Raw genomic sequence first — 82,894 nt, 5'->3', positions numbered from 1 at the left:
CCGCCCATCGAGCGCAGAAGGGTATACCGTTTCTGCTCGTAGTTATAGCGCCAGTAGGCGACCGTGAGGTGCGGGGCCGGAGGGGCTGACTTCAAGCCCCCGGGTGCTGCCGCTGCCACCCCGCCCACGCCGACGCAATCATGTCCCGCACATCATGGTGGGCCTTCCACCCGAGCTCCGTCGCGATGCGGTCAGCCGCCGCGACCACCCGGGCCGGGTCGCCGGGGCGGCGCGCCGCGACGTCGGGCGCGATGTCGTACCCCGTCACCTCATGGATGAGGTCGATCATCTCGCGGACCGAAACTCCCTCCCCGCGCCCGATGTTGAGCGTCAGATTCGTCCCGCGCGGCATCGCCGTGAGCCGTCGCGCCGTCGCGACATGGGCCTCCGCCAGGTCGGCCACGTGGATGTAGTCCCGGATGCAGGTGCCGTCCGGCGTCGGGTAGTCGTCGCCGAAGATCCGTGGGGCCTCGCCCGCCGTCAGCTTCTCGAAGACCATCGGGACCAGGTTGAAGACGCCCGTGTCGGCGAGCTCCGGCGCGGCCGCGCCCGCCACGTTGAAGTACCGCAGCGACGCCGTCGAGAGGCCGTGCGCCCGGCCCACCGCGCGGACCAGCCACTCGCCCGCGAGCTTGGTCTCGCCGTACGGGTTGATCGGCACGCACGGGGTGTCCTCGGTGACCAGGCCGACGTCCGGCATGCCGTACACCGCCGCCGAGGACGAGAACACGACGTTCCGCACGCCCGCCTCCACCACGGCGCCAAGGAGCGTACGCAGGCCCTCGACGTTCTCGTGGTAGTAGTGCAGCGGCAGTTCGACGGACTCCCCGACCTGCTTCTTCGCCGCCAGGTGCACGACGCCGGTGATCTCGTGCCGGGTGAGGGCGCGGTCCAGCTGGGCCCGGTCCAGGGTGGAGCCCTCGACCAGCGGGACGCCGGACGGGATGCGCTCGGCGATGCCCGTGGACAGGTCGTCGTACACGACGGCCCGCTCGCCGGCCTCGGTCATGGCACGGACGACATGCGCCCCGATGTAACCGGCGCCGCCGGTGATCAGCCAGGTCATGGTCACCCTGTTCTGTGTCGGGAGTGGTGCGGTGGTGCGGTGGTGCTGGTCGGTGCAACGCGCGGCACCGTCGCCAGGTTCCGTCACCGCCGCGCAAGCAACCGCTTCACCCGCCCCCTCAGGACCCGCCCCGCACTCCGCACCCCCACCGACAGCCGCACCGCGAGATTCCCCGAGGCGGTGGCGTACGGGCGGACGAGCAGGATGCCGTGGCGCGGGTGGGCGCGGACGACCGGACGGAGAAGCCCGGGGACCGGGGCCGCGCGGACCGTCGTGTCGCGGGCCGTGCCGTCCGCGAAGCGCACGCGGATCCGGACGTCCCAGACGCCGGAGGGCAGTGCGCCGAGGTCCACGAGCACCTCGGCCGTCCAGGTCGACGGCCGTTCCCCGGCCGGGTCTTCGGGGTCGCCGGTCCTCTCCGGGGTCCACTCCGCCGTACGTCGTATGCCGCACGCCCCGCCGACCCGGGCCCGCAGCTCGACGTCGACCGAGGTCGGTCCGGCCGCCGTCATCCGCCCGTACAGGTCGTACAGGCGCAGGCCGAGTACCGACGCCCGCGCGTGCGGCCGCAGTTCCGCGTCGACGGCGACCGGAAGGAGCCGCATCGGCCGGACCAGCAGGTGCTCCAAGGTGACTTGGGGCAGGTCGTGCGACCAGACCGGGCTGCCGTCGGCCGCCCGCGGGTACGGCGGCACGAGCCGGGCCGGGACGGCCGCGACCTGCTGCACCCGGGTCAGGTCCACGGGCTCCGGCGAGGCCATGACGACCCGGCCGATGACCCGTCCCGGCGCGGGCGCGCGCTCGAAGTCGTCGGCGCCCAGGGTCTCCAGGTACGCGCGCGTGAGCGCCCACCACTCGCGCCGGTACGCGGGGCTGCGCCGGTCCAGTTCCTTGGCGTACATCCGCAGGCCGTGGTCGAGGAACTTGGCGCGCGCCGCACCGGCGAGCCGCTTCTCGCCCGCGTCCAGGAAGATGTCGATGACCTGGCGGTGCGCGTCGAGCCGGGACCGCCAGTTCTCGATCCCGGCCCGGTCGAGCGAGAGGGAGAGCTTGGCGGCGGCGCGGCGCACGTGCCAGATGTAGACCGGGTTGGAGATCAGCGCGATCCGCGGGGCGGCGGCCAGCACGCGCGCGGTGAACACGAAGTCCTCGTAGATGAACCGGCCTTCGGGGAAGCGGATGCCGTGCTCGCGCAGGAACTCGGTGCGGTAGAGCTTGTTGACGCAGAGCGTGTCGTGGACGAGGCGGGGCCGCTTCTCGGGGCGCGCGACGATCGCGGGTGAGTCGTACAGCTCGGGCTGCCAGGGCACCTCGCGCCCGGACGGCAGTTCGCGGCGTACACACAGGCCCGCGGCGACCTCGGTGCCGTGGTCGGTGGCGGCGGTGAGCAGGGCGTCGACCGCGCCGGGCGGCAGCACGTCGTCGCTGTCCAGAAACATCACGTACGGAGAAGCGCAGGCGTCGATGCCGTCGTTGCGCGGGGTGCCGCAGCCGCCGCTGTTGGTGGTGCGCAGGACGGTCCGCAGGCGCGGGTCCTCGCCCTTGAGTTCCTGGAGCACGCCGGTGCTGCCGTCCGTCGAGCAGTCGTCGACGGCGATCACTTCGCGGACGGCCGGGCCCTGGGCGAGGGCCGAGCGCACCGCGTCGGCCACGTGCGCGGCGTCGTTGTAGCCGATCACGACGACACAGACCTGTGGCTGGGGAGACGGGGTGCTGGTCATGGTTGACGATTTTAGCTGTTAATTCTGTTTGTCCTACTAATGGGGGTCGCCGTCGAGCGCCACAGGGCCCGCCAGGAGAGCGCCGCCGCGGTCGCGAGCAGTCCGTTGCGTACGAGCAGGACCAGACAGCCGGTCCAGGTGCCGGCCATGACGTGCTCGTAGAGGACCGGGTAGCCGACCGCGCTCCACCCGGCCGCGGCGACGATCAGGAGCGCCACCGGGCGCTGTGCGGTCAGCCGCGAGACGAGGCAGACGGCCGTGAGCCCGAGCAGCCAGACGAGATACTGCGGGCTGATCACGCGGCTGGTGACGGTGAAGAACAGCACGGCGCAGAGCGCGGCGTCGGCCGGTGTGGCCGCGGTCCAGCGGCGCGCCCGCAGCCGCCACACGAGCAGCGCGACACCGGCGAGTGCGGTGGCGAGCAGGCTCGCGGTCGCCACGAGCGAGACGTACGGGCCGACGAACTCCACCGCCCCGTACTGGTAGCGCACCTCGCCCGGCCAGCCCGCGCGGTGCGCGAACGCGAGCAGCGTGCCGCCGAAGGACTCGATCTGCACGCCGCGGTCGCCCTGTTGGCGCAGAAAGCCGAAGGGGTGCGCGAAGAGCGCGGCCAGGAGCAGGAGCAGCGCGGCGGCCGTGGCGAGGGCCGCGGTCCAGACGGTACGGGTGGTACGTCCGCGTGGTGTGCCGAGCAGGACGAGCACGGGCCATACCTTCACCAGGGCTCCGGCGGCGGCGAGCGCTCCGGAAAACGCCCACCACGCGCGCGTGCCGCCGGACCGTCTCCACGCGCGCGTGCCGAGGGCGAGCAGCGCGCCCACCGCGAGGGCCGTGACCTGGATGTCGTACCGGGCGAGCGGGATGTGCAGGAGCAGCGGAAGGCCGCCGACCCAGAGCGCGGCGCCGCGCAGCGTCCGTCCCGGGCCGCGCCCCGCCACCGCGAGGGCGAGGGCGATCGCCGCGTCCGTGGCGAGGGTGAGCGCCACGAAGCCCTGGAAGTAGCTGAGTCCGGGCAGCAGGCTGGGGGAAAGGAGCACCGGACCGGCGCCGGGCGGGTACTGCCACAGCGGGTCTCCGTCCGGCAGCGCCCCGGTGCGCAGCGTGCCGTACCAGAAGAAGTAGAGCTCGTGCACCTCCCGCCCGATCCCGCCGACGCCGAGCGGCATCCGCCCGTCCAGGGCGAGCAGGGTGAGCATTCCGGCGCGGGTGACGGCCCAGGCGGTGGCGAGGGCGAGCAGTCCGCCGAGCCGTGCCCTGCGACGTCGGCTGCCGGTCCGGCGGCGGTGCGCGGCCGGGCTGACGGAGGGCGCGAGCGCGGGCTTGGCCGAGGTCATCCGCGCCTCGCCCCCACTCGCGCGAGGACCTCACCCGTCCGCGGCCCCCACGCCACCACCACCGCTTCCTCCGGCGCACGCTGGTCCGGCGCAAGGAGCAGCCAGCGGACGTCGTACCGGCGCACGACGGCGGCGCGTTCCGCGCGGGTGCTGTCCGGGGCGAGGTAGGCCGCGACGTCCCGCTTGCGGCGCTGCCGTTCGGCCTCCGGAAGGGACGTGTCCGGCCAGGTGGGAGCCACCAGGTTGGGGCCGTAGCCGGGCAGGGAGCGCTTGGGCCGGTAGCCGTCGGTGAGGACGACCTCGCCGTGGCCGATGTGCCGGGCGGCCCAGGCGTACGTCGGCCAGCGCGGCGGCTGCTTGAACCCCACCGGGTCGAGGGCGCGCGGCACCACGGCGCCGCCCTGCGTCAGCAGCCCTAGGGGGTGTCTCTCCGATCTTTGCGGATCAGCCTGCGGCGTCTGGTGCGGTGCATCGGTGTGCGGCCGGATCGCCCGCGTACTGGGCGTACGTGGGTGATTCGGCCGTGCGGCGAGGTGCCGTGCCAGGCGTCGCGGGCCCGCCAAGATCGGGGAGACACCCCCTAGCCCCGCGCCGACCGCCGCCGCCTGCGCGAGAAAGCGCCGCGAGGCGGGCCATGGCCGGGGCCGTGCGATCGCCTCGGCCAGTTCCACGGCGAGCGCGAACTGCAGGGGCAGCAGGGCGAGTCCGAGGATCCGTCCGTACGTGTAGTGCCCGCTGATCCAGCCGTACGCGATGACGAGCAGGTCGCCCGCGAACATCAGGACCAACGGGTCCCGCCGGTCCCGCTGCCACCGCAGCCAGAGCGCGGGCAGCCCGATGAGGGCGAGCCAGAAGTGGCCCTCCGCGCCGGCGTGGATCCGCCGGTGCATCGCGTCCAGCACGGCACGGTGACTGACCTGGTTCCCGGCCTGGTCCCACCCTTGATCCCCGCCGAGTCCGACGAGTTCGACGAGTTCGAAGGTACTGAAGTACGGCCAGCTCCCGGCGACCACCACCGCGCCCGCGCCCGCGAGCGCCCAGCGGCCGAGCACGCGCGCGTGCCGCAGGCCGCGCTCCCGTCCGGCCACGAGCGCGGCCACGCCGATCAGCGTCGCCACCGCCGTGAGCGGGTGCACGAGCACCGCCACCCCGATCAGGACGCCGAGCGCCGCGTACCGCCACAGCGGAGCCGGGGGAGCGCTGTCGGTACGGGGGGCCGGACGGTCCGTCAGGGACCAGATCCAGAAGGCGAGCCCGATCGCGAAGGTGCTCGGGTAGGACAGGTTCCCGGTCATCGAGAACAGCCCCAAGAAGCCGCTGAACCAGGCCGTTTGAGTGCCCCACAGCAGCACCATGGCGGCGAGCGCGAGGACCGGCGCCCAGGGCCTCGGCGTGAGCACCTTCACGAAGCGGTTCAGGCCGGTGAGGAGCAGAAGCAGGTTGACCGGTCCGGCCAGCTTGACGACCTGCCATCCGGCGAGGCCGCTGACCTGCGCGAACAGCCCTTGCGCCACCGCGTACGGCGAGTAGTAGGCGCTGCCCGCGCCCGGCAGGTCGACCGTCGGGTGGGCCGGGTGCGGCAGATCCGCCTTCAGGCGCTCGACGACAGCGGCGTGCTGTCCGAAGTCGCAGCACATCGGGATCCGCCAGGCGGCGGCCGACATCACGACCCAGAAGAGGGTGCCGAAGACCAGGTACGGGCTCGGCCGCAGGGAGCGCCGACCGCCGAAGAGGGCGGTCGCGCCGCGGGCGACGCGGCTGGGCCGGGTGCCCGGCCTCGTACTCAGTTCCGTACTCACTGCCGTACTCACGGGCGTACTCACCGCAGCAATCGAGCCGCTACCCGGGCCGACGCCCGGCCGTCGTCCAGGTCGCAGTACGCCTGCCGGAACGCCGCGTACGCGTCCGCGTGCCGGGCCGCCGTCGCGTCGAGGTCGCGCAGTGCGGCCACGACCTCGTCCGTGCCGGAGAGCAGCGGGCCCGGGGCGCGGCGCTCGAAGTCGAGGTAGAGACCGCGCACCGTGTCGCGGTAGTGCGCGAGGTCGGGGGTGTGGAAGAGCATCGGGCGGCCGGTGTGCGCGTAGTCGAACATCAGGGCCGAGTAGTCGGTGATCAACACATCGGCGGTCAGGAGGAGTTCGGCGGGTTTCGGGTAGGTGGTGACGTCGTGCACGAAGGGTGCGCGGGCGCCGGTGATCCGTCCCGTGGTGCGCGGGTGGCGGCGTACGAGGAGTACGTGGTCGTCGTCGAGGCCCGCCGCTCGGAGCGCGGCGAGGTCGAGGGTGGGCTGCCTGTGGTGCGTGAGGTGCTCGCGGTACGTGGGGGCGTACAGGACGACGCGGCGGTCGTCCTCGGCGAGGCCGAGTTCGGCGCGTACGCGGTCGGCGATCTTGTCGCGGTCCTCGGCGAACAGGACATCGTTGCGGGGTGATCCGGCCTGGAGGATCTCGCCGTAGTACGCGAGTGCGCGGGTCATGTGGGGGATGGCGTACCGGTTGGGCGTGACCAGGACGCTCCACTGGCGGGTCGGCCGGGGCACCGCGTTCAGGTGGGCGTGGTCGGCGTATGCCGTGCCCTTCAGGTCGGTGCCGATCCGCTTGAGCGGGGAGCCGTGCCAGGTCTGTACGACGGTCTGGCCGTCGCGGCGCTCGAAGAATTCGGGCAGGTGCTCCGGCGTGACGATGTACCGGCAGCGGGCGAGGGCTTCGTGCCATGCGGCGCTGTGCAGTTCTACGCCTCGCGCTGTGGCGGGTACGTAGGTCTGTTGGTCCTGGGTGACCCAGAGGTGCTCCAAATCGGCGCCTCGGTGGACCAGTTCCTCGTGCACGGCGCGTGGGTTGTCGCCGTCCACGTAGAGGATCGCGTCCCGTAGGGGGAGGTGGCGTTGGGCCGGGTAGTGCGTGGTGCGGAGGCGTTCGCGGTGGTACGGGCCGCGTTCGGTGGGCGGCAGGTCGGGGGCGACCTGGAGGAGGAGCCGGTCGCCACAGTGGCGGGTGGCGGTGAAGCGGGTTCGCTCCGCGGGCAGGTTGGTGGCGGTGTCGGTGCGGAGGCGGAGCGGGGTCTCCTGGGCGCCGCGGACGTAGGCGTGCCAGTGGCCTGGGGCCAAGCGGGCGTCCGCGGGGGTGAGTTCGGCCCGGAACCGGCCGTCGGGGGTCTGCTCGACCGGGGCGGTCACTTCTTCGTCGCGGGTGCTGTGGCGCAGGACGAGTTCGGGGTGGCTGGAATCAGGCTCCATGGAGCCCGCCACCACCAACCTCCCCTCACCCTCCCACCGGACCACGTCCGCGACCGGGCAGTGGGTCGGTTCCACGCGGAGTCGGCCCGCCGGGTCGGCCGTGATGCACAGGGGCCGGGCGGTCGGGCCCGTGGGGTAGTGGCCGGGAGGCAGGTTCGTGGTCGCGGCTACGGGTTTCAGCTTGCCGTCGGGAAAGACCAGGCTGGCTCGCCAGGGTTCGCCGGGTGGGGCTTCGACCTCGTGCGGTGCGTGGTGCGGGATCGGGTGTACGGCCATCAGGTCGGGCAGGGGGATACGGGCGGTGAAAGCCCGTCCCGGGCCGGGGAGGCATTCGACCGGGCAGTCGATGACGGCTTCCGAGTGGTCGCGGATCAGGCGCAGCTCGGTCGGGCGCAAACCGCCTCGGTGCAGGTGGCCGCCGAGTACTACTGCGGCCGGATCCTCGGCGGCGCGCCCGTGTCGATCCACCCGGGCGGCGTACTGTTCGATGCTCACCACCAGGCGGGCGTCGTCGCCACGTACCGACAGGACCATGCGTAGTCCGTCGTCGAGGTCCCGTACCGCCGACCGGGCCGCCTCGCCCGCCCGTACCGCGGCTCGCCGGAGCGTGCCGTGGCCGCCTACGACCACGTCGAGCAGCCAGGTCCCTGGGCGCCAGCGGCCGCGGGTCTTGAGGCGTTCCGGGTCGAGGGTCATCTCGAAGCCGGACAGGTGGTAACTGTGCAGCGCCTGCTGGGAGTTCTCGGTTGCCTGGGGGTACGGGATCGTGCGTGTCGGCACCCCGCGGGGGCGGTGGTGCCGTCCGCTGCCCGGTACCGGCCGCAACAGGCCCAGCTTGATCGACTGGCCCGGGCGGGCCGCCGCCAAGTTGCGGATGTACGCGTAGCCGGTGATGCGGAGCGTTCCGTTCTTCGCCCAGGTCGCCTTCTCCGCCCGCGTCACCACCGGCAGTTCCGCGCGGCTCAGTCGGGTCAGGCCGCGCGGTAGCGCCAAGCGGCCGTTCGGGCCGTTGCCCGGCCATTCCGCGGTGCGTCGTCGCACCGGGCCGCCCCGGACCCGGAACGCGGTCCCGCTACGGCGCTCGAAGGCGAGCAGGGAGTCGAGGTCCTCGTACCGCCCTTCGCGCACCAATTGCCACTTGGCCCGCAGGCCGATCGGGAGTCTCGGCCCGGTCAGCAGGCCCGGCCCGGTGAGCACGCCCGGGGCCACCTGCGCCAGGAACGCGGCCGCGTCCGTCAGGAATGCCTCGCGGTAGTCCGGGCCGCTCGTCCGCAGGCCCTCCAGGAAATGCGCGAAGTCTTCGCGCAGGCACGACGCGTCGTAGGCCGCCTTGTGCTCGGGGAAGCGGTCCGCGAGGAAGCGGCTGACGGTCGTGCACGCGGCGATCCTGTCGCGTGCTGCCCGCACATCCGTGCCCCGGCCCTGACCCCGCTCCCGCCGGTACGTGACGTGGTCGGCGAGTACGTCGACCGCCTCTGCCAGACAATGCGCCAGGATCCCGTGCGGGGTGTCCACCGCGTCCACCCCGTCCCCGGAGGCTTCCTTGCCCACGCGGTGCCAGAACTCCCTCCGGAACACCTTGTTCCAGGCGATCCCGTCCGCGATCAGCTCCGGGGCCCGGGTGAGATGCGTACGCTGCCGGGTCTCCGTCAACCACCGGTACTGGCGGGCCTGTTGGCGGCCGCGATCGTGCAGGCGCCACACGTTTCCCGTCGCGAAGTCGGAGCCCGTGGCGTCCAGGCTCCTGAGCATCCGGGACCACGCGCCGTGCGGCACCACGTCGTCGCCGTCGACGAACGTCAGGTACTCGGTCCCGGGCGCGGCCTCCCGCACCCCGGCGCCCCGGGCCGCGCTCAGGCCCGCGCGCTCCTGGGGGACGTAGCGGAACCGGTCGTCCCGCTCTGCGAAGGCGCGGGCGATCGCCGCGCTGCCGTCCGTGGACCCGTCGTCCACGAGCACGACGTCGAGGTGCGTGACGGTCTGGCCCGCGATCGACCGCAGGCACTCCTCCAGGTACTCCTCGACGTTGCAGAAGGGCACGATGACGCTGAGACGGTGCAGACGCTGCATTTGTCCTGGTTTCCCGGTCCCGTCAATTTCTTTGCCTAGCGTCGCCCGAATGAGTGGCACCGGATGATCCCCGCGCGGGCCCGGGTCTTCGACACAGCGTAATCAGCTGACTACCGTCGGTGTCCATGGTGCGTTTCTCGGTAGTTGTCCCCGCCCACCGCATCCAGGGCTACCTGCGTGAATGCCTGGAGTCGACGCTCGGCCAGAGCCACCGGGACCTGGAGCTGATCGTTGTCGACGACTGCTCGGGGGACGCCTGTGCCGCGATCGCCGCGGAGTATGCGGAGCGCGATCCACGCGTGCAACTCGTCCGGCTTGACGCGCACAGCGGCACCGGCGCCGCCCGCAATGCCGGAGCCGCCCGCGCCCGCGGCGCGTTCCTGCTCTTCCTCGACGGCGACGATCTCCTCCTGCCCGGCGCCCTCGCCGCCATCGACCGAGCGCTCACCGAACACCCCCACGCCCCGAACGTCCTCCTCTTCGACCACGACCGCATCGACTGGTGGGAGCACGTCTCCGCCAGCGGCGACGACCTCAACGGCAGCCCGCTCGGCCTGACCCCCGCCGCCTGGAACCGGGTCGTACGCCGCTCCTTCTGGCACGCCCACGGGCTCCGCTTCACCGAAGACAAGGGGAAGGCGTGGCCGTACGAAGACGTCGTGCCGGTGCACCGGGCCACCCTCCTCGCCACCGCCCAGGGGCGGCTCGCGATGCTCGAGCGGGTCTGCGTCCGCTGGCGCAAGCGGCGCGGCGGCAGCGTCTCGACCACGCCCGGGCGGCAGCACTTCGCCGTGCTCGACCAGTACGGGCAGCTCTTCGCCTTGCTCGAAGAGCAAGGCCACCAAGCCGTGGAGCTCTTTCCGTACGCCGTCGAGCACCTCCTCTCCGTCCTCGGTGACCCGGGCCGGATCCGGCCCGCCGACCGCGCCGACTTCTTCCGCGCCGCCGCCCGCCTCTACCGGGCCCACCGCCCGGCCGGCCACGAACCCCTGACCGACCGTCAACGGGCCCTCGCCAGCGGCTCGTACACCGCCTTCCAGGCGCTCAAGACCGCCGACGGCCGCCGCAAGGCCGCCAAGCGGGCGCTGGCCCGGCGCAGGCAGCAGCTGCGCGCCAAGGTCATGCGGATCTCGTACCGCGCGGACCGGCGCCGCTCCCTCGACCCGCACCTCGCCGTCTACAGCGCGTACGGGAACCGGGGCCCGTCCTGCAATCCGCTCGCCGTGTACGAGAAGGCGCGCGAACTCGTCCCGCACATCCGGGGCGTCTGGGTGGTCGGCGGTCGCCACAAGCACCAGGTGCCGGACGGCGTCGAGTACGTCGTCGAGGGCTCACGGCGCCACTGGCGTGCCCTGGCCCGTGCGACGTATCTCGTCAGCAACTCCGGCTTTCCCGGCGGCTTCGTCAAGCGCCCCGGCCAGCTGTACCTCCAGACCCACCACGGCACGCCGCTCAAGAAGATGGGCCTCGACCAGCGCCGCTACCCGGCCGGTACGCACGGCATCAGCTTCCAGCAGGTCCTCGACCACATCGACCAGTGGGACTTCAGCCTGTCCGCCAACCCGCACTCCACTGAAGTATGGGAGCGCGCGTACCCCTCCACCTATGAGGCGTTGGAGCTCGGCTACCCGCGTAACGACCTCTACTTCAGTAGAGACGTCGAGTACGAGTCCGAACGCATCAGGAAGCAGCTCGGCATCGAGCCGGGCCGGACCGCCCTCCTCTACGCGCCCACCCACCGCGACTACCAGAAGGGCTTCACGCCCCGGCTCGACCTGGAGCGCTTCGTGCGGGCGCTCGGACCGTCGTACGTCGTGCTCGTCCGCGCCCACCACGCCTACGGCTCCGAGGCGAGGCTCACCGCCTGCCACCACCCGCAGATCGTCGACGTCACCGGGCACGCGCGCGTGGAGGAGCTCTGTCTCGCCGCCGACGCGCTGGTCACGGACTATTCGTCGCTGATGTTCGACTACGCCTGCCTGGACCGGCCGATCGTCGTCTACGCCCCCGACTGGCAGGCCTACCGCCTCGCCCGCGGCACCTACTTCGACCTGCTCTCCGGCCGCCCCGGCGAGACCCCCGGCGCCGTCGCGACGTCCGAGGACGAACTGCGGTTCGTCTTCCAGGCCGAGGCCTGGGACACCGACGCGACCACCGAGCTGCGGGCCGCCTTCCGTGACCGGTTCTGCCCGTACGACGACGGGGGCGCGGCGGAGCGCGTGGTGCGGAGGCTGTTCTCGCTGCCCGGCTCTTCTTCGTAGGGCGTGTTCTGCGGCTGCGGCTGCGACTGCGGAACAGTCGGTTTCGTCAGCCCTCGTTCCTGGACGGCGTTCCTGTCGTACGCGACGCGGGGCTGAACACCAGCGTTCGCGTACCCCAGAAACGCACCAGCGTCGCGAGGACCATGCCCACGCCCGCACCGGAGATCGTGTCGGCGCGCTGGGACGTGAGGCCCAGGACGTAGTGCGAGAGGGCCAGGCAGAGGAGCTGGACGAGGGCGCCCGCGATGTTGACCGTGAAGAAGACGGCGTACTGCCGCAGCCGGGACACACCCTCCGTGTCCCGGCCGCGGTACGTTCCGAGCGCGTTGCCGACGTACGCGACCGTGCAGCCCGCGACGAAACCGGCCGCCTTGGCGGAGAGCGGATCCCAGCCCGCCGGGCCGCGCAGCCACACGAACAACGCCAGGTCGGCGGCGTACGCGCACACGCCCGCGAGCGCGAAGCCGATGACCTCGGCGCGCGTGACGCTCATGCGGCCCGTACGGCTCATACGGGGAGCTTGCGGAAGACCGGGCGCGGCAGGTGGCGCAGCGCAGCCATCACGGGGCGGAGGGCGCCGGGGACCCAGATCGTTTCGGAGCGGCGGCGCAGGCCGGTCTCGATGGCGGCGGCTACCGCGTCGGGCGTGGTGGCGAGCGGGGCCTCCTTCAGGCCGGTGGTCATGCGGGTGCGGACGAAGCCGGGGCGTACGACCATCACGTGCACGCCGCTGCCGTGCAACGCGTCACCGAGGCCTTGAGTGAACGCGTCGAGCCCGGCCTTGCTCGAGCCGTAGATGAAGTTGGCGCGGCGGGCCCGCTCCCCGGCGACCGAGGAGAGCACGACGAGGGAGCCGTGGCCCTGCCGCTTCAGGGCGTTGGCGCAGATCAGGGCGGCGGAGACGGCGCCGGTGTAGTTGGTGCGGGCGACCCGGACGGCGGCGAGCGGGTCGGTCTCGTCGCGCTCCTGGTCGCCGAGGATGCCGAACGCCAGTAGCACCATGTCGATGTCGCCCTCCGCGAAGACCTTGCCGAGGGCGTCCTCGTGGGACTCGGGATCGAGGGCGTCGAAGGCGACGGTGCGGGCGTCGGCGCCCATGTCGCGGAGCTGCCGCGCGGCCGCTTCCAGGGCGGGCGAGGGGCGCCCGGCGAGCCAGACGGTGCGGGTGCGGCGGCCGACCAGGCGACGTGCGGTGGCGAGAGCGATCTCGGAGGAGCCACCGAGGACGAGCAGGGACTGGGGGGTGCCGAAGGCGTCTTTCATGACAGCAACTCCTGGGGTCTCGTATTCAGCCCGTCCGGCGTTTGCGGACGAGCGCGTTCAGCGCGATACGGGGTCTGGGGCGGAGCCCCCCACGCGGCGTCAGCCGCATATCGACACAGCCGGGAAGGGGCGGGGCTGGGGAAGAAAGCCCGCCGCAGGCACGCCCTACAGGCCAAGCCGCCGAGCCAGGTCCGACGTAAACACCCTGGCGGGGTCGAGGTCGGCGCGGAGCGCGCGGAAGTCCGCGAGCCGCGGATACATCCGCTCCAATTGCTCCGGCCGCACCCGCGAGTCCTTCGCGAGGTAGACACGGCCCCCGGCCTCGGCCACGTCGTCGTCGAGCCGGTCGAGCAGCGGGCCGAGTCCGGGCAGGTCGGCGGGGATGTCGAGGGCGAGGGTCCAGCCGGGGACCGGGAAGGAGAGCCAGCCGGGGTCGGCGAGGCCGAACCGCTTGAGCACGGCGAGGAACGAGGGGCAGCGGTGCGCGGAGAGGCGCTGCACGATGCGGCGCAGGGTGTCTTCGTGGCCGTATCCGACGACGCATTGGTACTGCACGAAACCGGACGGTCCGTAGATCCGGTTCCAGTGCGGGACGCCGTCCAGGGGGTGGAAGAAGGTGGAGATCTTTTGGAGTTCGCCGGTGCGCGGGGTGCGGGGCGCCTTGCGGTACCAGAGCTCGTTGAAGAGGCCGACCGAGCGGCGGCCGAGCAGGCCGGAGGGCAGGAACGACGGGGCGGCCGGGAGGCTTCCGGGGCGGAAGGCGAGCGGGGCGCGGCGGGCCTTGGCGGGCAGCCGGTCGAGCGGGGCGTGGTCGCCGCGGGTGAGCACCGAGCGGCCGAGCGCGGAGCCGCGGGCGAGCAGGTCGATCCAGGCGACCGAGTAGCGGTACTTGTGGTCGGTGGTGGTCAGACGGTCCATCAGGGCGTCGAGGTCGGCGGCGCGTTCGGTGTCGACGGACATCAGGGACGTCTCGACCGGAAGCAGTTCGACGGTGGCCGCGAGGATGACCCCGGTCAGGCCCATCCCTCCGGCCGTCGCGTCGAACAGCGGCTCGCCGCGCCGTACGGTGCGCACCATGCCGTCGGCCGTGAGCAGCTCGAACGACGCCACGTGGCGCGAGAACGCGCCCGAGACGTGGTGGTTCTTGCCGTGGATGTCGGCGCCGATCGCGCCGCCGACCGTGACATAGCGGGTGCCGGGGGTCACGGGCACGAACCAGCCGAGCGGAAGCAGGACTTCGATCAGGCGGTGCAGGCTCACGCCCGCGTCGCAGACGACCGTGCCCACGTCGGCGTCGATGGCGTGCACCCGGTCGAGGCCGGTCATGTCGAGGACGGCGCCGCCCGCGTTCTGCGCCGCGTCCCCGTACGCCCGGCCCAGGCCACGTGCGATGCCGCCCCTGCGCCCTGCGGCGGCACATTCGCGGACGGCGGTGACCGCCTCCTCGTACGAACACGGGCGCACCACACGGGCGGTGGTGGGGGCGGTGCGGCCCCAACCGGTGACGGAAACCGTTTGAGCAGACATGGCATGACGATATCGGCTCAACTATGTGTAAATCACCCATCTGCGAACCAGTCAGTCCTAAAAGGTGATTCTCGGGGCAAATACGGTGCCGAGCATGGATCAGAAGCCGAACGTGGACCGCAGACTCCTCACGGCGCTGCGCCGCCTGGGCGCAGAGCCGGGCGTGGCCGCCACCGCCCGCGCCCTGTCCTTCGCGGGCGAGCACGGCGCGCTCTGGCTCGCCGCCGGGCTCACCGGCGCGGCCGTGGACCGGGAGCGGCGCGGCGCCTGGCTGCGCGGCACGGCCCTGACCGCGGCGGCCCATCTGACCAGCATGGGCGTCAAGCGCGTGGTGCGCCGCCCGCGCCCGGACGCCGAACCGCTGGTACGCACCGCGGGGCGGCACTCCTTCCCCAGCTCGCACGCCAGCTCGGCGGCCGCCGCCGCCGTCGCCTACGGCGCGCTGCGGCCCGCGCCGGGCGCCCGCCTCGTACCGCCGCTCGCCGCCGCGATGTGCCTGTCCCGGCTCGTGGTCGGCGTGCACTACCCGACGGATGTCGCGGCGGGCGCGGCCCTCGGGGCGCTTACGGCGCGGGCGGGGGCGCGCTGGATGGCGGCGGCGGCACGGCCCGTGCGGGGGCCGGGGCGGGGTGGTCGGGATGGCTGAGCGATTCACCACGTCGGTACCGGTACTCGATCAGGAGGGCCAGGGCGGGGGCGGGTCCGGGGCGGCTGCCGAGGCTGCCCGCCGCCCCGGAGCGGTGAGCCTGCCGCTCGGGCTCCTGAAGACCGCCCGGCCCCGCCAGTGGATCAAGAACGTGCTCGTGGTCGCCGCGCCCGCGGCCGCCGGGGAACTCTTCACGCGGCACGCCGTGGTCCAACTCGCCCTGGTCTTCGCCCTGTTCACGGCCGCCGCGGCGGCCGTCTACCTGATCAACGACGCCCGGGACGTGGCGGCCGACCGCGCCCACCCGCAGAAGCGGAACCGGCCGATCGCCGCGGGCCAGGTGCCGGTGCCGCTCGCGTACGCGGTCGGCGGGCTGCTCGCCGTGGCCGCCCCGACGGCCGCCGCGTTCCTCTGCAACCCGATGACCTCGGCGCTGCTCGCGCTCTACGTCGGCATGCAACTGGCGTACTGCGTCAGCCTCAAGCACGTCCTCGTGGTCGACCTGACCGTGGTGACCACGGGCTTCCTGATGCGCGCGATGATCGGCGGCGTCGCCCTCGATATCCCGCTGTCCCGCTGGTTCCTGATCACCACGGGCTTCGGCGCCCTGTTCATGGTCGCCGCCAAGCGGTACTCCGAGGCCGTCCAGATGGCGGGCACGGCGGGCGCGGCGCGGGGCGCGACGCGGGCGCTGCTCACCGAGTACACCACCGGCTATCTGCGGTTCGTCTGGCAGCTCGCGGCGGGCGTCGCGGTGCTCGCGTACTGCCTGTGGGCGATGGAGTCCGGCGGCGTTACCGGGACGGGTCTGCTGCCGTGGCGGCAGCTGTCGATGGTGGCCTTCATCCTGACGATCCTGCGGTACGCGGTCTTCGCCGACCGTGGGGCCGCGGGCGCCCCCGAGGACGTCGTACTCAAGGACCGGCCGCTCGCCGTGATCGGGCTCGCTTGGGTGGCGATGTACGGGCTCGCGGTCGCGGATCTGTAAGCCGGGCCGGAAGGCCGAGGGCGCCCGTCCCCGCTCGCTGGGGGGAGGGCGCCCTCTGCGCGCGCTGGGTGGGCGTCAGCGGCGGCCCTTAAGGGTGCGGGTCAGGCGGGCCAGTCCGCGGGCCGCCTGGCCGGGGCGGGTCGGCTGATTCGGTACCGCGGAGGCCGGTTCGCCGGTGGCTTCCTCGGTGGGCTCCCCGGCGTGGCGGGAGCGGGGCTGGGCCGGGGCCTTCGCCTTCTTGCCGTCGATGCGGATCAGCGGGTGGCCCGCGACCTCCTCGACGCCGTGCCACAGGTCGCGGCGGGTCCGGAGCATCGTGCGCAGCTCCGCGTGCAGTTCGTCGTACGCGCCCCACGTCCCGTAGAACTTCGTGGCCGTGATGCACAGCGGCTTCAGGCCGGTGGTGGCGACCGCGCCCCAGGTGGCGGCGGCGACGCCGGGGCAGTGCTCGGCGCGGAAGTCGTCGAGGACGACGATGCCGTCCGGGCCGAGGATGTCCCGTACCGCCAGGATGTCGCCGTGCACGTGCTCGTACAGGTGCGAGGCGTCGATGTGCGCGAAACGGCAGCTGCCGGCCTTGACCTCGTCGGCCACCACCGAGGACGGGGCCTGCAGGATGACCGGCAACTCGTCGTGGAACGCACGGTAGTTGGCCTCGAAGGCGCGGCGGGTCAGGGTCGAGTAGGAGCGGTTCATCTCCTTCGAGTTGGGGTCGTCGGGGGCCGGGGAGTCGAAGAGGTCGCAGACCGTGAAGGTCTCGCCGTCGCGCAGATAGGAGCCCATGAAGATGGCGCTCTTGCCGAGGTAAGCGCCCAGTTCGAGCAGGTCGCCGTGGTCGTCCCGGTCCAGCTGTCTGGCCAGGAACCAGTCGAAGAGCAGCTGGTCGGCGGGGAAGAACCAGCCCTTCACATCGGAGAGCCGCGTGGGGCGCGGCAGTGCCTGCGTGCCTGATGTGGTGCTCATGGTGCTCCTGTTGTCAGGTGCGTACGTCTGGGCAGTCAGGTGCGTCGTAGGCCCGAGGCCATCAGGCCTGACTAGGGGCGCCAGGTGTCTTCACGGTGACCGGGAGGGAACGAGAACCCCTCCCGGACCGTGAATTCGGGGGTGTGTCCTAGATCACGTTGCCTGTTCGTTGCCTCTTCGGTGGCCTATTTGACGGCGCCCGCCATGACCCCGGACACGAACTGACGCTGGAACGCGAAGAACACCGCGAGCGGAATCACCATCGAGATGAACGCCCCGGGCGCGAGAATCGCCACGTTGTCGCCGAAGTGCCTGACCTGCTGCTGGAGCGCGACCGTGATCGGCGGATTCTTGGAGTCCGCGAAGATCAACGCCACCAGCATGTCGTTCCACACCCACAGGAACTGGAAGATCCCGAGCGAGGCGATCGCGGGCCCGCCGAGCGGCATCACCACCCGGAAGAACAGCCGGAGTTCACCCGCCCCGTCGAGCCGGGCCGCCTCCAGGAGTTCCCGCGGGATCTCCGCGAAGAAATTGCGCAGGAGAAAGATCGCGAACGGCAGGCCGAAGGCGACATGGAAGAGGACCACGCCGAGCGTCGTCTCGAAGATCCCGAGCGTGCCGAACAGCTTGGACACGGGAAGCAGCGCCACCTGCACCGGCACCACGAGCAGCCCCACGACCGCCAGGAACCACCAGTCCCGCCCCGGGAACTCCATCCACGCGAAGGCGTACCCCGCGAGCGAGCCGATCACCACGACCAGGACCGTCGCCGGGACGGTGATCGTCACGGTGGAGAGCAGCGAGTTGGTGATCGTCTCGTCCTGGAGCAGGCTGCTGTAGTTCTCGAAGGTGAGCTGGGACGGGACGGTGAAGATCTGCCACCAGCCGCTCGCGCTGATGTCCGCGGGCGCGCGCAGCGAGGAGAGCGCGAGACCGATCGTCGGCACCAGCCAGACCAGGCCGACGACCAGCAGGAACACCCGCAGCGCACCGCCGCTGACCGCCCCCGCGATCCGGGAGCCGAGGGACTGCTTGGCCACGTTTTCCCTCGTGGCCACGGATTCGTTCTTGGCCACGGATTTGTTCGACGCTGTGGTCATCGGCGTACCTCCCTGCGCAGGCGGCGCACGTTGAACAGCATCACCGGGATGACGAGCAGGAAGAGCAGTACGGCGATGGCGCTGGCCACGCCCGAGTCGCGGTCCACGAATGAGTTGTAGAGCTGGAGCGCGAGCACATTGGCGTCGTCGCGGACGTCACCCGGCGCGATGATGAAGACCAGATCGAAGATCTTCAGGACATTGATCATCAGGGTGACCATGACGACCGCGAGCACGGGCGCGAGCAGCGGCACCGTCACCCGCCGGAACACCTGCCACTCATTGGCCCCGTCGACCCGCGCCGCCTCCAGGAGTTCGCGCGGGATGCTCGCGAGCCCGGCCGCGATCAGGACCATGGCGAAGCCCGCCCACATCCAGACGTAGCTCAGGATCACCGACAGGGTGACGAAGTTGAGGCCGATGAACGGGATCGCCTTGTCCGGGCCGAGCCAGTCGACCCCGTTGTACGGCTCTCTGAAGTTGTCGGCGGGCAGCCGGAGTTGGGCCCCGTCGGCCTTCGCGGAGAGGCTGAAGGTGCCGTCGGCGGCGGCCTTCGTGGACTCGACGACCTTGCCGTTCTTGACGGCCTCGATGGTGAGGCCCGGGTAGCCGAGCTCGGTCCCGTCGGGCGCGTTGCGCTTGCCGACGCCCTTGCCGAGCGTGAAGTCCTGCCAGGTCGTGCCGGTGACCTTGCCGGGCTCGGGCCGCGCGGGGGCGGCGGGCGCGGCGTCGTCCGGCATCTTCTCCTTGGCGACGCCGAGCAGCGGCAGCGCTACGGGTTCGCCCGCGGACACCGGGGTCTTGGTGATGAAGCTGCCGCCACCACCGGGTTTCAGGGGCGACTCCATGCCCGGATGCGCCTTCGGGAAGGCGGACGACTCGGCGAACGTGTCGTGCACCCCGACCCAGACAGCGTTGAGTGCGCCCCGGTCCGGGTCCTGCTCGTACACGAGCCGGAAGATGATGCCCGCGGCCAGCATGGAGATCGCCATCGGCATGAAGACGAGCAGCTTGAACGCCGTGCCCCAGCGCACCCGTTCGGTGAGCACCGCGAAGATCAGACCGAGGGCGGTGGCGATGGTGGGTGCGATGACCACCCAGAGCGCGTTGTTCTTGATCGCGGTCAGGATGGTGCGGTCGGTGAACAGCTCGACGTAATTGCCGAGCCCAGCGAAGTCCCCGGACTTGTCGAAGAACGACCGCTGGATCGAGTACCCGATCGGGTAGACCACGAGCGCCCCGAGCAGCACGAGCGCGGGCAGCAGAAAGGCCACTGCCATGCGCTTGCGGGTGCCGGTGACGCTCTTGCGCGTGCGCGGGGCCGGGGACGGGGACGGGACCCCGTCCCCGGCCGTGGCCGACGTCACCGCGTCAGCCCTTCTCGTACGCCTTGGCCGCGGCCGCCTCCAGCGTCCGCTGCGTACCCGCCACGTCCTTGGGGTTCTTCAGGAAGTCCTGAAGCGCCTTCCACAGGCCCTTGCCGGGGGTGCCGCCGAACGCCTGCGGGGTCTGGTCGGACATGTCGTAGCGGATGTCGTCGCCCGCGGCGATCAGGGCCTTGGCGATATCGCGCTGTACGTCATTCGGGTAGGCCGCCAGATCCAGGTTCTTGTTGGGCGAGACGAAGCCACCGGCCCCGGCCCAGATCGCGGCCGCGTCCGGGGACGCGAGGAAGGTGAGCAGGGCTTGGGCGCCCTTGCTGTCCTTCAGGGCGACGGCGGCGTCACCGCCGACCACGGCGGGCGGCTCGGCGCCGTCGCCGACCGCCGGGAACGGGAACACCTTGGCGTCCTTGCCGATCTCGGCCTCGGTCTCCGAGATGGCGAGCGAGACCATGTCGCCCTCGAACACCATCCCGGCCTTCGGCTGGTCACCGCCGACGAAGGTCTGCTTCACGGACTCGGGGAACTCGGTACCGAGCGCACCCTCCGCGCCACCGGCGACAAAGCCCTTCTTGCCGAAGAGCTCACCAAGGGTGGTGAGGGCCTGCTTCACGGACGGATCGGTCCACTTGATTTTGTGCTGCGCGAGTTGGTCGTACTTCTCCGGCCCGGCCTGCGAGAGATAGACGTTCTCGAACCAGTCGGTGAGGGTCCACCCTTCGGCGCCCGCGACGGAGACCGGCGGGATACCGGAGTCGTAGATCGCCTGGCCGGTCCGGAGGAACTCCTCCCACGTCTTGGGTTCCTGGCCACCGGCGTTCTTCATGACCGCGGTGTTGTACCAGACGAGCGACTTGTTGGCGGCCTTGAAGTAGACCCCGTACTGCTTGCCGTCGACCGCCCCGAGCTCCCGCCACCCCTCGCCGTAGTTCTTCTCGAGCTGCTTCTGGGCCTCGGGTCCGACCGGCTTGGCCCACTTATTGGTCACGGCCTGCTCGATGGCGGCGATCTGCGGGAGCATCGCGACGTCCGGGGGCTCGTTTCCGGCCACCTTGGACTCCAGGAAGCCGATGATCGGGTCCTGGGCCGGTACGAAGGCGACCTCGGCGCCGGTGCGCTTCTCGAACTCGTCGAGCACCTGAAGGAAGACCTTGCGCTCCGCGCCGCCCCAGACGGCGGCCACGGAGATCTTCTGGCCGTCCAGCTTGGGGAGTTGAACGGTGGGCTTGCTCGGCTTGTCGGCCGTGCCCTTTCCTTCGCCGTCACCCTTGTCGCCGTCGCTGCCGCCGCCGCAGCCGGTGAGGGCCAAGGCAGTGGCGGCCAGGAGGGCCAGTGCGGTGCGGGTGGTGCGGGTGGCTCCTGCGGTGCGTGTAAGAAGAGTGCTGCGAGTGCTGCGAGTTCTGCGAATTCTGCGCATCTCTGCCCCGTCTCTCACGTGCGCGCTTGTGCGGTGCGCTGTCGGTGCGGACAGGTCTACGCCTGGTGGGTTGAGGGCGGCAAGGGCGAGTTGGAAGTCAAGTGCGCGATCGTGACCGCGTCGTGACGTGGAGTCAGGGGGCGGCTTGCTTGCTTATCAGCCCGTCCGGCGTTTGAGGACGAGCGCGTTCAGCGCGATACGGGGGTGCAGGGGGGGCAGAGCCCCCCCACGCGGCGTTAGCCGCATATCGATACAGCCGGGAAGGGGCGGGGCTGGGGAAAAACACCGCCCCACCCGCGCACCCCGCACCTCAGGACGACGAAGCCCCCACCGACCGCGCCGCCCGCTCCAGGGCACTCGCCAGCAGGGCAAGGTCCGTCGGACCGTTCCCCAACTCCCTTACGGGACGGCGGGCGGGCGGGTCCCCCATCCGCTCCCACTCCAACGGCACCGCGGTCGGCCGCAACGTCGACGTCCGCGGAATACGTCCCGTCACCCGCCCCGCCTGGAACGGCGTCGACGCCCCGCCATCCGCGGAGTCGGAGTGCAGCCACCCCCGCCCCGGCGCGGGATCCTCCGGCGCCGCAGAGGGCGCGTCCAGCGTCACCCGCAGCGTGGCCCGCCGGGCCAGCTCCGTCTCCGCCGTACGCTCCGGCCGCCCCGTCGCCGCCACCAGGTGCACCCCGAGCCGCTCCCCGTCCCGTGCCACGGCCTCCAACGCCCGTACGACCGAACCGGCCGAAGGCCGCCCGGGCGCCCCGAGCGCGGGCGCCACCAGCGCGTCCACGTCGTCCACGACCACCACGAGCCGCGGCAGCGGCGCCCCCGGCTCCGGCCGCCGCGCGTCTCCGCCCGCGCCTGCGCCCGCGCCTCCGGGGCGGAGCTTGAGTGTCGAGCTGGACGGGGAGTCCAGGTCCCCGGACGACGGTTCTCCGGCTTGGCCGGGCACGGGCAACTGCCCTGAGGCGGACGGACGTTGCCCGGCCCCCGCCCCGGACCCGGACCGTGTCCGCTGCGTCACCATCCGCCCGGACACCTCCCGCTGGGTGTGCCACTCCGCGAACCCGAGCCGCCCGAGCAGCTCGGCCCGCCGCTTCAGCTCGGCCGCGAGCGCCTGCGCGAACTCCCGCATGCGTACGGGGTCGTTGGCGGCCAGATGCTCGGTGACGTGCGGCAGGTCCGTACAGACCCGCAGCCCCTCGCCGCGCTCCGGCCCCGCCCCGTCGACCAGGATGAAGGCGAGCCGGTCCGGCCGCTCGGCCGCCGCGAGCCCAGCGGCTAGCGACCGCAGCAGCTCCGTCTTGCCGCTCCCCGCCGGACCCTCGGCGAGCAGATGCGGGCCCGCCGCCACGAGGTCCGCGCACACCGGGCCGCGTGGCCCGGCGCCGAGCACCGCGTGCGCGCGTCCGCCCACCGCGTCCTTGTCGTCCGCGGCCGCCGCCCAGCGCGCCATCAGCGACGCCGGGGTGGCCCGCGCGAGCCCCAACTCGTCGAGGAGCCGCGCCGCTTGCGGCAACGGCACCGCCACGCGCGCGGTCCGGCCGCCCGTCCCCACGGGCTCGTCCGGGCGCAGCGGGGCGAGGGCCCGGGCGAACCGGGTGGCCCAGGCCGCGGACACCGCGTCCACCGCGGCGACCGTGCCGTGCCCGACGGGCTGCCCCTGGGAGGTACGGAGCAGCCGAAGCGCCGTCGCCACGTCCCCGCTCAGCAGCGCGACGGCGCCGCACGCGCGGAAGGCCGGGGAGGCGACGCAGGCCGCCTCGTAGGTGGCCGCCACGGGGGAGGCCGGTGACGCGGGCGGCGTCTCGGCCAGGCACACGAGATGGATCCCGGCGCCCGGTCCCTGGGCGACAAGCCGCACGGTCGCCTCGCGCAGCCCGGCCGACCCGGGGTCACCGTCGACGACGACCACGGTGCGCGGCCCGGCGTACCCGCCCCGGAGGTTCGTCGTGTGGTCGTCGTAGCTGCCGTGGCTGTCGTAGCCGTCAAGTCGGCGCAGCAGCTCGCCGGTTCGGGCCGCGGCCTGCTCCCGGTCGTACGCGAGCAGGAGTCGGCAGTCCTGACCGTGGCCCGGCCGCAGGTGCGGCAGCCAGCCGAGCCAGGACCACTCGGCGGTGCGCTCCTGGACCGGGCGGCCCCGGTCGAGGCTGAGCAGGACGATCTCCAGGTCCGTGGGCGAGTGCAACGCGGCGAGCTGCGCGAGCACCGCGCGCGCCAGGCCGAGCAGCCGCTCACGGGGCCCGGCGAGCCCGAGCGCACCCGCCTCCCGCAGCCCCACGGTCACGGGCACGGAGGGCAGCAGTCCGGCCCCGTCGGGCCTGCTCCGGTCGGCCGTCCCGAGCCGCACCGCGAGCGCCTCGGGATGCTCGGGACCGCGCTCCCAGAGCCGCGGCCCGGGCCCGAGCGCGGTGAGCAGCAACGCGGCCGGATCCGGCCACACCTCCGGCACGGGCGGCTCAGCAGCCGCCACCCGCGGCACCGGAGCGTCGCCGTCCGCCGCCTGCCCCTCTCCGCCCCGGCCACCGGTCAGCCGCCGAGCCCATGCTCCGATGCCACCGCGCCTCCGTACCTGCCGCGGGACGGTGGTCCCGCGCGCGGGGGTCCAGGCCAGGGCTCGGTCGGGGGCGTCGGGAACGTCGGGGTCGGAGAGGGGCGGTGGTTCCGCTGCCCGGCCCGGCCCGGCCGGGGCTTCGTGGGGTGCGGCGTCCCCGTCGTCGTACGGGGTGGCCGTCGGGCCGTACGGAGAGTCGTACGGAGAAGCTGCGGAGTTGTCGTACGAGGCCGCGGAACCGTCGTACGGAGCGTGCCCGAAGCCGTCCGGGGCGGCGGGCGTGGAGCCGTAGGGCGCGCTCGACGCATCCGTGACGCCGTACGCCGCTGAACCGGAAGCGGACGGTGCCGGGCCAGAGGGTCCTGCGGGTCCCGCCGCTCCCATAGGTCCGGTCGACGGCCCGCCGTCGGGCGCAAAGGCCCCTCCGGCCATCCCGGACGACCCGCCACGCCTCGCGGGAGGCACCCTGCCCTCGGCGGACGGCACCCCACCCGGCGCGGGCCCACCCGACTCAGGCCCGCCAGGCCCGCCAGGCCCGTCAGGCCCACTAAGGAACCCCCCGGCCGACCCCGCCCCACGAACCGTCCCGCCCACAGGCCCAGGGATCCCGGCACCGGCCCCCGCCCCCGCCCCCGTGGGGACAACGCGGAGTTGCCCCTCGCCGTCGGCCACCGTCGGCAGCGGCGGCTCGTCCGAAGGGAGTGCGAGCCGGAGTGCGGACTCGCCGATGCGGAGCAGGGCGCCAGGGGAGAAGCGGAGGGACTGGTCGGTGACGGGGGAACCGTCGAGCGTCGTGCCGTTCGTGGAGTTCAGGTCCGCGACCGTGACCCGGCCGTCCGGGCCGACCGTGATCGCGCAGTGCACCCGGGAGACGTCCGGGTCGTCGAGCGGAACGTCGGCCTCGGCGGAGCGGCCGATGCTGATCCGGCCGCCGTGCAGCAGATGCACACCGCCCGCGTCCGGGCCCGCCACGACGTGCAGCCGGGCCGCGTCCCCCGCCGCGGACGGCTCCGGCTCGGCGGGCGACTGGAGCGTGAGCACGGCGCCGTCGACCAGGGGCGGCTCGCCGAGCAGCCCCGGGGCGGCGCCCTTGCCGTCGACGCGCTCCCGGCCCGCGTACACCACGACCGGGCCTTCCGGTCCGCCGACGGCCGCGGCCAGGCCGGAGGTCACCGCGGCGAGTGGCGTGCCGGCGGGCGCGGTCACCAGCACATCGCACTGCGGTGCCCGGCCGCCGTTGGGCGGCCCGAGGACGGTCAGCCGGATCTGCATCGCCGTCAGCGGTCCCTTCTGCGCGGGTGCCCGGCAGGGGGACGGCCCATGTGAATCCCCCCACCGCACACGGCATGGCTCCGTGCTGCTGAGCATCCTCGCACCTGCCACTGACAACACGCCCGGGACCCACCTCGAAGTGATCTTGATTGGTCGGCTCTGCGCCCGAAAATGCCTGTCCGGGGCCTGTACGCGGCCGCTTGGGACGGGTTTTGCAGACGTCCGGCAGGCGTCCGGGGCCTGGTCCGCCGAGTGGCTCGTTCGAGGGTCTTGTTCCCCGACCCGTTCTGTGATCTCGTGCCGTGATCTCGTCGCGCCCGGCAACCAACGGTCCTCGCCACACGTCTTCCCAGCGGACATCGGTGCGGTCCGCCTACAGTGGTTCGGAAGACCTGCTTCCGTACTGGTTCTCCGTACGGTCGAGAACGGGCCCGCACGCAGCGGCGGGCCCGCAGCGGGTCCGTAGGCAGTGACTTCGCAAACACACAGCATCAGCAGATCGACAGGGAGCGCATGACGTGCGGCCGGTAGGCAGCAAGTATCTGCTCGAGGAGCCGCTGGGACGCGGCGCCACGGGCACCGTCTGGCGAGCCCGCCAGCGCGAGACCGCGGGCGCCGAGGCCGCGGTGGCCGGGCAGCCCGGCGAGACCGTCGCGATCAAGGTCCTCAAGGAGGAGCTCGCGAGCGACGCGGACGTCGTGATGCGGTTCCTGCGGGAGCGCTCCGTCCTGCTGCGGCTGACGCACGAGAACATCGTGCGCACCCGTGACCTGGTGGTCGAGGGCGATCTGCTCGCCCTGGTGATGGACCTGGTCGAGGGCCCCGACCTGCACCGGTACATCCGCGAGAACGGCCCGCTGACCCCGGTCGCGGCCGCCCTCGTGACCGCCCAGATCGCCGACGCGCTCGCCTCCAGCCACGCCGACGGCGTCGTGCACCGCGACCTCAAGCCCGCCAACGTCCTCCTGAAGGAGGACGAGGGCGGCATGCGCCCGATGCTCACGGACTTCGGCATCGCGCGCCTCGCGGACTCCCCGGGCCTGACCCGTACCCAGGAGTTCGTGGGCACGCCCGCCTATGTGGCGCCCGAATCCGCCGAGGGCCGCCCGCAGACCTCCGCGGTCGACATCTACGGCGCCGGGATCCTGCTGTACGAGCTGATCACCGGCCAGCCGCCGTTCGCGGGCGGCACCACCCTGGAGGTCCTGCACCGCCACCTCAGCGATGAGCCGCGCCGCCCGAGCACGGTTCCCGACCCGCTGTGGACGGTCATCGAGCGCTGCCTGCGTAAGAACCCCGACGACCGACCCAGCGCCGAGAACCTCGCCCGCGGCCTGCGTACGGTCGCCGAGGGCATCGGCGTGCACGCGTCCTCGGCACAGATCGCGGCCGCCGAGGGCGTCGGCGCGCTGCTCGTCCCCGACCCGGCACCCGCCCCGGTCCCCGAGACCCCGGGCGCGGCCGACCCGACGCAGGCGCTGCCGAACACCGCGGGCGCGTACGGCCAGGGCGGCGCGTACGGCCAGCACGACCCAAATGCCGCCACCAATGTGATGCCGCACACGGGCGCGGGCGCAGGTGCCGGTGCGGCCGGTGTCGCCGACCCCACCGCCGTCATGCCGCCCGTCCCGCCCCGGCCCGACACCCCGCCCGAGCCGGAGGGCCCGCACCCCTGGGAGAACCAGCTGCGCGCGGCCCGGGACCGCAATGAGCAGACGCAGATCCAGCACCTCCACCCCGACCAGGACCCGCTGCGCCGCCGCCCGCAGCGCCGGGCCCCGGCACCCGGGCCCGCCCCGCAGCAGGCCCACGGCTACCCGCCGCAGCACCAGCAGCCGCAGCGGTACGCCCCCGCCCCGCAGCAGCCGCAGCCCCAGCGCTACGCGCCGCCGCAGCAGCCGCCGCGCCGGGAGCCCCGGCCGCCGCGCGAGCCGCGGCGCAGCGCCAACCCGATGCGCATCCCGGGCCTCGGCTGCCTCAAGGGGTGCCTGTTCACCGTCGTCATCCTCTTTGTAGCGGGGTGGCTGATCTGGGAGCTGAGCCCGCTCCAGGACTGGATCGGCACCACCAAGGGCTACTGGGAGCAGCTCACCGACTGGTTCTCGACGGTCTCCGACTGGTTCGGCGACTCGGGCAGCGGCGGAACGAGCGGTGGAACGCAGTAGCGCGGTAGTTACGGCAGTAGTTACGGCCGAGGGCCCCGGGCGCGACGGAGAGCGGCGTCGCCCGGGGCTTTCGCATGCGTACGCCCAGAACCCCGTCGCGTACGCCCGAACTCCCGGCGATGTTGGGGATTTGTCGACATCCACCGGGTGATTTCCCCCGCAGAAGTGAAGGTTGCCTTCCGGGCCGCGTAGCTTTGGCTCCAACAGGAGCCCGTAGGAGCAGTCTTGGCACGGAAAATCGGCAGCCGGTACACCGCCCACCAGATCCTGGGCCGGGGGTCCGTCGGCACGGTGTGGCTCGGCGAGGGACCCGAGGGGCCCGTCGCCATCAAGCTGCTGCGCGAGGACCTGGCGTCCGACCAGGAGCTCGTCGGCCGCTTCGTGCAGGAGCGCACGGCGCTGCTCAGCCTCGACCACGCGCGCGTGGTGGGCGTCCGCGACCTGGTCGTGGACGGCAACGACCTCGCCCTGGTGATGGACCTGGTACGCGGCACGGACCTGCGCACCCGCCTGGAGCGCGAGCGGCGCCTGGCCCCCGAGGCCGCGGTCGCGATCGTCGCGGACGTCGCGGACGGGCTCGCCGCCGCGCACGGCGCCGGGATCGTGCACCGCGACGTCAAGCCCGAGAACGTACTTCTGGACATGCAGGGCCCGCTCGGCCCCGGCGGCGCACACCCCGCCCTGCTCACCGACTTCGGGGTCGCGAAGCTGGTGGACTCCCCGCGCCGCACGCGCGCGACGAAGGTGATCGGCACCCCGGACTACCTCGCTCCGGAGATCGTCGAGGGCCTGCCGCCCCGGGCCGCCGTCGACATCTACGCCCTGGCGACCGTCCTGTACGAACTGCTCGCCGGATTCACGCCGTTCGGCGGCGGCCACCCCGGCGCGGTGCTCCGCCGCCACGTCACGGAGACCGTGGTGCCGCTGCCCGGCATCCCGGACGAACTGTGGCAGCTGCTCGTGCAGTGCCTCGCCAAGGCCCCGGCCTCCCGCCTCCGCGCCTCGGAGCTGGCCGCCCGCCTGCGCGAGCTGCTCCCGCTGCTCGCCGGGATGGCACCCCTCGACGTCGACGAGCCGGACTCCGACGACCCGGCACAGCCGGACCAGGCGGACGGTGAGGCGTCCGGAGCGCGGGACGAGGCGCCCGAGCCGGGCCCGCCCGCCCCCCGCCGCGGCGCCGTCCCGCTCGTCCCCGGCGCCGCCCCGGACTCCAACCGCGACACCCATACGTCGATGCGCGTCCCGGCCCCGGACGAACTGGCGGGCGGCGCCCGCGGCACCGCCCGCGCCCCCCGCGCCCACGGTGCCCCCCGCCCCGGCTCGGCCCGCCACCGCGCGGAGGCCCGCCGCCGCAGAATCGTCCTGGGAACGGCGGCAGCCGCCCTGGCGGCCGCGATCGGCGTAGGCAGCTGGCTGGCCACCTCGGGCGACGACGCGGACGCGACGACTCCGCAGGACAACCCAACGGCTCCGATCACTCCCTGAAGCCGGTCACGCCCGCAAGGACCGGCCCGCCCGCAAGTCCGTCCGGCGGTTCTTTGAAGCCCGTCCGGCGTTTGAGGACGAGCGCGTTCAGCGCGACAGGGGGTCTGGGGGCGCAGCCCCCAGAAGCGGCCACCCCGTACGACGGTGCGAGGTTATCCACAGGCAAGACAGGGCGGGTGCGGCAAGCCGTTACGCTGGTGTCGTGGCAGTCGTCGATGTTTCCGAAGAGCTCAAGTCCCTCAGCGCCACCATGGCGTCGATCGAGGCGGTCCTCGACCTCGACAAGTTGAGGGCCGAAATCGCCGTGCTCGAGGAGCAGGCAGCGGCACCGTCCCTGTGGGACGACCCCGACGCGGCGCAGAAGATCACCAGCCGGCTCTCGCACCTTCAGGCCGACGTCCGCAAGGCCGAGGGCCTGCGCGGGCGCATCGACGACCTGGGTGTGCTCTTCGAGATGGCCGAGGAGGAGGACGACCCGGACACCCGCGCCGAGGCCGAGGCCGAGCTCACCGAGGTGAAGAAGGCGCTGGACGAGATGGAGGTCCGCACCCTCCTGTCCGGCGAGTACGACGAGCGTGAGGCGCTCGTCACGGTGCGCGCCGAGGCGGGCGGCGTGGACGCCGCGGACTTCGCCGAGCAGCTTCAGCGCATGTACCTGCGCTGGGCCGAGCGGCACGACTACAAGACGGAGATCTACGAGACGTCGTACGCGGAAGAGGCCGGCATCAAGTCGACCACCTTCGTGGTTCACGCCCCGTACGCATACGGCACGCTCTCCGTCGAGCAGGGCACCCACCGCATGGTGCGCATCTCGCCGTTCGACAACCAGGGCCGCCGCCAGACCTCCTTCGCGGGCGTCGAGGTGCTCCCGGTCGTCGAGCAGAAGGACGTCGTGGAGATCCCGGAGAACGACATCCGGGTGGACGTCTACCGTTCGTCGGGCCCCGGCGGCCAGTCGGTCAACACCACGGACTCCGCGGTGCGCATCACGCACATTCCGACCGGCATCGTGGTCTCGTGTCAGAACGAGAAGTCGCAGATCCAGAACAAGGCATCCGCGATGCGCGTCCTGCAGGCCCGCCTCCTCGAGCGTCAACGCCAGGAGGAGCAGGCCAAGATGGACGCCCTCAAGGGCGACGGCGGCAGCTCGTGGGGCAACCAGATGCGTTCGTACGTCCTGCACCCGTACCAGATGGTCAAGGACCTGCGCACCGACTGCGAGGTCGGCAACCCGCAGGCCGTGCTCGACGGTGAGATCGACAACTTCCTTGAGGCGGGCATCCGCTGGCGCAAGCAGCAGGAGCAGCAGGCCGCCTGAGCCGCCCCGGCTCAGCCGTCACCACTCACGCCGCTGCCGATAACACCCGTGAAACGGGGCTCTTTGTCGACAAGGTAACTGCCGCTCAGGAGGGCTTTCTTGAGCGGCAGTTGCCTATTGCGTCACAGTCAGATCTCCGTACGACGGTCAACTCCGTTGATATCGGGCATCCCAGACTGATTGGCCTTGACGCTGTCTTTAAATCTGGGAAAGCTGGCGCGCGGCAAGCGTAGAACTGGGGCACGTGTGACGGGGGCGGATGGCACGCCCTACCAGACTTTCGCCTCAGGCGCTGCTCCACTGACGAGAACAGCTACTGGGGGTAGCAGCAGATGACGAAGAAGACGCGGATCCGCGTTGCGCGCATAGCGGCCGGCGCGGTGATCGCCGCCGGCGCTTCGCTCGCGGGTGCGGGCGCGGCCTCGGCCATCGGGATCGACCTCGACCTCCCGGGCGGCGGCGGCGTCAACGTGGGCGTCGACGGTGACGGCGCCGATGTCGGCGTCGACCTGCCGGGTGGCGGCGACGAGGACCCGACGGACATTCCCACGGACATCCCGACGGACCCGACCGACGACCCGACGGATGACCCGACGGACATCCCGACGGACCCGACGGACGACCCGACGGATGACCCGACGGACGTTCCCACGGACCCGACGGACGACCCGTCCGAGCCCACCGACGAGCCGAGCGAGCCGGGCAACGGCAATGGCGGCGGCAATGGCAACGGCGGTGGCAACGGCAACGGCGGCAACAACGGCGGTGGCAACGACAACACCAACCCCGACGGCGGCAACCAGCCCGTCGAGCAGGGTCAGGGCAAGGAGGGCCTGACGGACACCGCTCCGCAGGCTCCCGCCGACACCGGCAAGGACAAGGGCGAGCTCGCCGAGACCGGCGCGGCCGAGACCACGTACCTGCTGATCGGCGCCGCCACGATGATCGCCGGTGGCATCGGCTTCCGTATGCTGCCGCGTCTGGTGAGCGGCCGTAACGCCGCCGCCTGATAACAGGCAGTAGCACAAAGGGCCCGGAGCGTCATGCTCCGGGCCCTTTGTGTGTGCGACCTGTCAGGCCGCCTGATAAGCAACCAGTGCCGCCGCCGCGATCAGCATCACGACCAGCGCTATGAGGGTCGCCGGGCTGAGGCCGGCGAACGGGCTCTCCTGCTGCATGCGCTCGCGGTTGGCCCGGCACACGGGGCAGCGCCCTTCGCTCACCGGTGCCGCGCAGTTTGCGCACACCAACCTGTCAAAGGTCATGCCGCCCGCCCTTCCTCCAGAGTCATCCCCTTACCACTGTGCCAGGTCGCGCAAAATTTGGCCGCTCCGTGCCCGAAGGCAGCCCTGGCCTCGGCCGTCGAAGCCGGCTAAGTTCGCCAATTTTTGCCGGTTTCTCACCACTGTGTCCCGATCGGAACCGTTGTGCCGCCGTGAGAAAACGCGCAACCCAGGACGCTGACTGCGCGCCGCGCACCGGTTCGCGTAATGTCGCGCTCACCTACCCCCGGCGACCCGTGGTGCATCCGTGATCCGATTCGACAACGTCTCCAAGAACTACCCGAAGCAGGCCCGCCCTGCGCTGAGGGATGTCTCCCTTGAGATCGAGCGGGGCGAGTTCGTCTTCCTGGTGGGATCCTCCGGCTCCGGCAAGTCCACCTTCCTGCGGCTCGTGCTGCGCGAGGAGCGCGCCAGCCACGGCCAGGTACACGTCCTGGGCAAGGACCTGTCGCGCCTGTCCAACTGGAAGGTGCCGCAGATGCGGCGCCAATTGGGCACCGTCTTCCAGGACTTCCGGCTCCTTCCGAACAAGACCGTCGGAGAGAACGTCGCGTTCGCGCTCGAAGTGATCGGCAAGCCGCGCGGCACCATCCGCAAGACGGTCCCGGAGGTGCTCGACCTGGTCGGGCTCGGCGGCAAGGAAGACCGGATGCCCGGCGAGCTCTCCGGCGGTGAGCAGCAGCGCGTGGCCATCGCCCGCGCGTTCGTGAACCGTCCGCTGCTGCTCATCGCGGATGAGCCGACCGGCAACCTGGACCCGCAGACCTCCGTCGGCATCATGAAGCTGCTCGACCGCATCAACCGGACCGGCACGACCGTCGTGATGGCCACACACGACCAGCAGATCGTGGACCAGATGCGCAAGCGCGTCATCGAGCTGGAGAAGGGCCGCCTCGTCCGCGACCAGTCGCGCGGCGTCTACGGCTACCAGCACTGAGCATCGAGCAACGAGAGTATTGAGAGGACGCCATGCGCGCCCAGTTCGTCCTGTCGGAGATCGGCGTCGGTCTCCGTCGCAATCTCACGATGACCTTCGCGGTGATCGTCTCCGTCGCCCTCTCGCTCGCGCTGTTCGGCGGCTCGCTGCTCATGCGCGACCAGGTCTCCACGATGAAGGGCTACTGGTACGACAAGGTCAACGTCGCCATCTTCTTCTGCAACAAGGGCGACGCCGAGACCGACCCCAAGTGCGCCAAGGGCGCCGTCACCGCGGACCAGAAGGAGACGATCGAGGCCGACCTGGACAAGATGCCGGTCGTCGACAACGTCATCTACGAGTCCAGCGACCAAGCGTACAAGCACTACAAGGAGCAGTTCGGCGACTCCCCGCTGGTCAACTCGCTTACCCCGGACCAGATGCAGGAGTCGTTCCGGATCAAGCTGAAGGACCCCGAGAAGTACCAGCTGATCAAGTCGGCCTTCGACGGGCGCGACGGTGTGCAGTCCGTGGAGGACCAGCGCAAGACCGTCGACAACCTCTTCGAGCTGCTCAACGGCATGAATTACGCCGCGCTTGCGGTGATGGGCCTGATGCTGCTCGTCGCCCTGATGCTGATCGTCAACACGGTGCGGGTCTCGGCGTTCAGCCGCCGCCGCGAGACCGGCATCATGCGGCTGGTCGGCGCCTCCAGCTTCTACATCCAGATGCCGTTCATCCTGGAGGCCGCCTTCGCGGGCCTCCTTGGCGCCGGTGTCGCCTGCGTGATGCTGGTCGTGGGCCGCTACTTCCTCATCGACCACGGTCTGGCACTCGCCGACAAGCTCCAGTTGATCCAGTTCATCGGCTGGGACCAGCTCTTCGCCAAGCTCCCGTTCGTCCTCGGGATCGGCCTCCTGATGCCGGCCCTGGCAGCCTTCTTCGCGCTGCGCAAGTACCTCAAGGTGTGACGAAAGTCCAGGGCGTCGTGCGGTCAACAGCCCGTACGGCGCCCTGTGTTGTCCTAGACTCACCGGCATGTCGGGCCTCGACCGGTACACCCGGCCCCGCAGCATTCGCCGCGGGGCAGCCCTGACTTTGCTCTTCACCGTCCTCGCCACCGCGGCTACCGCGGAGACGTGGGGCGAGTCCGGCCCCGGCCGGAACGCCCCTGCCGCATCGTCCCGTTCGGCCGCCTCGGAGCGCGGTGAGGCGGTCGCCGATGCCGCCGCCGAGGCGATGGCCGACGGTAAGTCCCCTGCTCAGGCCGCCGAAGAGGTGGTCAGCCGGAGTGGTGACCGGTGGGGCGCCGTTTACGACGCGTCCGAGTATCAGAAGTTCGCGCAGGAGCTCGACGGTGAGTACACCGGCGTCGGCCTGTGGACGCGGCAGCGCGCCGACGGCACCTTCGAGGTCGCCCGGGTGCAGCGCGGCGGCCCCGCCGACCGGGCCGGAATCGCCGCCGGGGACCGGCTCACCGCGGTGGATGGCCGGCCCGTCGCGGGCCGCTCCGTCTCCGAGGTCACCGACCGGCTGCGCGGCGACGGCGCCGCGGGCAGCGAGGTCCTGCTCGCCCTGAAGCGCGGCACGCGCGCGTGGACCGAGCCGCTGCGCCGGGCCACGCTCGCCAAGCAGTCCGTCGAGACCCGCATGCTCCCCGGCAACACCCTGCTGCTCAAGGTCACCGGCTTCACCAAGGGCACCGGCGAGCAGGTGCGCGCCGCGGTCCGCTCCGCTCCGAAGGACGCCGGGACCCTGCTCGACCTGCGCGGTAACTCCGGCGGCCTGGTCTCCGAGGCCGTCACCGCCGCCTCCGCGTTCCTCGACGGCGGTCTGGTGGCCACGTACGACGTACGAGGGGAGCAGCGGGCGTTGCACGCCGAGCGCGGCGGCGACACGGACAGACCCCTGGTCGCGCTCGTCGACGGCTCCACGATGAGCGCGGCCGAACTGCTCGCCGGTGCGCTGCAGGACCGCGGCCGTGCGGTGATCGTGGGCTCCCGCACCTTCGGCAAGGGCTCCGTCCAGATGCCGAGCCGACTCCCCGACGGCTCGGTCGCCGAGCTGACCGTCGGGCACTACCGCACCCCGACGGGCCGTACCGTCGACGGCCGTGGGATCGCGCCCGACCTCGAGGCCGACGAAGGCGTCCAGAAGCGGGCCCGCACAGTATTGGGTGGCCTCGGTACCCCCTCGTAGTGCGAAAATGGCCGCACTATGGCTGCGAAGAAAAAAGACAAGGACAAGGGCGACGGGCGCAAGATCATCGCCCAGAACAAGAAGGCGCGGCACGACTACCTCGTCATCGACACCTACGAGTGCGGTCTCGTCCTGACCGGCACCGAGGTCAAGTCGCTGCGCCAGGGGCGGGCCTCGCTCGTGGACGGCTTCGTGCAGATCGACGGCCACGAGGCGTGGCTGCACAACGTGCACGTGCCCGAGTACGCCCAGGGCACGTGGACCAACCACGCGGCCCGGCGGAAGCGGAAGCTGCTGCTTCACCGCGCCGAGATCGACAAGCTCGAGTCCAAGTCACAGGAGACCGGGCACACGATCGTGCCGCTCGCCCTGTACTTCAAGAGCGGCCGGGCCAAGGTCGAGATCGCTCTCGCCAAGGGCAAGAAGGAGTACGACAAGCGGCAGACGCTGCGCGAGCAGCAGGACCGGCGCGAGGCGGACCGCGCCATCGCGGCGGCGCGGCGGCGGCAGCGGGCGCGGGTCTGAGACCCGGCCCGTGCTGGGGTCTGGCCTACGGAAACAAGGTGGCTTCGTCGTGCGTTGTTCACGTACGATGGGGCTTGCTCCGCAGGTGACGGGGCAGTCGGACCCCTCGGGGTCCACGTTGAAAAATCAACATGGGGATGATCGGTTTCGACAGCGGATGTCGAAGCAGGGGAAGCGTGTCGAGGAAGCGGCAATGATCTCGTTAACCATATGTCGCAACCAATAATCGCCAACACCAAGCGCGATTCCTTCGCCCTCGCTGCCTAAGTAGCGACTTGCGAAGTGTCAGCCCGGGGATGTTCCCGACCCGGATCCTGGCATCAGCTAGGGAACTAAACCTCTAGACCCGGTCACGGGGTGTGGAGGGAAATCAAACAGTGACTGGGCCCGTCGGAGACTTGTTCGCGTGATCTCCGGGGCCGAGAAAATCGCAGCGGACTGCACACGGAGAAGCCCTGATTCCGCACCGTTGGACGCGGGTTCGATTCCCGCCATCTCCACAATTCCCATGTGAGGCAAAGGCCCCGCTGCTCAGGCAGCGGGGCCTTTGCCGTGATGCTGGGCGAGGGTCAGTCGCTGTAGTGGTAGCGGGCCTTGAGGATCTTCACTTCCTTGGCGTCGGCCCGGTATACGAGCCGGTGCTCGTCGTCGATCCGCCTGGACCAGTAGCCCGACAGGTCTCCCTTCAGGGGTTCGGGTTTGCCGATTCCGCTGAACGGCTCGCGCTGGATCTCGCCGATCAGGCGGGTGATGCGTCGGGCCATCTTGCGGTCCGAGCCGAGCCAGAAGAGAAAGTCCTCCCAGGCGGCGGGGTCGAAGTGGACGCTCCTCACTCCTCGCCCCCGGCCAGCTCCCGCAGCTCGTCAAGATCCTTGGTGATCTGGGGAGCGCCTGCCTTGTCGCGGGCGACGGCTTCCATCAGGTGTCGGGCGTTGGCCGGCGAGCGCAGAAGGTAGATGGTCTCCTGCCAGGAGTCGTAGTCCTCGGCGGACATCAGGACGGCGTCGCCGCCCTTGGAGCTGATACGGATGGGGTCGTGGTCGTCGTTGACGCGCTTGATGAGGGGGAAGAGGTTCTGGCGGGCTTCGCTGGCGCTTATGGTCATGCGTCACACTCCATTCCGTATGGTACGAGATTACAGTACTGGTCTCGTACGACTTTCCCGTACCAAGGATTCAAGCGCGCGTCGCCCGAACCGAAAACAGCAACGCCAGGGCGGCCGCCATGACCGGGACCGCGTACCCCGGGCCATGTGCGCCCAGGTGTTCCACCGCCCAGCCGCCGGTCGCGCTGCCGCAGACGATGCCGCCGAGGAGGCCCGTCACGGCGAGTGTCATGCCCTCGTTGAGGCGGCCCTCCGGGGTGCGGTCCTGGACCAGGGTCATGCCGGTGACCATGGTCGGGGCGGTTGCCATGCCCGCGACGAGAAGCGCCCCGGCCAGGGCGGGCAGCGAGCCGGTGGACGCGGCGAGCAGGGGCAGCGTGAGCAGTGCCGTCATGGCCGTGAGGCAGAGCAGCAAGCGGCGTCGGCGCGAGCCGGAGAGCCGTAGTGCCCCGAAGGCCAGGCCCGCCGCGCACGAACCGGCCGCCTGGAGCCCCAGGATCAAGCCCGCCGCCGACGGGTGCCCGCGCCCGTCCGCGTACGCCACCGTCACCACCTCCATCGCGCCGAACACCGCGCCCGTGGCGAGGAAGACGAGCAGCAGACCGACCATGCCCGGGGCGCGGAGCGGGGCCGCCGAGCGTGGGGTGCGGCCGTTGGGCGGGGGCTGGGTCGTGCGCTGTCCCGCGAAGATCAGGACGCCGGTGAGCAGCAGGAACGCGCCTGTCAGCGTGCCCGCCTCCGGGAAGACGGCCGTACACAGGACTGCCGCGAGGACCGGGCCGAGCATGAAGCACAGCTCGTCCGCGGCCTGCTCGAAGGCGCCCGCGGTGTGCAGCGCCGCGGGGTCGCCCTTGAGCAGGTGCTGCCAGCGGGCGCGGGACATGCCGCCCGTGTTGGGGGTGGTCGCGGTCAGGGCGTACGCGACGAAGAGCGTCCACGGCGGGGCGTTCAGGTGCACGCAGAGCGCCAGGGCGAGCGAGCCGAGCACCGCCAGGACCGTTGCGGGGACGGCGACTTGGGCCTGACCGTACCGGTCGACCAGGCGCGCGACGTACGGGGCGACGAGCGCGGTGGCCCCGAGGCCGATCGCCGTGACGGCGCCCGCGAGCGCGTACGAACCGTGCGCCCCGGCGATCATGATGACGGCGCTCACGCTGAACATGCCCATGGGGAGCCGGGCCAGGAGGTTGCCCAGCGTGAACGCGCGGGCGCCGGGGGTGCGGAAGAGCCGGACGTACGGGTTCGTGGGGCGGTGCCGGGCTTTGCGTGCGGGTGCCGGGGCGGCGGCGATCAGGACGTGGCCGGAGACCGTGAGGCGCGGGGCGGTGGGCGTGCCGGGCGGGCGGCGGGGTGCGGTGTGGGGCAGGGGCATGGGGATCAGCCTCGGGCGTGGGCCGAGTCCGGGTCCAACACCTTCTCCGGCGGGATTTACGCATCCTGGTTGTCAATTGCCCGTACGCAGGTATTACGTTGACCGCGTGCCCCATGACATAGCGCCCCGGCTGCTGCGCGCCTTCGTGGCCGTCGCCGACGAGCTGCACTTCACCCGGGCCGCGAGCCGCCTCTACGTCGCCCAGCAGGCGCTCAGTCGTGATGTACGGCGCCTGGAGCGGGAGTTGGGGGTCGGGCTGTTCGTCCGCAGTACCCGGCAGGTGACGCTCACGGCAGACGCGGAGCGGCTGCTTCCGTACGCCCGAAGGGTGCTCGTGGCGCAGGACGAGCTGTGGGCCGCCGCCTCGGGCGGGGCGGCGCGGCCGCTGCTCGTCGACGTCAACAGCCCCGGTCTCATCGGCGAGCGGATCCTGGCCCGGGCCCGTGAACTCGCCCCCGACTGCGAGCTGATGGCCCGCTACGAGAGCGGTCTGACCGCCGCCGCGGCCGAGCTGCTCGCCGGGCGGCTCGACGCGTCCTTCGGGCGCTACGCGGGGCTCGAACCCGGCGTACGGGCGCGGCTCGCGCACCAGCCCGTGCGGTACGAGCCGATGGCCGTCGTGCTGCCCGAGGACCATCCGCTCGCCCCGTCCCGCACGGTGCCTCTTGCCGCGCTCGCGGGCGAGACCGTGTACGCGGGCGACGGCAATCCGGGCACCCAGGAGTGGACGGACCTGGCCCGGCAGCTCTTCGCGGAGTACGGCATCACCGTGGCACCGCCCGCGCCGCTCGCCGTCGGCGTCGAGGAGTTCCGGCGGATCATGGCGAAACACCGGTGCCCCGTGCTCGCGGTGGTGGACTTCCCGCCGATGCCGGGCGGCGTGCTGCGGCCGCTCGTCGAGCCGGTGCCGCTGTCGCCGGTGTCTCTGGTGTGGCGGGCGGAGGGGCCGGGGACCGCGGGATCCCTGGAGACACAGCACCCCGCGCTCGCGGCGCTGCGCGCGGCTGCCGCGGAGCTCGCTCGGGCCGAGGGCTGGCTGGAACGGCCGACGGGGGAGACGTGGCTGCCGGAGGCGGACGCGGACAGCATGGCGTCCTAGGGCCCCTCTCCCCTCTCCGTAAGAGGCGGCCGCTCACAGCCTCGCGGAGACGTGGGTGAGAGCAAGGTTGCGCAGAGGTCACCTGGCGCCACGGGGCTGAAATGCGTCGTCTCTAGCGTCTGCCGCACGATCCGACGCAGCCCAGCCAAAAAACACGGAGGCGTGATGACAGGCCCGACGAACCCCGGTAGCGCACCGCCCACCGCACCAGCCGCCGGCAAGCCGCAGCGCAGGGGCGGCCGCTGGATCGAGCGGTGGGACCCGGAGGACGAGGGGTTCTGGGAGCGGGAAGGGCGTCACGTCGCGCGGCGGAACCTCACGTTCTCCGTGCTCTCCGAGCACATCGGCTTCTCCGTGTGGAGCATGTTCTCCGTCCTCGCGCTCTTCATGGGCCCCGAGTACGGCATCGACCCGGCCGGAAAGTTCTTCCTGGTCGCCGTCGCCTCGCTGGTCGGCGCGGCGCTGCGGGTGCCGTACGGCTTCGCGGTGGCCCGGTTCGGCGGTCGGAACTGGACGATCTTCAGCGCCGGGCTGCTCCTCGTACCCACGACGGCACTCCTCATCGTCATGGAGCCCGGCACCTCGTACAGCACGTTCATGCTGGTCGCGATGGTCACGGGCGTCGGCGGGGCCAACTTCGCCTCGTCCATGACCAACATCAACAGCTTCTATCCGCTGCGGCTCAAGGGCTGGGCGCTCGGCATGAACGCGGGCGGCGGCAACATCGGCGTCGCGGTCGTGCAGCTCTTCGGTCTGGCGGTCATCGGGATCGCCGGGGCCGCGCAGCCGCGGCTCGTTCTCGCCGTCTACATTCCGCTGATCGTCCTGGTCACCGTGCTCAGCGCCCTGCGCATGGACAACCTGGGGCCGGTCACCAACGACTCCGGGGCGGCGAAGGAGGCCGCGCGCGACCGGCACACCTGGATCATGTCGTTCCTGTACATCGGCACCTTCGGGTCGTTCATCGGCTACAGCTTCGCCTTCGGGCTCGTGCTGACCAGCCAGTTCGGGCGGACCCCGCTGCAGGCGGCCTCGCTGACGTTCATCGGGCCGCTGCTCGGCTCCCTGATCCGGCCGGTGGGCGGGCGGCTCGCGGACCGGCTCGGCGGCGCCCGGGTCACGCTGTGGAACTACCTGCTGATGATCGCCGCCTCCGGGGTCATCGTGACCGCCTCGGTGCGGGAGTCACTGCCGCTGTTCATCGCCGGGTTCATCGTCCTGTTCATCCTCACCGGCATCGGCAACGGCTCCACGTTCAAGATGATCCCGGGCATCTTCCAGGCCAAGGCCCAGGCGTCCGGGCTCACCGGCGAGGCGGCGGCGGTGCAGGCCCGGCGGCTCTCCGGGGCCTCCATGGCGCTGATCGGCGCGGTCGGGGCGTTCGGCGGACTCGGCATCAACCTGGCCCTGCGGCAGTCCTTCCTCACCGTCGGCTCGGGCACCGGCGCCTTCGTCGCCTTCCTCGGCTACTACGGGGTGTGCGCCGCGGTCTGCTGGTTCGTATACCTGCGCAAGCCGGTCGCCGCGCCCGCGCCGCAGGCCGCCGAGGCGGAGGCCCCGGCAGAGCGGGAACCCAGCTACGCGAGGGTGTGAGCGGCGGAGCGGTCACACTGATGTTACGGAGGTCGATGTGACGCGTACGACGGCTGAGGTAACGCGTACGACGCCGATGTAACACGGACGACATCGGGGCGAACCGAGCCCGTCATGGCCCGTTGACAGGCTCGGGAAGCTCCAGAACACCCTGAGGGACAAGCGAGCGAGCACGGGGCGAACGGCATGAACCAGGAACAGATCGGTCAGCACGGAACGCCCGTACAGGACGGCCGGCCCGGACAGCAGGGACAGTCCGGACGGAACGGTGAGCACGGGGCGCTGGCGGGATTCACCGTCGGCGTGACCGCGGCCAGGCGGGCCGAGGAGCTCGGCGCGCTCCTGACCCGGCGCGGCGCGGCCGTCCTGCACGCCCCCGCGCTGCGCATCGTGCCGCTCGCGGACGACGGTGAACTGCTCGCCGCGACCAAGGAGTTGATCGATCACGCGCCGGACGTGGTGGTCGCCACCACCGCGATCGGTTTCCGCGGCTGGGTCGAGGCCGCCGACGGCTGGGGCCTCGGCGAGCAGCTCCTCGACCGCCTCCGCGACGTCTCGCTGCTCGCCCGCGGGCCCAAGGTCAAGGGCGCCATCCGGGCCGCCGGGCTCACCGAGGAGTGGTCCCCGGCCTCCGAGTCCATGGCCGAGGTGCTCGACCGGCTGCTCGCCGAGGGGGTGGCCGGGCGCCGGGTCGCCCTGCAACTGCACGGCGAGCCCCTGCCCGGCTTCGTGGAGTCGCTGCGGGCGGCCGGGGCGGAGGTGGTGGGGGTGCCGGTCTACCGCTGGATGCCGCCGCAGGACCTGTCGCCGCTTGACCGGCTCATCGACGCGACGGTCTCGCGGGGCGTGGACGCGGTGACGTTCACCAGCGCGCCCGCCGCCGCGTCCCTGCTCTCCCGCGCCGAGGAGCGCGGCCTTCTGCCCGAACTCCTCGCCGCCCTGCACCACGAGGTGCTTCCCGCTTGCGTCGGCCCGGTCACCGCGCTGCCGCTCCAGGCGCGCGGGCTCGACACGGTGCAGCCGGAGCGGTTCCGGCTCGGTCCCCTCGTGCAGCTCCTCTGCCTCGAACTGCCCGCGCGGGCGCGTACGTTGCCCATCGCCGGGCACCGCGTGGAGATCCGCGGTCATGCGGTCCTCGTCGACGACGTGCTGCGCGCGGTGCCTCCGGCGGGGATGGCCCTGCTGCGCACCCTGGCGCGGCGGCCGGGGTGGGTGGTGCCCCGGGCCGAACTGCTGCGGGCGCTGCCCGGGGCCGGGACGGATGAGCATGCCGTGGAGACGGCGATGGCGCGGTTGCGGGGTGCGCTGGGGGCGCCGAAGTTGATTCAGACGGTGGTGAAGCGGGGGTATCGGCTGGCCCTTGATCCGGCGGCGGATGCGAAGTACGCGGACGCGTGAGGGGGGATTTCCCCCGCCCCGCCCCTTCCCGAAAGCTTGCAGCGGCTTCGGGGCTGCGCCCCCGGACCCCCGCCTTTCATCGCGCTGAGAGCGCTCGTCCTCAAACGCCGGACGGGCTGATAGGTGAGCCCCCTCGGGGAGGGCGGGGGAGGTGGGGGCGTATGGGAGAGCGTTGGCTATCCGCCCGCCCCTTCCCGTAAGCAGGGGCCCGCGGCGAAGCCGCTGATGGATGCAGCGCCCCCCCCCGCACCCCCGTTCCTCAAATGCCGGAGGGGCTGCTAATAGCCCGTCCGGCGTTTGAGGACGACCGCGTTCAGCGCGATACGGGGTCCGGGGCGGAGCCCCGAAGCCGCTGCAGGCTTTTGGGAAGGGGCGGGTAGGGGAGAAGTACTCGGGCGCCCCGCCACAAGGGGGTTCGCTGCCGCTGTCCGCTAGGGCACTCTGGACGGAGCGATTCCTCCGAGCGGAAGTTCTTCCAAGGCGGTGACGCGCGCATGGTGCGGTTCGACTCGGGGCGGGCCTGCCTCGACCTGTTGGCCACGGCCCACCCGGAGGAACGGCTCGACGGCCCGGACGCGCTGCGCGATTGGCTCGCCCGTGCCGGGCTCGTGCCCGGGGGGACGCCGCTCGGCGGGCTGCGGAACGAGTGCGTCGGCGGCTTCCGGGAGCTGCGGGGGGACATCGGGCAGATGATCCGGGTGGCGGTACGAGGACTGGGCCCGGCCTCCCGCCCGTACGGCCTCGACAACCGTGCCGACATCGACGCCGCGCTCGACCGCCTCAACGCCCGCGCCGCCACCGCACCCCCGGCCCCCCGCGCCGTCCGCCACGCCGACGGCGACCGCGACCGTGACCGCAGCCTCGACCTCATCCGCGTCGTGCACCCGGCCCCCGACTGCGCGGCACTCCTCGCCGCCGTCGCACGGGACGCCGTGGAGCTGCTCACCGACCCCGTGGCCCGGTCCCGGATCCGGCAGTGTCAGGGGGACAACTGCCCGCTCCTCTACCTCGATACGTCCCGCGGCCACCGCCGCCGCTGGTGCTCCAGCGAGGTCTGCGGCAACCGGGAGCGGGTGGCCCGGCACCGTAGACGCAGCGGGGTGGCCAAGTCGCTCTGAGCCGCTGAGCCGCTGAGCCGCCTGAGCCCTGAGCCCTGAGCCCTGAGCCGCTGAGCGCCTGAGCGCCTGAGCGCCTGAGCCCTGAGCCGCTGAGCGCCTGAGCGCCTGAGCGCCTGAGCGCCTGAGCGCCTGAGCCCTGAGTGCCTGAGCCTCTGAGCCCCCGAGCCCCGAGCCCCTTAGTCCCTGAGCCCCCGAGCCGTTGTGGCGTACGTCTCATCAAGTTCCTTTGAACAGCGGCCCGTTCGCGTACGTATTCGTGCCGTGAACCCGAACCGGGGACACCGGAGGTGCGCGTGCGCAAGGATTCCGTCGTGGCCGACGACCGCCCGCCGCGGGCGCGGCACCGAACCCCTCGTGCGCCTGGTCTGGACGAGGAGTTGGTGCGCGTCCTCTACCGGGAGCACGCCGGACCGCTGCTCGGCTATGTCCTGCGGCTCGTCGCGGGGGACCGGCAGCGGGCCGAGGACGTCGTGCAGGAGACACTCATCCGGGCCTGGAAGAACGCCGGGCAACTGAACCGGGCGACCGGCTCCGTGCGGCCCTGGCTGGTGACGGTGGCCCGGCGTATCGTCATCGACGGCCACCGCAGCCGGCAGGCCCGGCCGCAGGAGGTCGACCCCTCGCCCCTGGAGGTCATCCCCGCGGAGGACGAGATCGACAAGGCGCTGTGGCTCATGACCCTGTCCGACGCGTTGGACGACCTGACCCCCGCCCACCGGGAGGCCCTGGTCGAGACGTACTTCAAGGGACGGACCGTCAAGGAGGCCGCCGAGGCGCTCGGCATTCCCAGCGGCACGGTGCGCTCCCGGGTGTTCTACGCGCTGCGCTCGATGAAGCTGGCGCTCGAGGAGCGGGGGGTGACGGCATGAGCACGCGCGCGCACGACGCCGACGGCTGGGATGCGTTCGGCCACGGCGGTGGCCACGGTGGTGGTCATGGCGGTGGTCGTGGCGGCGGCCACGGCGGTGGTCATCGCGGTGGCCACGGAGGTGGTCATGGCGGTGGCCACGGTGGTGGTCATGGCGGCGGGAACGGGTCGGGCCCCGGTGACTCCCGTGACGCCGATGTCCACGAGACCGTTGGGGCGTACGCCCTCGGGATCCTCGACGACGCCGAAGCCGCCGCCTTCGAGGCGCACCTCGCCCAATGCCCCACCTGTACGCGGCAGTTGACCGAGCTGTCCGGCATCGAGCCGCTGCTCGCCACGCTCGCCGGGGCGCCGCAGGAGCAGCAGCCCGGCCGGGCGCTCGGCCGACGGCCGGCCGGTCACGGAGTGGCGACGCCGGACCCGCGGCTCCTCGACCGGCTGCTCGACCGGGTCGCGGGGGCCCGGGCCGCCCGGCGCCGGAAGAGCCTGTACCTGGTGGCGGCCGCGGCCGTCCTGATGGCCGGGGGGCCGGTCGCGGTCCTCACGGCGAACGGCGGCGGTGACGCGGGCCCCGAGCGGCCTCCGCACGCGCACGCCACCAGCCCCGCCGAGGACGCCTTCTTCAACCACCTGAAGGAGAAGGTGCGGGCCACCGACGCGGCCACTCGCGTCACCGCGACCGTCGGAACCGAGCCGAAGCCCTGGGGCACCCACACCGTCCTGGAGCTCAAGAACGTCAAGGGTCCGCTCACCTGCTCCCTCATCGCGGTCGGCAAGAACGGCGACGAGGAGACGGTCACCACCTGGGCCGTCCCGAAGCGCGGCTACGGCATCAAGGACAGCCCGGATAAATGGGCCCGCACCCCGCTCTACGTCCACGGCGGCGCCGGGATGAAGCGCAACGACATCGACCACTTCGAGGTCCGCACCAATGACGGCAAGCGCCTGGTGGAGGTGGACGCGTAACCCCTACGCGTAGGTGGATGCGTAACCCCTGGTGGCAGTCGTGGCCATCGATCCGTGAACGTTCGGTGGAGGTACCGGCTCAACTTCGCGTACGGTGGACGGCTGCCCAGTACAGCAGAAGGGGATACGCGGTGGCCGACGTCCACGCGGTAAAGCCGTACGACACGCGCGACCGGGAGATCAGCGTCGAGCAGGACCACCTCGACCGGGTCTACCGACGCCTCGAGGAGAAGATCCACGAGGCGGAGTTCCTGATGCACGACGCCGCCCAGCGCGGCCAGGTCGGCACGCCCGGCGCGCTCGCCGAGCGGGACGCCCAGGTGTTCCGCGCGGGCATCCACCTCAACCGTCTGAACAGCGAGTTCGAGGATTTTCTCTTCGGCCGGATCGATCTTCTTCCGGGCAAGGACGGCAAGAAGGGGCCGGACGGCGCCTATACGTCCATCGAGCCCGCCGATGACGCCGTACGAACGGACGGGACCCGTCAGGTCGCCGACATCGCCGAGACGCTGCACATCGGGCGGATCGGCGTGCTCGACGCGGACTTCTCGCCGCTCGTCATCGACTGGCGGGCCCCGGCCGCCGCGCCCTTCTACCGCTCGACGCCGGTCGACCCGGGCCGGGTGGTGCGCCGCCGCGTGATCCGCTCCAAGGGCCGCAAGGTGCTCGGCGTCGAGGACGACCTGATGCGGCCCGAGCTCACCGCCTACCTCGACGGCGAGGAGCTCCCGGCCCTCGGTGACGGTGCCCTGATGGCCGCGCTCGGGCAGGCCCGCAGTCACTCGATGCGGGACATCGTGGCGTCCATCCAGGCCGAGCAGGACCTGGTCATCCGGGCCCCCGCCGCTTCGGTGACGTACGTCGAGGGCGGGCCCGGCACCGGCAAGACCGCCGTCGCCCTGCACCGGGCCGCGTATCTGCTCTACCAGGACCGGCGGCGGTACGCGGGCGGCATCCTGATCGTCTCGCCGACCCCGCTGCTCGTGGCCTATACGGAGGGCGTGCTTCCGTCGCTCGGCGAGGAGGGGCAGGTCGCGATCCGGGCCCTCGGCTCGCTTGTGGATGGTGCGGAGGCCACGGCGTACGACTCCCCGGCGGTGGCCCGCGTCAAGGGCTCGTCGCGGATGCTGAAGGTGCTGCGGAAGGCGGCCCGGGGGGTGCTTGAGGGTGCGACACCGACACCGACGCCTTCGCCGTCCGGTCAGCTCACCCTGGGTGAACCCAGTGAACCCAGTGAACCCAATGGTGAACCGGCCGGGCCCCCGACCCGCCTGCGCGTCGTCGCCTTCGGCCGCCGCCTGGAACTGGAAGCCGACGAGCTGACCCGGATCCGCCGCGCCGCCCTCGGCGGCACCGCCCCCGTCAACCTGCTCCGCCCACGCGCCCGCAAGCTTCTCCTCGACGCCCTGTGGCAGCAGTCCGGCGCGGCCACCCGGCACGCCGACCCCGAGCTCGCCGCCGAGCTGCGCTCCTCCTTCGACGAGGACGTGATGGCCGAGGACGCGTTCGTCTCGTTCCTCGACGCCTGGTGGCCGGAGCTCACGCCCCGCGGGGTGCTCGCCGCGATGGCCGACGAGAAGCGGCTCGGCCGCTGGTCGCGCCGGGTGCTCAACCCCGGCGAGGTGCGCCGGGTCGCCAAGTCCCTGCGCCGCGAGGGCCTGTCGGTGCACGACGTGGCGCTCCTCGACGAGCTGTCCACCATCCTCGGCGCCCCGGCCCGGCCGAAGCGGAAGCGCGAGCTCGACCCGCTCGACCAGCTCACCGGCCTGGACGAACTGATGCCCGTACGCGAGGAGTCGCAGCGCGAGCGCGCCGAACGCCTGGCCCAGGAGCGGGTCGAGTACGCGCACGTCATCGTCGACGAGGCGCAGGACCTGACGCCCATGCAGTGGCGCATGGTCGGCCGCCGCGGCCGGCACGCCACCTGGACCGTGGTCGGCGATCCCGCCCAGTCCTCCTGGTACGACCAGGCCGACGAAGACACCGTGGCCGAGGCCCGCGACCAGGCGCTCGGCACCCGGCCGCGCCGCCGCTTCGAGCTGACCGTCAACTACCGCAACCCGTCCGAGATCGCCGACCTCTCCGCCCGTGTACTGGCCCTCGCGATGCCCGGCACCGAGGCCCCGCGGGCGGTCCGGTCGACCGGTGTGGAGCCTCGGTTCGAGGTCGTACGCGAGGCCGACGGGCAGGTCGGGGACGGGAAGGACACCGCTCTGGCCGGTGCGGTGCGCGCCGCCACCGAAGAGCTGCTCTCCCGGGTCGACGGCACCGTCGGCGTCGTCGTCGCCATGCGTCGCCGCGGGGAGGCGGCCCGCTGGCTGTCCGGGCTCGGCGAGCGCGTGGTGGCGCTCGGCAGCCTGGAGGCGAAGGGTCTGGAGTACGACGCCACGGTGGTGGTCTCGCCCGCGGAGATCGCCGACGAGTCGCCTGCCGGACTGCGCGTCCTGTACGTCGCGTTGACCCGGGCCACCCGGGAGCTGACCGTGATCTCCGGTCCGGAGGACGTGCCGGACGCGGCCGGGGTGCCCGATCTGCTGCGTGACTGAGCGCACCTGTACGGGAATTGCCTTACGGGGATCCTTTGTTACCGTTGACGTGGCACCGGCTCGATCCAAGCCCCCGGGCCCAACCTTCGTCGCTTCGAGCGACCACTTGCCGCGAGGCGAGCATGGCGGGTCGGTGTCGTAAACGTGCGGGAGAGGCCCGCGTCACTTCGGTGGCGCGGGCCTCTTCGCGTTCCGGGTTCGGGTTCGTGTCTTCCGACCACCCCGCCCCCGGCCGGGTTGGGGGTTCCGCTGAACGGCAACTTCTCGTATGGTGGAAACTGTTTTCCGAAAGAGGAATCCGACCGCCGCGAGGCGCGCAGAGAACACAACGTTCTCAATTCGGGGCGGCTACCACGTACCCGTTGGTAGGTGCGACGATCGGATGACGCACGTTAGATAACAGGTGAAAGAGGAAGTCGGCATGGCAACGGCGCCCAGCGTCTCCTACTCGATGACGGTCCGCCTTGAGGTGCCCGCGAGCGGCACCGCGGTGTCCCAGCTCACCACGGCCGTCGAGTCCTCCGGAGGCTCGGTCACCGGCCTCGACGTCACCGCATCCGGCCACGAGCAGCTGCGCATCGACGTCACCATCGCCGCGACCTCCACCACGCACGCCGAGGAGATCGTCGAAGAACTCCGCGGCATCGAGGGCGTCACCCTGGGCAAGGTCTCGGACCGTACCTTCCTCATGCACCTCGGCGGCAAGATCGAGATGCAGTCCAAGCACCCCATCCGCAACCGTGACGACCTGTCCATGGTCTACACGCCGGGCGTCGCCCGGGTCTGCACCGCGATCGCCGAGAACCCGGAGGACGCGCGCCGTCTGACCATCAAACGCAACACCGTTGCGGTTGTGACGGACGGCTCCGCCGTGCTCGGCCTCGGCAACATCGGCCCGAAGGCCGCGCTGCCCGTGATGGAGGGCAAGGCGGCGCTCTTCAAGCGGTTCGCCGGGATCGACGCCTGGCCGCTCTGCCTGGACACCCAGGACACCGACGCGATCGTGGAGATCGTCAAGGCCATCGCGCCCGGGTTCGCCGGCATCAACCTCGAGGACATCTCCGCGCCCCGCTGCTTCGAGATCGAGGCCCGGCTGCGTGAAGCCCTCGACATCCCGGTCTTCCACGACGATCAGCACGGCACCGCGATCGTCGTACTCGCCGCCCTGACCAACGCACTTCGCGTGGTGGGCAAGGGAATCAGCGACGTACGCGTGGTCATGTCGGGCGCGGGCGCGGCCGGTACGGCGATCCTCAAGCTGCTGATCGCCGCGGGCGTCAAGCACGCCGTCGTCGCCGACATCCAGGGAGTCGTGCACGCCGAGCGCCCCGACCTGGTGGACGCCGCGCCGGACTCCCCGCTGCGCTGGATCGCCGACAACACCAACCCCGAGGGCGTCAAGGGCACGCTCAAGGAAGCGGTCGTCGGTGCGGACGTGTTCATCGGCGTCTCGGCGCCGAACGTACTGAACGGCGACGACATCGCGGCGATGGCGGACGACGCGATCGTATTCGCGCTCGCGAACCCGGACCCCGAGGTCGACCCCGCAATCGCCCGGCAGACAGCGGGAGTTGTGGCCACCGGACGCTCCGACTTCCCGAACCAGATCAACAACGTCCTGGTGTTCCCGGGCGTCTTCCGCGGTCTGCTCGACGCCCAGTCGCGTACCGTCAACACGGAGATGATGCTGGCCGCGGCGGGCGCCCTGGCCGATGTCGTCGCCGAGGACGAGCTGAACGCCAACTACGTGATCCCCAGCGTCTTCAACGACAAGGTCGCGGGCGCGGTCGCCGGAGCGGTGCGCAACGCCGCGAAGGCGGCGGGGGTTGCCGCGGTCAACGGGGACTGAACCCCGTACAGCGGGGACTGAACCCCCGTACAGCGGTACGTGGGCCGGTGGTGGCTGTGATAGTTGCCACGGCCCGCGCCCGGGCCCGGCGGCGCGTCGCGGGCCCTCGGGCGCCGGGCGGCGCCTAGTGTTGCGGCCAACACGCCCTGATTTGCCCTGCGGTCTGCTGCCGGGAAGCATACGGAGCGTCACCATTTCCATGAAGTGGCGCTTTTCGTGTGACTCCCAAGGGTGCCGGATTGGCTTTCCCGCCGCAGGTGGGGGCAGGATGCGTCCCTAGGCGAGAGGGTCTGACGTCGGACCCCGGGTCTGAGGGCCCTCCAAGGACCCTGGCAGCATCGGCATCGCTGTGCTGAACATGCGGCTACGCCGCGTGGCACGCCTCAACGGCAAGAAGAACACGGGAGTACAAACATGAACCGCAGTGAGCTGGTGGCCGCGCTGGCCGACCGCGCCGAGGTGACCCGCAAGGACGCCGACGCCGTGCTGGCCGCGTTCGCCGAGACCGTCGGCGAGATCGTTGCCAAGGGCGACGAGAAGGTCACCATCCCCGGCTTCCTGACCTTCGAGCGCACCCACCGTGCCGCTCGCACCGCCCGCAACCCGCAGACCGGTGAGCCGATCAACATCCCCGCCGGGTACAGCGTGAAGGTTTCCGCGGGCTCGAAGCTCAAGGAGGCGGCGAAGGGCAAGTAAGCCTTCGGCGACTTACGGAGGGCGGTTCCCGGTGTTGCACCGGTGGCCGCCCTTCTTGCTTGCCGCAGGCACGGCGCGTGAGGTGCTCTGCGCCGGGGGCGCCCCGGGTTGTCCGTTGTCGCACCCGGCGACGGGGCGCTGTGCCCACCCGTTCCGCCCTGCGGAACGACTGCCCACAGCGGGGACGCGGGCGGCTGCCCGTAGCGGGGAGGGGTGGGCAGGGTCCTGCGGAGCGGCTGCCCACAAGCGGGGACGTGGTGCGGCTGCCCGTAGCGGGGAGGGGTGGGCAGGGTCCTGCGGAGCGGCTGCCCACAAGCGGGGGCGTGGTGCGGCTGGTCGCAGCGGGGAAGGGTGGGCAGGGTCCTGCGGAGCGGCTGCCCACAAGCGGGGGCGTGGTGCGGCTGGTCGCAGCGGGGGCGTGGTGTGGCTGGTCGCGTGGGCTTACAGGGTGACCTCTGTCAGGGATCGCACCAGCGTTGTCCTTGGGCCCGTCTCGATGCCCGGGACCGAGGGCACTGCCAAGAGGTGGCAGCCCGCTGAGAGGGCTGCCGTGGCTCCTGTGGGGGTGTCCTCCACTGCCAGGCAGGCCGTCGGGTCGACGCCCAGGGCCTCGGCCGCGGTCAGGTACGGGTCGGGGTGGGGCTTGCCGCGGCGGGACTCACCCGACGTGACCGACGTGTCGAAGCGGTGCTTGCCCAGGGTTTCCAGGACCAGGTCGGCCACGTGCCGCTCCGAGGCGGTCACCAGGGCCGTGGGGACGCCGAGTTCACGGGCGCGGTCCAGGAGCCGCAGCGCGCCCGCCTTGACCGTCACGCCCGCCGCGATCCGGGCGGTGAACTCCCGGTCAAGGAGCTCCGATGTCTCCCGCTCCGAGAGGGGCGTGCGGGCATCCCGTACGAGACGGGCCGCCGCGTCGCCGATGGCCGCGCCCGCGTACGGCGCGAGCACCTCCGCGTCCGCGGCGTGACCCTGGGTCCGCAGGAAGTCCGCCACCGCGTCGAGCCAGGTGTGCTCGGTGTCGACGAGGGTGCCGTCCATGTCACAGAGCAGGGCGGCGGGGCGGGCGAGAGTGGGCATCGAGGTTCCTCGGGTGGTTCGGTCGGCGTCCGGGTGCAAGGCGCCGGAGCGAGCGGAGAGAGCAGAGAGCGGAGTTCAGGTCGCCGGGGCCGTACGCAACAGCGCATTGGCCTGGACCGAGTTGCGGACGGTGAAGACGACCGAGCCCGGGCGGTAGCGGTCGTCGGAGGTTTCCACGGGGCGGCCCTCCGCGGTCGTGGTCGTACGGCGCACGCGCAGCAGCGGGGCGCCTCTGCGTACGCCCAACTCCCTTGCGTCCGTGGTGCCCGCGGCCACCGCGTCCAGGTGGTGCTCGCCGTGCGACATGACCAGGCCCGAGGACTCGTACAACGCCTGGGTGACCGACTCGCAGTCGTCCGGCAGGGCTTGTACCGCCTCGGCGGTCCAGCCCGCGTACACCGTGCGCTCCAGGAGCACCGGCTCGCCGTCCAGGGTGCGGATCCGCAGCACGTGCAACACCTCGTCGCCGGGCTCCAGTTGGAGCTGGGCCGCCTCCGCCTCCGTGGCCTTGCCGAGGTCCGAGCTCAGGACCAGGCCGCCGGGCGTGCGGCCGCCCGCGCGGGCCCACTGCGCGAAGCTGCGCAGCTCCGTGAAGCTCTGGCTCGGCGTCGTGGCGAGTACCACGCGGCGCGCGCCTTGCCGGGAGCCGATCAGGCCCTCGGACTGAAGGGCGCCGAAGGCCTGGCGCAGGGTGCCGCGCGAGACCCCGTGCGCCGCGGCGAGCTCGGACTCCGAGGGCAGCGCGGCGCCCACCGGGTAGTGGCCGTCGGCGATGGCGCGGCGCAGTTCGTCGGCGATCTGCTGATGCCGTCGGGTCACTTGCTCTCCTCGGAGCCGTGCTGCTGGGACATGCGCGGTGAGCAGCGACAAGACCTGCTCGCGATGGACCGATCATGTCACCCGGAGCCGGTTCCGCGCACCTCCGAGCTCTGTGCAACTGTGCACAGCACACGGATTGTCCCGAGGGGGAGGGTTCTCGTCTTACCGGTCTCCGGCGTCGTAAACATCTCTCTTCATAACGCTTTTGACCTGCACTTTTTCTTCTCCGTGAGCTTTACCTGCCGGTCACTTCCCGGTTATGTTCGTCCGGCTTACTGACGATGGCTTGTCCAGACAGGTGGCATGCCAAAGACCCAGGAGTACGCATCGTGAAGGCACCTCGTCCCCGTGGATCCCGGCGCGCTCTGGCCGCCGTGGCCTGCGCGCTCGTCACTGCTGCCGTGGCCACCGGCTGCGGCTCCGCGCCCACCGCGGACGCGCAGAACAGCAAGGCGGGCAAGGCCGGCTCGGCGGCCGACCTCGGCGGTATGGACGCGCTCGTCAAGGCGGCGAAGAAGGAGGGCGAGCTGAACGTCTACGCCCTCGCCCCGGACTGGGCGAACTACGGCGAGATGATCGCGGCCTTCGAGAAGAAGTACGGCATCAAGGTCAACAACGAGAACCCGGGCGGCAGCAGCCAGCAGGCCCTCAACGCCGCCGCCAAGCGCAAGGGCCAGCCGCGCGCCGTGGACGCCCTGGACCTCGGCACCGCCTACATGCAGGACGCCAAGGCCAAGAAGCTGCTCGCGCCGTACAAGGTGAAGGGCTGGGAGGACATCCCGGACGAGCAGAAGCAGTCCGACGCCTCCTTCATGAACAACTACGGCGGCTACATCTCCATCGGCTGCGACGCCAAGAAGGTCAAGGAGTGCCCGAAGACCTTCAAGGACCTGCTCAAGCCCGAGTACAAGAACAAGGTCGCGCTCAACGGCAACCCGACCGAGTCCAGCTCCGCGCTCTCCGCGGTCTTCGCCGCGTCCCTCGCGAACGGCGGCTCGCTCGACGACATTCAGCCCGGTCTGGACTTCTTCAAGGAGCTGAAGAGCAAGGGCAATTACGTCCCCGCCGAGTCGACGCTCGCCACCATCCAGAAGGGCGAGACGCCGATCTCGATCGACTGGGACTACCTGAACCTCGGCTACGGCGACAAGCTCAAGGCCAAGGGCGTCGACTGGCAGGTGAACGTGCCGTCCGACGGCCAGTACTCGCTGTACTACAACCAGGGCGTCAACAAGTACGCCCCGCACCCGGCCGCCGCCCGCCTCTGGCTGGAGTTCATCTACAGCCCTGAGGGCCAGAACATCTGGCTCAAGGGTTACTCGCGTCCCGCGCTTCTCGACGAGATGAAGAAGCACGGGACCGCGGACAAGGACGCGGCCGCCAAGCTCCCCGAGGTCAGCGGAACCCCGAAGTCCGCCAACCCCGAGCAGGAGGCCAAGGCCAAGGAGAAGATCGTGCAGGGCTGGAGCAAGGCGGTCGCCTGACCCATGGCTGAGCAAGTGGCAGAACACACCGCCAAAGCGGCGGACGCCGAGGCGGCCGCGGACTCCGGGTCCGTGGCCGCCCCGGCCGACCCGGTGGACACCCCGGCCGCCGCCCCCGCACGCACCCGGCCGCGCCGGGGCCGCAGCCGGGCCCGCTGGCTGGCCGTCGTGCCGTTCTTCGCGTTCCTCGCGGTCGGCTTCGGCCTGCCCGCCGGAACGATGGCGTACGGCGCCTTCACCGCGACCGACCCGGAGAGCGGCGCGACCCGCTTCACCACCGACAACATCACCGGATCGCTACAGGGCGTGTACGCGGACGGGCTCGTCGGCAGCGTCGAACTCTCCCTGCTCTCCGCCGTGTTGGCGACGGTGCTCGGCGCCGTGATCGCCCAGGCCCTGGTGGCGTCCCGGCGGCCCGCGCTGCGCAAGGCCGTGGTCTCGGCCTGCGGTGTGTTCGCCAACTTCTCCGGTGCGCCGCTCGCGTTCGCGTTCATCGCGACGCTCGGCACCACCGGCACGCTCACCCGGCTGCTCTCCCTGGAATCCACGGGCTTCAGCGTCTATACGTTCACCGGGCTCGTGCTCGCGTACCTGTACTTCCTGATCCCGCTGATGGTCGTCACCGTGCTGCCCGCCTTCGACGGCCTGCGCCCGCAGTGGCGCGAGGCCGCCGCCTCCTGCGGGGCGACCCGCGGCCAGTTCTGGCGGCACGTCGGCATTCCGGTGCTCACGCCCTCGCTGCTCGGCGGCGCGGTCCTGATGTTCGGCACCGCCTTCGCCTCGCACGCCACCGCCGCGGTCCTCGTCGGCGGCACCGTGGACCTCGTACCGATCCAGATCGCCAACGCCCTCAACGGCAACGTCCTCGCCGGACAGGAGAATCTCGCGCTCGCCATGAGCCTCAACATGGTGGTGATCGCGCTCCTCGTGATCGCCGTACAGATCCCGCTGCAGCGCAGGAGTGCCCGATGGCTCGGATGACAACAGGTGCCACAACACGCTGGCCCGTACTGGGAGTTGCGGCGCTCTACTTCCTCGTCCCGGTCGGTGCCTCCCTCTGGTTCACCGTCGCCGATACGCACGGCATCAGCTTCGACGCGTACACCAAGGGCCTCACGTCCGAGGGCCTGACCCGCAGCCTGCTCCTGTCCGTACTGCTCGGCCTCGCCACCGTCGTATTCGGGCTGCTCCTGATGGTCCCGACGATGGTCGCGGTCGCGCTGCGGCTGCCGAAGCTGCGCCGGGTCGTCGAGATCCTGTGCATGCTGCCGCTCGTCGTGCCGCCCATCGCGCTCGTGGCGGGCGTCGCCTCGGTGCTCTCCTGGCAGCAGGACCTCGCGGCCACACCGCTGTACGGGACCTTCCAGGCGCTGATCAACCGGGACTTCCCGCTGATCCTCGTCATCGTCTACACGGTGATGTCGCTGCCGTTCCTGTACCGCTCCCTGGACTCCGGCCTGCGCGGCGTCGACCTGCGCACCCTCGTGGAGGCCGCACGCAGCCTCGGCGCCACGCGGGTCCAGACGCTCCGGCAGGTCGTGGTGCCCAATCTGCGGCAGGCCGTGGTGGGCGGCGCGGTGCTCAGCCTCGCCATGGTGCTCGGCGAGTACACCGTGGCCTCCGTACTCGGCTTCGAGCCGTTCGCCGTGTGGATGGTGCAGACCGGCGAGAGCGAGGCCCAGCTCTCCGTAGCCGCCGCGATGCTCTCGCTGCTGTTCACCTGGGGGCTGCTGCTCCTGCTCACGGCCCTGGCCGGCGGCCGAGCCGCCAAGAAGCCCGGTAAGCAACGTACGCAAAGGAAGTCCGAGACCTCATGACCGTCCCCGTGCAACTCAAGCAACTGCGCCGGGAGTTCGGCTCCACGGTCGCCCTCGACGGCCTCGACCTGGACATCGCCGCCGGAGAGATGGTCGCCCTGCTCGGCCCGTCCGGCTGCGGCAAGACCACGGCCCTGCGGATCATCGCGGGCTTCGAGTCGACCGACAGCGGCGAACTGCTCATGGACGGCGAGGACATCACGGGCACGCCCGCCAACCGCCGTGACATCGGCATGGTGTTCCAGTCGTACTCGCTGTTCCCGAACATGACGGCCGCGGAGAACGTGGCGTACGGGCTTCGGGTGCGGGGTGTCGCCGGGGCTGAACGGGAGGCGCGCGCCAAGGAGTTGCTGGAACTCGTCGGCCTGCCCGGCCGCGGGGACCACTACCCGCACCAGCTCTCCGGCGGCCAGCAGCAGCGCGTCGCCCTGGCCCGGGCGCTTGCGATCCGGCCCCGGGTACTCCTGCTCGACGAACCCCTGTCGGCCCTGGACGCCAAGGTGCGCCTGACCCTCCGCGAGGAGATCCGCCGCATCCAGCTCGAGCTCGGCATTACGACGGTCTTCGTCACGCACGACCAGGAGGAGGCGCTGTCCATGGCGGACCGCGTCGCCGTGATGAAGGACGGGCGGCTCGAACAGTGCGCCGCGCCTTCGGAGTTGTACGAGCGCCCGGCGACGCCGTTCGTGGCGGAGTTCGTCGGCACGATGAACCGGCTTCCTGGCGTCGTACGCGACAAGGGTGCGGTGGAGCTGTTCGGGCGCCGTCTGCCGATGCACGGCGACTCCGCCGGTTATGCGCCGGGCACCGACGTCGACGTACTGCTCCGGCCCGAGGGCCTGGCCGTGGGGTCGGCGGACGACAAGGGTGAGCCCGCGAGCGTCCGCGTGGCCACCTTCCTCGGGGCCACCACCCGGCTCCTGCTCACCACGGACTCCGGCGTCGCGCTCAAGGCCGACCTGCCCAGCTGGGAGGCGACCGAGCTGACGCCCGGAGCACGCTGCACGATCACCCCGCACGACCATCCCGTACTCGTCGCCGAGCGCATCGTCCAGAAGGAGTGACCTACCTCATGACTGTCACACGGCGCATTACCCTCGCCCTGACGGCGACCGCGGTCGTCGCGGCCGCCACCGCCGCGACGGCCCTCGCGGGTCCCTCACCGACGCCGTCCCCGGAGCCGAAGCCGAAGGCCGCGGGCGAGCTGCGCGTCCTGTCCATGAACCTTTGGCACGGGGGTGCGAAGGTCAACGACGGGCTCACCAAGCAGCTCGCGGTCATCGAGAAGCACAAGCCGGACGTCGTCGGCTTCCAGGAGACGTCCGGGCACGCCGCCAAGGACCTTGCCGCGAAGCTCGGTTGGGACCACTGGCAGTCCAAGGGCAGCCTCGGCATCATCAGCCGTTACCCGATCACCTCGAAGGCCGAGACGATCAGCGGGGGCGCGGGCGCGGGTGTCCGTATCCGCATCGACGAAGCGACCGGCCAGGAGGTGGAGCTCTGGACGGCCCACCTCGGCTACACGCCGTACGGCCCGTACGACGCCTGCTTCGACCAGATGCCGGTCGACGAGATCATGAAGCGCGAGGCGGAGTCGGGCCGTACGGGCCAGGCGACCGAGCTGGCCACCAAGCTCAAGGACAAGATCGCGAACGCGGACAAGACGCCGGTGCTGCTCGTCGGCGACTTCAACTCGCCCTCGCACCTGGACTGGACGGACGCCAATAAGCACTGCGGGTACGGGCAGGTGGACTGGCCCGCGACGAAGATCGTCGCGGACGCGGGCCTGAAGGACTCGTACCGCCAGGCGCACCCGGACCCGGCCTCCGACCCGGCCACGACTTGGTCCCCGGTCTACCCGAAGCACGACGGTTCGACCGGCGACCCGGAACCACAGGACCGCATCGACTTCATCAACTACGCGGGCAGCAAGCTGAAGGTGAAGGATTCGCAGTCCTTCGTCGAGGGCGACCCGAAGCCGGTCCCGGACCACGCGGACAACGAGTGGCCCACGGACCACGCGGCGGTACTGACGACGTTCACGGTGGGTTGATTTCTCCCCAGCCCCGCCCCTTCCCGTAAGCAGGGGGCTCCGCCCCCTGCACCCCCGCTCCTCAAGCGCCGGAGGGGCTGATTGGGGTGGGCGGGAAATGCCAGGGGCTGCCGGGGCGGGCGGGTAAACCCGGCGCGCTTCCGCGCCCCCACCCCCGGCCGCCCCTCAGCCCCCCCGAAGCGGCTGGGTAGGAAGCCCGGGTGGCGGGTAATCCCCGCCAGCCTCCGCGCCCCCGCCTCCCCCATCCAACCGGAGGGGGCGGGCATTTACCCACCGGAGGGGGTGGGCATTTTGGCCCGTGCGGCAACTACCAGCCCGTCCGACGTTTGAGGACGAGCGCTCCCCCAAGCTCTCAACTGCGTTCGAGCAGGGAGGTACCCCCCTGCGCGATATCCGCGGCGGGGGTCCGGGGGCCGCAGGCCCCCGAAGCCGCTGCAAGCTTTCGGGAAGGGGCGGGGCGGGGAGCTTAAACCAGCGCCCCACCGGGCAGTTCGACCTTCGCGCCCAACTCCACCAGCTTCTCCATGAAGTTCTCGTACCCCCGGTTGATCAGGTCGATCCCGTGCACCCGGGACGTCCCCTGCGCGGCCAACGCCGCGATCAGGTACGAGAAGCCACCGCGCAGGTCGGGAATGACCAGGTCCGCGCCCTGGAGCTTCGTCGGGCCCGAAACCACCGCCGAGTGCAGGAAGTTCCGCTGACCGAAGCGGCAGTCCGAGCCGCCCAGGCACTCGCGGTAGAGCTGAATGTGCGCGCCCATCTGGTTGAGCGCGGACGTGAAGCCGAGCCGCGACTCGTACACCGTCTCGTGCACGATCGACAGGCCCGCCGCCTGCGTCAGGGCGACCACGAGCGGCTGCTGCCAGTCGGTCTGGAAGCCCGGGTGGACGTCCGTCTCCAGCGCTATGGCGTTGAGCGAGCCCCCGGGGTGCCAGAAGCGGATGCCCTCGTCGTCGATCTCGAAGGCACCGCCCACCTTCCGGTAGGTGTTGAGGAACGTCATCATCGAGCGCTGCTGCGCGCCGCGTACGTAGATGTTGCCCTCGGTCGCCAGGGCCGCGGAGGCCCAGGACGCCGCCTCCAAACGGTCCGGCAGCGCCGCGTGGTTGTAGCCGCCGAGCTTGTCGACACCGGTGATCCGGATCGTCCGGTCCGTGTCCATCGCGATGATCGCGCCCATCTTCTGCAGCACGCAGATGAGGTCCTCGATCTCCGGCTCCACGGCCGCGTTGGACAGCTCCGTGAGCCCCTCCGCGAGCACGGCCGTGAGCAGCACCTGCTCGGTCGCGCCCACCGACGGGTACGGCAGCCGGATCTTGGTGCCGCGAAGCCGCTGCGGCGCCTCCAGGTACTGCCCGTCCGCACGCTTCTCGATCGTCGCGCCGAACTGCCGAAGCACCTCGAAGTGGAAGTCGATCGGCCGCCCGCCGATGTCACAGCCGCCGAGGCCCGGAATGAACGCGTGCCCGAGGCGGTGCAGGAGCGGGCCGCAGAACAGGATCGGGATGCGGGAGGAGCCCGCGTGCGCGTCGATGTCGGCGACGTTGGCCGACTCCACGTGCGACGGGTCCATCACCAGCTCGCCGGGCTCGTCACCGGGACGGACGGTCACGCCGTGCAGTTGCAGCAGACCGCGTACGACCCGGACATCACGGATGTCGGGGACATTGCGCAGCCGGCTCGGGCCACTGCCGAGCAGCGCGGCGACCATGGCCTTGGGGACCAGGTTCTTCGCGCCGCGGACACGGATCTCGCCCTCCAGCGGGGCGCCGCCGTGGACAAGCAGGACGTCGTCATTGCCTTTGACGGTCATGTATCTCGCGTTCCGATGAGGTGGGCAGGGGCCGAGGAGAAAGACTAATGGCCTTCTACCCTCTTCCTGGCAGGTCGAGGGCCTCCCGGTCCGTCATGAATTCGCCACAACACGAACCGTGCGTTTTCCGGTACTTAGGGTCACTAGAATGGGGCGTTCTGTGCCTGTGCGCGGTTTCTGCCTCTCCGCGCCCTGAGCTGCGCTCCCTCACATACGGACGTTGGCTCCCCACGGACCGCGAAGATGCGGGATCATGTCTGTCATGACCGAGGTGTCCTCGCTCACAGGCCGGTTGCTCGTCGCCACCCCTGCCCTGGCGGACCCGAATTTCGACCGTTCCGTTGTGCTGATCCTCGACCACGACGACGAAGGCTCGCTCGGCGTGGTCCTGAATCGCCCTACGCCGGTCGGAGTCGGCGACATTCTGGAGGGCTGGGCCTCTTTGGCGGGCGAGCCCGGAGTCGTGTTCCAAGGCGGCCCGGTATCCCTTGATTCGGCGCTCGGCGTCGGCGTAATCCCGGGATTCGAGGGCGCGTCGGACGAGGCGAAGGAGACACGGGACGCAAGGGAAGTAAGGGGCGTAACCGAAGAAAAGGGCGCCACGGACACCGACTCCGTCGCCTCCTCGGACGCCGAACTCCGTACGGGCGGTGCCGTTTCCGGCGGGGACCCGATCGGCTGGCGCCGCGTACACGGCGCGATCGGCCTCGTCGACCTGGAGACCCCGCCGGAGCTGCTCGCCGCCGCGCTCGGCAGCCTGCGGATCTTCGCCGGGTACGCGGGCTGGGGCCCGGGCCAACTGGAGGACGAGCTGTCCGACGGCGCCTGGTACGTCGTCGAGTCGGAGCCCGGGGACGTCTCCTCGCCCGCCCCGGAGCGGCTCTGGCGCGCGGTCCTGCGGCGCCAGCGCAGCGAACTGGCGATGGTGGCGACATATCCGGACGATCCCTCGCTCAACTAGCGCTTCCGGGCGTACGGAGTGCTACGTAGCGCGCGGTTGACGTCCCCGCCGTACTTCGCGCGTCCGTGGGTACCCTTGGAACCCATGAGCACTCATGAGCCCGAGCGCGGGGCAGGTACGGGGACCCTCGTAGAGCCGACGCCACAGGTGTCGCACGGCGACGGAGACCACGAGCGCTATGCCCACTACGTCCAGAAGGACAAGATCATGGCGAGTGCGCTCGACGGGACCCCCGTCGTCGCGCTCTGCGGCAAGGTCTGGGTGCCGGGTCGCGACCCGAAGAAGTACCCGGTGTGCCCCATGTGCAAGGAGATCTACGAGTCCATGGGCGCCGGTGGCGACAAGGACAAGGACGGCGGCAAGGGCGGCGGCAAGAACTAGCCCCATCAGCCCCTCCGGCGTTTGAGGAGCGGGGGTGCAGGGGGCAGAGCTCCCTGCTTACGGGAAGGGGCGGGGCTGGGGAAGAAAGCCCCCCGCAGGCGCCCCACGCCCCATCCCTCGTGGCAGGCTCAGCGGCATGACAGCCGCCGCCCTGATCCCGGCCCCCCGCACCCTCCGCCACCTCCCCGGCGCCTTCGTGCTCGACGCGGACACCGTCCTGGACGCCGCCCCCGGCACCGAGGACACCGCCCGCTGGCTCCGCGCGGTACTTGGTGCGGCCACCGGCTTTCCGTTGGACCCGGGCGCCGGTACGGACGGCAATGTGATCCGGCTGCGCCTCGACCCCGGGGGCGACGGTCCCGGCGGGCCGGAGAATCCCGAGCGCTACCGCCTGCACGTGGACGGGGACGCGGCCGCCGTCACCCTGCACGGCGCCACCCCCGCCGGAGTCTTCCGCGGCGCGCAGACCCTGCGCCAGCTGCTCGGCCCCGACGCGTACCGCCGGGCCCCGCTCAATCCCGGCCGGACCTGGACCGTGCCCGGCGTGCTCGTCGAGGATGCCCCGAGGTTCGGCTGGCGTGGCCTGATGCTCGACGTGGCGCGGCACTTCATGCCCAAGGACGGCGTGCTCCGCTACCTCGACCTGCTCGCCGCGCACAAGCTGAACGTCTTCCACTTCCACCTCACCGACGACCAGGGCTGGCGCGTCGAGATCAAGCGCCACCCCCGGCTCACCGAGGTCGGCTCCTGGCGCACCCGCACCAAGTACGGCCACCGGGCCTCGCCCCTCTGGGAGGAGAAGCCGCACGGCGGTTACTACACCCAGGACGACATCCGCGAGATCGTCGCGTACGCCCGTGAGCGGCATATCCGGGTCGTACCGGAGATCGACATTCCGGGGCATTCGCAGGCCGCCATCGCCGCATACCCGGAACTAGGCAACACCGACGTCATCGACACCACCACCCTCTCCGTCTGGGACACCTGGGGCATCAACCCGAACGTACTGGCCCCCACTGACAACGCCCTGCGCTTCTACGAGGGCGTCCTGGAGGAGGTCCTCGAACTCTTCCCGGCGGACAGCTCGCCGTTCGTGCACATCGGCGGCGACGAGTGCCCCCGCGACCAGTGGAAACGCTCCGCGGCGGCCCAGGAGCGCATCAGGGAGCTGGGGTTGGCCGACGAGGACGAGCTGCAGGCCTGGTTCATCCGGCACTTCGCGGACTGGCTCGCCGCCCGCGGCCGCCGCCTCATCGGCTGGGACGAGATCCTTCAGGGCACCTCCCTGGACGAAGGGGCAGCCGAAGAGGCTGAAGACGAAGGGGCAGCCGAAGAGGCCGAAAAGGGCGGCCTCCCGCCCGGCACCGCCGTCTCCTCCTGGCGCGGCTACGCCGGTGGCATCGCCGCCGCCCGCGCGGGTCACGACGTCGTCATGTGCCCCGAGCAGCAGGTCTACTTGGACCACCGGCAGGACGCGGGCGAGCACGAGCCGGTACCCATCGGCTACGTACGCACCCTCGAGGACGTCTACCGCTTCGAGCCCGTACCGCCCGAGCTCACCCCCGCCGAGGCCGCCCGCGTCCTCGGCACCCAGGCCAACGTCTGGACCGAGGTGATGGAGTCCGAGGCCCGCGTCGACTACCAGGCGTTCCCGCGCCTCGTCGCCTTCAGCGAGGTCGCTTGGAGCGCCCTGCCCGCCCCCGCCGAGCGGGACTTCGCCGAGTTCGAGGGCCGCATGGTGTCCCATTACGAGCGACTTGACGCGCTCGGTGTCGGCTATCGGCCGCCCTCCGGCCCTCTGCCCTGGCAGCGGCGCCCAGGGGTGCTCGGACGCCCTATCGAGGGTGCACCCCCGAACGTGTGAGGGTTCGCGGAGCCGTACGCCCCTGGGACATGCCCCTGGAAAACGTGGGGGCGGTTCGGAGGAAACGGACTTCTTTCGGGATTACCGGAACAAGTTCTCCTAGCGGACCCCCGCGTCGGAGGGCCCGGAAGATGTGCCAGAGTTGCCTCGTCCGGCCTGTGAGGACGTACCGTACGGCGGAGTAGGTTCACCGTGGCCGGACCGGCCCGCACAGGCGCGGCAGCGGCCGGTTCCAGCGGATCGGTCGCAGCGGATCGGTCGGTCGGTCAGAGGGAAGGGGCAGCGGTTGACCACGCACGCACCGCACGCGCAGCAACCGCCCGCGCAGCAGCCGTCCGCGCAGCAACCGCCCACGTCTCAGGCGGAGCAGGCGGCACAGTTCGTGACGCTGCCGGTCTCGCTCGACGAGGCCGTGGCGGCGCTCGCGGCCATGCCCGCCGCCGTGCCCGTGGCGGGCGGCACCGATCTCATGGCCGCGGTCAACTCCGGCCTCCTCCGCCCCGCCGCGCTCGTCGGCCTCGGCCGGATCGGCGAGATCCGCGGCTGGACATACCAGGACGGACACGCACTTCTTGGTGCCGGACTCACCCACGCCCGCATGGGCCGCCCCGACTTCGCCGCGCTCATCCCCGCACTCGCCGCCGCCGCCCGCGCCGCCGGGCCGCCCACGGTCCGTAACGCGGGCACGCTCGGCGGCAACATCGCGTCCGCGGCCCCGACCGGCGACTCGCTGCCCGTCCTGGCCGCACTCGAAGCCACGTTGATCGTCGCGGGCCCGGGCGGCGCCCGCCGCGAGGTCCCCGTCTCGCACCTGCTCGCCGGGATGGAGCGGCTCGGCGCGGGCGAACTCATCGGCTACGTACGCGTTCCGCTCCTGCACGCCCCCCAGGTCTTCCTGAAAGCGACCGGCCGCACCGGCCCCGGCCGCGCGACCGCCTCCGTCGCCCTCGTCCTCGACCCGGCCCGCAGGGGCGTGCGGTGCGCGGTCGGCGCCATCGCACCGATGCCGCTGCGCCCGCTCGAGGCCGAGCAATGGGTGGCCTCCCTGATCGACTGGGGCGCCGGACGGGTCCTGGCCCCCGAGGCGCTGCACGCCTTCGGCGAGTACGTCGCCGCCGCCTGCATCCCCGACCAGGCGCCCGACGGCACGCCGGAGCAGCTGCCGCCCGCCGTACTGCACCTGCGGCGCACGGTCGCCGTGCTGGCCCGACGAGCACTGGGGAGGGCACTGTCGTGAGCGACGACGACATCGAGCGGGACGGCCAGGGCGGCCACGGCGACCAGGGTGGTCACGGCGGCCACGGCGGCCACGGTGGTCAGGCTGGTCACGGTGGCTGGGGCGATCAGGGCAGTTGGGGCGCCGGTCAGGACGGCTGGAGCGGCGGCGGCCAGGACTCGTGGGACGGCCAGGGTGGTCACGGGGACTGGGGCGGTCAGGACAGTTGGGGTGGCCAGGACGGTTGGGACGGCCAGGATGGCCAGGACAGCTGGGGAGGCTGGAGCGGCGGCCAGGGTGAGCAGGTCGGCCCGTCGGGTCCGTCCGGCCCGTCCGGTCCGATGGGCCCGGTCGGCCCCGCGGGTGCCGTCGGTTGGCAGCCCACGCCGCACCAGGAGTACGACGCGGACGCCACGGCCTTCGTACAGTTGCCGGAGGGCGGCTTCCCGGACCGGATGACCCAGGGCACGACCCCGACCCTCTCCGACTTCGACGAGGCGACCCCGCTCGCGGCCCCGGGCGCGGGCGGTTACGTCCCGCCGCACATCTCGGTGGCCCCGGGCGCGGCGACGGATCCCGCGGCCACGGGCATGTTCGTCGTGCCGACCATGGGGCCGACCGTGGCGGCTGCGGCAGCGGGTGAACAGACCGGTGGACAGGCCGGTGGACAGGCCGGTGAACAGCAGCCTTCCGGCGCGTCCGTGCAGTGGCCCGAGCCCAACGCCCCACAGCCGCCCGCGCCCGAGGCGCACGAGCCCGGCACCACGGGGCACTGGTCGTTCACGGCCGAGCCCGAGCCGACGCCTGTCGCCGATGTGACGGGCGAGTGGTCCATCCCGGTCGCCACCGGCGAACTCCCGGACGAATCGGGTGAGTTCACGCAGTCGTCCTTGGTCGAGCAGTGGGGCGGCAACGCACCCGCGACGCTGCCGGGGGGTGCGCCCGCGCCTTGGGCGGAGGACGTACGGGAGGAAGTACCCGAACCCGTACAAGACGTGCCTGTGCAGGAGGAGGCCGTACAGGAAGCCCCCGTACTCGACGTACCTCCAGCGCTCGTAGAGCCCGTACAAGAAGAGCCTGCGCACGAAGAGCCCGCCCAAGAAGAACCTGCGCAAAAAGAAGAGCCCACAGAAGAAGAACCCGTCCATGGGGAAGCGCCCGCAGCGCAACCACAAGAGGACGTACAAGAAGACGTAGAGGCCGTAGAAGAGACGCAGGAGGCGGCCCCCGCCGAACCGGCTCCAGAGGAAGCTGCCCCCGCCGAACCGGCCCAGGAAGAACCCGCTCCCGCCGCCCCGTCCCTCGAAGAGGCACCCTCTGCCGACCCGGCAGCCCCCGCCGAGCCAGCTGAGCCAGCCGACCCGGCCGCCCCAGCCACCCCCACCCTCAACGACCAACAACCCCTCGTCTCCTACGTCCTGCGCGTCAACGGCGCCGACCGCCCCGTCACGGACGCGTGGATCGGTGAGTCGCTGCTCTACGTGCTGCGTGAGCGTCTGGGTCTGGCCGGGGCGAAGGACGGCTGCTCGCAGGGGGAGTGCGGGGCGTGCGCCGTGCAGGTCGACGGTCGTCTCGTCGCGTCCTGCCTGGTGCCCGCGGCGACGACGGCGGGCAGCGAGGTGCGTACGGTCGAGGGCCTGGCCGCCGATGGCCAACCCTCGGACGTGCAGCGGGCGTTGGCGGCCGGTACGGCCGTGCAGTGCGGCTTCTGCGTACCCGGCATGGCGATGACCCTGCACGACCTCCTCGCGGGCAACCCGGCGCCGACCGAGCGCGAGACCCGTCAGGCGCTCTGCGGCAACCTCTGCCGCTGCTCCGGCTACCGGGGCGTACTCGACGCCGTACGCGAGGTCGTGGCCGAACGCGAGGCCACCAGAGCGGCCGAGGCCACGACGGACGAGACCGCGGACGACGGGACCGCGCACCGCGCGGCGGACGGAACCGACGACACGGCCGCATCCACCGCACCCACCGCCCCCGCCCCCGTAGCCCGCATCCCCCACCAGGCACCCCCCGGCGAGGGCGGCGCGCACCCGGACCAGTACCCGTACCCGCACCACTCGGAGGACCAGGACGGAGGCATGGCATGAGCGTGAGCAACGACGCCACAGCGACCGCGACGCCGCCTCGCGGCACCGGCCCCACCGACCACTCGGGTGCCACCACCCCCGCGGGCCCGGGCCCGGGCCCCTCCGGCCCTGGCGCGGCGCCCGAGCCGCCCCCGCACGGCCTCGGCTCCTCGCTCCCGCCGTCGGACGCCCGGGCCAAGACGGAGGGCACGTACCCGTACGCCTCCGACCTGTGGGCCGAGGGCCTGCTGTGGGCGGCGGTGCTCCGCTCCCCGCACCCGCACGCCCGTATCGTCTCGATCGACACGGCCGAAGCGGCATCGATGCCCGGCGTCCAGGCGGTGGTGACGCACGAGGACATCCCCGGCGACGCGACGCACGGCCGCCGGATCGCGGACCGCCCGGTCTTCGCATCGACGATCGTCCGCCACCACGGCGAGGCCATCGCGGCGGTGGCCGCGGACCACCCGGACACGGCCCGTATGGCCGCCGCGGCGATCGCGGTGGAGTACGAGGTCCTCGACCCGGTCACGGACCCGGAACAGGCCTTCGCGGCCGAGCCGTTGCACCCCGACGGCAATCTGATCCGCCACATCCCGCTGCGCTACGGCGACCCGGAGGCGGCCGGCGACGTCATCGTGGAGGGCCTGTACCGCATCGGCCGCCAGGACCCGGCCCCGATCGGCGCCGAGGCGGGCCTCGCGGTCCCGCGCCCGGACGGCGGCGTAGAGCTCTACGTAGCGTCGACGGACCCGCACACGGACCGTGATTTGGCGGCGTCGTGCTACGGCCTGGAACAGGACAGGGTCAAGGTCGTCGTGACAGGCGTACCGGGCGCGACGGCAGACAGGGAGGACGCCAGCTTCCAACTCCCCCTGGGATTGCTGGCGTTGAAAACCGGCTGCCCGGTGAAACTGGCGGCGACGCGCGAGGAGTCCTTCCTCGGCCACACCCACCGCCACCCCACCCTGCTCCGCTACCGCCACCACGCCACGGCCGAGGGCCGCTTGGTGAAGGTGGAGGCCCAGATCCTGCTCGACGCGGGCGCGTACGCGGACGCGTCATCGGACAGCCTGGCGGCGGCGGTGGCTTTCGCCTGCGGCCCGTACGTAGTCCCCCACGCCTTCATCGAGGGCTGGGCGGTACGCACGAACAACCCGCCGTCCGGCCACGTACGCGGCGAAGGCGCGATGCAGGTCTGTGTCGCGTACGAAGCCCAAATGGACAAGCTGGCCGCGAAGTTGGGCCTGGACCCGGCGGACCTGCGCATGCGCAACGTCATGGCGACGGGCGACATCCTGCCGACCGGCCAGACGGTGACGTGCCCGGCCCCGGTCGCCGAACTCCTCAAGGCCGTAAGGGACTTCGAGCTGCCGCCGCTGCCCAAGGACACCCCGGAAGAGGACTGGCTGCTGCCGGGCGGCCCGGAGGGCGCGGGCGAGCCGGGCGCGATCCGGCGCGGCGTCGGCTACGGCCTCGGCATGGTGCACATGCTGGGCGCCGAGGGCACGGACGAGGTCTCCACGGCCACGGTCAAGGTCAAGGACGGCGTAGCGACGGTCATCTGCGCCGCAGTGGAAACCGGCCAGGGTTTCTCGACGCTGGCCCGCCAAGTGGTCCAGGAAACCCTGGGGATTGAGGAAGTCCACGTAGCGTCGGTGGATACGGACCAGCCCCCGGCGGGCCCGGCGTGCCGAGGCCGCCACACGTGGGTGTCGGGCGGCGCGGTGGAGCGAGCGGCCAAGATGGTCCGTACTCAGCTGCTCCAGCCGTTGGCGGCGAAATTCGGCATGTCCACGGAGCTCCTGCAAATCACCGACGGCAAGATCACGTCGTACGACGGCGTCCTGTCGACCACGGTCACGGAGGCCATGGACGGCAAGGAACTCTGGGCCACGGCCCAGTGCCGCCCGCACCCGACGGAGCCGTTGGACGAGACGGGCCAGGGCGACGCGTTCGTGGGCATGGCTTTTTGCGCTGTGCGCGCCGTGGTGGACGTGGACGTGGAGCTGGGCTCGGTACGGGTGGTGGAGCTGGCGGTCGCGCAGGATGTGGGCCGGGTGCTGAACCCGGCGCAGCTGGCCGCCCGCATCGAGGCGGGGGTGACGCAGGGCGTAGGCATGGCCCTGACGGAAAACCTCCGCAGCCCCAAGGGCATCCCGCGCCACCCGGACCTGACGGGCTACGCCCTGCCGACGGCCCTGGACGCTCCGGACATTCGGATCGTGAAGCTGGTCGAGGAGCGGGATGTGGTGGCTTCCTTCGGCGCGAAGGCGGCTTCGGCGGTCCCGGTCGTGACATCCCCGGCGGCGGTGGCGGGAGCGGTACGGGCGGCTACGGGCCGGACGTGCAACCGGCTGCCGATTCGGGCGCAGGCGGCTGTGGTTCAGGAGGGCTAGGAGGCCCTCACATCTGCTGCGGCCTGGCGGGTGTTGCGCGGGCGCGGGCGGACCCTGGGAACTTGGTGTCCGCCCGCGCGGGTGCGGGTGCGTCGAGGATCAGCGGTGTGTCGAGATCAGGCGGGCGGCACCATCATGTACTCCGTGCCGAGCCTGGTCGCCGACGAGTCCCCGTACATGGTCAGCTCCCCGTCCGACCAGCGCACCATGAGGTCGTCCGGCCAGGTGTTGCCGCCGTAGTTGCCGGCGGAGATGACTCTGGCGTGCTTCTTCCAGAGGTCGTTGGGGGCCAGGACCCGGTTCTCGCTCTTGAGTGCGTTGATGCCCAGGTCCTTGTAGACGGTGAGTTCGCCGTCGACCCAGCGCACCATGAGGTCGTTGTTGTTCTCACCCCCGAAGTCACCCGCGGTCAGGGCGCGGGCGTACTTCCACACCGATCCGGGGTTGGCGAGCTTCTGCTCCTTGTCCTTGCGCATGCCGCGCGCGTCCACGTCCCAGTACAGGGTGGCCTCGCCGTCGTCCCAGGTCACGACCAGGTCGTCGGGCCAGGTGTTGCCGCCGAAGGCGCCCGCGGTGATGGCGGTGGCGTGCTTCCAGAGGGCGTTGGGCTTCTGGAGGGTGATCTCGCGGACGTTGTTGATGGAGCCGGAGTCGTAGTCGATGTCCTTGTAGAGGGACACCTCGCCGTCCACCCAGAGCACCATCAGGTCGTACTGGTGCCCGCCGGTGAAGTCACCGGCCGTGATGGCCTTGGCGTACTTCCAAGTCCCATTGGGGCCGATCAGCTTGCGGTCCTTTTCGAAGCCGTACGCCCCGTCGCCCTCGTAGAGCGACAGCTCGCCGTCGTCCCAGAGCACGATCATGTCCTGGGTGCCGGTCTTGCGGACGGTCGTGCCGCGCAGCGCGGCGGCTCTGGCCGGCTCGTAGTCGTCGGGGTTGTAGAAGGTGCCCGAGGCCATGGCCTTGGCGTGCTTCCACGTGCCGCCGGAGCCGAGCGGAGACGCCTGGTCCGGCGGGTAGTTGTTCACCGCCTGTACGTAGAGGCGGTTGATGTCGGCGTCGAACTGCGAGGAGTAGGACGTGTCGTTCGAATGTCCGCCGGTCTTGTAGCCGCCGATGACGCCGAAGACCTCGCCCCGCTTGCCGTCCCAGTTCGCCAGGAACGGCGAGCCGGACGTGCCCGGGGTGTAACCGTCGCAATCAATCTGCACGAACCGGCCGTTGAACTTCTTGGTCGTCGACTTGCAGTCCCGCGGCGTCCTGGACCCACCCGGATACCCGATCAGGTGGGCGTCCTTCTGCACGAAGTCGCCGGGCCCGACGAACTTGAGCCGGTTGCCGCCGCCCACGGCGGTGGCCAGGACCTGGTTCTTCTGATTGCGCTGGACGCGTACGAAGGCGAAGTCCAGGTCGTCGGCCTTGGACGAGCCGAGGCGCAGGTAACGGCCGTCGAGATAGGTGCGCTTCTTCTCCGCGCGGAAGATACCGAACGGCTTCGGGTTGGCCGAGTCGTTGTACTTCGGTACGAAGCCGAAGTTCTCGTAGCGGTCGCTGTCGGAGAGGCAGTGGGCGGCGGAGATGACCAGGTTCATCGAGGGCGAGTCCACCACGGACGCACTGCAGAAGCGGTCCTCCTTGCCTCCCGGCCGGGTGACGACGAACACGCCCACGTTGTTGAAGCCGCCCTTGACTGTGTGGCTGGGTGAGCGGAGCACGCTCTGGCCGCTCTGGCCGCTCTGGCCGCTCTGGCCGCTCTGGCCGCTCTGGCCGTCCTTGGCGCCGTGGCCGCCCTGGCCGTGGGTTTCGCCGAGCGTCGGGCCGTCGGGGTTGTCCAACGGCCGGGCGTTGCGGAGCCGTTCGGGCGTCCAGTACGCGTCGAGGGCCTTGGCCTCTTCGAGTTCCTTGGCGTTCAGGGGCGCGGGCGGGCGCGGCGTCGGGTCGATGCCGAGGCTGCGGTAGTACTCCTCGTCGGACATGCCCGGCGTCGTGGCCGGAGTCGGAGTCGGTGCGGAGCTCTCGGGCGACTTGGGGGACTTGGGGGACTCGGGGGACTTGGACTCGGGTGGTTCTTCAGAGGGTGAGGTACCAGGTGAGGCAGCGGATGAGGCAGCGGATGAGGTGCTGCTCGGAGAGGCGGCAGCTTCCGGTTGCCCTGCGGGCGTTGACGGCGACGGGGTGGCCGTGGCCGGTGCGGACGGCGCCGGGCCGGGTGCGGCCGTGGCGGTCGGTATGGCGGTCGTTGCGGGTGCGGCGAGGATGGCCGCGGACAGGCCCAGCGCGACGAACCGCGGCAGGTGAGGGCGTCTCATCAGGGTAGTGCGTTCTTTCAATTGTCCGGTTAGCTCCACATAGCTCGGTAAGGACCAGGTACGGGCCATGACGGCATATATGGAGCGGGTAAGGTGCGTCGGACACTAGAACACCTGAAGGGTCCATTTGTCATGTTGCGTGCCGCCTGTCAGGCACTAGCGGTTTGTGGTATATCGTCCGGCTTGCTGTTGGCGTCCCCTGCTGTGGCGCACACCAGCTCACCCATCAGCTCACCCGCCGGTTCACCCACCAGCTCGCTCACCGGCTCGGGAACCAAGACGCCAGCGGAGTACGCTCCTTCTGCGACGCTGACGGTCGAGACCGGAAGGCCCGGAGAGGAAGTGCAGCTCTCCTGGCTCGACGAGTGGCGTGACCCCGAGGAGAAGAAGGTCGAGGCGTACTCGCCCGCATTCGAAGTACCGGCCCAACTGACCTTCTCGGGCCGTCAGTACACGGGCCACGTCCGCCTGAAGACGGATGCCGAGCCGGGCCCGGCATCGGCTCGCGTGGTCAGCCACGGCGGCCAGGCCGCGAAGAAGGCCCGCTTCTGGATCGACGCACCCGCCCCTGGCCCCGTGGGGAGCGACCCATCAGTCCCGTGGTTCGTGGGTGGGGGAGCTGTTGTGGCAGTTGCGGTTGTGGCGTTGGGTGTGCTGGTGGTGCGTAGGCGAGGGCGGGCCGATCAGAGCGGATAAGCGCGGCCCGTTGCCGTGTGGCGGCTCGGAGGCTCGGGGGCTCGCTCATCACGCGAGGACTCGTGCTTCAGAGACTTATGGACCAGGAATCATCCTGACCACAGTCACGGTCAGGATGGACCCCGAGACGTAGTACCTGACGATGACGCCGCGAACAGTCGCCTCCCGGCGGTCCGGATCGCGGCCGATGACCGAGGAACCATGCCGGTAGGGATCGACCCCGAGCGTCCGCTCCATCGCGGACTTGAACGCATCGGCTCCGGACATCTTGGCCAGGGTGTCGTCGGCAGGCGGCGCGTAGGCGATGCGGTGGTGAGAGCTCACGCGGCGCTGTTCCTCTCCGCTTCCTCGCGCGCCAGACGGTCCATGATGGCGTCGGCCGCCGGGTCCGGCACGGCCCGGAACATCCAGTGCCGCATCACCGCGTGAATCTCGTGCACACCGGCCGAGTTGATGGCCAGGTCGAACTCCTCGCGCAACTCTTTCGGCAGCGCTTCGCGGATGTCGGGGATGGTGTTGGGGACCTCGACCTCGACACCGTCGACCATGGTCTTCAATGGCTCGCCCTCGCCCTCGCCCTCGCCCTCGCCCATGTCCTGCTCCCTCCATCCAGATTCTGGCAGCACCGTAGCGATTCCCCATGATTACTTCTGTCTACGCATGTCTAGGCAGCGGTGGCGGAAGCAGCGGGACAGGCTGAGGCCGAAGTGGTGCAGTCACGGCAGCGGCCAGGTTCCGGTGCCCGGAAGGCGCGGTCGCAGGCGTCGCAGTTCTGGAGGGGGTCGGGGCGGAGCGCCTCCGGGATGGGTGTTGCTGGGAGAGGTGGCGGCAGCAACTCCTGGAGCCGGTGCGCGAGCAGGGCGGCCGGGTGGCGGATCGGCTCGGTCGGAAGCGCGGCGGTGAGCGTCCGGCGTACGGCGTCGGGGTCGATGCCCCGGTCCAGCCAGGCGGCTACGGCGGGGGCGAGGCGGGTGACGTCGCACTGGGAGAGGAGGAGGCGGGGGTCGTGGCGGCGGAGGTCGGTGAGGAGGGTGGTGGCTACGGGGTCGGTGCCGTGCTCTTCGGCGGCGGCGGGAGGCGTACGAGGGGTACGAGGCGCGGAGGGCGCAGGCGGAGGCTCTGAACAGGCCGCCATAGCAGGCGGGTTGTTGTACGAGACGGTACGGGTGACGACCCGGCCGGAGGGCAGCCGCTCACGGGTCCGGGCGAGATAACCATGCGCTTCGAGCTCACGCAGAGCGGCGGCAATCCGCACTTCCCCCTCGGAGAAGCGCTCGGCAAGCGCCTTGATGGTGACCTTGGCACCGGCGGGCAGGGACTGGATGTGCGTGGCCAGCCCGATCGCGACGAGGGAGAGCTCGCGGTGCTGGGCGAGGTGATTGCCGACGACGGTGAAGCGGTCGCGGTGGCGCCGGTTGATGTGTTGGACACCGGCAGAGGGAACTTGGGGACGCGCGCAGGAGGGCGCGCTAAGCTGCTGCAGAGCCATCGGGAAGCTGCTTCTTCCTTGTTGGTCAGGCCCTCGCACTGGGATGCCAGTCCCGGCGAGGGCCGTCACATGTCTGTGGTTGTTGTACTGCTGAGGCCGAGCCTGCGTCGCCAATCGGCATATGCGCAAGCCGAGTTGGGCCCATTCACTCGCGTGGGTGATGAGACTCTGAGCGAGGGGCTGGGGTGGCTTGGAAGGGTTCTTTCCCCGGGTTCTTTGATTCTTGACGTCGCGCGAGACCAGAGCTCGGGCCACCGGGCCGTGGAACCCTCGATGCGGGCGTAAGACAATCAATCTCGGCCCAAACGGTCTTGCACGGAACGGGCCCACGTTGGACGCCCCATCGATCGGCAAGGGCCTCGACGAGAAAGAGTCCGCGCCCGGATTCCGAGTGAGGGAAGGGTCGTTCGGCTGAGGTCGGCACAGGGACCTCGGCGCGAGTATCGGTCACTTCAATACGAAGCGTGCTGACGCCAGACGTTCCGTCGTAGTCCGACAGCTTGAGCCTGAGCCGGAACCCGCGTCCGGTCACGCGTCCGTGTGTGGCCGCGTTGTTGGCGAGTTCCGCGGCGACCTGTTCGGCGATCTCGACGGTGTGCAGGTGACAGCCCCAGTCAGTGAACCGGTCGGCGGTAAGGCGACGGGCAAGACGTGCACCCCTAGGCGTAGGGGAGAGCAGGTGAGTGATTTCAGAGTTCACGTCACTCAGCGTGTTCGTCCCTCCTTACCCTGAACAGCAACTCGGCCTGTGCGTAGGCTTTTTGTCCCGCCGTTGTCCGGTCCTGTCCCGGCTGTCCGGCGTGCCGTACGGGTACGGGTGCGCGTTGAAGTCGGATGGCATCGCGGAGGTGGGGACGCATGAGCGAGGCGGACGAAGCGGGTTGGGATGTAGACCCGGACGACGAGATCGCATCGGTGGTCGAGGCATTCGGCCACCAACAGAAGCGCTGGCGGGAAAAGTGTGGACTCCGTGTCGCGGAGTTCGCAGAGGCCATCGGGTACGGGGAGGACCAGGTCCGGAAGGTCGAGCGCGGGAAGCGGATCCCACGCCCGGAGTACCTGGACAAGGCGGACGAGGTGCTGGGCGCCCAGGGCTTCATCTCGGACATGAAGGAGGAGATGCGGAAGGCCCGATACCCGAAGAAGGTAAGGGAGTTGGCGAATCTGGAGGGACAGGCGGTCGAGTTGCTGTTCTACAGCAACCACACGCTGCATGGCCTGCTGCAGACGAGGGAGTACGCCGAGACCCTGTTCACGATGCAGCAGCCGCCCTACACGAAGGACCAGGTGGAACGAGGCATAGCTGGTCGTCTGCGCCGACAATCCATCTTCGAGCGCACGCCAGGCCCTGCCATTTGTTTCGTTCTGGAGGAGGTGACGCTGCGGCGCCCACTCGGGGGCAGAATGGTGTGGAAGCGGCAGCTCGAACGCGTACTGGAAGTGGGGCAGTTGCCAAATGTCCAGATTCAGGTGATGCCGACCGAGATCGAGAGGCACCCGGGAATGGACGGCTCGATCAGATTGCTTAAGTTCGGGGACGGAACGGCTCTGGGGCGCTCCGAGGGAGCCTTCAACGGGCGACCGGTCTCCGATCCGAAGCAGCTCCGGATCCTTGAGCTGCGGTATGGCATGATCCGGACCCAGGCTCCCCCGCCACTGGAGTCCCGGGCCATCATCGAGGAAATGCTTGGAGAGACATGACCCTCAAGCCTTCTGCCGGGGAGACATCCGAGCTGGAGTGGTTCAAGAGCAGCTACAGCGACAGCGGCGACATCAACGACTGTGTCGAGGTGGCCTGGCGCAAGAGCAGCTACAGCAGCAGCAACGAACCCGGCGACTGCGTCGAGGTGGCTGCCGTTCCCGGCACGATCCACGTCCGCGACTCCAAGAACGCCGAGGGCCCCTGCCTGACGCTCGCTCCTCACGCCTGGGCGAACTTCATCACGTACGCCTCAAGAAGCATCTAGTGAAACTCGGAGCCGTGGTCCGCCGAGGCACCCGGCTCGGAGTACGCATCGCGTTGGTGCCAGCGATCATCTTCGGTTCTGTGGGCCTGGTCGCCGTGGTGATGTGGACCTTCGGTGGGGCGTACGACGATGCCCTGGCTGGTCTCACGGTCGGGGTTGGAGGGGTGGGCGGAAGCCTGGCGGGTGGAGTTCTGCTGGGCGCGGTAACGGGTGCGGTACTGGCTCTGTCCCCGGAATGGCTTGCCGCTCGGGCTGTGTTGAGAGGGCTGGTCGGCGGATCGGCCGCCAGCGCAGTATTCCTGGCAGAACTCCTCGCCCTGGCATCCGTAGTGGACGTAGGCCCAGGGCTGATGATCCTCGTACTCCTGGCCGTGCCAGTCGTCGGCGCCGTGGCGGCGGCACACAGCGGGGACGTCCTGGGGCGCACGCACTACCACCCGTGGCTGGAGCCCAGCCGCTAGGTAGTAACCCCGGGCTGCCTGAGTACATACACGCATGCGCCCTAGCGCGAGCCGAGCTTGACTGATCTCCATGCAGGAGAACACGAGCGAGAGCACCAGCACCGCCACTGCACAACCTCGCGCCTCGAAGTCATGGGTGGCCCCACTGCTCTCCACCCTGGTCACCCTGCCGCTGACCTTCTTCGCGTTCCTCTACGTCGGACTCTCCCCGATGGCCTGCGACCCCTGCAACGGCGAGATGGCCGACCGCTTCGACGCCAGCTGGACGCCTGCCTTCAACGTCTTCCGCTTCGGCCTCCTGCTGACCCTGGCCCTCTTGGTGGGCAGCTGGGCAAGCCAGTCCGAGAGGCACACGGGCCGCCGCGTACTCTTCGCGCTCCTGGCTCCGCTTTCCGTTCTGGTGCTGTGCTTGGCCTTCGCGGGGATGGTGGACTGGCCGGACTTCTGAAGAGGCCCCTGACCGATTTCATAACGTACGCCACATGTCACTCACCGCCGGTACCGTATGGGTACGCACGTTCCTGTACCTGAGGTCACCGTGAGCGCCCAGCCAGACGGCCCGTACGGACCGCTGATCCCCATGCCCGAACTGACTCCGGACGCACTCAGGGCCGCGGTGGCACGCATCTCGCCGAGCCGGATTCCGGCGCTTACACAGCACCTCTTCCAGGGAATCACTTTCACGAAGACGCCGTATCGGGTAAGGTCTTCGTACTCTCGATACGCCTGAAATAGCGGCACTTCTGAATTTACCGGCGTAATGACGGCCTTTGGTAGATCGCGCAGATTTCTGATCAGGCTATTATCAAAATCTCTTGATTTCCCACACGAGTTGCCGCATAGGGTGCGCGTCATTGCAAGGCAGGCGGATTCTTGGGGAACTTAATGTGCTCTTGGCACTCAGCCAGCCGGAAGGAGTGCTCTGCCGCTTGAAATGCGAAATCGGTTAGCGCTTGACGGAGGGCCTTTCCGTGGATCTTACTCTCGCCTACAATCTTTGACTCGACGGCGAGTGAGTAAGCTTCAACGGCATCCTCTGGGTCCATGTCGGGTGGTGTGCACTTCAGGTAGACCACTGTTTGCCGGGACCATGAGCGGGCCTCGATATTGCCTGGCACCGAGACAGGCTTTCCTTGGTTTCGGATATTCTGGCTGTAGAACTTCCAAGCGGTTTCTGCTGAGCTGTCGTAGGAACTCACCCAGGCGGAAAGTATGGAATCGTCACTTGTGGTCAGTGCACAGTTGAACGTGAACCTTCTTCCCGGCGCTGTGCTTCGTGAACTCTCGGAGACATCACGTGCTGTAGGCAGGATTTCGACTGCAGTGGTCTTCATTACCGCGCCGTCGCAGGGTTGTTCTGGGAGGTTGTCTATGCCACTTCTGAAAATCTTGTGGTAGCCAAACGGCAGCGCTACACCAAGAACAGCAAGCAGTAGCACGCCAATGAGAACTCTTCTGGTTCGCTTCGATTTCGCAGCAATCTTATTCACTGGGGCGCTTCTTCACATCTTCTAGGCGACTGTCACTCTCTACCCAGCCAGCATGCACGGCCTTCCGGATTGTATTGGACAAGGTGTCCTCGCTCATACCTGTGTAATCGTGCTCTTTGCGAGCCTCGAGGCCTGCATCAATGACTGTCAAAGTAGTTGCGTCCTCGGTCATATTGAGCTCGCGGCCGTTGTGGTAGAGAACTTTGTCCATGTTGTCCACCTGTCGGCCGTCATAGAGGTTGTCGATAGCGATGCCAGCCACTCCGGAAAAGTAGGCCCCTCCGGCGCCGACGGCAAGCTGGGCGCCAGCTGCCTGCGGGGCTAGGGCTACGGCACCTGCAGCCATGCCCGTAGCCAACATTGTCTTGAAGAAGTCCCCCTGCCTCTTCATGGCGTCATTCGTAGACTTATCTGCGTCCACTTGTTCCTGAATCGACACATCGGCGTCAGACCGGTGCAAAATTCCCTCGATAATGCCTGAGTTGTGCGCGATGGCTTCGACTGCGTCTTTGGTGGAGCCGCCGAAAGTATCAGGGTTGGCTATGTGGGACTCAATCGCGCTACTGGAGTAGATATTGCGCCCGTAGATGACTGATGCTCGGGCATCGTCATCTCGACCCAAGGCATCCAGGAATCGGTATGTGTCCGTCCTGTCAAGTCCATTCGGTAGTTGGCTGTTGGTTGTAAATATATTCTCGGCGCCGTGGCCAGCAACTGTCCGGTTGATTTCCGGCATGTAGGCTGCTGCAATGTGGCCGAAGCTCTCTCCGGTTTTCTTGTTTACCAATTCAGCGCCACCATCTGGCTGTGCAATAGAGTGCATCAGATTATTGACGATGTCGACCTGCGTCTTGCTGTGCGGAACGGGGTTGGCTGGCGGCTCTCCTCCGTGGGGGACGTTCGTGACAGCTGCCTCAAGTGCCCGACTTACGGATTGCCCGCGATCTGTATTCTTGGTGCTGTCCAGTAGGTGATTCAGGTCCGACTTACTGTCGAAAACACCTTCGGATGCATCGGGGTTATGTGACAGGGCCTCCATGAATCCAATAATGGGGTCGCTGCCATTACTCTTCCCGGCGTTGAGGTCAATGGCGGGACTGTCTCCCCAGATCTCCCTGGTCCCGCTAGCTCCTGAGGTGTGGCTCTTGTCTCGCTTCAGGAGCTCGTCGCCGTAGGTGGAAAGGAAGGCGGTGTCGTACTTTCCTTTGCTCATCAGGCTGCTCATGACCTGGAACCCATAGACGCCAGTAGGGTTTCTAACCGGATCTTGCCGAAATGCAGTGTTCCCCTCTCGAACGATCTCGCGCTCCCATTTCTGCATGGCGCTTGAGTCGGACTGAGTCGCCGTGGCCAGGGTCATGCTTAGATTCTTTTGCAGGTCTGCGACTTCGTCCATCTTTCCCTGGTGGGCACCGGCGATCTCTGTCCAGAATTCAAGAGTTTCTTTAGCGCCTAGCTTGGTGGCGAAACGGTCGGCGAACAGTTCATCGTCTCGGTACTTTTCCAGGGTTCGATTAAAGTCCGCAAGTTCCTTGGGGGACAAGTTCTCTGGGTTCTTGGCCTTTTTAGCCAACTGTTCCGCCCTCTTGAGGGCTTCCGCAGCTGTGTCTCGATCTTTGTATGAAGCAGCAGAGAACCCTAGCTTCGCTTGGTCGGATATGGCTCGCAGAACTTCTGCTGCTGTGCTGTCACTCTCGGTGGCCTTGTTGAGGATGCGCTGTATGTTGTCTCGAACCGAATTGACAGCTTCCTTGCTTCCCGAGGGCTCAGGGTGGACACTGACAAATACTTTGAAGCCGCCACCCTGGATGCCAAGAACAGTTATCTTCTTATCCCAGGCGCTGTCGATCTCTCGTTTGAGTTGCGTCTGATACTCTACGAGTTCATCGCGCGTATCGCGTAGCACGTTTCGGATTGATGTTGCTTGTGCGATGGCATCGTGGAACTCGCCAGCCGTCTTCGATATGAATTCCCGGGAGACGCTGGCGTTGACGCCGGACCAGTCGGCTCTATCGGCCTTTGCTTTCAGGTCATCGCGAGCGGTCTTCTCCATTTCTTTCAGTTTCTTTACGACTGATGACCAGTCTTTGATGACTTCGCCGAGTGACGAAAAATTTCCATGTCGGAGCTCTTCGAGGTTCATCAGCCTTTGTTCCTCTCGTCGAAGCTCCTGTCAAGTTTGGAGATGCTGCTTAGTGTGTCCGAAACGTATTCTTCTGTGCCTCTGTGTGCCTTCTTTGTGAAGTCCATATGGTTGGAGATATGTGCGCATGCGTCGAGCAGTGACTGCAGTTGCTTCTCCCATCGCGCCTGCACGTGACGAATGGCACCACCTAGTGCAAAGCCCTGCGACGTAAGGTCTTTTGCCGCTGTTTGGCTACTCGACCAAGCATCACGTCCGTATCGGCCCAAGGTATCGAAGAGCTTGTAAGCGCTGTCGCCGACGGCGGCCAGTTCCTTCTGGTTTGCTTTGAGGTCCCCGCCTTTGTTCCCCGTGCTGGGGTGACCGCCATTGATCTGCATATGCGCAGACTGATTTCTCGATGCCTCGGCCTTCAGTTGTTCCCATTCATCCCAGGCCATGTCTTGGCTCCTTCCCCCGTATACGCATTGACCGGACAGGCACGGCGAACTCGTCCCCGTGTCCACCGTTTGCCTGGTGTTCCTAGGCAAGGTCCGGCATGGGCCTAATGTGCAGGTGGGGTGGGCACCTCCCGTGCGTGCCCACCCCGTCAGCTTGATATGCGCCGTTGCCGTCAGTAGTTGGCGGCGGCCTTCTTGTCGGCGGAGCTGTAGGCGGCGCTCGCCTCGCGGATGGCGTTGGCGATGGCGTTCAGGGACGTGTGGATCTCCCTGGACTTCATGTCCCACTCGCGGTGCAGGCCGTCCGCGGCCGTCTTGGCCTCACCTTCGAAGAAGGCGGAGATGTCCTTCATGCGGGTCTGGAGGGCGTCCAGGTCGCCGTCGAGCTTCTTGGCCTGGCTGGTGATCTGCTGGGCGGCGCGCTCGAGTTCCGCGTAAGTGACGAGCATCGTGCCGTCGTCTACGGCCATGGTTCCTCCCGTTTGTTCTTAAGTCTGTGTGCTGGTGGCGGGGCTGGCGGTCGTGCGGGTCACTACATGTTGTTGAAGCTCGAGGAGCCGCCAGCGCTGGCTCCGGCGCCCGAACCCGAGCCGGTGTCGATGCCCTTGAGGGCCTGGAAGACCTCCTGCTCGGTGCTGCCGACGATGCGGCGGTTGTCGTCCACTGCCTGCTGGAAGCGGACCAGGAGGTTGCCGATGTGGGCCATGCGCTCGTTGATCTCCCGCTGCTTGCGGTCGAAGGACACGGCGCCCATGCCCTTCCACTTGCCCTCGACACCGTCGATCACAGCCTGCAGCTGCTGCAGCTGCTGCTTGACGGAGCCGAAGCGGTCGTTGAGTTCCTGCTCAAATCCCCGCAGGACCTCATCATTGACCTTCTGGACTGCCATGAAGGGGCTTCCTTTCTCGGTGTGGTTGTTGGGGCCGGCGTGCGTGGTTCGCCGGGTATGGGGTCGCTCGCCTGTCCTTAGGCGTTGCGGCGCTTGCGGGCAAGGGCGAAGGCACCGGCTGCCAGGGCAGCTACAGCTGCGGCGATGCCGAGGATTAGGCCAAGTTGGCTGTTGCCGTCGGCCTTATCGCTGGCTTCTGTTGTTGCAGCGTCATCCTTCGCCTTGCCCTTCGGCTGTTGCGGCGAGGCCGAGTTGGTGGGCGAGGGGCTCTTCGATTCCGCAGGGTCTTTGTCGGTCAGCGGGTTGATATCAGCCGTGCCCGGGTTTCCCTTGCCGTGGACGATGTTGACTACTGGACGGACGACTCCATGACCGAGGTAGCTGCTTCGGGTCCCGTCTTTCCAAGTACGACCGGCTGTTTGGAAGAGGACGCGGAGGACCTGGTTGGCCGACCAGTCGGGGTGGGCTGACCAGACCAGAGCAGCTGATGCTGAGGCGATTGCTGTAGCTGCGCTGGCTCCGCCACCGTTGCAGTAGCGCTTGAAGGTGGCGTCGCACCAGCGTGGGATGTCAACTCCCGGGGCAGCGAGATCTACGTAGTCGCCGTGCTGGGAAGTCTGGCCTACGTTGCCCTTTCGGTCGACCGAGGCAACACCGGCAACGAGCCGCTGCGAAGCGGGAAATTGGCGCTTGTTGCCTTCCTTGGCGTTGTCGCCGGTTCCAGCGATCACTAGCTTTCCCTTGCTGGAGGCGTAGTCCACGGCGGCGTCTTGGTAGCGATTGACCCCGATGGCGTGTTCGTTCCTGATGTTGATGGCGATGATGTTTGCATCGCTGTCAGCTGCGGTGCGGATGGCGTGGTACAGGGGGTCGCGTTCAATCCAAGTCCCGGGCGGGAGCTGGTCGTGCTTCAGCAGGGGGACCCGAATTGGGATGATCTTGGCTCCCGGGGCGAGCCCCTTGAGACCGCCGCCCTTACCGGTCCCAGCGATCAGTTCGGCCGTGGTGGTGCCCTGCCCGTTGGTGTCGTTGGTATTTCCACCCTTTTCGACGGTGGCGTCGACGCCTTTGAGTACCTGGCCCTTGAGCGAGGGGGTGTTGGGGTTCACGCCGGAGTCGATGACGGCGACCTTGATGCCCTCACCGGTGCTCTTCTTCCAGACCTTCTTTGCGTAGAGGAGGTCCAGGTACCACTGCTTCGACTGCACGTTTTCGGCCGCGGTCGCCGGCGCCGCGCCCGACAGGGTGAGGGCCCATGCCCCGAGTGCGGCGCCTACGGTGACCAGACCCCGGCGGGCGTGGCTGATTCTTGCGGTCATGCTGACTTCCGGACCTTCCCTGTACCTAGTCGATCACCGGTGGCGCGGTGTTCCTCCGCCGGGACTCCCACGTTTCCTCGTCCTCTGTCAGGTAGTCCGGACGTTCTCCGCCACGGTCCTGCTCCGGTTCACCGGGCCGCTGCTGCCTCGCGCGTCCACCTGTCAGGCCGGAACCACCAGAGGTGAAGCCGCCGGAGCCTGGTCGGCTACCTGGAGCGGCGGTACGGGGCGTACCCACGACACCGTTGGCGGCAGATGTGCCACGGCCAGTAGGGCGCGAATTGCCCGCCGTCGGCTGAGATCCGACCACTCCTGCCTGGCCCGGTCGACCTGTGGGACCGCGGCTTGGCGCAGTGGGTTCTGAACCGATCACGCTCCCACGCGGTGCGCGCGCCGAACCACTGGTCGGCCCCGTTCCCGGACGCTGCGGAGTACCGCCCACGATCCCGTCCGTACGGCCAGAACGCGGTCCCGTGGGAGTGCCGGTGCCCGTGCGCCCCGTGACGGGCTGCGTAGCGCTGGGGCGACCCGTGATGGGGGTTTGATTGGTTGAGCCCGTGCTCAGCCGTCCCGTTGCCGCAGGCCCGCGGCCAGTTACGCCGGGTCGGCTGACGGTGGTCGGACGGCCCGTGACCGGGGGATTGTTTCCTTGAGCGCTGGGGCGCCCGACAGGCCCGGGACGTCCAGTGGCTGTTGGAGAGTTGCGGCTCGTGCCAGTGCGCCCAGTTGGTGTGGAGGTGGTGCTGGGCTGGCCAGGTCGTCCTACAGCCCGACTGTTAGGCGAATTGGTCTTCGTCGTGCCGTTCCCTGTCCCCGTCGGGCGCTGTGTGGCGTTGGGCAAGGGAGTGCCGAGGCTTGTCGGCGGAAGCAGCGGTCCGTTGGAGGGGCCGGTCGGACCTGGTGCCGTGGGAGCCGGAGCAGGGGTGGGGCTGGGACTAGGGGTTGGCGGTGCTTTCACACTGTCGATCTCGACCGACGTACCAGGGGCCAACCCGGACGGAGGAGTACCGACAGTCACCACGTGCGACGGGCCTCCAGCAGCCTCACGGGAGCCTCCATCGCCCGGGGCGATCTCTGCCGTTGAACCAGCTGCCGCCGCTCCGGCCGACCCCGAAGTCCCTGGAGACGCTCCGGCGGAGCCGGAGGGCTTGGGCACTGCGGCGTTCACCGGCTTGGGTGGCACGGGCGGCTTCTGGGACGCCAGGTTCTGCTCGGAGACCGCGTAGAACGAGGCCAACCGGTTCATCTGGTTGATGGCCTCTTGGCGGTGCCTCTCCACTTCAACGGCCTGCTTGTAGGCTTCGTTGTTCTCTGTCTTCTCTACAGATGTGAAGTCCTCTGGGCGCTTGCGGATGAACCGTCCGTCGCGCGGTGGCTTCGACTTTTGCACGGATGCCAGGCCGCCGCTGGCTACCGTCATCTGGGTGGACGCGATGTTCGCGTAGGAAGCAACCTCCCAGGCGTGCTTGGTGAGTTCGCTACCGTAACGGCGGAACTCCCGGCCGGACTCGCCCTCCCAATCGGTCTTCTTGAGGTAGTCGTCCAGCTCCCTGGCGGCGTCGTTGAGCGAGTCCCTTGCCTTGCCCAGGGCGTTGCCGACCTGTTCGAGGTCTTCCGGCTTGGCTGTGTCGAGCAGGTCGAGCATGGAGTTGAGCTCGCGGCCCTCGAAGTTTGTCTTGCCGAAGAAGCCACCGGAGCCGCTGGAGCGGAACGGCAACGGCATGGAGGCGACCGTCTCCATGGCGTTGACCGCGCCGTATTGCGCTCGGAGGGCATCTGAGGTGGTCTCCTGCTGCTGCTCAGGCGTCGGCTCCGGCTGCGGGTTCCCATCCTGTCTCATCAGTTCTCTCCGAACACGGTCTTGGAGTTGGAGCTGGAGCTCTCAGCGGAGTCTGTGCCGGTGTCACGCTGAGACTGCGCCTCTTCCCGCTCCTTCAAGAGGCGGTCGTTGATCGCATGAAACCGAGCCCGATGCTCCTCCTCAAGGTTCTCGAACCCGATCTCCGTCCCCCGCACCGCGATCCGCAGCATCGTGATCTGTTCGCCAAGAGACTTGGACAGGGACATGAGCTGTTCATGCACCCGGCTGTACTGCGAGTAGAGCCCGTCCGCTTCCGCGAACGGGGCGTTGCCGCCGCTGAGGGAGCTGCGGGCGATGCGCTGGGCGGCCATCTTCGTGCTGCCGGCCTCGCCGCCCTCGAGCTCCGACAGGAGTGCGTCCACGCGCTTCTGGAACCTCTCCAGTGCGCCGACTCCGAGCCTGAGGTCGCCGCCTCCGCCGCTTGCGTCAGCCACGATGCTTGTCCCTCCCCGTTTCCCCGTTAGCCTCGCTGGCAGGTTTTTCCGCCAGGCGAAACTGCTGTACCAGCGCGAACATCGCTGTTCGCATCCATACCACCCTAGTCAAGGGCACTGACAGTCCCTACCGGTTTCTCGGC

69 protein-coding genes and 1 other RNA gene are annotated in these 82,894 nt (G+C 70.1%); 37 read left to right on the top strand and 33 right to left on the bottom strand.

Features of this window, described 5'->3' with window-relative positions; genetic code table 11:
* Nucleotides 1-91 precede the first annotated feature (91 nt).
* The 5 genes from galE to ACWD10_RS17465 all read right to left on the bottom strand — a co-directional run bounded on the left by galE (nt 92) and on the right by ACWD10_RS17465 (nt 9,426).
* Nucleotides 92-1,066, bottom strand: a complete 975-nt coding sequence (galE, locus tag ACWD10_RS17485; RefSeq protein WP_451091741.1) for a UDP-glucose 4-epimerase GalE — start codon at nt 1,064-1,066, stop codon at nt 92-94.
* 83 nt (nt 1,067-1,149) lie between these two features.
* Nucleotides 1,150-2,787 (bottom strand): glycosyltransferase family 2 protein, encoded by a 1,638-nt coding sequence (locus tag ACWD10_RS17480; protein WP_451091739.1) that lies wholly within the window; start codon nt 2,785-2,787, stop codon nt 1,150-1,152.
* Between the two features lie 11 nt (nt 2,788-2,798).
* On the bottom strand, nt 2,799-4,121 hold the full coding sequence (locus ACWD10_RS17475; RefSeq protein ID WP_451091737.1) for a glycosyltransferase 87 family protein: 1,323 nt from the start codon (nt 4,119-4,121) through the stop codon (nt 2,799-2,801).
* Nucleotides 4,118-5,932, bottom strand: a complete 1,815-nt coding sequence (locus ACWD10_RS17470; protein ID WP_451091735.1) for a hypothetical protein — start codon at nt 5,930-5,932, stop codon at nt 4,118-4,120. Before ACWD10_RS17470 ends, ACWD10_RS17475 begins: the two co-directional genes overlap by 4 nt.
* Before the next feature lie 8 nt (nt 5,933-5,940).
* Nucleotides 5,941-9,426 (bottom strand): CDP-glycerol glycerophosphotransferase family protein, encoded by a 3,486-nt coding sequence (locus ACWD10_RS17465; RefSeq protein WP_451091733.1) that lies wholly within the window; start codon nt 9,424-9,426, stop codon nt 5,941-5,943.
* A 125-nt stretch (nt 9,427-9,551) separates the two neighbouring features.
* Here ACWD10_RS17465 and ACWD10_RS17460 point away from each other — a divergent pair, with 125 nt between their 5' ends.
* Nucleotides 9,552-11,687 carry a CDP-glycerol glycerophosphotransferase family protein gene (locus ACWD10_RS17460; RefSeq protein WP_451091731.1) on the top strand — a complete coding sequence of 712 codons (2,136 nt, stop codon included), beginning with the start codon at nt 9,552-9,554 and terminating at the stop codon, nt 11,685-11,687.
* Nucleotides 11,688-11,733: 46 nt separating this feature from the next.
* Here ACWD10_RS17460 and ACWD10_RS17455 read toward each other — a convergent pair whose 3' ends face one another.
* The 3 genes from ACWD10_RS17455 to ACWD10_RS17445 form a co-directional block, all read right to left on the bottom strand.
* On the bottom strand, nt 11,734-12,198 hold the full coding sequence (locus ACWD10_RS17455; protein ID WP_451091729.1) for a GtrA family protein: 465 nt from the start codon (nt 12,196-12,198) through the stop codon (nt 11,734-11,736).
* Nucleotides 12,195-12,950, bottom strand: coding sequence for a decaprenylphospho-beta-D-erythro-pentofuranosid-2-ulose 2-reductase (locus ACWD10_RS17450; RefSeq protein ID WP_451091727.1), 756 nt, complete (start codon nt 12,948-12,950; stop codon nt 12,195-12,197). The genes ACWD10_RS17455 and ACWD10_RS17450 overlap by 4 nt, the downstream gene beginning before the upstream one ends.
* Before the next feature lie 165 nt (nt 12,951-13,115).
* Complete coding sequence (locus ACWD10_RS17445; RefSeq protein ID WP_451091725.1) at nt 13,116-14,477, bottom strand: FAD-binding protein; 1,362 nt, start codon at nt 14,475-14,477, stop codon at nt 13,116-13,118.
* 94 nt (nt 14,478-14,571) lie between these two features.
* Here ACWD10_RS17445 and ACWD10_RS17440 point away from each other — a divergent pair, with 94 nt between their 5' ends.
* Together ACWD10_RS17440 and ACWD10_RS17435 are read left to right on the top strand one after the other, a co-directional pair.
* Nucleotides 14,572-15,123: a phosphatase PAP2 family protein gene (locus tag ACWD10_RS17440; RefSeq protein ID WP_451091723.1), complete on the top strand. Its 552-nt coding sequence runs from the start codon at nt 14,572-14,574 to the stop codon at nt 15,121-15,123.
* Entirely contained in the window at nt 15,116-16,111 is a 996-nt protein-coding gene (locus ACWD10_RS17435; protein WP_451091721.1) for a decaprenyl-phosphate phosphoribosyltransferase, read from the top strand. The genes ACWD10_RS17440 and ACWD10_RS17435 overlap by 8 nt, the downstream gene beginning before the upstream one ends.
* Before the next feature lie 75 nt (nt 16,112-16,186).
* Here the strand turns inward: ACWD10_RS17435 and ACWD10_RS17430 are convergent, their stop codons facing one another.
* The 5 genes from ACWD10_RS17430 to ACWD10_RS17410 form a co-directional block, all read right to left on the bottom strand.
* On the bottom strand, nt 16,187-17,074 hold the full coding sequence (locus tag ACWD10_RS17430; protein ID WP_451091719.1) for a class I SAM-dependent methyltransferase: 888 nt from the start codon (nt 17,072-17,074) through the stop codon (nt 16,187-16,189).
* Nucleotides 17,075-17,259: 185 nt separating this feature from the next.
* Nucleotides 17,260-18,177: a carbohydrate ABC transporter permease gene (locus tag ACWD10_RS17425; RefSeq protein ID WP_451091717.1), complete on the bottom strand. Its 918-nt coding sequence runs from the start codon at nt 18,175-18,177 to the stop codon at nt 17,260-17,262.
* Nucleotides 18,174-19,544 (bottom strand): carbohydrate ABC transporter permease, encoded by a 1,371-nt coding sequence (locus tag ACWD10_RS17420; RefSeq protein ID WP_451091715.1) that lies wholly within the window; start codon nt 19,542-19,544, stop codon nt 18,174-18,176. The genes ACWD10_RS17425 and ACWD10_RS17420 overlap by 4 nt, the downstream gene beginning before the upstream one ends.
* A 4-nt stretch (nt 19,545-19,548) precedes the next feature.
* The gene (locus ACWD10_RS17415; RefSeq protein WP_451091713.1) at nt 19,549-20,976 is read right to left on the bottom strand and encodes an ABC transporter substrate-binding protein; all 1,428 of its coding nucleotides are present in this window, start codon (nt 20,974-20,976) and stop codon (nt 19,549-19,551) included.
* Nucleotides 20,977-21,286: 310 nt separating this feature from the next.
* Nucleotides 21,287-24,799, bottom strand: a complete 3,513-nt coding sequence (locus tag ACWD10_RS17410) for an FtsK/SpoIIIE domain-containing protein (RefSeq protein WP_451091711.1) — start codon at nt 24,797-24,799, stop codon at nt 21,287-21,289.
* Nucleotides 24,800-25,317: 518 nt separating this feature from the next.
* Between ACWD10_RS17410 and ACWD10_RS17405 the strand changes: the two genes are divergently transcribed.
* From ACWD10_RS17405 to ACWD10_RS17390, 4 genes are all read left to right on the top strand, one after another.
* Nucleotides 25,318-26,964, top strand: coding sequence for a serine/threonine-protein kinase (locus tag ACWD10_RS17405; RefSeq protein ID WP_451091709.1), 1,647 nt, complete (start codon nt 25,318-25,320; stop codon nt 26,962-26,964).
* A gap of 225 nt (nt 26,965-27,189) precedes the next feature.
* A complete protein-coding gene (locus ACWD10_RS17400) occupies nt 27,190-28,449 on the top strand; it encodes a serine/threonine-protein kinase (protein WP_451091708.1) in 1,260 nt (419 codons plus the stop codon).
* Between the two features lie 202 nt (nt 28,450-28,651).
* Entirely contained in the window at nt 28,652-29,767 is a 1,116-nt protein-coding gene (gene prfB, locus ACWD10_RS17395; RefSeq protein ID WP_451091706.1) for a peptide chain release factor 2, read from the top strand.
* 332 nt (nt 29,768-30,099) lie between these two features.
* The gene (locus ACWD10_RS17390) at nt 30,100-30,777 is read left to right on the top strand and encodes a hypothetical protein (RefSeq protein ID WP_451091704.1); all 678 of its coding nucleotides are present in this window, start codon (nt 30,100-30,102) and stop codon (nt 30,775-30,777) included.
* Between the two features lie 63 nt (nt 30,778-30,840).
* On the opposite strand, the gene ACWD10_RS17385 is transcribed toward ACWD10_RS17390, so the two are convergent.
* A complete protein-coding gene (locus ACWD10_RS17385) occupies nt 30,841-31,032 on the bottom strand; it encodes a hypothetical protein (RefSeq protein ID WP_451091702.1) in 192 nt (63 codons plus the stop codon).
* A gap of 265 nt (nt 31,033-31,297) precedes the next feature.
* Here ACWD10_RS17385 and ftsE point away from each other — a divergent pair, with 265 nt between their 5' ends.
* From ftsE to ssrA, 5 genes are all read left to right on the top strand, one after another.
* Nucleotides 31,298-31,987 (top strand): cell division ATP-binding protein FtsE, encoded by a 690-nt coding sequence (gene ftsE / locus ACWD10_RS17380; RefSeq protein ID WP_451091700.1) that lies wholly within the window; start codon nt 31,298-31,300, stop codon nt 31,985-31,987.
* Nucleotides 31,988-32,019: 32 nt separating this feature from the next.
* Nucleotides 32,020-32,937: a permease-like cell division protein FtsX gene (gene ftsX / locus ACWD10_RS17375; protein WP_451091699.1), complete on the top strand. Its 918-nt coding sequence runs from the start codon at nt 32,020-32,022 to the stop codon at nt 32,935-32,937.
* 67 nt (nt 32,938-33,004) lie between these two features.
* The gene (locus ACWD10_RS17370; RefSeq protein ID WP_451091698.1) at nt 33,005-34,165 is read left to right on the top strand and encodes a S41 family peptidase; all 1,161 of its coding nucleotides are present in this window, start codon (nt 33,005-33,007) and stop codon (nt 34,163-34,165) included.
* A gap of 18 nt (nt 34,166-34,183) precedes the next feature.
* On the top strand, nt 34,184-34,690 hold the full coding sequence (gene smpB / locus ACWD10_RS17365; protein ID WP_451091696.1) for an SsrA-binding protein SmpB: 507 nt from the start codon (nt 34,184-34,186) through the stop codon (nt 34,688-34,690).
* Between the two features lie 133 nt (nt 34,691-34,823).
* Nucleotides 34,824-35,193, top strand: a transfer-messenger RNA (tmRNA) gene (gene ssrA, locus ACWD10_RS17360).
* Between the two features lie 66 nt (nt 35,194-35,259).
* Here the strand turns inward: ssrA and ACWD10_RS17355 are convergent.
* The 3 genes from ACWD10_RS17355 to ACWD10_RS17345 form a co-directional block, all read right to left on the bottom strand.
* Nucleotides 35,260-35,523: a Txe/YoeB family addiction module toxin gene (locus ACWD10_RS17355; RefSeq protein ID WP_451091694.1), complete on the bottom strand. Its 264-nt coding sequence runs from the start codon at nt 35,521-35,523 to the stop codon at nt 35,260-35,262.
* The gene (locus ACWD10_RS17350) at nt 35,520-35,795 is read right to left on the bottom strand and encodes a type II toxin-antitoxin system Phd/YefM family antitoxin (RefSeq protein WP_451091692.1); all 276 of its coding nucleotides are present in this window, start codon (nt 35,793-35,795) and stop codon (nt 35,520-35,522) included. The genes ACWD10_RS17355 and ACWD10_RS17350 overlap by 4 nt, the downstream gene beginning before the upstream one ends.
* 70 nt (nt 35,796-35,865) lie before the next feature.
* Nucleotides 35,866-37,167: an MFS transporter gene (locus ACWD10_RS17345; protein WP_451091690.1), complete on the bottom strand. Its 1,302-nt coding sequence runs from the start codon at nt 37,165-37,167 to the stop codon at nt 35,866-35,868.
* Between the two features lie 106 nt (nt 37,168-37,273).
* Here ACWD10_RS17345 and ACWD10_RS17340 point away from each other — a divergent pair, with 106 nt between their 5' ends.
* The 5 genes from ACWD10_RS17340 to ACWD10_RS17320 all read left to right on the top strand — a co-directional run bounded on the left by ACWD10_RS17340 (nt 37,274) and on the right by ACWD10_RS17320 (nt 43,244).
* On the top strand, nt 37,274-38,266 hold the full coding sequence (locus tag ACWD10_RS17340; protein ID WP_451091688.1) for a LysR family transcriptional regulator: 993 nt from the start codon (nt 37,274-37,276) through the stop codon (nt 38,264-38,266).
* A gap of 165 nt (nt 38,267-38,431) precedes the next feature.
* A complete protein-coding gene (locus ACWD10_RS17335; protein ID WP_451091686.1) occupies nt 38,432-39,859 on the top strand; it encodes a nitrate/nitrite transporter in 1,428 nt (475 codons plus the stop codon).
* 186 nt (nt 39,860-40,045) lie between these two features.
* Nucleotides 40,046-41,257, top strand: a complete 1,212-nt coding sequence (locus tag ACWD10_RS17330; RefSeq protein ID WP_451091684.1) for a uroporphyrinogen-III synthase — start codon at nt 40,046-40,048, stop codon at nt 41,255-41,257.
* 494 nt (nt 41,258-41,751) lie between these two features.
* Nucleotides 41,752-42,375 (top strand): CGNR zinc finger domain-containing protein, encoded by a 624-nt coding sequence (locus tag ACWD10_RS17325; protein ID WP_451091682.1) that lies wholly within the window; start codon nt 41,752-41,754, stop codon nt 42,373-42,375.
* Between the two features lie 287 nt (nt 42,376-42,662).
* Entirely contained in the window at nt 42,663-43,244 is a 582-nt protein-coding gene (locus ACWD10_RS17320; protein ID WP_451091680.1) for a sigma-70 family RNA polymerase sigma factor, read from the top strand.
* On the opposite strand, the gene ACWD10_RS17315 is transcribed toward ACWD10_RS17320, so the two are convergent.
* The gene (locus tag ACWD10_RS17315; protein ID WP_451091772.1) at nt 43,190-43,522 is read right to left on the bottom strand and encodes a hypothetical protein; all 333 of its coding nucleotides are present in this window, start codon (nt 43,520-43,522) and stop codon (nt 43,190-43,192) included. The two genes, ACWD10_RS17320 and ACWD10_RS17315, sit on opposite strands and share 55 nt — an antisense overlap.
* Between ACWD10_RS17315 and ACWD10_RS17310 the strand changes: the two genes are divergently transcribed.
* The 4 genes from ACWD10_RS17310 to ACWD10_RS17295 all read left to right on the top strand — a co-directional run bounded on the left by ACWD10_RS17310 (nt 43,475) and on the right by ACWD10_RS17295 (nt 49,300).
* The gene (locus ACWD10_RS17310) at nt 43,475-44,209 is read left to right on the top strand and encodes a zf-HC2 domain-containing protein (protein ID WP_451091770.1); all 735 of its coding nucleotides are present in this window, start codon (nt 43,475-43,477) and stop codon (nt 44,207-44,209) included. The two genes, ACWD10_RS17315 and ACWD10_RS17310, sit on opposite strands and share 48 nt — an antisense overlap.
* A 17-nt stretch (nt 44,210-44,226) precedes the next feature.
* The gene (locus tag ACWD10_RS17305; protein WP_451091678.1) at nt 44,227-46,755 is read left to right on the top strand and encodes a HelD family protein; all 2,529 of its coding nucleotides are present in this window, start codon (nt 44,227-44,229) and stop codon (nt 46,753-46,755) included.
* A gap of 421 nt (nt 46,756-47,176) precedes the next feature.
* Nucleotides 47,177-48,604, top strand: a complete 1,428-nt coding sequence (locus tag ACWD10_RS17300) for a malic enzyme-like NAD(P)-binding protein (protein ID WP_451091676.1) — start codon at nt 47,177-47,179, stop codon at nt 48,602-48,604.
* Between the two features lie 414 nt (nt 48,605-49,018).
* Nucleotides 49,019-49,300, top strand: a complete 282-nt coding sequence (locus ACWD10_RS17295) for an HU family DNA-binding protein (protein WP_016645140.1) — start codon at nt 49,019-49,021, stop codon at nt 49,298-49,300.
* A gap of 441 nt (nt 49,301-49,741) precedes the next feature.
* Here the strand turns inward: ACWD10_RS17295 and ACWD10_RS17290 are convergent, their stop codons facing one another.
* Complete coding sequence (locus ACWD10_RS17290; RefSeq protein WP_451091674.1) at nt 49,742-50,377, bottom strand: HAD family hydrolase; 636 nt, start codon at nt 50,375-50,377, stop codon at nt 49,742-49,744.
* 75 nt (nt 50,378-50,452) lie between these two features.
* Nucleotides 50,453-51,196, bottom strand: coding sequence for a GntR family transcriptional regulator (locus ACWD10_RS17285; RefSeq protein WP_451091672.1), 744 nt, complete (start codon nt 51,194-51,196; stop codon nt 50,453-50,455).
* A 365-nt stretch (nt 51,197-51,561) separates the two neighbouring features.
* Between ACWD10_RS17285 and ACWD10_RS17280 the strand changes: the two genes are divergently transcribed.
* Genes ACWD10_RS17280 through ACWD10_RS17260 form a run of 5 tightly spaced genes read left to right on the top strand, consistent with a single transcriptional unit; the run spans nt 51,562 to nt 56,550 of the window.
* Nucleotides 51,562-52,680, top strand: coding sequence for an ABC transporter substrate-binding protein (locus ACWD10_RS17280; protein WP_451091768.1), 1,119 nt, complete (start codon nt 51,562-51,564; stop codon nt 52,678-52,680).
* 3 nt (nt 52,681-52,683) lie between these two features.
* A complete protein-coding gene (locus ACWD10_RS17275) occupies nt 52,684-53,661 on the top strand; it encodes an ABC transporter permease (RefSeq protein ID WP_451091670.1) in 978 nt (325 codons plus the stop codon).
* On the top strand, nt 53,649-54,497 hold the full coding sequence (locus ACWD10_RS17270) for an ABC transporter permease (RefSeq protein WP_451091668.1): 849 nt from the start codon (nt 53,649-53,651) through the stop codon (nt 54,495-54,497). The genes ACWD10_RS17275 and ACWD10_RS17270 overlap by 13 nt, the downstream gene beginning before the upstream one ends.
* The gene (locus ACWD10_RS17265) at nt 54,494-55,561 is read left to right on the top strand and encodes an ABC transporter ATP-binding protein (protein ID WP_451091666.1); all 1,068 of its coding nucleotides are present in this window, start codon (nt 54,494-54,496) and stop codon (nt 55,559-55,561) included. Before ACWD10_RS17270 ends, ACWD10_RS17265 begins: the two co-directional genes overlap by 4 nt.
* Nucleotides 55,562-55,569: 8 nt before the next feature.
* A complete protein-coding gene (locus ACWD10_RS17260) occupies nt 55,570-56,550 on the top strand; it encodes an endonuclease/exonuclease/phosphatase family protein (RefSeq protein ID WP_451091664.1) in 981 nt (326 codons plus the stop codon).
* 466 nt (nt 56,551-57,016) lie between these two features.
* On the opposite strand, the gene murA is transcribed toward ACWD10_RS17260, so the two are convergent.
* Nucleotides 57,017-58,363, bottom strand: coding sequence for a UDP-N-acetylglucosamine 1-carboxyvinyltransferase (gene murA / locus ACWD10_RS17255; protein ID WP_451091662.1), 1,347 nt, complete (start codon nt 58,361-58,363; stop codon nt 57,017-57,019).
* Between the two features lie 253 nt (nt 58,364-58,616).
* On the opposite strand from murA, the gene ACWD10_RS17250 reads away from it, so the two are divergent.
* The 6 genes from ACWD10_RS17250 (at nt 58,617) to ACWD10_RS17225 (ending at nt 67,253) form a co-directional block, all read left to right on the top strand.
* Nucleotides 58,617-59,324 carry a YqgE/AlgH family protein gene (locus tag ACWD10_RS17250; RefSeq protein WP_451091660.1) on the top strand — a complete coding sequence of 236 codons (708 nt, stop codon included), beginning with the start codon at nt 58,617-58,619 and terminating at the stop codon, nt 59,322-59,324.
* Between the two features lie 84 nt (nt 59,325-59,408).
* Nucleotides 59,409-59,705 (top strand): DUF3039 domain-containing protein, encoded by a 297-nt coding sequence (locus ACWD10_RS17245; protein ID WP_451091658.1) that lies wholly within the window; start codon nt 59,409-59,411, stop codon nt 59,703-59,705.
* Between the two features lie 136 nt (nt 59,706-59,841).
* The gene (locus tag ACWD10_RS17240; RefSeq protein ID WP_451091656.1) at nt 59,842-61,569 is read left to right on the top strand and encodes a beta-N-acetylhexosaminidase; all 1,728 of its coding nucleotides are present in this window, start codon (nt 59,842-59,844) and stop codon (nt 61,567-61,569) included.
* 286 nt (nt 61,570-61,855) lie between these two features.
* On the top strand, nt 61,856-62,806 hold the full coding sequence (locus tag ACWD10_RS17235) for an FAD binding domain-containing protein (protein WP_451091654.1): 951 nt from the start codon (nt 61,856-61,858) through the stop codon (nt 62,804-62,806).
* Complete coding sequence (locus ACWD10_RS17230) at nt 62,803-64,875, top strand: 2Fe-2S iron-sulfur cluster-binding protein (RefSeq protein ID WP_451091652.1); 2,073 nt, start codon at nt 62,803-62,805, stop codon at nt 64,873-64,875. The genes ACWD10_RS17235 and ACWD10_RS17230 overlap by 4 nt, the downstream gene beginning before the upstream one ends.
* A gap of 2 nt (nt 64,876-64,877) precedes the next feature.
* Nucleotides 64,878-67,253 (top strand): xanthine dehydrogenase family protein molybdopterin-binding subunit, encoded by a 2,376-nt coding sequence (locus ACWD10_RS17225; protein ID WP_451091766.1) that lies wholly within the window; start codon nt 64,878-64,880, stop codon nt 67,251-67,253.
* Nucleotides 67,254-67,369: 116 nt separating this feature from the next.
* Here the strand turns inward: ACWD10_RS17225 and ACWD10_RS17220 are convergent, their stop codons facing one another.
* A complete protein-coding gene (locus tag ACWD10_RS17220; protein WP_451091650.1) occupies nt 67,370-69,229 on the bottom strand; it encodes a trypsin-like serine peptidase in 1,860 nt (619 codons plus the stop codon).
* Between the two features lie 675 nt (nt 69,230-69,904).
* Between ACWD10_RS17220 and ACWD10_RS17215 the strand changes: the two genes are divergently transcribed.
* Nucleotides 69,905-70,258, top strand: coding sequence for a hypothetical protein (locus ACWD10_RS17215; RefSeq protein ID WP_451091648.1), 354 nt, complete (start codon nt 69,905-69,907; stop codon nt 70,256-70,258).
* A gap of 75 nt (nt 70,259-70,333) precedes the next feature.
* On the opposite strand, the gene ACWD10_RS17210 is transcribed toward ACWD10_RS17215, so the two are convergent.
* From ACWD10_RS17210 to ACWD10_RS17195, 4 genes are all read right to left on the bottom strand, one after another.
* Entirely contained in the window at nt 70,334-70,525 is a 192-nt protein-coding gene (locus ACWD10_RS17210) for a hypothetical protein (RefSeq protein WP_451091764.1), read from the bottom strand.
* A 53-nt stretch (nt 70,526-70,578) separates the two neighbouring features.
* Nucleotides 70,579-70,851 carry a hypothetical protein gene (locus tag ACWD10_RS17205; RefSeq protein ID WP_451091646.1) on the bottom strand — a complete coding sequence of 91 codons (273 nt, stop codon included), beginning with the start codon at nt 70,849-70,851 and terminating at the stop codon, nt 70,579-70,581.
* A 71-nt stretch (nt 70,852-70,922) separates the two neighbouring features.
* On the bottom strand, nt 70,923-71,747 hold the full coding sequence (locus tag ACWD10_RS17200) for a helix-turn-helix domain-containing protein (RefSeq protein ID WP_451091644.1): 825 nt from the start codon (nt 71,745-71,747) through the stop codon (nt 70,923-70,925).
* A gap of 145 nt (nt 71,748-71,892) precedes the next feature.
* Nucleotides 71,893-72,447, bottom strand: a complete 555-nt coding sequence (locus tag ACWD10_RS17195) for an ATP-binding protein (RefSeq protein ID WP_451091642.1) — start codon at nt 72,445-72,447, stop codon at nt 71,893-71,895.
* Nucleotides 72,448-72,605: 158 nt separating this feature from the next.
* Here ACWD10_RS17195 and ACWD10_RS17190 point away from each other — a divergent pair, with 158 nt between their 5' ends.
* The 4 genes from ACWD10_RS17190 (at nt 72,606) to ACWD10_RS17175 (ending at nt 74,623) form a co-directional block, all read left to right on the top strand.
* Nucleotides 72,606-73,448 (top strand): helix-turn-helix domain-containing protein, encoded by an 843-nt coding sequence (locus tag ACWD10_RS17190; protein ID WP_451091640.1) that lies wholly within the window; start codon nt 72,606-72,608, stop codon nt 73,446-73,448.
* Nucleotides 73,445-73,714: a DUF397 domain-containing protein gene (locus ACWD10_RS17185; RefSeq protein WP_451091638.1), complete on the top strand. Its 270-nt coding sequence runs from the start codon at nt 73,445-73,447 to the stop codon at nt 73,712-73,714. The genes ACWD10_RS17190 and ACWD10_RS17185 overlap by 4 nt, the downstream gene beginning before the upstream one ends.
* Nucleotides 73,714-74,175: a hypothetical protein gene (locus ACWD10_RS17180; protein ID WP_451091636.1), complete on the top strand. Its 462-nt coding sequence runs from the start codon at nt 73,714-73,716 to the stop codon at nt 74,173-74,175. The genes ACWD10_RS17185 and ACWD10_RS17180 overlap by 1 nt, the downstream gene beginning before the upstream one ends.
* 70 nt (nt 74,176-74,245) lie before the next feature.
* Complete coding sequence (locus tag ACWD10_RS17175) at nt 74,246-74,623, top strand: hypothetical protein (RefSeq protein WP_451091634.1); 378 nt, start codon at nt 74,246-74,248, stop codon at nt 74,621-74,623.
* 403 nt (nt 74,624-75,026) lie between these two features.
* Here the strand turns inward: ACWD10_RS17175 and ACWD10_RS17170 are convergent, their stop codons facing one another.
* From ACWD10_RS17170 to ACWD10_RS17140, 7 genes are all read right to left on the bottom strand, one after another.
* Nucleotides 75,027-75,665, bottom strand: coding sequence for a hypothetical protein (locus ACWD10_RS17170; protein ID WP_451091632.1), 639 nt, complete (start codon nt 75,663-75,665; stop codon nt 75,027-75,029).
* The gene (locus tag ACWD10_RS17165) at nt 75,658-77,808 is read right to left on the bottom strand and encodes a hypothetical protein (RefSeq protein WP_451091630.1); all 2,151 of its coding nucleotides are present in this window, start codon (nt 77,806-77,808) and stop codon (nt 75,658-75,660) included. The genes ACWD10_RS17170 and ACWD10_RS17165 overlap by 8 nt, the downstream gene beginning before the upstream one ends.
* Entirely contained in the window at nt 77,808-78,248 is a 441-nt protein-coding gene (locus tag ACWD10_RS17160) for a hypothetical protein (protein ID WP_451091628.1), read from the bottom strand. The genes ACWD10_RS17165 and ACWD10_RS17160 overlap by 1 nt, the downstream gene beginning before the upstream one ends.
* A gap of 173 nt (nt 78,249-78,421) precedes the next feature.
* Nucleotides 78,422-78,718, bottom strand: coding sequence for a WXG100 family type VII secretion target (locus ACWD10_RS17155; RefSeq protein WP_451091626.1), 297 nt, complete (start codon nt 78,716-78,718; stop codon nt 78,422-78,424).
* A 62-nt stretch (nt 78,719-78,780) separates the two neighbouring features.
* Nucleotides 78,781-79,137, bottom strand: a complete 357-nt coding sequence (locus ACWD10_RS17150; RefSeq protein WP_451091624.1) for a WXG100 family type VII secretion target — start codon at nt 79,135-79,137, stop codon at nt 78,781-78,783.
* A 77-nt stretch (nt 79,138-79,214) separates the two neighbouring features.
* Entirely contained in the window at nt 79,215-80,456 is a 1,242-nt protein-coding gene (locus ACWD10_RS17145) for a S8 family serine peptidase (protein WP_451091622.1), read from the bottom strand.
* Between the two features lie 1,839 nt (nt 80,457-82,295).
* Nucleotides 82,296-82,751 carry a hypothetical protein gene (locus tag ACWD10_RS17140; RefSeq protein ID WP_451091620.1) on the bottom strand — a complete coding sequence of 152 codons (456 nt, stop codon included), beginning with the start codon at nt 82,749-82,751 and terminating at the stop codon, nt 82,296-82,298.
* Nucleotides 82,752-82,894: the final 143 nt, after the last annotated feature.

It is taken from the genome of Streptomyces sp. NPDC002851 (assembly GCF_053591935.1).
This window is presented reverse-complemented; position numbering and strand designations above follow the sequence as displayed.

Bases quoted from the DNA above. Each gene is read 5' to 3' on its own strand.
- galE (WP_451091741.1), bottom strand. From the start codon at position 1,066: ATGACCTGGCTGATCACCGGCGGCGCCGGTTACATCGGGGCGCATGTC.
- ACWD10_RS17480 (WP_451091739.1), bottom strand. From the start codon at position 2,787: ATGACCAGCACCCCGTCTCCCCAGCCACAGGTCTGTGTCGTCGTGATC.
- ACWD10_RS17475 (WP_451091737.1), bottom strand. From the start codon at position 4,121: ATGACCTCGGCCAAGCCCGCGCTCGCGCCCTCCGTCAGCCCGGCCGCG.
- ACWD10_RS17465 (WP_451091733.1), bottom strand. From the start codon at position 9,426: ATGCAGCGTCTGCACCGTCTCAGCGTCATCGTGCCCTTCTGCAACGTC.
- ACWD10_RS17460 (WP_451091731.1), top strand. From the start codon at position 9,552: ATGGTGCGTTTCTCGGTAGTTGTCCCCGCCCACCGCATCCAGGGCTAC.
- ACWD10_RS17455 (WP_451091729.1), bottom strand. From the start codon at position 12,198: ATGAGCCGTACGGGCCGCATGAGCGTCACGCGCGCCGAGGTCATCGGC.
- ACWD10_RS17450 (WP_451091727.1), bottom strand. From the start codon at position 12,950: ATGAAAGACGCCTTCGGCACCCCCCAGTCCCTGCTCGTCCTCGGTGGC.
- ACWD10_RS17445 (WP_451091725.1), bottom strand. From the start codon at position 14,477: ATGTCTGCTCAAACGGTTTCCGTCACCGGTTGGGGCCGCACCGCCCCC.
- ACWD10_RS17440 (WP_451091723.1), top strand. From the start codon at position 14,572: ATGGATCAGAAGCCGAACGTGGACCGCAGACTCCTCACGGCGCTGCGC.
- ACWD10_RS17435 (WP_451091721.1), top strand. From the start codon at position 15,116: ATGGCTGAGCGATTCACCACGTCGGTACCGGTACTCGATCAGGAGGGC.
- ACWD10_RS17430 (WP_451091719.1), bottom strand. From the start codon at position 17,074: ATGAGCACCACATCAGGCACGCAGGCACTGCCGCGCCCCACGCGGCTC.
- ACWD10_RS17425 (WP_451091717.1), bottom strand. From the start codon at position 18,177: ATGACCACAGCGTCGAACAAATCCGTGGCCAAGAACGAATCCGTGGCC.
- ACWD10_RS17415 (WP_451091713.1), bottom strand. From the start codon at position 20,976: ATGCGCAGAATTCGCAGAACTCGCAGCACTCGCAGCACTCTTCTTACA.
- ACWD10_RS17410 (WP_451091711.1), bottom strand. From the start codon at position 24,799: ATGCAGATCCGGCTGACCGTCCTCGGGCCGCCCAACGGCGGCCGGGCA.
- ACWD10_RS17390 (WP_451091704.1), top strand. From the start codon at position 30,100: ATGACGAAGAAGACGCGGATCCGCGTTGCGCGCATAGCGGCCGGCGCG.
- ACWD10_RS17385 (WP_451091702.1), bottom strand. From the start codon at position 31,032: ATGACCTTTGACAGGTTGGTGTGCGCAAACTGCGCGGCACCGGTGAGC.
- ftsX (WP_451091699.1), top strand. From the start codon at position 32,020: ATGCGCGCCCAGTTCGTCCTGTCGGAGATCGGCGTCGGTCTCCGTCGC.
- ACWD10_RS17370 (WP_451091698.1), top strand. From the start codon at position 33,005: ATGTCGGGCCTCGACCGGTACACCCGGCCCCGCAGCATTCGCCGCGGG.
- smpB (WP_451091696.1), top strand. From the start codon at position 34,184: ATGGCTGCGAAGAAAAAAGACAAGGACAAGGGCGACGGGCGCAAGATC.
- ACWD10_RS17350 (WP_451091692.1), bottom strand. From the start codon at position 35,795: ATGACCATAAGCGCCAGCGAAGCCCGCCAGAACCTCTTCCCCCTCATC.
- ACWD10_RS17345 (WP_451091690.1), bottom strand. From the start codon at position 37,167: ATGCCCCTGCCCCACACCGCACCCCGCCGCCCGCCCGGCACGCCCACC.
- ACWD10_RS17335 (WP_451091686.1), top strand. From the start codon at position 38,432: ATGACAGGCCCGACGAACCCCGGTAGCGCACCGCCCACCGCACCAGCC.
- ACWD10_RS17330 (WP_451091684.1), top strand. From the start codon at position 40,046: ATGAACCAGGAACAGATCGGTCAGCACGGAACGCCCGTACAGGACGGC.
- ACWD10_RS17325 (WP_451091682.1), top strand. From the start codon at position 41,752: ATGGTGCGGTTCGACTCGGGGCGGGCCTGCCTCGACCTGTTGGCCACG.
- ACWD10_RS17305 (WP_451091678.1), top strand. From the start codon at position 44,227: ATGCGTAACCCCTGGTGGCAGTCGTGGCCATCGATCCGTGAACGTTCG.
- ACWD10_RS17300 (WP_451091676.1), top strand. From the start codon at position 47,177: ATGGCAACGGCGCCCAGCGTCTCCTACTCGATGACGGTCCGCCTTGAG.
- ACWD10_RS17295 (WP_016645140.1), top strand. From the start codon at position 49,019: ATGAACCGCAGTGAGCTGGTGGCCGCGCTGGCCGACCGCGCCGAGGTG.
- ACWD10_RS17290 (WP_451091674.1), bottom strand. From the start codon at position 50,377: ATGCCCACTCTCGCCCGCCCCGCCGCCCTGCTCTGTGACATGGACGGC.
- ACWD10_RS17275 (WP_451091670.1), top strand. From the start codon at position 52,684: ATGGCTGAGCAAGTGGCAGAACACACCGCCAAAGCGGCGGACGCCGAG.
- ACWD10_RS17270 (WP_451091668.1), top strand. From the start codon at position 53,649: ATGGCTCGGATGACAACAGGTGCCACAACACGCTGGCCCGTACTGGGA.
- ACWD10_RS17265 (WP_451091666.1), top strand. From the start codon at position 54,494: ATGACCGTCCCCGTGCAACTCAAGCAACTGCGCCGGGAGTTCGGCTCC.
- ACWD10_RS17260 (WP_451091664.1), top strand. From the start codon at position 55,570: ATGACTGTCACACGGCGCATTACCCTCGCCCTGACGGCGACCGCGGTC.
- murA (WP_451091662.1), bottom strand. From the start codon at position 58,363: ATGACCGTCAAAGGCAATGACGACGTCCTGCTTGTCCACGGCGGCGCC.
- ACWD10_RS17250 (WP_451091660.1), top strand. From the start codon at position 58,617: ATGTCTGTCATGACCGAGGTGTCCTCGCTCACAGGCCGGTTGCTCGTC.
- ACWD10_RS17245 (WP_451091658.1), top strand. From the start codon at position 59,409: ATGAGCACTCATGAGCCCGAGCGCGGGGCAGGTACGGGGACCCTCGTA.
- ACWD10_RS17240 (WP_451091656.1), top strand. From the start codon at position 59,842: ATGACAGCCGCCGCCCTGATCCCGGCCCCCCGCACCCTCCGCCACCTC.
- ACWD10_RS17220 (WP_451091650.1), bottom strand. From the start codon at position 69,229: ATGTCCGACGAGGAGTACTACCGCAGCCTCGGCATCGACCCGACGCCG.
- ACWD10_RS17210 (WP_451091764.1), bottom strand. From the start codon at position 70,525: ATGTCCGGAGCCGATGCGTTCAAGTCCGCGATGGAGCGGACGCTCGGG.
- ACWD10_RS17205 (WP_451091646.1), bottom strand. From the start codon at position 70,851: ATGGGCGAGGGCGAGGGCGAGGGCGAGGGCGAGCCATTGAAGACCATG.
- ACWD10_RS17200 (WP_451091644.1), bottom strand. From the start codon at position 71,747: ATGGCTCTGCAGCAGCTTAGCGCGCCCTCCTGCGCGCGTCCCCAAGTT.
- ACWD10_RS17190 (WP_451091640.1), top strand. From the start codon at position 72,606: ATGAGCGAGGCGGACGAAGCGGGTTGGGATGTAGACCCGGACGACGAG.
- ACWD10_RS17185 (WP_451091638.1), top strand. From the start codon at position 73,445: ATGACCCTCAAGCCTTCTGCCGGGGAGACATCCGAGCTGGAGTGGTTC.
- ACWD10_RS17175 (WP_451091634.1), top strand. From the start codon at position 74,246: ATGCAGGAGAACACGAGCGAGAGCACCAGCACCGCCACTGCACAACCT.
- ACWD10_RS17165 (WP_451091630.1), bottom strand. From the start codon at position 77,808: ATGAACCTCGAAGAGCTCCGACATGGAAATTTTTCGTCACTCGGCGAA.
- ACWD10_RS17160 (WP_451091628.1), bottom strand. From the start codon at position 78,248: ATGGCCTGGGATGAATGGGAACAACTGAAGGCCGAGGCATCGAGAAAT.
- ACWD10_RS17155 (WP_451091626.1), bottom strand. From the start codon at position 78,718: ATGGCCGTAGACGACGGCACGATGCTCGTCACTTACGCGGAACTCGAG.
- ACWD10_RS17150 (WP_451091624.1), bottom strand. From the start codon at position 79,137: ATGGCAGTCCAGAAGGTCAATGATGAGGTCCTGCGGGGATTTGAGCAG.
- ACWD10_RS17145 (WP_451091622.1), bottom strand. From the start codon at position 80,456: ATGACCGCAAGAATCAGCCACGCCCGCCGGGGTCTGGTCACCGTAGGC.